Origin of the sequence: Stenotrophomonas sp. Ps181, from assembly GCF_025697425.1 — a bacterium.
GTDB lineage: Bacteria > Pseudomonadota > Gammaproteobacteria > Xanthomonadales > Xanthomonadaceae > Stenotrophomonas > Stenotrophomonas sepilia.
The window spans coordinates 335,623-450,360 of record NZ_JAHWBI010000004.1 but is presented as its reverse complement, the minus strand read 5'-3'; the positions used below and the strand labels follow the sequence as shown (position 1 = coordinate 450,360).

104 protein-coding genes (2 of these 104 cut by a window edge) are annotated in these 114,738 nt (G+C 66.7%); 52 read left to right on the top strand and 52 right to left on the bottom strand.

From position 1 onward, the window contains the following. A protein-coding gene (locus KXV01_RS12185) for a DUF2268 domain-containing putative Zn-dependent protease (RefSeq protein ID WP_049414664.1) crosses the window boundary here: on the bottom strand, positions 1-77 show its beginning. It extends 889 nt beyond the left edge of the window; the window shows 77 of its 966 coding nt (coding positions 1-77); its start codon is at positions 75-77; its stop codon lies off the left edge, out of view. A gap of 138 nt (positions 78-215) precedes the next feature. On the opposite strand from KXV01_RS12185, the gene KXV01_RS12180 reads away from it, so the two are divergent. Next, positions 216-1,199, top strand: a complete 984-nt coding sequence (locus KXV01_RS12180; protein WP_099495599.1) for a hypothetical protein — start codon at positions 216-218, stop codon at positions 1,197-1,199. 15 nt (positions 1,200-1,214) lie between these two features. Here the strand turns inward: KXV01_RS12180 and KXV01_RS12175 are convergent, their stop codons facing one another. The 3 genes from KXV01_RS12175 to KXV01_RS12165 form a co-directional block, all read right to left on the bottom strand. After that, positions 1,215-1,535: a hypothetical protein gene (locus KXV01_RS12175; RefSeq protein ID WP_049414665.1), complete on the bottom strand. Its 321-nt coding sequence runs from the start codon at positions 1,533-1,535 to the stop codon at positions 1,215-1,217. 198 nt (positions 1,536-1,733) lie between these two features. After that, positions 1,734-4,196 (bottom strand): prolyl oligopeptidase family serine peptidase, encoded by a 2,463-nt coding sequence (locus KXV01_RS12170; protein WP_111096618.1) that lies wholly within the window; start codon positions 4,194-4,196, stop codon positions 1,734-1,736. Between the two features lie 156 nt (positions 4,197-4,352). Continuing rightward, positions 4,353-4,682 carry a hypothetical protein gene (locus tag KXV01_RS12165; RefSeq protein WP_049414859.1) on the bottom strand — a complete coding sequence of 110 codons (330 nt, stop codon included), beginning with the start codon at positions 4,680-4,682 and terminating at the stop codon, positions 4,353-4,355. A 236-nt stretch (positions 4,683-4,918) separates the two neighbouring features. On the opposite strand from KXV01_RS12165, the gene KXV01_RS12160 reads away from it, so the two are divergent. Continuing rightward, the gene (locus KXV01_RS12160) at positions 4,919-5,695 is read left to right on the top strand and encodes a HipA family kinase (RefSeq protein ID WP_049414860.1); all 777 of its coding nucleotides are present in this window, start codon (positions 4,919-4,921) and stop codon (positions 5,693-5,695) included. Continuing rightward, on the top strand, positions 5,673-6,074 hold the full coding sequence (locus KXV01_RS12155) for a DUF3037 domain-containing protein (RefSeq protein ID WP_049414861.1): 402 nt from the start codon (positions 5,673-5,675) through the stop codon (positions 6,072-6,074). The genes KXV01_RS12160 and KXV01_RS12155 overlap by 23 nt, the downstream gene beginning before the upstream one ends. Positions 6,075-6,194: 120 nt before the next feature. On the opposite strand, the gene KXV01_RS12150 is transcribed toward KXV01_RS12155, so the two are convergent. The 7 genes from KXV01_RS12150 to ligA all read right to left on the bottom strand — a co-directional run bounded on the left by KXV01_RS12150 (position 6,195) and on the right by ligA (position 17,721). Next, entirely contained in the window at positions 6,195-8,723 is a 2,529-nt protein-coding gene (locus KXV01_RS12150; RefSeq protein ID WP_164282790.1) for a membrane-bound PQQ-dependent dehydrogenase, glucose/quinate/shikimate family, read from the bottom strand. A 131-nt stretch (positions 8,724-8,854) separates the two neighbouring features. Then, on the bottom strand, positions 8,855-11,569 hold the full coding sequence (gene gyrA / locus KXV01_RS12145) for a DNA gyrase subunit A (protein ID WP_049414865.1): 2,715 nt from the start codon (positions 11,567-11,569) through the stop codon (positions 8,855-8,857). A gap of 212 nt (positions 11,570-11,781) precedes the next feature. Further along, complete coding sequence (gene mtnA / locus KXV01_RS12140) at positions 11,782-12,846, bottom strand: S-methyl-5-thioribose-1-phosphate isomerase (protein WP_134709517.1); 1,065 nt, start codon at positions 12,844-12,846, stop codon at positions 11,782-11,784. Positions 12,847-12,893: 47 nt separating this feature from the next. Further along, positions 12,894-13,622: a DUF3011 domain-containing protein gene (locus KXV01_RS12135; protein WP_005417382.1), complete on the bottom strand. Its 729-nt coding sequence runs from the start codon at positions 13,620-13,622 to the stop codon at positions 12,894-12,896. A gap of 138 nt (positions 13,623-13,760) precedes the next feature. Continuing rightward, the gene (gene epmA, locus KXV01_RS12130) at positions 13,761-14,717 is read right to left on the bottom strand and encodes an EF-P lysine aminoacylase EpmA (RefSeq protein WP_049414869.1); all 957 of its coding nucleotides are present in this window, start codon (positions 14,715-14,717) and stop codon (positions 13,761-13,763) included. Continuing rightward, on the bottom strand, positions 14,714-15,199 hold the full coding sequence (locus KXV01_RS12125) for a GNAT family N-acetyltransferase (RefSeq protein ID WP_010480482.1): 486 nt from the start codon (positions 15,197-15,199) through the stop codon (positions 14,714-14,716). The genes epmA and KXV01_RS12125 overlap by 4 nt, the downstream gene beginning before the upstream one ends. Before the next feature lie 50 nt (positions 15,200-15,249). Next, positions 15,250-17,721 carry an NAD-dependent DNA ligase LigA gene (ligA, locus tag KXV01_RS12120; protein WP_263467826.1) on the bottom strand — a complete coding sequence of 824 codons (2,472 nt, stop codon included), beginning with the start codon at positions 17,719-17,721 and terminating at the stop codon, positions 15,250-15,252. Between the two features lie 256 nt (positions 17,722-17,977). On the opposite strand from ligA, the gene KXV01_RS12115 reads away from it, so the two are divergent. Then, entirely contained in the window at positions 17,978-19,102 is a 1,125-nt protein-coding gene (locus tag KXV01_RS12115; RefSeq protein ID WP_263467818.1) for a pyridoxal phosphate-dependent aminotransferase, read from the top strand. Positions 19,103-19,167: 65 nt separating this feature from the next. Here KXV01_RS12115 and zipA read toward each other — a convergent pair whose 3' ends face one another. The 6 genes from zipA to KXV01_RS12085 form a co-directional block, all read right to left on the bottom strand. Beyond that, positions 19,168-19,908, bottom strand: a complete 741-nt coding sequence (gene zipA / locus KXV01_RS12110) for a cell division protein ZipA (protein ID WP_049412849.1) — start codon at positions 19,906-19,908, stop codon at positions 19,168-19,170. A gap of 46 nt (positions 19,909-19,954) precedes the next feature. Further along, positions 19,955-23,458, bottom strand: a complete 3,504-nt coding sequence (smc, locus tag KXV01_RS12105) for a chromosome segregation protein SMC (protein ID WP_164282794.1) — start codon at positions 23,456-23,458, stop codon at positions 19,955-19,957. 259 nt (positions 23,459-23,717) lie between these two features. Beyond that, on the bottom strand, positions 23,718-24,167 hold the full coding sequence (rplI, locus tag KXV01_RS12100) for a 50S ribosomal protein L9 (RefSeq protein WP_043398478.1): 450 nt from the start codon (positions 24,165-24,167) through the stop codon (positions 23,718-23,720). 105 nt (positions 24,168-24,272) lie between these two features. Beyond that, entirely contained in the window at positions 24,273-24,503 is a 231-nt protein-coding gene (rpsR, locus tag KXV01_RS12095) for a 30S ribosomal protein S18 (RefSeq protein WP_002804494.1), read from the bottom strand. An 11-nt stretch (positions 24,504-24,514) separates the two neighbouring features. After that, positions 24,515-24,952: a 30S ribosomal protein S6 gene (gene rpsF / locus KXV01_RS12090; protein ID WP_006452997.1), complete on the bottom strand. Its 438-nt coding sequence runs from the start codon at positions 24,950-24,952 to the stop codon at positions 24,515-24,517. 220 nt (positions 24,953-25,172) lie between these two features. Then, positions 25,173-25,511, bottom strand: a complete 339-nt coding sequence (locus tag KXV01_RS12085; RefSeq protein ID WP_049439551.1) for an iron-sulfur cluster assembly accessory protein — start codon at positions 25,509-25,511, stop codon at positions 25,173-25,175. A 128-nt stretch (positions 25,512-25,639) separates the two neighbouring features. Between KXV01_RS12085 and asnS the strand changes: the two genes are divergently transcribed. The 12 genes from asnS (at position 25,640) to KXV01_RS12025 (ending at position 36,147) form a co-directional block, all read left to right on the top strand. Beyond that, positions 25,640-27,034, top strand: coding sequence for an asparagine--tRNA ligase (gene asnS / locus KXV01_RS12080; protein WP_049415614.1), 1,395 nt, complete (start codon positions 25,640-25,642; stop codon positions 27,032-27,034). Positions 27,035-27,064: 30 nt separating this feature from the next. Further along, positions 27,065-27,364: a hypothetical protein gene (locus KXV01_RS12075; RefSeq protein ID WP_005417403.1), complete on the top strand. Its 300-nt coding sequence runs from the start codon at positions 27,065-27,067 to the stop codon at positions 27,362-27,364. Between the two features lie 5 nt (positions 27,365-27,369). Beyond that, on the top strand, positions 27,370-27,684 hold the full coding sequence (locus KXV01_RS12070) for a hypothetical protein (protein ID WP_005417404.1): 315 nt from the start codon (positions 27,370-27,372) through the stop codon (positions 27,682-27,684). A gap of 7 nt (positions 27,685-27,691) precedes the next feature. Continuing rightward, positions 27,692-28,330, top strand: a complete 639-nt coding sequence (locus tag KXV01_RS12065; protein ID WP_049439549.1) for an FMN-binding negative transcriptional regulator — start codon at positions 27,692-27,694, stop codon at positions 28,328-28,330. Between the two features lie 72 nt (positions 28,331-28,402). Continuing rightward, entirely contained in the window at positions 28,403-29,065 is a 663-nt protein-coding gene (gene can, locus KXV01_RS12060) for a carbonate dehydratase (protein ID WP_005417406.1), read from the top strand. A 20-nt stretch (positions 29,066-29,085) separates the two neighbouring features. Continuing rightward, a complete protein-coding gene (locus tag KXV01_RS12055) occupies positions 29,086-29,607 on the top strand; it encodes a 3-hydroxyanthranilate 3,4-dioxygenase (protein ID WP_032954300.1) in 522 nt (173 codons plus the stop codon). A gap of 158 nt (positions 29,608-29,765) precedes the next feature. Continuing rightward, positions 29,766-31,040 (top strand): kynureninase, encoded by a 1,275-nt coding sequence (gene kynU / locus KXV01_RS12050; RefSeq protein WP_099495579.1) that lies wholly within the window; start codon positions 29,766-29,768, stop codon positions 31,038-31,040. A gap of 31 nt (positions 31,041-31,071) precedes the next feature. Further along, positions 31,072-32,439 (top strand): NAD(P)/FAD-dependent oxidoreductase, encoded by a 1,368-nt coding sequence (locus KXV01_RS12045; protein ID WP_099495580.1) that lies wholly within the window; start codon positions 31,072-31,074, stop codon positions 32,437-32,439. Continuing rightward, positions 32,439-33,878, top strand: a complete 1,440-nt coding sequence (gene sbcB / locus KXV01_RS12040; protein ID WP_099495581.1) for an exodeoxyribonuclease I — start codon at positions 32,439-32,441, stop codon at positions 33,876-33,878. The genes KXV01_RS12045 and sbcB overlap by 1 nt, the downstream gene beginning before the upstream one ends. Continuing rightward, entirely contained in the window at positions 33,875-34,561 is a 687-nt protein-coding gene (locus KXV01_RS12035) for a DUF2461 domain-containing protein (RefSeq protein WP_099495582.1), read from the top strand. Before sbcB ends, KXV01_RS12035 begins: the two co-directional genes overlap by 4 nt. Next, positions 34,561-35,553, top strand: a complete 993-nt coding sequence (locus KXV01_RS12030; RefSeq protein ID WP_049439540.1) for an aldo/keto reductase — start codon at positions 34,561-34,563, stop codon at positions 35,551-35,553. Before KXV01_RS12035 ends, KXV01_RS12030 begins: the two co-directional genes overlap by 1 nt. 42 nt (positions 35,554-35,595) lie before the next feature. Next, the gene (locus KXV01_RS12025) at positions 35,596-36,147 is read left to right on the top strand and encodes a DUF2939 domain-containing protein (RefSeq protein WP_099495583.1); all 552 of its coding nucleotides are present in this window, start codon (positions 35,596-35,598) and stop codon (positions 36,145-36,147) included. A gap of 61 nt (positions 36,148-36,208) precedes the next feature. Here KXV01_RS12025 and KXV01_RS12020 read toward each other — a convergent pair whose 3' ends face one another. From KXV01_RS12020 to KXV01_RS12010, 3 genes are all read right to left on the bottom strand, one after another. Further along, positions 36,209-37,153: a 5'-nucleotidase gene (locus tag KXV01_RS12020; RefSeq protein ID WP_049415637.1), complete on the bottom strand. Its 945-nt coding sequence runs from the start codon at positions 37,151-37,153 to the stop codon at positions 36,209-36,211. A gap of 47 nt (positions 37,154-37,200) precedes the next feature. Continuing rightward, positions 37,201-37,974: an NAD kinase gene (locus tag KXV01_RS12015; RefSeq protein ID WP_049415640.1), complete on the bottom strand. Its 774-nt coding sequence runs from the start codon at positions 37,972-37,974 to the stop codon at positions 37,201-37,203. Positions 37,975-38,267: 293 nt separating this feature from the next. Beyond that, entirely contained in the window at positions 38,268-43,244 is a 4,977-nt protein-coding gene (locus tag KXV01_RS12010) for an NAD-glutamate dehydrogenase domain-containing protein (RefSeq protein ID WP_111096615.1), read from the bottom strand. A gap of 250 nt (positions 43,245-43,494) precedes the next feature. On the opposite strand from KXV01_RS12010, the gene KXV01_RS12005 reads away from it, so the two are divergent. From KXV01_RS12005 to KXV01_RS11995, 3 genes are read left to right on the top strand one after another with little or no spacing between them, the layout of a single operon-like run. Next, positions 43,495-44,151 (top strand): TetR/AcrR family transcriptional regulator, encoded by a 657-nt coding sequence (locus KXV01_RS12005; protein ID WP_049415647.1) that lies wholly within the window; start codon positions 43,495-43,497, stop codon positions 44,149-44,151. Next, on the top strand, positions 44,151-45,419 hold the full coding sequence (locus KXV01_RS12000; RefSeq protein WP_100478386.1) for an efflux RND transporter periplasmic adaptor subunit: 1,269 nt from the start codon (positions 44,151-44,153) through the stop codon (positions 45,417-45,419). The genes KXV01_RS12005 and KXV01_RS12000 overlap by 1 nt, the downstream gene beginning before the upstream one ends. A gap of 15 nt (positions 45,420-45,434) precedes the next feature. Further along, positions 45,435-48,608, top strand: a complete 3,174-nt coding sequence (locus KXV01_RS11995) for a multidrug efflux RND transporter permease subunit (RefSeq protein WP_111096614.1) — start codon at positions 45,435-45,437, stop codon at positions 48,606-48,608. Between the two features lie 152 nt (positions 48,609-48,760). On the opposite strand, the gene KXV01_RS11990 is transcribed toward KXV01_RS11995, so the two are convergent. Both KXV01_RS11990 and KXV01_RS11985 read right to left on the bottom strand, forming a co-directional pair. After that, complete coding sequence (locus KXV01_RS11990; protein WP_049415660.1) at positions 48,761-49,024, bottom strand: hypothetical protein; 264 nt, start codon at positions 49,022-49,024, stop codon at positions 48,761-48,763. Between the two features lie 168 nt (positions 49,025-49,192). Then, positions 49,193-50,341 (bottom strand): acyl-CoA dehydrogenase family protein, encoded by a 1,149-nt coding sequence (locus KXV01_RS11985; RefSeq protein WP_100478387.1) that lies wholly within the window; start codon positions 50,339-50,341, stop codon positions 49,193-49,195. Between the two features lie 153 nt (positions 50,342-50,494). Here KXV01_RS11985 and KXV01_RS11980 point away from each other — a divergent pair, with 153 nt between their 5' ends. The 4 genes from KXV01_RS11980 (at position 50,495) to KXV01_RS11965 (ending at position 56,545) form a co-directional block, all read left to right on the top strand. Further along, a complete protein-coding gene (locus KXV01_RS11980; protein WP_049412993.1) occupies positions 50,495-51,424 on the top strand; it encodes a metalloregulator ArsR/SmtB family transcription factor in 930 nt (309 codons plus the stop codon). A gap of 13 nt (positions 51,425-51,437) precedes the next feature. Further along, on the top strand, positions 51,438-52,529 hold the full coding sequence (locus KXV01_RS11975; RefSeq protein ID WP_049412991.1) for a homocysteine S-methyltransferase family protein: 1,092 nt from the start codon (positions 51,438-51,440) through the stop codon (positions 52,527-52,529). 57 nt (positions 52,530-52,586) lie between these two features. Beyond that, positions 52,587-55,271 carry a methionine synthase gene (metH, locus tag KXV01_RS11970; RefSeq protein WP_099495587.1) on the top strand — a complete coding sequence of 895 codons (2,685 nt, stop codon included), beginning with the start codon at positions 52,587-52,589 and terminating at the stop codon, positions 55,269-55,271. 86 nt (positions 55,272-55,357) lie between these two features. After that, on the top strand, positions 55,358-56,545 hold the full coding sequence (locus KXV01_RS11965) for an MFS transporter (protein WP_099495588.1): 1,188 nt from the start codon (positions 55,358-55,360) through the stop codon (positions 56,543-56,545). Positions 56,546-56,591: 46 nt separating this feature from the next. Here the strand turns inward: KXV01_RS11965 and KXV01_RS11960 are convergent, their stop codons facing one another. From KXV01_RS11960 to KXV01_RS11940, 5 genes are all read right to left on the bottom strand, one after another. Next, positions 56,592-57,272, bottom strand: coding sequence for a DUF2058 family protein (locus tag KXV01_RS11960; protein ID WP_049412985.1), 681 nt, complete (start codon positions 57,270-57,272; stop codon positions 56,592-56,594). Between the two features lie 10 nt (positions 57,273-57,282). Further along, positions 57,283-57,525 carry a SlyX family protein gene (locus tag KXV01_RS11955; RefSeq protein ID WP_005410256.1) on the bottom strand — a complete coding sequence of 81 codons (243 nt, stop codon included), beginning with the start codon at positions 57,523-57,525 and terminating at the stop codon, positions 57,283-57,285. Further along, complete coding sequence (locus tag KXV01_RS11950; RefSeq protein ID WP_049439082.1) at positions 57,518-58,867, bottom strand: UDP-glucose/GDP-mannose dehydrogenase family protein; 1,350 nt, start codon at positions 58,865-58,867, stop codon at positions 57,518-57,520. The genes KXV01_RS11955 and KXV01_RS11950 overlap by 8 nt, the downstream gene beginning before the upstream one ends. A 23-nt stretch (positions 58,868-58,890) precedes the next feature. Next, positions 58,891-59,868 (bottom strand): FKBP-type peptidyl-prolyl cis-trans isomerase, encoded by a 978-nt coding sequence (locus tag KXV01_RS11945; RefSeq protein ID WP_014037761.1) that lies wholly within the window; start codon positions 59,866-59,868, stop codon positions 58,891-58,893. Positions 59,869-59,964: 96 nt separating this feature from the next. Continuing rightward, positions 59,965-60,552 carry a glutathione peroxidase gene (locus tag KXV01_RS11940; RefSeq protein ID WP_061480095.1) on the bottom strand — a complete coding sequence of 196 codons (588 nt, stop codon included), beginning with the start codon at positions 60,550-60,552 and terminating at the stop codon, positions 59,965-59,967. A 367-nt stretch (positions 60,553-60,919) separates the two neighbouring features. On the opposite strand from KXV01_RS11940, the gene KXV01_RS11935 reads away from it, so the two are divergent. The 7 genes from KXV01_RS11935 to KXV01_RS11905 all read left to right on the top strand — a co-directional run bounded on the left by KXV01_RS11935 (position 60,920) and on the right by KXV01_RS11905 (position 65,499). Next, a complete protein-coding gene (locus KXV01_RS11935; protein WP_049412978.1) occupies positions 60,920-61,156 on the top strand; it encodes a hypothetical protein in 237 nt (78 codons plus the stop codon). 2 nt (positions 61,157-61,158) lie between these two features. Further along, positions 61,159-61,518, top strand: coding sequence for a GntR family transcriptional regulator (locus KXV01_RS11930; protein ID WP_005417481.1), 360 nt, complete (start codon positions 61,159-61,161; stop codon positions 61,516-61,518). Continuing rightward, a complete protein-coding gene (locus tag KXV01_RS11925) occupies positions 61,518-62,393 on the top strand; it encodes an ABC transporter ATP-binding protein (RefSeq protein ID WP_099494545.1) in 876 nt (291 codons plus the stop codon). The genes KXV01_RS11930 and KXV01_RS11925 overlap by 1 nt, the downstream gene beginning before the upstream one ends. Continuing rightward, on the top strand, positions 62,390-63,418 hold the full coding sequence (locus KXV01_RS11920; protein ID WP_263467817.1) for an ABC-2 transporter permease: 1,029 nt from the start codon (positions 62,390-62,392) through the stop codon (positions 63,416-63,418). Before KXV01_RS11925 ends, KXV01_RS11920 begins: the two co-directional genes overlap by 4 nt. Before the next feature lie 25 nt (positions 63,419-63,443). Then, on the top strand, positions 63,444-64,331 hold the full coding sequence (locus tag KXV01_RS11915; protein WP_049412972.1) for a DUF2807 domain-containing protein: 888 nt from the start codon (positions 63,444-63,446) through the stop codon (positions 64,329-64,331). Positions 64,332-64,360: 29 nt separating this feature from the next. After that, positions 64,361-64,966 (top strand): hypothetical protein, encoded by a 606-nt coding sequence (locus KXV01_RS11910; protein ID WP_099486661.1) that lies wholly within the window; start codon positions 64,361-64,363, stop codon positions 64,964-64,966. A 107-nt stretch (positions 64,967-65,073) separates the two neighbouring features. Beyond that, complete coding sequence (locus tag KXV01_RS11905; RefSeq protein ID WP_032953534.1) at positions 65,074-65,499, top strand: hypothetical protein; 426 nt, start codon at positions 65,074-65,076, stop codon at positions 65,497-65,499. Between the two features lie 107 nt (positions 65,500-65,606). Here the strand turns inward: KXV01_RS11905 and KXV01_RS11900 are convergent, their stop codons facing one another. Beyond that, the gene (locus KXV01_RS11900; protein WP_263467816.1) at positions 65,607-67,034 is read right to left on the bottom strand and encodes a class II fumarate hydratase; all 1,428 of its coding nucleotides are present in this window, start codon (positions 67,032-67,034) and stop codon (positions 65,607-65,609) included. Positions 67,035-67,326: 292 nt separating this feature from the next. On the opposite strand from KXV01_RS11900, the gene purB reads away from it, so the two are divergent. From purB to lpdA, 6 genes are all read left to right on the top strand, one after another. After that, the gene (gene purB / locus KXV01_RS11895; protein WP_049412964.1) at positions 67,327-68,694 is read left to right on the top strand and encodes an adenylosuccinate lyase; all 1,368 of its coding nucleotides are present in this window, start codon (positions 67,327-67,329) and stop codon (positions 68,692-68,694) included. A 687-nt stretch (positions 68,695-69,381) separates the two neighbouring features. Then, positions 69,382-70,797 carry a cupin domain-containing protein gene (locus KXV01_RS11890; protein WP_263467815.1) on the top strand — a complete coding sequence of 472 codons (1,416 nt, stop codon included), beginning with the start codon at positions 69,382-69,384 and terminating at the stop codon, positions 70,795-70,797. 8 nt (positions 70,798-70,805) lie between these two features. Continuing rightward, positions 70,806-71,702: a GNAT family N-acetyltransferase gene (locus tag KXV01_RS11885; RefSeq protein ID WP_100478425.1), complete on the top strand. Its 897-nt coding sequence runs from the start codon at positions 70,806-70,808 to the stop codon at positions 71,700-71,702. 186 nt (positions 71,703-71,888) lie between these two features. Next, the gene (locus KXV01_RS11880) at positions 71,889-74,720 is read left to right on the top strand and encodes a 2-oxoglutarate dehydrogenase E1 component (RefSeq protein WP_134709685.1); all 2,832 of its coding nucleotides are present in this window, start codon (positions 71,889-71,891) and stop codon (positions 74,718-74,720) included. A gap of 40 nt (positions 74,721-74,760) precedes the next feature. Next, on the top strand, positions 74,761-75,960 hold the full coding sequence (gene sucB / locus KXV01_RS11875) for a dihydrolipoyllysine-residue succinyltransferase (protein ID WP_019660411.1): 1,200 nt from the start codon (positions 74,761-74,763) through the stop codon (positions 75,958-75,960). A gap of 63 nt (positions 75,961-76,023) precedes the next feature. Next, positions 76,024-77,460: a dihydrolipoyl dehydrogenase gene (lpdA, locus tag KXV01_RS11870; protein ID WP_164284437.1), complete on the top strand. Its 1,437-nt coding sequence runs from the start codon at positions 76,024-76,026 to the stop codon at positions 77,458-77,460. A 142-nt stretch (positions 77,461-77,602) separates the two neighbouring features. Here the strand turns inward: lpdA and KXV01_RS11865 are convergent, their stop codons facing one another. From KXV01_RS11865 to KXV01_RS11825, 9 genes are all read right to left on the bottom strand, one after another. Continuing rightward, a complete protein-coding gene (locus KXV01_RS11865) occupies positions 77,603-77,860 on the bottom strand; it encodes a hypothetical protein (protein WP_111191301.1) in 258 nt (85 codons plus the stop codon). Further along, on the bottom strand, positions 77,857-78,069 hold the full coding sequence (locus tag KXV01_RS11860; RefSeq protein WP_014647705.1) for a hypothetical protein: 213 nt from the start codon (positions 78,067-78,069) through the stop codon (positions 77,857-77,859). Before KXV01_RS11860 ends, KXV01_RS11865 begins: the two co-directional genes overlap by 4 nt. Before the next feature lie 246 nt (positions 78,070-78,315). Beyond that, positions 78,316-79,746 carry a replicative DNA helicase gene (locus tag KXV01_RS11855; protein WP_049410515.1) on the bottom strand — a complete coding sequence of 477 codons (1,431 nt, stop codon included), beginning with the start codon at positions 79,744-79,746 and terminating at the stop codon, positions 78,316-78,318. A 295-nt stretch (positions 79,747-80,041) separates the two neighbouring features. Further along, the gene (locus tag KXV01_RS11850) at positions 80,042-80,602 is read right to left on the bottom strand and encodes an NAD(P)H-dependent oxidoreductase (protein ID WP_049438116.1); all 561 of its coding nucleotides are present in this window, start codon (positions 80,600-80,602) and stop codon (positions 80,042-80,044) included. 66 nt (positions 80,603-80,668) lie between these two features. After that, positions 80,669-82,612: an asparagine synthase (glutamine-hydrolyzing) gene (asnB, locus tag KXV01_RS11845; RefSeq protein WP_164284439.1), complete on the bottom strand. Its 1,944-nt coding sequence runs from the start codon at positions 82,610-82,612 to the stop codon at positions 80,669-80,671. Between the two features lie 3 nt (positions 82,613-82,615). Further along, positions 82,616-84,895, bottom strand: coding sequence for a transketolase C-terminal domain-containing protein (locus KXV01_RS11840; RefSeq protein WP_263467814.1), 2,280 nt, complete (start codon positions 84,893-84,895; stop codon positions 82,616-82,618). Positions 84,896-84,956: 61 nt separating this feature from the next. Next, entirely contained in the window at positions 84,957-85,613 is a 657-nt protein-coding gene (locus KXV01_RS11835; RefSeq protein ID WP_049410529.1) for a glutathione S-transferase family protein, read from the bottom strand. 365 nt (positions 85,614-85,978) lie between these two features. Beyond that, the gene (locus tag KXV01_RS11830) at positions 85,979-86,521 is read right to left on the bottom strand and encodes a GNAT family N-acetyltransferase (RefSeq protein WP_049410531.1); all 543 of its coding nucleotides are present in this window, start codon (positions 86,519-86,521) and stop codon (positions 85,979-85,981) included. A 126-nt stretch (positions 86,522-86,647) separates the two neighbouring features. After that, complete coding sequence (locus KXV01_RS11825) at positions 86,648-87,490, bottom strand: glycine zipper 2TM domain-containing protein (RefSeq protein WP_049410551.1); 843 nt, start codon at positions 87,488-87,490, stop codon at positions 86,648-86,650. 163 nt (positions 87,491-87,653) lie between these two features. On the opposite strand from KXV01_RS11825, the gene KXV01_RS11820 reads away from it, so the two are divergent. Together KXV01_RS11820 and KXV01_RS11815 are read left to right on the top strand one after the other, a co-directional pair. Continuing rightward, complete coding sequence (locus KXV01_RS11820) at positions 87,654-87,869, top strand: DUF6116 family protein (RefSeq protein WP_005417541.1); 216 nt, start codon at positions 87,654-87,656, stop codon at positions 87,867-87,869. After that, positions 87,866-88,639 carry a TatD family hydrolase gene (locus tag KXV01_RS11815; RefSeq protein ID WP_049438479.1) on the top strand — a complete coding sequence of 258 codons (774 nt, stop codon included), beginning with the start codon at positions 87,866-87,868 and terminating at the stop codon, positions 88,637-88,639. Before KXV01_RS11820 ends, KXV01_RS11815 begins: the two co-directional genes overlap by 4 nt. A gap of 161 nt (positions 88,640-88,800) precedes the next feature. Here KXV01_RS11815 and KXV01_RS11810 read toward each other — a convergent pair whose 3' ends face one another. Next, positions 88,801-89,628, bottom strand: a complete 828-nt coding sequence (locus tag KXV01_RS11810; RefSeq protein WP_005417543.1) for a tRNA threonylcarbamoyladenosine dehydratase — start codon at positions 89,626-89,628, stop codon at positions 88,801-88,803. A gap of 79 nt (positions 89,629-89,707) precedes the next feature. On the opposite strand from KXV01_RS11810, the gene KXV01_RS11805 reads away from it, so the two are divergent. After that, entirely contained in the window at positions 89,708-90,142 is a 435-nt protein-coding gene (locus KXV01_RS11805; RefSeq protein ID WP_049410541.1) for a cytochrome c, read from the top strand. A 136-nt stretch (positions 90,143-90,278) separates the two neighbouring features. Beyond that, positions 90,279-90,773, top strand: coding sequence for a glycine zipper 2TM domain-containing protein (locus KXV01_RS11800; protein WP_099494575.1), 495 nt, complete (start codon positions 90,279-90,281; stop codon positions 90,771-90,773). Positions 90,774-90,845: 72 nt separating this feature from the next. Here KXV01_RS11800 and KXV01_RS11795 read toward each other — a convergent pair whose 3' ends face one another. After that, positions 90,846-91,055, bottom strand: a complete 210-nt coding sequence (locus KXV01_RS11795; RefSeq protein ID WP_010486802.1) for a cold-shock protein — start codon at positions 91,053-91,055, stop codon at positions 90,846-90,848. A gap of 235 nt (positions 91,056-91,290) precedes the next feature. Between KXV01_RS11795 and KXV01_RS11790 the strand changes: the two genes are divergently transcribed. From KXV01_RS11790 to arsC, 3 genes are all read left to right on the top strand, one after another. Then, a complete protein-coding gene (locus tag KXV01_RS11790) occupies positions 91,291-91,776 on the top strand; it encodes a DUF456 domain-containing protein (RefSeq protein ID WP_032958895.1) in 486 nt (161 codons plus the stop codon). A gap of 118 nt (positions 91,777-91,894) precedes the next feature. Then, positions 91,895-93,049, top strand: a complete 1,155-nt coding sequence (locus KXV01_RS11785; protein ID WP_049410545.1) for a phospholipase A — start codon at positions 91,895-91,897, stop codon at positions 93,047-93,049. Further along, complete coding sequence (arsC, locus tag KXV01_RS11780; protein ID WP_049410547.1) at positions 93,049-93,390, top strand: arsenate reductase (glutaredoxin); 342 nt, start codon at positions 93,049-93,051, stop codon at positions 93,388-93,390. The genes KXV01_RS11785 and arsC overlap by 1 nt, the downstream gene beginning before the upstream one ends. Before the next feature lie 74 nt (positions 93,391-93,464). On the opposite strand, the gene KXV01_RS11775 is transcribed toward arsC, so the two are convergent. The 3 genes from KXV01_RS11775 to KXV01_RS11765 all read right to left on the bottom strand — a co-directional run bounded on the left by KXV01_RS11775 (position 93,465) and on the right by KXV01_RS11765 (position 96,137). Next, positions 93,465-94,100 (bottom strand): glutathione S-transferase family protein, encoded by a 636-nt coding sequence (locus KXV01_RS11775; RefSeq protein WP_049417208.1) that lies wholly within the window; start codon positions 94,098-94,100, stop codon positions 93,465-93,467. A 58-nt stretch (positions 94,101-94,158) separates the two neighbouring features. Then, complete coding sequence (locus KXV01_RS11770; RefSeq protein ID WP_049417210.1) at positions 94,159-94,497, bottom strand: hypothetical protein; 339 nt, start codon at positions 94,495-94,497, stop codon at positions 94,159-94,161. Positions 94,498-94,619: 122 nt separating this feature from the next. Further along, on the bottom strand, positions 94,620-96,137 hold the full coding sequence (locus KXV01_RS11765; protein WP_049417212.1) for a fumarate hydratase: 1,518 nt from the start codon (positions 96,135-96,137) through the stop codon (positions 94,620-94,622). A 146-nt stretch (positions 96,138-96,283) separates the two neighbouring features. Between KXV01_RS11765 and KXV01_RS11760 the strand changes: the two genes are divergently transcribed. From KXV01_RS11760 to KXV01_RS11745, 4 genes are all read left to right on the top strand, one after another. Continuing rightward, on the top strand, positions 96,284-97,180 hold the full coding sequence (locus KXV01_RS11760) for an RNA polymerase sigma-70 factor (protein ID WP_099494574.1): 897 nt from the start codon (positions 96,284-96,286) through the stop codon (positions 97,178-97,180). Between the two features lie 36 nt (positions 97,181-97,216). Next, the gene (locus KXV01_RS11755; protein WP_099494577.1) at positions 97,217-97,666 is read left to right on the top strand and encodes a carboxymuconolactone decarboxylase family protein; all 450 of its coding nucleotides are present in this window, start codon (positions 97,217-97,219) and stop codon (positions 97,664-97,666) included. A gap of 224 nt (positions 97,667-97,890) precedes the next feature. Next, entirely contained in the window at positions 97,891-99,762 is a 1,872-nt protein-coding gene (locus KXV01_RS11750; RefSeq protein ID WP_049439378.1) for an ABC transporter ATP-binding protein, read from the top strand. An 80-nt stretch (positions 99,763-99,842) separates the two neighbouring features. Next, positions 99,843-100,622, top strand: coding sequence for a ferredoxin--NADP reductase (locus KXV01_RS11745; protein ID WP_005417572.1), 780 nt, complete (start codon positions 99,843-99,845; stop codon positions 100,620-100,622). Positions 100,623-100,697: 75 nt separating this feature from the next. Here KXV01_RS11745 and KXV01_RS11740 read toward each other — a convergent pair whose 3' ends face one another. Beyond that, the gene (locus tag KXV01_RS11740; protein ID WP_263467813.1) at positions 100,698-101,177 is read right to left on the bottom strand and encodes a glutathione peroxidase; all 480 of its coding nucleotides are present in this window, start codon (positions 101,175-101,177) and stop codon (positions 100,698-100,700) included. A gap of 130 nt (positions 101,178-101,307) precedes the next feature. Here KXV01_RS11740 and KXV01_RS11735 point away from each other — a divergent pair, with 130 nt between their 5' ends. Continuing rightward, the gene (locus KXV01_RS11735) at positions 101,308-103,476 is read left to right on the top strand and encodes a M3 family metallopeptidase (protein ID WP_263467812.1); all 2,169 of its coding nucleotides are present in this window, start codon (positions 101,308-101,310) and stop codon (positions 103,474-103,476) included. 125 nt (positions 103,477-103,601) lie between these two features. Here the strand turns inward: KXV01_RS11735 and KXV01_RS11730 are convergent, their stop codons facing one another. The 4 genes from KXV01_RS11730 to KXV01_RS11715 form a co-directional block, all read right to left on the bottom strand. Next, positions 103,602-104,342, bottom strand: a complete 741-nt coding sequence (locus tag KXV01_RS11730) for a hypothetical protein (RefSeq protein WP_099494572.1) — start codon at positions 104,340-104,342, stop codon at positions 103,602-103,604. Between the two features lie 150 nt (positions 104,343-104,492). Further along, on the bottom strand, positions 104,493-105,608 hold the full coding sequence (cfa, locus tag KXV01_RS11725; RefSeq protein WP_049440646.1) for a cyclopropane fatty acyl phospholipid synthase: 1,116 nt from the start codon (positions 105,606-105,608) through the stop codon (positions 104,493-104,495). Between the two features lie 19 nt (positions 105,609-105,627). Then, complete coding sequence (locus KXV01_RS11720) at positions 105,628-106,509, bottom strand: DUF3298 and DUF4163 domain-containing protein (protein WP_049417225.1); 882 nt, start codon at positions 106,507-106,509, stop codon at positions 105,628-105,630. A gap of 37 nt (positions 106,510-106,546) precedes the next feature. Next, positions 106,547-106,849 carry a GNAT family N-acetyltransferase gene (locus KXV01_RS11715; protein ID WP_005417588.1) on the bottom strand — a complete coding sequence of 101 codons (303 nt, stop codon included), beginning with the start codon at positions 106,847-106,849 and terminating at the stop codon, positions 106,547-106,549. Positions 106,850-107,057: 208 nt separating this feature from the next. Between KXV01_RS11715 and KXV01_RS11710 the strand changes: the two genes are divergently transcribed. Continuing rightward, entirely contained in the window at positions 107,058-107,219 is a 162-nt protein-coding gene (locus KXV01_RS11710) for a hypothetical protein (protein WP_014037806.1), read from the top strand. 43 nt (positions 107,220-107,262) lie between these two features. Here KXV01_RS11710 and KXV01_RS11705 read toward each other — a convergent pair whose 3' ends face one another. Together KXV01_RS11705 and KXV01_RS11700 are read right to left on the bottom strand one after the other, a co-directional pair. Then, positions 107,263-107,889 (bottom strand): rhomboid family intramembrane serine protease, encoded by a 627-nt coding sequence (locus KXV01_RS11705; RefSeq protein WP_049417227.1) that lies wholly within the window; start codon positions 107,887-107,889, stop codon positions 107,263-107,265. A 7-nt stretch (positions 107,890-107,896) separates the two neighbouring features. Continuing rightward, a complete protein-coding gene (locus KXV01_RS11700; protein ID WP_049440644.1) occupies positions 107,897-109,462 on the bottom strand; it encodes an oligopeptide:H+ symporter in 1,566 nt (521 codons plus the stop codon). Between the two features lie 162 nt (positions 109,463-109,624). On the opposite strand from KXV01_RS11700, the gene KXV01_RS11695 reads away from it, so the two are divergent. Then, positions 109,625-110,473, top strand: coding sequence for an endonuclease/exonuclease/phosphatase family protein (locus KXV01_RS11695; protein ID WP_049440642.1), 849 nt, complete (start codon positions 109,625-109,627; stop codon positions 110,471-110,473). Between the two features lie 131 nt (positions 110,474-110,604). Here the strand turns inward: KXV01_RS11695 and KXV01_RS11690 are convergent, their stop codons facing one another. Then, on the bottom strand, positions 110,605-111,216 hold the full coding sequence (locus KXV01_RS11690) for a superoxide dismutase (RefSeq protein WP_005410310.1): 612 nt from the start codon (positions 111,214-111,216) through the stop codon (positions 110,605-110,607). Positions 111,217-111,435: 219 nt separating this feature from the next. Here KXV01_RS11690 and KXV01_RS11685 point away from each other — a divergent pair, with 219 nt between their 5' ends. Then, positions 111,436-111,888 (top strand): ribonuclease domain-containing protein, encoded by a 453-nt coding sequence (locus KXV01_RS11685; protein ID WP_263467811.1) that lies wholly within the window; start codon positions 111,436-111,438, stop codon positions 111,886-111,888. Then, positions 111,888-112,301: a barstar family protein gene (locus KXV01_RS11680; protein WP_049417235.1), complete on the top strand. Its 414-nt coding sequence runs from the start codon at positions 111,888-111,890 to the stop codon at positions 112,299-112,301. The genes KXV01_RS11685 and KXV01_RS11680 overlap by 1 nt, the downstream gene beginning before the upstream one ends. A gap of 100 nt (positions 112,302-112,401) precedes the next feature. Here the strand turns inward: KXV01_RS11680 and KXV01_RS11675 are convergent, their stop codons facing one another. After that, positions 112,402-114,156 carry a hypothetical protein gene (locus tag KXV01_RS11675; RefSeq protein WP_263467810.1) on the bottom strand — a complete coding sequence of 585 codons (1,755 nt, stop codon included), beginning with the start codon at positions 114,154-114,156 and terminating at the stop codon, positions 112,402-112,404. 10 nt (positions 114,157-114,166) lie between these two features. Beyond that, a protein-coding gene (locus tag KXV01_RS11670) for an NfuA family Fe-S biogenesis protein (RefSeq protein WP_049417239.1) crosses the window boundary here: on the bottom strand, positions 114,167-114,738 show its 3' portion. It continues 28 nt past the right edge of the window; only the last 572 of its 600 coding nucleotides appear in the window; its start codon lies beyond the right edge, outside the window; it ends in the stop codon at positions 114,167-114,169.

Here is a 114,738-nt window from a genome sequence, read left to right as displayed (position 1 = left end):
GGCGGGGTAGCCGCCGACGCCGCGCCGACCGCCCCGGCACAGGCCAGGGCAAGCAGGCAACGCGGGAAACTGGACATCGCTCCGTCCCTGGTGGAGTGCATGCGAAGCGCGCAATCTATCACTCCGGCCCGGCCACCGCAGCGGGCACATGCAGGCCCTTCGGGGCTGTGCCAGACTCACTCAGGCACCTGCCATGGATGATGGAGCACCGCACGATGATGATCGTTCCCGCGTACTGGGCCGAAGCCCGCCTGCAGGCCCGTTTTCGTGGCCGGCCGGTGGTCGTGCGCCGCTTCGGCTGGTCCGACGAGGGCCCTGCAGAGGCGCAGGCGCATGCCGACCGCCGCGCCAACGAGGCACTCAACGCGATCCTCGCCGGCCAGGCGCTGCCGCGTCGAGAAATCCGCAGCAACTATGGCGTGGAGGGTGTGCCAATCCGCGAGCAGATCGTGCAGCGCGATGGCGATGTCATCATCACCCGCAACAGCTACGGCGCGTTGTGCCTCAACAGCCCCGACGTGCTGTTTGCCGACATCGATCATGCGCAGCCACCAGCCGGTTGCGTGATACCGGCGATCGTCGCTGCGGTCGTGCTGGTTGCCGGTGCAGTCATCGGCACCCTGCTCTGGCACTGGCTGCTGGGCCTGGTCCTGGGCGTGGCGGCAGTGCTGCTGGTCAACGCGGCAGTGCTGATGCGGCGGAAGCAACGCCTGGCCGCCGCCGGCGGCGTTGAAGGACTTGCGTTGAAGCGCGTGGAGGCCTTCAGCGCACAGCACCCCGATTGGCACCTGCGTGCCTACCGTACGCCGGCCGGGCTGCGCGTGCTGGCGATGCATGCCACGTTCTCACCCGAAGACACGCTGCCGCAGGATTTCTTCAAGGCGCTGGGTACCGATCCGCTCTACGCGCGCATGTGCCGGTTGCAGCATTGCTTCCGTGCACGGCTGACACCGAAGCCGTGGCGCGTCGGTCTGCGTTATCGCATCCGGCCGCCGGTGGCCGCGTGGTCAGCCGAACAAGCCAACAACCCGGACCGGTTGGCCTGGATTGCCGACTATGAAAAGAAGAGTGCCGGCTTTGCTGCGTGCACCTACCTGCGCAGCTTCGGCGACACCGCCCGGGTGCATGCCAAGGCCGAGCATGTGCGTGACCTGCATGACCGGCTGTCACGCGCGCAGGACCGGTTACCGCTTGCCTGAGCGCAACGGGCGCGCTCAGTCCGCGCCCTGCACGAACGGCTGCCCTGCCAGGGTGGTGCCCAGGCGCACCGCGATCTGTTGACCGTCCTTTCTGAAGGTGGTCGCACACTGCTTTCCGCCCTTCTGGCATCCGACTTCCGGAAAGCCCTCGAGTGACTCAAGCGCGCCCTGAACCGGACTCGCCTGCCACCCTGCCGCATCCATCAGGCGCTTGGCCTTGGCGTAGGGCATGCCGGCGACGATGCCCAGCTGCGTCAGCTCTGTGGGCAACGCTTGAGAATAGGCCGTTGGGATCGAGGCCAACGACAGCACTGCAGCGAGGAAGATGGCTTTCATTGCACCGACCTGGAACGAGCACACAGCCTCAGCCTAGCCCATTTGCATGACGCAGGAATGTGCCGGTAACACGCCGTTACCGAGTCTCCACAGTTGAATGCAGAGCACCTCAATCCATTTACAGGCGAACGCCAGCCGAGCACGGGCTCGGCTCTACAGCATGCAGCAAGGCCGCCCTGAGGCGGCCTTCCTGTTCCCTTACTTGGCGTTCTTCACGTAGGTATCGAACCAGTTCAGCATTTCCGCCACCAGCTGCTCGTTCGATTCCAGCGCGGTGTACCAGTGCGGTTCGTTCGGCAGCATCACCAGCCGCGTGATGCCGCCGTTGCCTCGGATTGCCTGGTAGAGCTTGCGCGACTGGAACGGCTCGGTGCCCGGGTTGGCGTCGTCCTCGCCGTGGACCAGCAGCAGCGGCAGCTTGATCTTATCGGCGTAGAAGAACGGCGACGCCTTCAGGTAGACATCCTGGGCCTGCCAGACCGATCGACGCTCGTTCTGGAAGCCGAACGGGGTGAAGGTCTTGTTGTACGAACCGCTGGTCGCCACGCCAGCCTTGAACAGGTTGGTATGGGCGATCAGGTTGGCGGTCATCAGGCCGCCATGGCTGTGGCCGGTCACGCCGATGCGGTTGCGATCGACCACGCCCATGTCCACCGCCTTGTCCACCGCCGCCTTGGCGTCGGCTTCCAGCTGCTCCAGGTAGGTGTCGTAGGCGTTCTTCGGGTCACCCACGATCGGGAACGAGGCATTGTCGATGATCGCGTAGCCGGCCAGCAGCATCAGGCGGTACGGCTGCAGGCGGGTGAAGGTCTGCTGCGAACCGGATACCTGCCCCGCCTGCGCGGCGTTGGCGAAGTCGGCAGGATAGGCGTACAGGATCGCCGGCACGCGCTGGCCTTGCTTGTAGCCCGGCGGCGTGTACAGGGTGAACGACAGGTCCACGCCATCGGCACGCTTGTAGGTCACCAGCTGCTTCTTGATCTGGCGCACTTCCGGGGTCGGGTCGACCAGTTTGGTCAGCACCGTCGCGGTGGACGCGAACTGTGCCTCACCGGCCTTCGCATCGGCCACCGCCTCACCCTGCTGGCGGATGAAGGCGTTCGGCGGATCGATCACCGACTGGTGCCAGGTCAGATAGCGGCCCGGCGTGCTGCTGAAACCGAGGAACTGTTCGTAGGCATCGGCACTGCTGCGGAACAGGCGCTCGCTCTTCAGCGTACCCAGGTCGAGGCGGTCCAGGAACGGACGGTCGCCCTGCGACGACGCGCCACGGCCACTCAGGAACACGTGGTTGCCGTCCTGACGCACGACCTGCGCGCCATTCGGCAGGCGGGTGAATACCAGGTTGCCGGGGTTGCCGTACAGCTCATCGCTGGACATGTCCCACAGCAGGCGGCCTTCCTTCTTCGGCTGGTCCAAATCGACGATGCGGGTCTGCATCCAGTGGCGGTTCTCGTCGTTCTCGAACTGGAACGCCACGGCCGGATCGGCGGTCCACGCGTAGCCTTCGAAGCGCTGTGCGGTGCGGGTGATCTCGACCGGCTTGCCGTTGAACGGCGCCTTCAGCATCAGCACCCGATCGCGATGCGGCACGTTGACCTTCCAGTCGCCCTTGTCCAGCGCTTCGGCATAGACCAGGGTGGCCGGATCGGTGGCACGCCAGTCGAAACCGCGCGGGCCTTCCGGTACACCGTGCACCGGCACGCGGTCGGCCAGCGGCAGGCTGGCGATCAGCGTGCTGCGGCCATTGCTGATGTCCAGCACGGCCACATCGTTGGCGAAGCGCTGGTAGGTCACCGCATGAGAGTACGGCGCCTTGATCGATTCGGTCAGCACGTGCACGCCATCGGGCGCGGCGCTGACTTCGTTGAACAGCGCCGGCTGCCCGACCGGGCGCACGTTGTTGGCGGCGGTATCGACCACGGCCAGCTGCGAAGCACCGTAATACGCGAACAGCTTCTCGTCATGCACGCTGGTCAGCGTGTCGCGGGCTTCATAGGTGCTGCTCTCGCCACTGCTGCCGAGCGACTCCTGAGCATCCGGGCCGGTCGGCACACCGCCATTGGACGGCGCCGGGCCCTGGTTGGCCGGCACCAGCTTCACCAGCAGGTTCTGACTGCCGCCCAGCCACTGCACGGTGTAGCCGAAGATCGGGTTCAGCTGCACGTTCGGCACCTGCTTCACCTGGCCGGTGGCGGCGTCGCCCACCCACAACTGCACGCTGCTATCGACCGCATTCTGGAAGGCGAAACGGCTGCCGTCGGCCGACCACAGCGCGCCGGTGGCGCAACCCTGCGGCAGGTTCACCTTGGTCTCCCTGCCACTGCCGATATCGACCAGGGTGAAGTCGGCTACGCAGGCCGGAATGCCGTAGCCACCGGGGGTGTCATGGCGGCTGCGGTTCTTCGGCTCCAGGCGCACGCCGGCCAGCTTCAGGTAGGGCTGGGCGACACGGCTGATCGACGGGTAGGTCTGCGCGGTGGTCAGCAACAGGCGCTGGCCGCCGGGGGCCACGTTCGGCGTCGGCGGCGGCGGCGCCTTCAGCACCTTGAGCAGGTGCTCCGGCGGTTTCGCGTAGTCGGCAAGCGCCGGGCCAGCGGCCAGCAGGCCGACGGTGGCAACGGCAACGGCCGCCGCCAGAGAGGTTCGACGGATGAGCATCCTTATCCCCTGGGTGTGAATGGGTACCCGGAATCGGGCATGGACCCGAATCTAGCACCGCAGGGGATGGGGTGAATGGGCCGGAAGGGCTAGAGGCCGGATGGGGCAAAGTGACAGTCCGGCAGCCGTTCCAGCATTGCCAGGCCCAGCCTGGCACTACTGTTGCGCGTGCAGGTCCCAGGTCGCCAGGTAGTCCGGGTCGACCACGATCATGCCGCTGCTGCGCATGCAGTACTCCCCCGGTTCGGCGGGGAGGTACTGGTCGAGCATCGGCGGCAGATAGCGCTCATGGCCGTCATTCTCGTCAGCCAGCACCACGCCTTCGTCGGCACTGATGCGCAGCACAGTGCCGGCGTACTGCTCCAGCCCCTGCACCTGGCCGTCGCCGCCATAGCGGGTGACGCCGACCAGCACGACCTTGCCGATCATTTCTTCCACCTTGGCGTCGTCCAAGGGCGGCAGCATGGGAATGAATTCGTCGCTCATCGGTGCACCTCCGTAGCCTGCAGGACATCGTGGATGAGGTTTCCGCTTCGCAGTGCGCGCATCGCCAGCACCGGGGCACATGCCCGGCTGAAGCACCCGCATGGGAGCGCCAGCACGCCCGGAACCCGAGGGTTCGTGACACCGATGCTGCCACCGCAGACGGAACGGACAGGTGAAGGCCGAGTCCGCCCGATCGGGCCACCGGGTTCTGCCTGCACCCACGCTAGAATGCGTCCATGCGCACCGTACATGCCCTCCGCTACATCACCCCGCTACGCGAAGGCGGCTCACTGCCCGCCGTCGTCGAGACCGACGATGACGGCATGGTCGTACTGAAATTCCGTGGTGCCGGCCAGGGCCCGAAGGCGTTGATCGCCGAGCTGATCGCCGGTGAGATGGCACGCACGCTGGGCCTGCCGATTCCGGAAATCCTGTTCGTCGGGCTGGATCGCGAGTTCGCCCGCACCGAACCCGACCCGGAGATCCAGGAGCTGATCCGTGCCAGCGAGGGCCTGAACCTGGGCCTGGACTACCTGCCGGGTGCAATCAACTACGACCCTGCAGCGATGCCAGTGGACGCCGACCTGGCCTCGCGCATCGTCTGGTTCGATGCGTTCACCAGCAATGTCGATCGCACCACCCGCAACCCCAACCTGATGGTATGGCACCGCAAGCTGTACCTGATCGACCACGGCGCGGCGATGTATTTCCACCACGACTGGGCCAGCGCCGGCGATGCCTGCGAGAAACCGTTCGTGCTGATCCGCGACCACGTGCTGTTGTCGTTCGCCAGCCGCATCGCCGATGTGGATGCAGAACTGGCTGCGCGCCTGACCGATGCCGAGATCGAGCGCATCGTCGGCCTGGTGCCGGACAGCTGGCTGGTGGACGAGCCGGCGTTCGACAGCCCGCAGGCTTACCGCCAGGGCTACATCAACTATCTCAAGCACCGCCTGAAAGTGCGTGCGGTGTTCGTGCAGGAGGCCATCCGTGCCCACGCTGCACACGTATGACTATGCGGTCATCCGCGTGGTACCGCGGGTGGAACGCGAGGAATTCATCAACGTCGGGGTGATCGTCTCCTGCCCTGGCGCGCGCCATCTGGAAGCGGCCATCGAGATTGATCCTGCGCGCCTGCGTGCCTTCGCGCCAGCGCTTGATCAGGATGCATTGCAACCATGGCTGGACGCGATCGTGGCCATCTGCCGTGGCGACGCCAGCGCCGGACCGATCGCGCAGTTGCCGGCGCGCGCCCGCTTTCATTTCCTCACCGCCAAGCGCAGTTCGGTTGTGCAGATGTCGAGCACGCATGTCGGCCGCACTGCCGATCCGGCGGGTGTGGTGGAACACCTGATGACGAAGATGGTGCGGGTGCCGGCGCCAACCGCGTAGCGGCAACTGGTAGAGTCGACTGGTAGTCGACTAACGCGTGCAGCGCGGGCTCTTCGGCGGCATCGAGAAAGGCAGTCGACTAGCAGTCGACTCTACCCAGCCGGTTATACCCTGTCGGCCCTATCTGGGCAGCGCAAACGCCATCACGTAATCGCCGTTCGGGGTTTCCATGAAATGATGGCCGCCGGCCATGATCACCACGAACTGGCGTCCGTCCTGTTCATACACCATCGGCGTGGCCTGCCCGCCCGCGGGCAGCTTGGCATGCCACAGCTCCTTGCCGGTCTTCAGGTCGATGGCGCGCAGCAGGTCATCGGTGGCCGCAGCGATGAAGATCAGTCCGCTCGCGGTCACCACCGAACCACCGTTGTTCGGCGTGCCGATCTCGATCGGCAGGCCGGAACGGATGCCGAACGGACCATTGCCGCGCGCACTGCCAAATGGCCGATCCCACAGCAGCTTGCCGGTGCGCAGGTCGATGGCACGGATGCCGCCATAGGGCGGCTGCTTGCACAGCAGGCCGGTGAACGGCAGGCGCCAGCCAGCGTTGACCTGGATGCCATACGGCGTTCCCACCTGCGGATCGCCGGCCCCCTCGCCACCGCCCCTGTCAGCACGGATCTTCTCGCGCGGCAGCCAGCCCAGGCGGTCGGCTTCGGCACGTGGCACCAGCCGGTTGTAGTTGGGCATATCGTTGTAGTTGGCCACGATCACGCCGCGTCGCGTGTCGATGGACACGCTGCCCCAGTCCGAGCCGCCGTTGTAGCCGGGATATTCGATGGAATGGCGCTCGCTGCTGGGCGGCGTGTAGAAACCTTCGTAATACGCCTTGCGGAACTGGATGCGGCAGACCAGCTGGTCGATCGGGGTGATGCCCCACATGTCGCGCTCGGTCAGGTCATGCTCGCGACGCAGCGTGTGGTACAGCGAGAACAGCTGGGTGGGTGAACGCTGCTCGGGCTCGACCCCACCCACCGGCACCTTGCGCTCTTCAGCGGCGGTCAGCAGCTGGCCGGTGCGGCGATCAAGGATATAGAGGTCCCCCTGCTTGGTCGGCAACAGGATCGCCGGCACCTTGCCCGCCGCCGTCGGGTAATCGATCAGGCTGGCCTGCGAACCCAGGTCGTAGTCCCACACGTCCTTGCGCACGGCCTGGAAATGCCAGGCCGGCTTGCCGGTGGCCACATCAAGGGCCACCAGCGAGGTCGAATAGCGGTTCTGGCTTTCGGTACGCGAGCCGCTCCAGTAGTCGCCTGCGGAATTGCCCAGCGGCAGATAGACCAACCCCAGCGCCTCATCACCGGTGGCCGTGGTCCACATGTTCGGCGTGCCGCGCGTGTAGGTCTGCCCATGCGGCGGCAGGCCGCTGCGTTCAGGCTGGTCCATGTCCCATGCCCAGCGCAGCTTGCCGGTGATCGCATCGTAGGCCTGGATCACGCCCGACGGTGCATCGCGGCGCTGCCCATCCAGCACCTGGTGACCAGTGACGATCACCCCACGCACGATCGCCGGTGGCGAGGTGATCGAAACATAGCCCGGCGGGACCTCGCCCATGCCCAGGGTGATGTCGACCTGGCCGTTGTTGCCGAAGTTGGCGCAGGGACGGCCGCTGTCTGCATCCACTGCAATGATGCGCCCGTCCAGCGTGCCTTCGATGATGCGTGCCCAGCAGGCCGGACGGCTGCCCGGCGCGGCGCGGCGGCTCACGCTGGGCGGCGGCTCGGGCAACGCGAGATCGGCCGCGGCATCGGCCAGCGTGGCATCGGCCAGGATCGGCGTCGCCGGTTGCTCGTAGTAGCTCACGCCGCGGCAGGCGGCGGTGTACGGGATCGAAGCGTCCTTCACCTTCGGATCGAAGCGCCACACTTCCTTGCCACTGGCGGCGTCGAGCGCGATCAGGCGGTTACGGGCAGTGCACAGGTACAGGCGGTCGCCGATCTTCAGCGGCGTGGTTTCCGCACCCCAGCGCTTCTTCGGCAGGTCACCGGTGCGGAACTGCCAGGCCAGCTGCAACGTGGCCACGTTGGCCGGGGTGATCTGCTGCAGCGGCGAATAACGGGTGGCGGCATTGCTGCGGCCCCACGCCGGCCAGTCTCCCTCGGCAGGCTGGTCGGCCGGTTGCAGGCCGGTGGTATCCCGCGTGGGTTCCAGTCCGGCACTGGCCGCGCCTTCCGGGAACGGCTGGTGCCCGTCCACTTCACCATGCGGTGCGAACGCCAACCCGAAGGCAGCGACGAACACCAGCATCAGGACGCCCGCCACGCTGCGCGACAGGCGCTTTGAAACCGGTTCGCGAAGGGTGGGCGCGAGCAGCGCCAGCACGATGCCGAGCGCGGTCACCAGGCCCAGCCGCGGCACCCAGCGCCAGTAGTCGCTGCCCGATTCCCACCAGGTCCACAGCAGCGTGCCGACGAACACCAGCGCATACAGCAGCGCGCCGCTGCGGCGATTGCCGAACAACAACAGGCCACTGGCCAGAAGGCCGGCCCCGGCGATGGCGTAGTACCCCGACCCGCCCAGGCTGAGCAGCCACGCGCCGAGCCCGCCGATGACCAGGCCGAGCACGACCAGCAGCAGCGACAGCACGGTAACGAGAGGATGCCGGGAGGCGCGGACGGGAGCAGGAGCGGACTGCGGCGTGGCGGACATCGTCGATCTCCGGGGGCAGCATGCGCCGTTATCCCACCGCCTGCGTGAAGCGCGCGCGTATGCGTGGCATCCGGATACGACGACGCCGGCACAGGGCCGGCGTCGTCGGGTGCCTCAGGCTCGCGGCAGGATCACTCCTGTGCGGCGTCCTCGCTGCTGGCCGCAGCCGGGGCGCTGTCGGTCGTGGCCGGGGCGGCGACTGCCACCTCGTCCTCGTCCTCGTCGATCGAGGCATCCATGCGCTCCACCGCCTGCAGCTTCTCGTCCTTGGACAGGCGGATCAGGGTCACGCCCTGGGTGTTGCGGCCGACGCGGCTGATTTCCGAGCCACGCGTACGCACCAGCGTACCGCCGTCGGAGATCAGCAGGACTTCGTCGCGGGAGCCCATCAGTACTGCGGCGACCAGCTTGCCGTTGCGCTCGGTGGTCTGGATGCCGATCACACCCTGCGTGCCACGGCCCTTGCGCGGGTAGTCCGGCAGCGGAGTTCGCTTGCCGTAGCCGTTCTCGGTGGCGGTCAGGATGTACTGCACGCTGCTGTCATCGGCACCGTCAATCACCGCATCGCCCGTGGCGGCGGCTTCCTCGACACCGTTGTCGTCCTCGTTCTCGTCCTCGATGCCACCGGCACTTTCGGCCACGATCAGGCTGACCACTTCCTCGCCGGCCGGCATCTTGATGCCACGCACGCCAGTTGCGGTACGGCCCATCGAGCGGACTTTGTCCTCGCCGAAGCGCACGGTCTTGCCGTTGGAGGCGAACAGCAGGATGTCGCGCTGGCCATCGGTCAGGCCGACGCCGACCAGGGCATCGCCCTCATCGAGGTTGATCGCGATCTTGCCGCGGGCCAGACGGAAGGCGAACTCGCCCAGCGGGGTCTTCTTGACCGTACCGTTCTTCGTAGCGAAGAACACGAACTGGCCATCGGCGTACTCGCGCACCGGCAGCACGGCCTGCACGCGTTCGCCCGGTTCCAGCGGAATCCAGTTGATGATCGGACGGCCACGGGCGTTGGAACCCGCTTCCGGCAGCTGGTAGACCGGCAGCCAGAACACCTTGCCCGAACTGGTGAAGGTCAGCAGCGTATCGTGCGTGTTGACCAGCCACAGCTGTTCGATGAAATCCTCTTCCTTGGTCGCCGCCGCACTGCGGCCACGGCCGCCGCGGCGCTGCGCGCGGTACACGCTGACCGGCTGGCGCTTCACGTAGCCGGCGTGGGACACGGTGACCACCACGTCTTCCGGCGCGATCAGGTCCAGGATGTCCAGGTCTTCTTCGCTGTGGCGGATTTCGGTGCGACGTTCGTCGCCGAACTCGGCCTTGACGTTGACCAGCTCCTCGCGGATCACCTGCAGCAGGCGGTCGGGATCTTCCAGGATGTGGATCAGCCCGGCGATCACTTCCAGCAGCTGCTTGTACTCGTCGGTCAGGCGGTCCTGCTCCAGCCCGGTCAGGCGGTGCAGGCGCATTTCCAGGATCTGGGTGGCCTGGATCTCGGTCAGCTGGTAGCCGCCCTCGACCAGGCCGACGCCCTTGGGCAGGTCTTCCGGACGCGAGGCTTCGGCACCGGCGGCACCCAGCATCGCACCGACCAGGCCCGGCTCCCACACGCGCGCCAGCATGCGCTCGCGGGCTTCGTTCGGGTTCGGCGAGGTCTTGATCAGTTCGATCATCTCGTCGATGTTGGCCAGCGCGACGGTCAGGCCTTCCAGCACGTGGGCACGGGCGCGCGCCTTGCGCAGCTCGAACACGGTGCGGCGGGTGACCACTTCGCGACGGTGGCGGACGAACGCCTCCAGCATCTGCTTCAGATTCATCAACTGCGGGCGGCCGTCGACCAGCGCCACCATGTTGATGCCGAACACCGATTCCATCTGGGTCTGCTGGTACAGGTTGTTCAGCACAACCTCGGCAGATTCGCCGCGCTTGATCTCGATGTAGATGCGCATGCCGTCCTTGTCGGACTCATCGCGCAGCTCGCTGATGCCTTCGATCTTCTTTTCCTTGACCAGCTCGGCGATCTTTTCGATCAGACGCGCCTTGTTCACCTGGTAAGGAATTTCAGTGACGATGATCGATTCGCGGCCGTTGTCGGCCACTTCGATATCGGCCTTGGCACGGATGCGCACGCGGCCACGGCCGGTGCGGTAGCCGGCGACGATGCCGGCGGTGCCGTTGATGATGCCGGCGGTCGGGAAATCCGGGCCCGGGATGTACTCCATCAGGCCGTCGACGTCGATCTCCGGGTTGTCGATCAGCGCAATGCAGGCGTTGATCGATTCGCTCAGGTTGTGCGGCGGGATGTTGGTCGCCATGCCCACCGCGATACCGGCCGAGCCGTTGACCAGCAGGTTCGGGAACCGGGTCGGCATGACCGTCGGCTCCAGTTCCTTTTCGTCGTAGTTGGGCTGGAAGTCGACGGTTTCCTTGTCGATGTCCGCCATCAGCTCGTGCGCGAGGCGCGACATGCGCGCTTCGGTGTATCGCATGGCCGCGGCGGAGTCGCCGTCGATGGAGCCGAAGTTACCCTGGCCATCGACCAGCATGTAGCGCAGCGAGAACGGCTGTGCCAGGCGCACCAGCGTGTCGTACACCGACTGATCGCCATGCGGGTGGTACTTACCGATGACGTCACCGACGATACGCGCCGACTTGAAGTAGGGCTTGTTGCTGTGCGCGTTGAGCTCGTTCATCGCGTACAGCACGCGGCGATGCACCGGCTTGAGGCCGTCGCGCGCATCCGGCAGCGCGCGGCCCACGATCACGCTCATGGCGTAATCGAGGTAGCTCTTGCGCATCTCGTCTTCCAGGTTGACCTGGATGATTTCCTTGGCGGTTTCTGCCATTCGGGTTCCGTTGTCTGGTAGCGGTCCAGTCCGGCGCATTCGCCCGTGGGCGGTCGCGCCGGAACCTCGATTCAACCTGTGGATACTACCACAACAGGCCGTTTTCCGCCTCCCTTTACGGGGATTTTACCGGCACAAATCAGGAACTTAGGGAGTTGCCGGCCAGCGGCCGGCACTACCGGGGCGGCGGTCGCGCCACCCTCCCCTGCGCCTCAGCCGCCGAAGGCGGCGCGCATGTTCTCGGCGGTCGGGTTCAGGATCACCCCGCGCTCGGTCACGATGGCGTCGATCAGCTCGCCCGGGGTGACGTCGAACACCGGGTTCCAGGCGGCGATCCCTTCGGCCACGGTGCGGGTACCGCCCACGCCATACAGCTCACCCGGGTCGCGCTGCTCGATCTCGATCTGGCTGCCGTCCACGGTTTCCATGTCCACGGTCGAGGACGGCGCCACCACCATGAACTTCACGCCGTGGTGGCGCGCGGCAATGGCCAGTTGGTAGGTGCCGATCTTGTTGGCGGTATCACCATTGGCGCAGATGCGGTCTGCGCCCACGATCACCCACTGCACGGCACCGGTCTTCATCAGGTGCGAGGCCGCCGAGTCGGCGATCAGGGTGGCATCGATACCGTCCTGCTGCAGCTCCCACACGGTCAGGCGTGCCCCCTGCAGCCACGGCCGGGTCTCGCCGGCGAACACGCGGGCGATGCGGTGCTGGGCCATGCCGGCGCGAATGACGCCCAGCGCGGTACCGAAGCCGGCGGTGGCCAGCGAGCCGGTATTGCAGTGGGTCAGCACACCGCTGCCGGCCTCGATCAGGCCAGCGCCCAGTGCGCCCATGTGGCGGTTGGCCGCCAGGTCTTCCTCGGCGATGGCCTGCGCTTCGGACTCCAGCAACGCCTTCCAGTCGGCGCCGGCAGCGTTCAGGCAACGGCGCATCCGTGCCAGCGCCCAGGCCAGATTGACCGCAGTAGGGCGCGATGCGTTCAGGCGCTGCAGTGCCGGTTCCAGCTGCTGCAGCGCGTGCGCACCGTCTGCGGCCTGCACCTCGCGCGCGGCCAGCACCACGCCCCAGGCGGCGGCAATGCCGATCGCCGGCGCGCCACGCACGGTCAGCGCGTGGATGGCGCTGGCAACCTCGTCACTGTCATGGCAGACCACGTGCTCGACCACGAACGGCAGCTTGCGCTGGTCCAGCAGTTGCAAGGCATCGCCGGTCCACAGGATCGGGCGGATGTGGTCGTAACGGGCGTAGTCGATGTCGGAGGCAGTGTTCATGGGCCCATTGTAGGGCCACGCCCCGCGTGGTTGGAGCCTGCCCCGGCTCAATTCACCGAGAATTCGGCGCGGCAGCCGCCGTCCACCCAGATCCCGTTGCGGTTCCAACCCCAGGTGCTGCCTTCCTCGCAGGGCGTGCTGGACAGCTGCTCGGAGACCACAGCACCCACCGAGATGCTCGCGCCGCAGAAGCGGCGCTTCTTCGACTTCGATTCGCAGGTCAGGCGGCGCGGCACATCGACAAAGCGGCCGTCCTCGTCGGCCACCTCGAAATCGCCCTGGCAGCCACGGCTGGTCCAGACTTCATTGCGCTTGTAGCCCCATCCCTGGCCTTCCCGGCACGGCAGCACCGACAACTGGCGAAGCAGGCGCACCGGCGCGCCATCCAGGCGTACCGGGCAACTCTGCGGACGGCCATTGGATTCGCAGCGCACCACGCGGCGCACCAGGCGCTTGCCTTCCGTTGCCGCAGGTGCCGCACCCTGCGCACGGCGCGCACGGAACTCGGCGCGGCAGCCCAGGGTGACCCACACGCCGCTGCGGTCGGTGCCCCACTCGCTGCCGCGGATGCAGCTGTTGCTGGACAGCTGGCGCACCAGATCGACGCCGTTGGCCACATCGATATCGCAGTGCACCCAGCCCATGTCGCGGGACTCGCAGGTCACCACTTCATCGTCATAGCCCACCTGCTGGGCCGACGCCGGCGACGGCAGCCAGGCACCCCAGAGCGCAATGGAGTACATCGGTGCAGCGACAACCGCAAACCACTTGACCAAAGCCTTCCCCAGCAGGAATGGATGAACTGCATGCCAGTGTCCGGCATTGGCCGTGATAAAAGCATCATCCCGCTTACCGACGCAAGCGCGCAGAACCCGCGTTTCGTTCAGCCTGGGATGTTCAGCAACGCGTGATGGTCACGCGTGGGCGAAGTCGTAGGCCAACACATCTGCAATGCGCGGTGTGCGGTTCATCGCCATCAGCAGGCGGTCGACCCCCAGCGCCACGCCGGCACAGGCCGGCAACGCTGGCAACGCCGCCAGCAGCGCTTCATCCAGTGGCGGCTGCACCTGCCCACGTTCGTGGCGGCGCTGCTGGTCGCGCTGGAAGCGGGCACGCTGCTCGTCGGCGTCGTTCAGTTCGTGATAGCCGTTGGCCAGTTCCACTACACCCAGGTACAGCTCGAAACGCTCGGCCAGCGGCGGCGTGCCGGCGCGGATGCGTGCCAGCGCGGCCTGGCTGGCTGGCCAGTCATGCACCACGGTCATGACCGCGTCATCGAAATGCGGCTGGATACGATGGGTCATCAGCAGGTCGAGCCAGTCATCACGGGTCAATCCGACCGGGTCAATGTGCACCTCGCCCAACGCGGCACGCAGCGCGGACTCATCCGCCTCGAACGGATCCACACCAAGGTGCTGCTGGAACAGCTCGCGGTAACTCAGCACGCGCAGGGTCGCACGGCGTCCCACCAGGGCCAGCGCCTGTCCGATCAGCTCGGCGGTTTCCTGTACCAGCCGATGGTGGTCCCAACCGACCCGATACCATTCCAGCATGGTGAATTCCGGGTTGTGGCGACCACCGGCCTCGCCATTGCGGAACACCCGGCCCAATTCGTAACAGTCGCCCACGCCGGCAGCGAGCAGGCGCTTGAGCGGATACTCCGGCGAGGTGCGCAGCCAGCGGCGGCGTCCGCCGGCATCGACATGCCCGGTGAAGTCGGTATGGAAGCTGTCGATGTTCGGCTCGGTGTTGCCCGCGACCGACAGGATCGGCGTCTCCACCTCGAGCACATCGCGCTCTGCAAAGAAGCGGCGCACCAGCGCATTGAGCGCGGCGCGCTGCTGCAGCGCGCGCAGCAGGGCCTCGCTCACAGGATGCCCTCCGGGCGCGGATGGTCGAGCGGCAGGGTCAGCAGATCGCGCGTATCGTCGATGTAGCCGCTGGCCAGGTACAGGCGGCGTGCCAGTTCGTTGTGGTGGTTCACTTCCAGGCGCAGGCGGCTGACGCCACGACCGCGAGCGCGCTGTTCGCAGATGGCCAGCGCCTGCTTGCCGCGGCCACGACCGCGCGCGCGATGGCTCAGGTACAGCTCGTCCAGCAGCATGAAGTGGCCGCCCTGCTCCAGGCTGAAGCCCATCGCGATCACCGCATAGCCGACCACCTCGCCCGCCTCGTCCAGCCACAACAGCACTTCGCCATTGCGCGGATCGGCCAGCAGCGCGTCCACGCCGCGACGCACGCGCGCGTCATCGAAGTCTATCCTGTCTTCGGCGTAGAACTCGCGCATCAGCGCGATCAACAACTCCTCGTCGGCACGGGTGGCCAGGCGGAAATCCAGCGGGGCGGTCTGCATCGGTGTTCCTTTGTGTTTCATGCCGGGCGCGGGGACACCCGGCGGGATCGTCACTCGTGTTCGGCCAGATAAGCCAGCAGGCGGTCTTCGTCCCATACCGGCACGCCCAGCGATTGCGCCTTGTCCAGCTTGGAGCCGGCCTCGGTACCGGCCACCACGAAGCTGGTCTTCTTCGAGACGCTGCCGGAGACCTTGGCACCCAGCGCTTCCAGGCGCTCCTTGGCGGCATCGCGGGTGAGCTGGGCCAGGGTGCCGGTCAGCACCACGGTCTGCCCATCCAGCGGGCCGGCCACGATCTCGGCCAGCGCCGGTGCCTTGGCCAGGATCTGCTGCATCGCCTTCTCGGCTGCCAGCAGCATCGCGCCATGGCCATCGGCATCGAGCCAGTCGGCCAGACCGCGCGCAGTGTCGTCCGGCAGGCCGGCGTTGACGAACTGCCCATGCTCGGCGTCGAGCACCGCCTGGGCACCGGGCAACGCGGCCACCAGTTTTTCCGCGCGCAGGCGGGTGATGCCGGGAATCTCTGATTCGACCAACAGCTGCGCCAGATCCAGCCCCTCGCGCAGCCTGGCGCTGGGCGCGTGCACATCGCTGATGCGGACCTGGCCGACCTGCAGCAGGTCATCGATGGCCTGCTGGTTGCCCTGCTGTTCGAAGAAGTGGCCGAGCGACCGCGCCACTTCGCCACCGATGTCCGGCACGCGCTTGAACAAGGGCCACGGCAGCTGGCGGATCAGTTCCAGGTCACCGAACCACTGCGCCAGTGCCTTGGCCGTGCTCTCGCCCACGTGCTCGATGCCCAGCGCGAACAGCAGCCGTTCCAGCGTGGCGGCACGACTGGCGTCGATGGCCGCGATCAGGTTGTCGGCCCACTTGGTGGCGATCTTCTTCGTGTTCCATTCGAACCGGGCCGGCTGCGCCAGCGCCTGCGCGCGCCAGCCCGGATCGTTGCCGTCCAGCCTGAGCACCGCATTGAGCACCGCGCCACTGCCTTCGGCCGGCAGGTGCAGCTTCAGTGCGGCGGCCAGCGCCGAGGGATCTTCAGCGTCCAGCACCAGCTTCAGGTGCAGCAGCTGGTCACGACTGAGCCGGTACAGGTCGGCCACGCTCTTGACGATGCCGGCGTCGACCAGGGTTTCAATGTATTTGTCGCCCAGGCCGTCGATGTCCATCGCGCGGCGCGAAGCGAAATGGGCAATGGCTTCCTTGCGCTGCGCCGGACAGGACAGCTCACCCGAGCAGCGCCATGCGGCCGCTCCTTCCTCGCGCACGATCTCCGAGCCGCACACCGGGCAGCGCGTAGGCATCTGCCAGGGCGTGGTGCCCTGCGGGCGCCGGTCGAGGATGACGCTGACCACTTCCGGGATCACGTCGCCGGCGCGGCGCACGATCACGCTGTCGCCGATGCGCACGTCGAGGCGTGCGATCTGGTCGGCGTTGTGCAGCGTGGCATTGGACACGATCACGCCGGCCACGGCCACCGGTGCCAGCCGCGCGACCGGTGTGGCCGCACCGGTGCGGCCTATCTGGATCTCGATCGCCTCCACCGTCGTGCTCTGCTCCTGCGCCGGGAACTTGTGCGCGATGGCCCAGCGCGGTGCGCGCGAGACGAAGCCCATCGCCTGCTGGCCGGCACGGTCATCGAGCTTGTAGACCACGCCGTCGATATCGAACGGCAGGCCGTCGCGGCGCTCGCCGATATCGCGGTAGTAGCCGAGCAGACCATCCGTGCCTTCCACCACCTTGCACAGCGCACTGACCGGGAAACCCCAGGCGCCGAGCTGGGCCAGCGTGCCCGAATGGGTATCGGGCAGCTCGCCGCCCTGCACTTCACCGGTACCGTAGGCAAAGAAGCTCAACCTGCGCTGCGCACTGATCTTCGGGTCGAGCTGGCGCAGCGACCCGGCCGCCGCGTTGCGCGGGTTGGCCAGCACCTTGCCGCCGTGCAGGCGCGCCCGTTCGTTGTAGGCCTCGAAATCGGCGCGGGCCATGTACACCTCGCCGCGCACCTCCAGCACGTCCGGCCAGTCCTTGCCGTGCAGGCGCTTGGGAATGTCGCTGATCTCGCGCAGATTGGCGGTCACGTCCTCGCCGGTGCTGCCATCACCGCGGGTCGCGCCGAGCACGAAATGACCATCCTCGTAGCGCAGGCTGATCGCCAGGCCGTCCATCTTCGGCTCGGCCGAGAACTGCAGGCTGCGACGGCCCAGGCGTTCGTCAATGCGGCGCACGAAGTCAGCCACTTCCTCGTCGCTGAACGCATTGGACAGCGACAGCATCGGCACCGCATGGCGCACCTCGGCGAAGCGGCCGGAAGGACGCGCACCGACCTGCTGGGTCGGGCTGTCGGCCCGGGCCAGTTCCGGATGTTCCCGCTCCAGTGCTTCCAGCTCGCGCACCATCCGGTCGTAGTCGACGTCGGCGATCTCCGGCGCGTCCAGCTCATGGTAGGCGCGGTTGGCCTGGGCGATCTGCCGGCGGAGATCTTCGGCGCGTTCGGCGGGGCTGGGGCTCATCGGAATCCGATGGTTCTGGGATGGCCGGGGATTCTACCGCGCCCGGCCGTCAGGCCCTGTAATGCCCCGCCTTCGCAGCGCCGAGCCATGCTCGACGGGCGCTCCCCTGCCCTGGTGGATGCAAACCTTCTCCCCGCCCCGGTAGGTGCCAACCTTGGTTGGCACAGCTGTAGTCGAGCATGGCTCGACGCTACAAAAGGCAGCTTGCCGCGCGCCGCCACCAGCGCTAGCGTGCGACGGTCTGCCCTTCGGAATCCTGCCCGTGACCCTGCCCGCTTCCCGTCGACGCTTCCTGCAACTGGCCGGTGCTGGCCTCGCCATCGCTGGCAGCGGGCTGCCGCAGCTTGGCCATACCCAACCCGCGACGGCCGCCGCTCCTGCCCCCGCCGAAGGTGCGGTGCTGCTGAATTTCAACGAATGCCCCTACGGCCCCTCGCCCGCAGCCCAGCAGGCGGCACGCGACAGCATCGCCGGTTGCGGCCGCTACCGTTTCGCACTGGCCGGACAGGTGCGCGACGCCTTCATCGAACAGGCACGCATTCCGGCTGATCACGTGCGGTTGTATCCGGGTTCCAGCGAACCGCTGAACCGTGCCGCCGTGCTATGGACCGGCCCGCAGGCGGGACTGGTAGTCGCCGACCCGACCTTCGAGACGCTGGGCGAGGTCGCCGCCGCACACGGTGCGCACGTGCAGAAAGTGCCGCTGCGCGACAACGGCGCACATGACCTGCGTGCAATGGTCGCCGCCGCGCACGCGCGCCCGACCGGGCTGCTGTACGTGTGCAACCCGAACAACCCGACCGGTTCGATCAGCCCACCGGATGAGCTCGCCTGGCTGCTGGCCCACAAGCCCGCCTCCACCCGCGTGCTGGTCGACGAGGCCTACCTGCAGTACAGCGAGCAGCCCAGCCTGATCACCCAGGTGACGCAGCGCGATGACCTGATCGTGCTGCGCACGTTTTCCAAACTGTACGGCATGGCCGGCCTGCGCCTGGGCGTGGCAGCCGCACATCCCGACCGCCTGCGCGAACTGGCCAGCCTGGGTGACAACCCCCTGCCCGTGCCGGCACTGGCCGCCGCACTGGCCAGCCTGCACGATACCCAGTTGATCGCGCAGCGCCGCCTGCAGAATGCCAAGGTGCGGCAGGCCACCATCGCGTGGCTGGGCAAGCGTGGTTTCAGCTGCGTGCCGTCGGAAGCGAACTGCTTCGTGGTGGATGTGCAGCGCGAGGGTGCCGCCTTTGCCAGGGCGATGGCGGACAACGGCGTGATCATTGGCCGCAGCTGGCCGATCTGGCCACAGCGCGTGCGCGTGACCGTCGGCACCGAAGACGAGATGGCCGCATTCCGCCGTGCGTTCGCCAAGGTGGCCGGCGTACCGGCGTAGACCCGATCCACGCATGGCGTGGATCTACCGGGGTGGGTGCCGACCCTTGGCCGGCACAACAGGCTTTACCAGCGCGGGGTCTTGGTCAGCGGCGGTGCCTGGTGCTGGCGGTCGTAGGCACGCAGCTCGTCGCGGATGTGCGCGATGCGCTGGCGGCCCAGGGCATTGCGGCTGTCATCCAGCACCACGCCATCGAGCAGCTCGGCCATGCGCTGCACGGTCGGCAGCATCTTCTCCCAGGCATCAAGCGCGGTCAGCGGCGCCGGCAGGGTCAGGAAGAAGGCGATGGCCGGGGTTTCCATGGCACGGATGTTGGCCATGTCGAAGCTGCCTGGCTTCATGATGCTGGCCATCGAGAAGATCGGGCCGCGCTCGGGGTGGCCTTCCACCAGGCGGTGGAACACGTTCATGTGGCCGAATACCAGGCCGGTCTTCTCGGCCGCCACCACGATGTCTTCGCCGCGCAGCTGCTCGCCGGCACGGGCCGCCACGAACAGCGAGACGATCTTGTCGAAATCCTGGGTAGTGCGCTTGCCGAGGTCATTGGCCGCGCCCGGATCGGTGTCGGCCAGGCCAAGTTCGGCCTGCTCGCCTTCGCCACGCATGCCCGGTTCGACGCGGCCCTCAGCCACCACGACGCCGTCCTCGCCCAGGACCGGTTCGCGGCGCTCGCCACTGGTCGGTTCCGCGTTCTCCACGCGACGGCCCTGGGGCTTCTTCTTCGGACGGCCAAACAGGAAGATCGCGGCGATCAACAGCAGGCCGGCGGCCAGGATGCCGATGCGCAACAGTGCCGTGTCGGACATTCGATAGGTTCTCCGGCTGATTCATTCAGGTAACTAGGATGGCACGTCAGGCCGCGCCCGCCAATCGCGCCGCTTCTTCCAGGTCCACGCTGACCAGGCGGCTGACGCCCGGCTCACGCATGGTCACGCCCGACAGCTGGTGCGCGGCCTCCATCGTCGCCTTGTTATGGCTGACGAACAGGAACTGCACCTTCTCGCTCATTTCCTTGACCATGTTGGCCAGGCGGCCGACGTTGGCTTCGTCCAGCGGCGCGTCCACCTCGTCCAGCAGGCAGAACGGGGCGGGATTCAACTGGAAGATGGCGAACACCAGCGCCACCGCGGTCATCGCCTTCTCGCCGCCGGACAGCAGCGAGATGCTGGACACGCGCTTGCCCGGCGGGCGCGCCATGATGGTCACACCCGTGTCGAGCAGGTCTTCTCCGGTCAGTTCCAGGTAGGCGTGGCCACCACCGAACAGGCGCGGGTACAGGGACTGGACGCCGGCATTGACGCGGTCGAAGGTGTCCTTGAAACGGCCGCGGGTCTCGCGATCGATCTTGCGGATGGCATCCTCAAGCGTTTCCAGCGCCGTGGTCAGGTCGGCGTGCTGCGAATCCAGGTAGTCCGAACGCTGCGAAGCCTCGCCGTACTCGTGGATGGCGGCCAGGTTGACCGGCTCCAGCCGGCGCATGCGTGCGTCGATCTGGTGCACGGCCTGCTCCCAGTCGCCCAGGCGCGCGTCTTCGGGTAGTGCGTTGAGCACGTCCTGCAGCACGAAGCCGGCCTTTTCCACCGCCGCCTGCAGGGTGTCGGCGCTGAGCACCAGGGCCTGCTGGTCGAGCTTGCGCTGCGAAATGCGCTCGCGCTGGGCCAACGCCTGCTCATCGCGCTGGTGGCGGGTCTGCTCGTAGTTGCGCAGCTCGGCGTCGATGCCGTCCAGCAGCGTGCGCGCCTCGGTCAGCACGCGATCGGCCCGCACGCGCTCTTCCAGCGCGTTCTGGTGTTCGGCCTGCAGCGATTCGACCGGCGAATCCCCTTCGTCCAGCTGCGAATGCAGCTCGCCCAGCCGCGCATCCAGCTGCCCGCGCTGGGTGCCCATGCGCTCCAGCGCCTGGCTCAACGAGGCCAGCTGCGCACGCTGCGATTCCAGGGTCAGGGCCAGCGAATGCGCGCGCTCGCGTACCGCACGGGCAGCATCGCGGGCCAGGTCGCGGGCCTCGGTCAACTGCCGACGTTCGCCCTCCAGCCGCTGCCGGGTCGATTCCAGGTCGCCCATGCTGCTGACCGCACTCTCCAGCCGTGAGCGCGCTTCACGCGCCTGCTCGTTGTTGGCTTCCAGCGTTTCCTGCAACTGCTTCAGTTCGCCCTCGATGCGGTCGATGCGGGTGCGTGCCGCTTCCACCTTGCCCTGCTGGCCCTGCAGCTGGCCGGCCAGTTCGGACACCGCGCGATGGGCCTGGTAGAGCGTGCGCTGCGCGTCCTCGCGCTGCTGTTCGGCCGCCTGCAGCTGCTCACGGAAACCGCTCAGCTGCTCTTCCAGCTCGGCCTCGCGGTCCTGCAGCTGCTCGATCTGCTCACGCAGTTCGTTGATCTCACGCTCGCGCAGCAGCGCGCCCTGCTCGGCGGCGCCGGAGCGCGACACCCGCACCCAGCCCTGGCCCAGGCGCTCGCCGCCCTGGGTGATGATCGAATCGCCTTCCGGCAGGCTGGCCTGCAGGGCCTTCGCCTCGGACAGGTCCTTCGCACCATGCAGGTGCGCCAGCAGGCGCCGGATCGCTGCCGGGCCGCGCACGCGTGCCGCCAGCGAGGTCGGCGCCACCTTCAGTTCAGCAGCATCGTCGGCGACCAGCGCAATGTGGCCTTCGCCAAGTTCGCCCAGCGCGCCGACCAGGCTGGCCGGGTCATCGACCAGCACGCCTTCGATCAGCTGGCCGAGCGCACTTTCCACCGCGTTTTCCCAGCCGGCATCCACGTCCAGGCGTTCGCCGACGCGCGCCGCCGAATCCAGGCCGCGCGCCTTCAGCCAAGCCACGGCTGCCCCCTGCTCCTGGCCCAGCGCGGCCTGCTGCAGGGTTTCCAGCGAGGCCAGGCGACCGCGCAGGCCGTTGGCCTGCTTGCGCAGTTCAGCCAGTTCGTTCTGGCCATTGCGCTGCTGTTCCTGCACCGCCGCCACCCCCTGCTTGCGCAGCTCGACGTCTTCACTCAATTCATCCAGCGCGGCCTTCTGCGTGTCGTGCTGCAGGTGCAGCTGCTCGAAGGCTTCTTCCAGCGCGTCCACGTCCAGTCCTGCGCGTTCGGCGGCCAGGGCCTCGCGACGCCGGTCGGCGTCGAGGATCTGCTTGTCCAGGTAGTCCACGCGCGTGCGCTCGACATCGCCGGCGCGCGAGGCTTCCGAACTCTGCGAGGTGTGCTGTTCCCAGCGCTGCTGCCAGCTGGCCAGCCGCTCTTCAGCCTCGCGCAGGCTTTCCTGCTTGATCTCGTTTTCTTCCTGCAGTTCTTCCAGCTGCGGAGTGGCGGCCTCCACCGCCTCGCGCAGCACCCTCAGTTTGGCCTCGTCGCCGCTGATGTGCTGGCCCAGTTCGGCCAGCGCCTGCTGGGTTTCATCGCGCGCCTTGTGCAGGCGCTGCGACAGCTCGCGCTGGTGCTGGATCTGCTGTTCCAGGCGCGCCAGCGTGCTGCCGACCTGGTAGACCGCAGCCTGCGCGGTGTTCAGAGCGTCGGCGGCCTCTTCGCGCCGCGCGCGCGCGGTCTCGATGCGGGCCTCGGCGTCGCGCTGGTCGGCGATCAGCTGCTGCAGCTTGGTCTCTTCCTGCGACAGGCCTTCGCGCAGCTTCGACAGGCGACCGTCCAGCCCGCGGAATTCCAGGGCCTTCCACTCGGCATCCTTGACCCGGCGCTCTTCCTGCAGGGCCTGGTACTGCTCGGCCTGCCTGGCCTGGCGCTTGAGGTGCTCCAGCTGCTTGCTGATCTCATCGCGCAGGTCGCCCAGCCGGTCCAGGTTCTCGCGGGTGTGGCGGATGCGGGTCTCGGTCTCCTTGCGGCGCTCCTTGTACTTGGAGATGCCGGCCGCCTCTTCCAGGTAGACGCGCAGGTCTTCCGGGCGCGCCTCGATGATCTGGCTGATCATGCCCTGCTCGATGATCGAGTAGCTGCGCGGCCCCAGGCCGGTGCCGAGGAACAGATCGGTGATGTCGCGGCGACGGCACTTGGTGCCGTTGAGATAGTAGTTGCTGGTGCCGTCGCGGCTGACCGTGCGCTTGACCGAGATTTCGTTGAACGAGGCGTACTCGCCGGAGATCGTGTGGTCGGAGTTGTCGAAGATCAGCTCGACCGTGGCCTGCGAGACCGGCTTGCGGGCATTGGACCCGGAGAAGATCACGTCGGTCAGCGAGTCGCCGCGCAGGCGGCTGGCCGAACTCTCGCCCATGACCCAGCGCACGGCGTCGATGATGTTCGACTTGCCGCAGCCATTGGGCCCCACCACGCCGGTCATGTTGGTCGGCAGGTGCAGGGTGGTCGGATCGACGAACGACTTGAAGCCGGACAGCTTGATCGTGGAAAGACGCATAGGGGTTCCGGACTGGGGCCGGCAAGCGGCCTGCGTTTACCCTCCAAGTCATTGATCCTGTTGGGATCGATGCCCGTGGAACGGGTGTGACGCCCTGAGTATACCGATGTGGCCGTGTTCTACGAATGGGCGTGGAACATTGTCCAGCCCTGCCCCGCCGGCCGGACGTGGCCCGACGCCACGAAACGGAGCCATAAAACAAAACGGGCACCCTTGCGGGCGCCCGTTCTGCGGTGATGCCAGGCCTTGCGGCGTGGGATCAGGCTTCGGCGACGACGACGACCTTGACGGTGGTCTCGACGTCGGCGTGCAGGTGGATCAGCACGTCGTACTCGCCGATGTTGCGGAAGGCGCCTTCGCCCAGGATGACTTCGCTCTTGCTGACCGGCAGGCCGGCAGCGGTGAAGGCATCGGCGATTTCGCGGGCGCCGACCGAGCCGTACAGCTTGCCTTCGGTCGAAGCGTTGGCCGGGATGGTCACGCTCGCGCCGTCCAGCTTGGCCTTGCGGGCGTCAGCTTCGGCGTGGATGGCCTGGGCCTTGGCTTCGTATTCGGCGCGCTTGGCTTCGAACTCGGCCTTGTTGCTCTCGGTGGCCGGAACGGCCTTGCCCTGCGGCACGAGGAAGTTACGGCCGTAGCCCGGCTTCACGTCGACCAGGTCGCCCAGGTTGCCGAGGTTGGTGACTTTCTGCAGGAGGATCAGCTGCATGGTATTGCTCCAGATAAGTTATTCGTTAGCGAGGCGATGCCCCGCAACAAAGGCTGTCCGAATAGCTGGCACAGCGGGGGCGGCACCGGGCCGCCCCGCCGGGCATCAGACGTCGTGGTTGTCGGTGTACGGGATCAGGGCCAGGAAGCGGGCGCGCTTGACGGCGGTCGCCAGCTGGCGCTGGTACTTCGACTTGGTACCGGTGACGCGGCTCGGCACGATCTTGCCGTTCTCGGTCAGGTACTGGCGCAGGGTGTTGAGATCCTTGTAGTCGATCTCCTTCACACCTTCAGCCGTGAACTTGCAGAACTTGCGGCGACGGAAGAACTTGGACATGGGAAGGCTCCTTAGGCGGCGGAAGCGGCGTCGTCGCCGGCTTCGTTGTCAGCGGTGGTGGTGGACTCGCCTTCTTCGTCGTCACGACGACGGCGCTCACCGCGCTCCGGCTTGTCACCCTTCTCGTCCTTGCTCTTCATGATCAGCGACTGCTCGGTGTCAGCCTCGTCACGCTTGATGACCAGGTTGCGCAGCACGGCGTCGTTGAAGCGGAAGCTTTCGGTCAGTTCGTTCAGAACGGCCTGGTCGGCTTCGATGTTCATCAGCACGTAGTGGGCCTTCACCAGGTTCTGGATCGGGTACGCCAGCTGGCGGCGGCCCCAGTCTTCCAGACGGTGGATGGTACCGTTGCCGTTCTCGACCAGCGACTTGTAGCGCTCGATCATGGCCGGGACCTGCTCGCTCTGGTCCGGGTGGACCATGAACACGATTTCGTAATGACGACTCATGTTTTTTTCTACCTTTCGGATGTGGCCTTGCGGCCGGACAGCCCCCCGCCGTTGAGACCGCGGTGGGGCAAGGATTCCCGCCGGGGAGGCAGGAAGCCGCGCATTATGGCGCAGATGGGGTGGCCGGGCAACCGGTGGGCCACCTGGCGCCCTGAGCCGGGGCGAGCGCCCAGCCAACCCGGGTTGGGCGCCACCAGAACGATCAGGCCCCGGCCGGCCGTCAGGCCTTGTCGGCGTCGGTGGTGAAGCTTTCGCCGCAGCCACACTCGGCGGTGGCATTCGGGTTGCTGAACGTGAAGGTCTCGCTCAGGCCGTGCTTGCCGAAGTCGATCACGGTGCCGTCCACCAGCGCCAGGCTCTTGGCATCGACGTAGATCTTCACGCCGTCCTGCTCGAACACGGTATCGCCCTCACGCTCATCGCGGGCCAGGTCGGTCACGTGGCCCCAGCCGGAACAGCCGGTCCTGGTCACGCCGAAACGCAGGCCCAGCGCGCCGGGGGTCTGGGCGACAAAGCGCTGCACGCGCTCGAAGGCAATGGGGGTCAGGCTGACGGCCATGGGGCTACTCCAGAGGTACGGGAACATTATAAGGAGCCGTTGCCGCGAAAAATGCCTCGCAAGCAGAACGCTGCAAACGGTAAACTCCCGTGTTCACAGATCGAGTCGATCAGCAGAGGATTCAAGTCATGACGGTGGTCAGCGTTGAACATGCGCTTGCCGGGAAGATCCCGGAAGGCGGCGAAGTCACGGTACGCGGATGGGTGCGCACGGTGCGCGGTTCAGCGAATCTGGCCTTCGTGAATGTGAGCGACGGCTCCTGCTTCGCCCCGATCCAGGTCGTGGCCAACGACACCCTGGCCAACTTCGACGAGATCAAGCGCCTGACCAGCGGCTGCTCGGTCATCGGCACCGGCACCCTGGTGAAGTCGCAGGGCAAGGGCCAGTCGTTCGAGATCCAGGCCAGCGCCCTGGAAGTGGTCGGCTGGGTCGAAGACCCGCTCACCTACCCGATCCAGCCCAAGCCGATGTCGCCGGAGTTCCTGCGCGAAGTGGCGCACCTGCGCCCACGCACCAACCTGTTCGGCGCAGTCACCCGCATCCGCAACTGCCTGGCCCAGGCCGTGCACCGCTTCTTCCACGAGAACGGCTTCAACTGGATCAGCACCCCGATCATCACCACCTCCGACGCCGAAGGCGCCGGCCAGATGTTCCGCGTGTCCACCCTGGACATGGTGAACCTGCCCCGTGACGAGAAGGGCGCGATCGACTTCAGCCGCGACTTCTTCGGCAAGGAAACCTTCCTGACCGTGTCCGGCCAGCTGAACGTCGAGGCCTACTGCCTGGCGCTGAGCAAGGTCTACACCTTCGGCCCGACCTTCCGCGCCGAGAACAGCCACACCACCCGCCATCTGGCGGAGTTCTGGATGATCGAGCCGGAAATCGCCTTCGCCGACCTGGCCGAAGACGCACGCCTGGCCGAAGAGTTCCTGAAGTACCTGTTCCGCGCCGTGCTGAACGAGCGCAGCGACGACCTGGCCTTCATCGCCGAGCGCGTGGACAAGAACGCGATCACCAAGCTGGAAGACTTCATCAACGCACCGTTCGAGCGCATCGACTACACCGACGCGGTCAGCCTGCTGCAGAAGTCCGGCAGGAAGTTCGACTTCCCGGTGGAATGGGGCCTGGACCTGCAGACCGAGCACGAGCGCTGGCTGACCGAGGAACACGTCGGCCGCCCAGTGGTGGTGACCAACTATCCGGAGCACATCAAGGCCTTCTACATGCGCCTGAACGACGACGGCAAGACCGTTGCCGCGATGGACGTGCTGGCCCCGGGCATCGGCGAGATCATCGGTGGCAGCCAGCGCGAAGAGCGCCTGGACGTGCTGGACGCGCGCATGGCCCAGTTCGGCCTGGATCGCGAGCACTACAGCTGGTACCGCGACTTCCGCCGCTATGGCTCGGTGCCGCACGCCGGCTTCGGCCTGGGCTTCGAACGCCTGGTGGTGTACGTCTGCGGGCTGTCCAACATCCGCGACGCGATCCCCTACCCGCGCGCCCCGGGCAGCGCGGACTTCTAAGCCCCACACGACCACGGAGGTACGACTCCCATGACCCTGTTCTTCGCCCTGTGTTTCGTCGGCGTTGCAGTGGCCGGGTTCAGTGCCTTCGTGATCTTCTGGCCGCTGACCCTGGTGCACGTGCGCGACCGCCATCCGGCGCTCGCCGAGCGCTTCGGCAGCGGCGCCTTCCTCAAGCCCGATGCCCTGGCCTGGCTGCTGCGCCGCGACTATCGCCAGCAGCCGGACCGCTCGCTGTCCGGGTTGGCGACGCCGGCCTGGGTTTCGCTGCTGACCCTGCTGGCCGGACTGGGCATGGCCGCCCTGCTCTGGCTGGCCTCGCTCTGGTAACCCCCATGAATGACATTTCCGCCTCGCGCGACAGCTGGTGGCTGGCCAGCCTCGGCAACACCCTGATCTGGGCGCGCCTGCGCGTTCGCCCGGCCGGCACCGCTGAGGTGCTCGACAGCGATGGCAACACGCTGAGCTATGACAGCGAAGACACCGCCCGTTCGCAGCTGTTCGACGCCGAATTCGTCGAGTATGACGGCCTGGACGAGGAAGACGCGCTGGTGCGCGGCTTCAGCCTGCACGAAGTGCAGCCGCCACAGGCCGACAACGACGAGGGCCTGCGCGGCCGCATGATCCAGTCACTGGGCGCGCGCGCCTGATCCAGGCATGTTCACTCCACGCGCCTTCGCCGAAACCGACCTGCTCTGGCTGGACCGCCTGCTGGCGCGCGATCCATTCGTCACCGTGCTCACCGCCGGCAGCGATGGCCTGCCGGAGCTGACGCGGATGCCGGTGCTGTACCGGCGCGAGGGCGAGCGTATCGAACTGCGCGGCCACTGGGCCCGCGCCAACCCGCAGTCGCGCCACAGCGGTGCGGCCAAGGTGCTGGTCGACGGGCCACACGGTTACGTCTCGGCCAGCTGGTACCCGGACAAGGAGCCTGCGGCACGTGTTCCGACCTGGAACTATGCGGCCGCCGAGCTGCGCGGGCAGCTGCACACGTTCGACGATGCCGATGCGCTGGCCGGGCTGGTCGGTGCGATCAGCGACCACTTCGAAGCCAGCGTTGGCCAGGCCTGGCGGTTCGATGCCACGCGTGCCGAGCATGGCCCGGAACTGCGTGCCATCGTCGGCTTCCGTTTCCAGGTCGAACACGTGCAGCTGAAGCTGAAGCTGAGCCAGAACCATCCCGACGCCAACCAGCGCGCCGTGATTGCCGAACTGGAACAGCTGGGCACCCCTTCCTCCACCGAGTTGGCGCAGTGGATGCGCTGGCACCGCGAACAGGCCGCCCGCAGCGGCTGAACACCCCAGATTCCCGCGACGTCGCAGCCGGATGGCTGCGGTGCGCCCCCACCCGACGCCAGGGACCCGAACATGAAAGACATCCACAAGCTGCTGCAGAACAACCGCGACTGGGCCGACCGCATCGAGAAGGAGGACCCCGACTTCTTCCACCAGCTGGCCAAGCAGCAGCATCCCGAGTACCTGTGGATCGGCTGCTCCGATTCGCGTGTGCCGGCCAACCAGATCATCGGCATGGCGCCGGGCGAAGTGTTCGTGCACCGCAACGTCGCCAACGTGGTCGCCCACACCGACCTCAACTGCCTGAGCGTGGTGCAGTACGCAGTGGACCAGCTGAAGGTCAAGCACATCCTGATCGTCGGCCACTACGGCTGCGGCGGCGTGCATGCCTGCCTGCACAACACCCGCGTCGGCCTGGCCGACAACTGGCTGCGCCATGTCGGTGACGTGGTGCAGAAGCACCAGGGCATCCTCGACGCGATCGAAGACGACGAACTCAAGCACGCCCGGCTGTGCGAGCTGAACGTGATCGAGCAGGTCGCCAACCTCTGCCGCTCGACCATCGTGCTGGATGCCTGGGCCCGCGGCCAGAAGCTGATGGTGCACGGCTGGGTCTACAGCCTGAAGGACGGCCGCGTGCGTGAAATGGGCATCGACGTCGGTTCGCTGGAAGAGCTGCAGCCAGCGTATGAAAAAGCGCTGTCCTTCGTGCCGCGCAAGGGCCGTCGCGACTGATACCCACACGGATGACCACCATGCTCGCTCCGCCGATCAACCTGCACGCCTGGATCGAAGAGAACCGCCACCTGCTGAAGCCGCCGGTGGGCAACAAGATGATCGACAACGGCGATTTCATCGTGATGGTGGTCGGCGGGCCGAACTCGCGTACCGACTACCACTACGACGAAGGCCCCGAGTGGTTCTACCAGCTCGAAGGCGAGATGGTGCTGAAGGTGCAGGAGGACGGCGCGGTACGCGACATCCCGATCCGCGCCGGCGAGATCTTCCTGTTGCCGGGCAAGGTGCCGCACTCGCCGCGCCGCCCGCCCGGGGGCATCGGCCTGGTGGTCGAGCGCAAGCGGCTGCCGCATGAGATGGACGGCGTGATCTGGCACTGCGAGCGCTGCAACCACAAGCTGCACGAAGAGTATTTCCCGCTGCAGAACATCGAAACCGACCTGCCCAAGGTGTTTGCGCGCTACCACGCCAGCCTGGAACTGCGCACCTGCAGCCAGTGCGGGCACGTGGATCCGCTGCCGGTGCCGGCGGCGGGCTGACCACCCGCCCCTAGAGCCGAGCCCATGCTCGGCTGCCGGGCCACGAAGCCGAGCACGGGCTCGGCTCTACAGCTATAGCGGTACGCAGGCATTCCGGGCGTCGGTCCTGCCGTGCCAGGCGCTACACTGGCGGTCCCGTTGCAGCCTGTTGCCCGACCATGTCCGACCTGCTCAGCCGCACCCACGCCATCGCCCTGGACGCCGCCGATCCGCTGCGCCCGCTGCGCACTGAATTCCTGATTCCGCGCCATGGTGGCGGCGAGCAGACCTACTTCGTCGGCAACTCCCTGGGCCTGCAGCCGCGCGGCGCACAGGCCGCCGTGCAGGAAGTGATGAAGCAGTGGGGCGAGCTGGCGGTGGAAGGCCACTTCACCGGCCCGACGCAGTGGCTGTCGTACCACCGCCTGGTGAGCGCGCAGCTGGCCCGTGTGGTTGGCGCACTGCCCAGCGAGGTGGTGGCGATGAACACGCTGAGCGTGAACCTGCACCTGATGATGGTCAGCTTCTACCGGCCAACCACGCAGCGCCCGGTGATCCTGATGGAAGCCGGCGCATTCCCGACCGACCGCCACGCGGTGGAAGCACAGATCCGCTTCCATGGCTTCGACCCGGCCGAGTGCCTGGTGGAAGTGCAGCCGGACGAAGCCAACGGCACGATCTCGCTGACCGCGATCGAACGCGCCATCGCCGAGCACGGACCGCGCCTGGCGCTGGTGCTGTGGCCCGGCGTGCAGTACCGCACCGGCCAGGCCTTCGACCTCGATGCGATCACCCGCGCCGCACGCCTGCAGGGCGCACGCATCGGCTTCGACCTGGCGCACTCGGTCGGCAACTTGCCGCTGCGCCTGCATGACGTGGCGCCCGATTTCGCCGTGTGGTGCCACTACAAATACCTCAACAGCGGCCCGGGCGCGGTGGCCGGCGCGTTCGTGCACGAGCGTCATCACCGCGACACCACCCTGCCGCGCTTTGCCGGCTGGTGGGGCCATGAGGAATCGACCCGCTTCCAGATGGCGCCCCAGTTCACCCCCGCCATCGGTGCCGAGGGCTGGCAGCTCAGCAATCCACCGATCCTTGGCCTGGCACCACTGCGTGCCTCGTTGGACCTGTTCGAGCGTGCCGGCATGGAGGCGCTGCGCAGCAAATCGCTGGCGCTGACCGGCCTGCTCGAAGCACTGGTCCGCGCACGCCTGCCGCAGGTGCTGGACATCATTACCCCGGCCGATCCGCAGCGCCGCGGCTGCCAGTTGTCGCTGCGCGTGATCGGTGGCCGCGAGCGCGGCCGTGCACTGTTCGAGCACCTGCGCGGCATCGGCGTGCTCGGCGACTGGCGCGAGCCTGACGTGATCCGCATCTCGCCCACCCCGCTCTACAACCGCTACCTGGACGTGCACCATTTCGTCGAGGAAGTGGAAGCCTGGGCCGGCCTGTAAGCCAGCCCCTCCCCTGCTGCTGGACAGTTCGTTGATCGCACACGCCTCCCGCTCGTTGAGCATTATCGGTGCCGGCCTTGCCGGGTCTCTGCTCGCCATCCTGCTGTCACGGCAAGGCTGGCGCATCACCCTGTACGAACGCCGTGGCGATCCCCGCATTGCCGACTACGAGAGCGGTCGTTCGATCAACCTGGCGTTGGCCGAGCGCGGGCGCAATGCACTGCGCCAGGCCGGCGTGGAAGACGAGGTGATGGCGCGCGCGGTGATGATGCGCGGACGCATGGTGCATCCACGCGACGGCGAACCGCAGCTGCAGCGCTATGGCCGCGACGACAGCGAGGTGATCTGGTCGATCCACCGCCGTGACCTGAACATCACGCTGCTGGAGCTGGCCGAACGGGCCGGCGCCACCGTGCACTTCCACCGCCGCCTGCACACGGTCGATTTCGATGCCGGCCATGCGCGCTTCATCGATGACCGTGACGACAGCCCGCACGACATCCACTTCGATACCCTGATCGGTGCCGACGGCGCAGGGTCGGCGCTGCGCGCGGCGATGAACCGGCGCGCGCCGCTGGGCGAGGACATCGCCTTCCTCGACCACTCTTACAAGGAGCTGGAGATCCCGCCGGCCGCCGACGGCGGCTTCCGCATCGAGCGCAACGCACTGCATATCTGGCCCCGTGGCCACTACATGTGCATCGCCCTGCCCAACCACGAAGGCACCTTCACCGTCACCCTGTTCCTGCCCAACCAGGGCGATCCCAGCTTCGCGACGGTCAATACCGGTGCGCAGGCCGAGGCGTTGTTCGCGCGCGAATTCACCGATGCGCTGCCGCTGATCCCCAACCTGCGCGCCGACTGGGAGCAACACCCGCCGGGCCTGCTTGGCACGCTCACCCTGGAGCGCTGGCACCAGCAGGGGCGCGCCGTGCTGATCGGCGATGCCGCCCACGCGATGGTGCCGTTCCACGGCCAGGGCATGAACTGCGCATTCGAGGACTGCGTCGCACTGGCTCGCCAGCTGATGGAGGCCGATGACCTGGAGGGTGCGTTCGCCGCGTTCGAAGCCGAGCGCAAACCGAATGCACGTGCCATCCAGCAGATGGCGCTGGAAAACTACCTGGAGATGCGCGACCGCGTGGCCGACCCCGCATTCCTGCTGCAACGCGAACTGGAGCAGGAACTGCAGCGGCGTTGGCCGACCCGCTTCGTGCCGCACTACACGATGGTCACCTTCCTGCACACGCCGTACGCCGAGGCGCTGCGCCGCACCGAACTGCAGCGCGACATGCTGGTGGCCGCCACCACCGGCCATGATTCACTGGACAACATCGACTGGGCCGCGCTGGAAGCGCAGATCCACGCGCAGCTGCCGGTCCTGGAGGGCGCGCACTGATGGCCGACAGCTTCCTGTTCTACGACCTGGAAACCTTCGGCCAGGACCCGCGGCGCACCCGCATCTCGCAGTTCGCCGCGATCCGCACCGATGCCGATCTCAACGAGATCGACACGCCGGTCAGCTTCTTCGTGCGGCCGGCCGATGACCTGCTGCCCTCGCCGATGGCCACCCTGGTTACCGGCATCACCCCGCAGCAGGCGCTGGCCGAGGGCATCAGCGAGGCCGAGGCCTTCGACCGCATCAACGAGCAGCTGTCGCGCCCCGGCACCTGCGCACTGGGCTACAACACGCTGCGCTTCGATGATGAGTTCGTCCGCTACGGGTTGTTCCGCAACTTCCACGATCCCTATGAGCGCGAGTGGCGCAACGGCAATTCGCGCTGGGACCTGCTGGACATGCTGCGCCTGATGCGGGCGATGCGGCCCGAGGGCATCCAGTGGCCGCTGCGCGAGGACGGCGCGACGTCGTTCAAGCTCGAACACCTGGCCGAAGCCAACAAAGTGCGCGAAGGCGATGCGCACGAGGCGCTGTCGGACGTGCGCGCGACCATCGGCATGGCGCGGCTGTTCAAGCAATCGCAGCCGCGGCTGTGGGAGTACGCACTGAAGCTGCGCGACAAGCGCTTCGTCGGCGGCCTGCTGGACGTGGCCGCGATGAAGCCGGTGCTGCATGTTTCCATGCGCTATCCCGCCAGCCGCCTGTGCGCGGCGCCAGTGCTGCCGCTGGCCGTGCACCCGACCATCAACAACCGGGTGATCGTGTTCGACCTGGACGGTGACATCGACGATCTGCTGGCACTGCCGGCCGAGGTGATCGCACAGCGCCTGTACATGCGGGCCAGCGAGCTGCCCGAAGGCGTGGCACGCGTGCCGCTGAAGGAAGTGCACCTGAACAAGGTGCCGGCACTGATCGCATGGAACCACCTGCGCGCCGATGACCATGCGCGCCTCGGCCTGGACGTGGCCGCGATCGAAGCCAAGGTGGAACGGCTGCGCGCGTTCGCTCCACAGCTGGCCGAGAAGGCACGCCAGGTCTACAACCAGCCCCGCGTCGCGACCGTGGCCGATGTCGATGCCTCGCTGTACGACGGATTCCTCGGCAACGGCGACAAGCCGCTGCTCGCGCTGGCACGCACGACCGCGCCGGAGCAGCTGGCCGCGCTGGAAGGGCGCTTCCGCGACCCGCGCCTGCCCGAGCTGCTGTTCCGCTACCGCGCACGCAACCATCCCGGCAGCCTCGCGCCGGCTGAACACCAGCGTTGGCAGGATTACCGCCGCCAGCGCCTGCTCGGCGACGGCGGCCTGGGCGAACTCAACCTGCCCCAGTACCAGCAACAGCTTGATGCACTGGCCGCCGAGGCACCCGGCGACGCGCGGCGCCAGGCCCTGCTGCAATCGCTGCGCGACTGGGGCCAGCACCTGCAGGAGACGCTGTGAGCACCTATTTCTCGGACGCCAGTTTCAGGTTCCTGCGCAGCCTGGCGCGGCACAACGACAAGACCTGGTTCAACGACCACCGCCAACAGTATGAAGACCACGTCCGGCAGCCGTTCCTGCGCCTGCTGGGTGACCTGCAGCCGGCATTGGCCGAGGTCAGCGAACACTTCCGCGCCGATACCCGCGGCGTCGGCGGCTCGCTGTTCCGCATCCACCGTGACGCGCGCTTTTCCAACGACAAGTCACCGTACAAGACCTGGCAGGGTGCGCGCCTGTTCCATGAGCGCCGCCGCGAGGTGGCCGCGCCGTCCTTCTATGTGCACCTGCAACCCGGCGAGAGCTTCGTCGGCGCCGGCCTGTGGCATCCGGAGCCGGAAACCCAGCGCCGCGTGCGCCACTTCATCCTCGACAACCCGGGCAGCTGGAAGGCCGCCGCGCATGCGCCGGCCCTGCGCAAGCGCTTCGATTTCGAGGAGAGCGAGAAGCTGGTGCGTCCGCCGCGTGGTTTCCCCGCCGACTTCGAGTTCATCGACGACCTCAAGCACCGCAACTGGGTGATGTGGCGCTCGCTGGACGACGCCACCATGACCGGCCCACGCCTGCTGTCCACGCTGGGCAAGGACCTGGCCGCGCTCGGTCCGTTCGTCGATTACCTGTGCGCCGCGCTGAATCTGGAGTTCTGATGTCGCAGGATCTTCCGCTGGCCCGCCAGCGGCGCGTGCTCGGCCGCACCGGCCTGGCCGTTTCACCGATCGGCCTGGGCTGCTCCGGCTTCTGGGGCCATCGCCGCTTCCCGGAGCATGACGCGGCCGCCGTGGTCGAACATGCGCTCGCCCATGGCGTGAATCTGCTCGATACGGGTCACAACTATTCCGGCTTCCATGCCGAGCCGCGCCTGGGCCGCATCCTGCGCCCGTTGCTGAAGCAGTACCCGCGCGATTCACTGGTGATCTCAAGCAAGGGCGGCACGCTGACCGGCCAGGCCGGCATCAGCGGTGCCGAGCAACGCAACTTCTCGCCCGCGGCCATCACCGCCAGCTGCGAGGCGTCGCTGCGCAACCTCGGCCTGGATCACCTGGACATCTACCAGCTGCATGGCGCCAGCGAGCACGACATCAACGACGATCTGCTGGCCGCGCTGCAGCGCCTGCGCGAGCGCGGGTTGATCCGGCACACCGGCATCAACACCCACTCGGCCTCGACCCTGCGCTGGATGATCGCCCATCCCGGCGCCTTCGATGTGGTGCTGCTGGACTACAACGCCCTGCAGCAGGACCGCGAACCGCTGATCGACCAGTTGCAGGCGGTGGGCATCGGCGTGCTGGCCGGGACCGTGCTGGCGCAGGGCCACCTGCTGCCCGCGCGCCCGCGCCTGCCACGGCTGGCCGATGGCTGGTACCTGGCGCGCGCCTGGCTGAAGCCCAGCAGCCGCCAGCTGATGCGCAGTGCCCGCCAGATGCGCCGGGCAGTGGCCGCGATCCGCAGCCAACGCCCGGCCCAGACCGCCTTCGCCTATGCGCTGGGCCATCCCGGCGTGGCCAGCGGCATCCTTGGCACCACCCGCATCGGCAGCCTGGACGAGGTGCTGGCAACACGCGTGGAGGCGCTGGGTCCGACCGAGCGCCGACAGCTGGTGGACGCCTTCGGCGACGGACAGGGTTCGCCCAGTCAGTAAGTCTTCACCCGGTACTGCCGCGGTTGCGGCAGTCTGGTCGCCATGAAGAAACTCTCCGCGCTTGTGGTGCTGCTGGTCCTGGCCTTGGTAGCCTGGTGGTTCAGCGGCCCGTACCTGACCGTCAACGGCCTGTCCAAGGCCATCGAGCAGCGCGACACCGCGCGCCTGGAGCGTTACGTGGATTTCCCGCGCGTGCGCAGCAGCCTGCGTGCGCAGCTCAATGATTACCTGGTGCGCCAGGCGGGGCCGGACGTGGCGGCCAGCCCGTTCGGTGCCCTCCTCTACGGCCTCGGCGACCAGCTCGGGGGCGCCGCGGTGGAAACCATGGTGACCCCGACCGGGATCGGCGCGATGCTGCAGGGCCACGTGCTGTGGAAGCGTGGCCGTAATGAACTGCAGGGTGGCGACGCCTTCGGCGCGACTGAACCGGCGCGGCCGTTGAAGAATGCCGAACATCATTTCGAGTCATTCGACCGCTTCGTGATCGATGTCGATCGCGGCCCCGGCCAGCCGCCGTTGAAGGTGGTGCTGGAGCCGCAGGGCCTGCGCTGGAAGGTGGTGGACCTGCAGCTGGGAATGTCGGGCAGCCCTTGATCGGACCCGTGGCCTGACGGCAGCGCCAACCAACGGTTGGCACCTACCGGTCGAATCCGCCCTATCCCTCGTTGGCGACGCCGTGCGGTACGTGGCCGGCAGCCACGTGCGCGCGGGCGCTGTCGATGTTGTGCTGCGAATCATCGAAGAAGATGTCGGCACCGAAGGCCTGCAGGAACGGCCCCTTGTGGCGGCCGCCGAGGAACAGCGCTTCGTCCAGGCGCACGCCCCACTCCCGCAGGGTGCGGATCACCCGCTCGTGCGCCGGGGCCGAACGCGCGGTCACCAGTGCGGTACGGATCGGCGCGCTGTCGCCCGCCGGGAACACTTCCTGCAGCGTGTGCAGGGCCGACAGGAAGCCGCGGAAGGGGCCGCCACTGAGCGGCTCGCGGGCGCGTTCGCGTTCATGGCGGCCAAAGGCTTCCACGCCCTGCTCGCGCGAAATGCGCTCACTCTCGTCACCGAAGATCACTGCGTCACCGTCGAAGGCAATGCGCAACTGGCCGGCCGGGCGGCCGGTATCGATCTGGTCGGCCGCTGCCGCAGCGGTCTCACCCGGTGGCTTGGGCAGGATGGTCGCCGCCGCGATGCCATGGCGCAGCGCGCTGCGCACCGATTCCGGGTTGGCCGACAGGAACAGGTCGGTGCCGAACGGCTTCACATACGGCCAGGTCGGCTCGCCAGCGGTGAACGTCGCACGGATGATGCCCAGGCCGTAATGCTGGATCGAGTTGAAGATGCGCAGGCCGGTATCGGCCGAGTTGCGCGACAGCAGGATCACCTCGACCCGCGGGTTCTCCGGGCTGGCGCCCTGGTTCAGTGCCAGCAGCTTGCGCACCACGGGAAAGGCCACGCCGGGGCCGAGGATGTCGTCCTCATGCTGGCGCTGGAACTCGGCATAGGCCGCCACGCCATCGCTCTCGAACAGCGCATGGCTTTCCTCAAGGTCGAACAGCGCGCGCGAGGTCACCGCGACGGTCAGCAAACGGGGGGAGTTGTCGCCCATCGGTGGGGGTCCTTCAAGCGGTCGGCGGGGCCGGCCGCCCATTGTCCTCAAAAAACGAACTGTTCGCTCAGGATCCGGTCTTCCAGATTGTGCTCCGGGTCGAATAGCAGGGTCACACGACGGTCCCTCGACTCGCGGATGGTCACCTCGACCACATCGCGGGTCTCGTGCGAATCAGCGGTGACGCTGACCGGACGCTTGTAGGGATCGAGCACGCGGAAGCGCACTTCCGTGTCGGCCTTGAGGATCGCCCCGCGCCAGCGTCGCGGCCGATACGGGGCCAGCGGCGTCAGCGCGATGGTATGCGACCCCAGCGGCAACACCGGGCCGTGCGCGGAATAATTGTAGGCGGTACTGCCGGCCGGGGTGGCCACCAGCACGCCGTCACCGATCAGCTCGGCCACCCGCTCCTGGCCGTTCAGGTCGATGCCGATATGGGCCGCCTGCCGGGTCTGCCGAAGCAGCGAGACATCGTTGTAGGCCAGCGACCCGGTGCTGGTGCCGGACTCGGTCAGCGCCACCATTTCCAGCGGGCGCAGGTTGGCCGGTTCGGCACGCGCAATGCGGGCCTGCACGTCATCGTCGCCGCGGTACTGGTTCATCAGGAAACCGACGGTGCCCAGCTTCATGCCGAACACCGGCTTGCCCAGGTGCCCGTGCCGGTGCAGGGTCTGCAGCATGAAACCGTCGCCACCCAGCGGGCACAGTACGTCGGCCTGCTCGGGCGCGTGATCGCCATAACGCGAAATCATCGCCGCGCGGGCCATCTGCGCAGGTTCGGTGGTGCTGGCCAGGAAAGCGATGCGGGGGGTGTCGCTCATCGGTGGATCCGGGTGGGTTTGATGGAGAGCATAACCGAGCGCCGGGAGTTGGACCCCGTGGGGCGGATGACCGGCATATCCGCCGGGACACGCCGTAAACCCATCCCTGGGGGCTCGATCGCGCCATCCATGGCGCTCACGGTCCCGGCGGATATGCCGGTCATCCACCTGGCAGGTTCACGGCCGGCGTCGGGTCAGGTGGTCGCAAAGATCAAGGGCAGAAACAGAACGGCCCCGCTTTCGCGGGGCCGTTCCGGTTCACGCATGCCAGGCGTGGCCCGGCACTACATCACTTACGCGCCGTGTGCCGCCAGCTGGCCCAGGCGCTGGACTGCGACCGAGACGGTCGGGTAGTCCAGGGTCTTCTGCTCGGCCAGTTCGGCCAGCATCGCCAGGGTGAAGCGCAGGCTGTTGTCGTCGCGGCCCATCCAGGCAGCGACCTTGGCCTCGGCACTGTTGCCCTTGGTGCCCAGCACCTGCCCGGCCAGGTTGCGGTGGTTGGCAGCCAGCTCGTCACGCAGCACGCCACGCGCCACCGCGTGCCAACGACCGTTGACCTCCAACGCGTCCACCTGCTCGAACAGCCACGGCAGCTGCAGGGCATCGCCCAGGCGGAAGTGGACCTTGGACACGTCCACCGGCTTCAGCTTGCGGGTGCGGGCCAGTTCGATGATGTCGAACGCCGGCTCCAGGAAGTGCAGTTCGGCCAGCTGCTGCGCCAGCGCGGACGGCAGGCCCTTTTCCTTCCACTCGGCCACCAGGGCTTCGTAGGTCGGACGCTGCGAATCCGGCAGCACGCCCGAGGCAACGCGGATGTCGTTGAACGGACCCTGGTAGCGGTTGACCGCTTCGGTGATGCCCGGCATCGCGCCCGGGCGCGACAGCAGCCAGCGCACGAACGAGCGCTGCAGCTTCCAGATCACTTCCAGCGCATCGATCTGCACCGACTCGGGCACCTTGCCGTCGAGCGCGTCGATCTGTGCCCACAACGCGCGCGCATCCAGCGTTTCGCGGCTGATGGTGTACGCCTTGGCAACCTCGGCGATGGAACGGCCGGTGTCTTCCTGCATGCGCATCAGGAAGGTGGCGCCCATGCGGTTGATGGTCTGGTTGGTCACAGCCGTGGCGATGATTTCGCGCTTCAGGCGGTGACGCTCCATCGCGTCGGCGTACTTCTTCTGCAGCGGGGTCGGGAAGTAGCGCTGCAGCTCCTTGGACAGGTACGGGTCTTCCGGAATATCCGAATCCAGCAGCTGGTTGAACGCCACCAGCTTGGAGTAGGACAGCAGCACCGACAGTTCCGGACGGGTCAGGCCCTGGCCGCGTGCCTTGCGCTGCGACAGCTCGGCGTCGGACGGCAGGAACTCGATCTGGCGGTCGAGCAGGCCCTGCTGTTCCAGGGTGCGGATGAAGTGCTGCTTGGACCCCAGGCGCTTGACCGCCATCCGCTCCATCAGGCTCAGCGCCTGGTTCTGGCGGTAGTTGTCGTTGAGCACCAGCTCGGCGACTTCATCGGTCATCGACGCCAGCAGCTTGTTGCGCTGCTCGACGGTCAGCTTCTTGGCCCGCACCACATCGTTGAGCAGGATCTTGATGTTGACTTCGTGGTCGGAGGTATCGACGCCGGCCGAGTTGTCGATGAAGTCGGTGTTGAGCAGCACGCCGGCCTGGGCAGCCTCGATGCGGCCCAGCTGGGTCATGCCCAGGTTGCCGCCCTCGCCCACCACCTTGCAGCGCAGCTCGCCACCGTTCACGCGCAGCGCGTTGTTGGCACGGTCGCCCACGTCGCTGTGCTGTTCGCTGGCGGCCTTGACGTAGGTACCGATGCCGCCGTTCCACAGCAGGTCGACCGGCGCCTTCAGGATCGCGCTCATCAGATCGTTCGGCGACAGCGCCTTGACGTTCTCGTCCAGGCCCAGCGCTTCACGCACCTGCGGGGTGATCTCGATCGACTTCAGGCTGCGCGGGTACACGCCGCCGCCCTTGCTGATCAGCTTGGTGTCGTAGTCCGCCCAGCTCGAACGCGGCAGGGTGAACAGGCGCTCACGCTCGATGAACGACGTGGCCGCATCCGGATTCGGGTCCAGGAAGATGTGGCGGTGGTCGAACGCAGCGACCAGGCGGATATGGCGCGACAGCAGCATGCCGTTGCCGAACACGTCGCCGGACATGTCGCCGACGCCGACCGCAGTGAAGTCCTGGCTCTGGCTGTCACGACCCAGCGCACGGAAGTGGCGCTTGACCGATTCCCACGCGCCGCGCGCGGTGATGCCCATGCCCTTGTGGTCGTAACCGACCGAACCACCGGAGGCGAACGCATCGCCCATCCAGAAGCCGTGCGCGATGGCCAGGCCGTTGGCGATGTCGGAGAAGGTCGCCGTGCCCTTGTCCGCGGCCACCACCAGGTACGGATCATCCATGTCGTGGCGCACGACATCCAGCGGCGGCACGATCTTGTTGTTGACGATGTTGTCGGTGATGTCCAGCAGGCCCTGGATGAACAGCTTGTAGCAGGCCACGCCGTTGGCGAAGATCGCATCACGGTCGCCGTTCACCGGCGGGGTCTTGGCAAAGAAGCCGCCCTTCGCGCCGACCGGCACGATGACGGTGTTCTTGACCATCTGCGCCTTGACCAGGCCCAGCACTTCGGTGCGGAAGTCTTCGCGACGGTCCGACCAGCGCAGGCCGCCACGCGCAACCGCACCAAAGCGCAGGTGGGTACCTTCCACGCGCGGACCGTACACGAAGATCTCGCGGTACGGGCGCGGCTTCGGCAGGTCCGGCACCAGCGCCGAATCGAACTTGAAGCTGATGACATGGCCGTGCTGGCCGTTGGCATCGGTCTGGTAGTAGCTGGTACGCAGGGTCGCGTCGATCACGCCCATGAACGAGCGCAGGATGCGGTCCTCGTCCAGGCTGGACACGCGATCCATCAGCTTCAGCAGCGCATCGCGCGCGGCCTGCATCTGCGCGTCGCGGTCGCCCTTGCGGGCATCGACCACGCTCTTGAGCACCTTCAGGGTGGCATCGTCGCCAGCGGCCAGCACATCGAAGTGGGCCTTCAGCTGGGCCTGCCCGGCCGCGATGTCGTCCTTGCTCTCATGGCCGGTGGCCGGATCGAAGCGGGCCTCGAACAGTTCGACCAGCAGGCGGGCCAGCAGCGGGTAACGCGCGAAAGTACCTTCCACGTAGGCCTGCGAGAACGGCACGCCGGTCTGCAGCAGGTACTTGCAGTAGCCACGCAGCATGGCGACCTGGCGCCAGTGCAGGCCGGCAGCCAGCACCAGGCGATTGAAGCCGTCGTTCTCGGCGTCGCCGTGCCAAACGCGGGCGAAGGTCTCGCCGAAGGCTTCATCGACACTGGCGGCATCGATCGCGCCAGCGGTCGACTCGACCTCGAAGTCCTGCACGTACACCGGCGCGTTGTCGACCGACAGCCGGTACGGACGCTCGGCGATCACGCGCAGGCCCATGTTTTCCATCATCGGCAGCGCGTCCGACAGCGGGATGTCATCCAGCTGGCGATACAGCTTCAGGCGCAGGCCATCGCCGCCCTCGCGCGGCACGGCCTGCAGGCTCAGGCGCAGGTCGTCCGGGCCGGTCAGCGCGTCGAGCTGGCTGACATCATTGGCGGCAACGGCGGTGCTGTTGTCTTCGATGTAACCGGCCGGTAGCGCCTTGCCGATGCGGGCGGCAATGCGCAGGCCTTCGGTCTCGCCATGGCGGGCCACCAGCGCCTCGCGCAGGTCGTCCTGCCAGTTGCGCAGCACCTGGGCCAGCTTCTGCTCCAGTTCGGCGGTGTCGACGTCGAGCATCTCACCCGGCTTCGGGCGCACGATCAGGTGCACCTGCGCCAGCGGCGATTCACCCAGCACCACCGAGCTGTCGACGTACTCGCCGTGCAGGGCGTCCTTGAGCATCGCTTCGATGCGCAGGCGCACGTCGGTGTTGAAGCGCTCGCGCGGCAGGTAGACCAGCGCGGAGATGAAACGGCTGTACTTGTCGCGGCGCAGGAACAGGCGGCTGCGCACGCGCTCCTGCAGGCCCAGCACGCCCATCGCGGTGCGGAACAGTTCGTCCTCGCTGGACTGGAACAGCTCTTCGCGCGGCAGGGTTTCCAGGATGTGGCGCAGGGCCTTGCCGCTGTGGCTGGCCGGGGCCAGGCCCGACTGCTTCATCACGTGCTCGTGGCGCTGGCGCACCAGCGGGATTTCCCACGGGCGGCGGTTGTAGGCGCTGGAGGTGAACAGGCCGAGGAAGCGCTGCTCGCCGATGATCTTGCCCTTGGCGTCGAACTCCAGCACGCCGATGTAGTCCATGTAACCGGCGCGGTGCACGCGCGAACGGGCATTGGTCTTGGTCAGGATCAGCGCGTCCTTCAGCCCGGACGTGGTGTTGAGGCCCTGCGCGGCCAGGGTCTTGACCGGACGGGCGGCGGACTTGTCCTTGCCGCGCATCAGGCCCAGGCCGGTGTCGTTCAGCGGCGCCAGCACCTCTTCCTTGCCCTGCTTCTCGACGCGGTACTCGCGGTAGCCGAAGAAGGTGAAGTGGTTGTCAGCGGCCCAGCGCAGGAACTCCTGTGCTTCCTTGCGCGACGCGTCGTCGACCGGCAGCTGGCGGCTGCCCAGGTCGTCGGCCAGTGCCAGCGCCTTGTCCTTCATCGGCTGCCAGTCGCGCACGATCGCACGCACTTCATCCAGCGCCTTGTTGATGGCCTGCTCGATGGCGGCCATCGCATCGGCCGTCTGGCGGTCGATTTCCAGCAGCATCACCGACTCGGCATCACCTTCGCCGACCTTGACCAGCTTGCCGGCCTTGTCGCGGGTGAAACGCAGTACCGGGTGGCCCAGCACGTGGACGCCCACGCCCTGCTCGGCCAGCGACATGGTGACGGTATCGACCAGGAACGGCATGTCGTCGTTGACGATCTGCAGCACGGTATGCGGCGATTCCCAACCGTTGGCCTTCGCGGTCGGATTGAACACGCGGACGTTGGCCTTGCCAGCCTTGCGGGCCCGGGCGAATTCCAGCGTCTCAGCCGCGAGAGCGGCCCACTCTTCAGCGCTGTGGTGCGGGAACTCGTCCGACTCCATGCGCTTGTAGAAGTCAGTGGCGAAAGCCACTGCTTCGGCCTGTGCGGCCGCGGGGTAGCGCTTGCGCAAGGCCGTGTACACCGGCTCCAGGGAGAAACCAGCGGTCACTGCGACCTCCGACTCTGCTGGTTTCGTCTTGTTTTTCACGGTCTTGGCTGCGGTTTTTTGCGGTTTCATGGCAGAGCGATGCGCTTGCTCAGTTGGGAAAATGAAATTGTAGCCCTACCGCACGAAAAGGCCTTGCTGCAGGACGGAATAAGCAGATTCGGGTTTGCTGCGGTTTAAACGCCTATTCAGTTCGCACCGGTATGGCGCTGGCGCCTGTTTCAGCACTGCCGACAGGATCGGCAAAACGTGTTACCGGAAGACACACGCGGCGACGCCGATGCGATTCCACAATCCTGAACTGGACGGTATAGTCCACCGCGTGAACCCGGCCTACCTCCCCGTTGCCCTCGATGCACGCGATGAGCGTGTGTTCGACGCCGTACGCGAACTGCTGGCCCAGCAGGGCATGCAGATGAGCATGGACGCGGTGGCCCAGCATGCCGGCTGTTCCAAGCAGACCCTCTACTCGCGCTATGGCAGCAAGCAGCAACTGCTGCGCCGGGTAATGCAGCGCCACGTCGGCCACGCCACCGGGGCCATGGTTCGTGCACTCCGCAGTGACGACCTGCGTGCCAGCCTGCTCCAGTTCGCCACCGACTTCCTGGAGCACTTCAACCAACCGCACGTGGGCCAGGCCTGCCGGCTGATCGCCGCCGACGCGGCCCAGTTTCCCGAAGAGGCGCGTACGCTGTACCGGCATGGCGCCGGCGCACTGACGCTTCATCTTGCTGAATGGATTGAAACCGTTTGCATGCAGGGCCAGCTCCGGCATGACGACCCGCACTTCATGGCCGAACTGCTGCTGAGCATGATCGCCGGTCAGGATTTCGACAAACAGCGCTTCCATACCCCCCATCGTGATGACGCGGTCTTGCGTCGGCGCTGGGCAGAGTTCTCCGTCGACAGCTTCCTGCGCGCGTTCGCGCCTCAGCCGTCGCCGGCCCCGTCTACAAACCAACCCCGGAGTTCCTCCTGATGACCGCCCCACTCCGCACCCTTGCCTTGACGTGCGCCGTTGCTGTCGCGCTGGCTGCCTGCAAGAAGCCGGAACAGCAAACGCCCCCGCCGCCGGAGGTGGGCGTGATCGACGCCAAGCCGCAGACCCTGCCGCTGCAGCGCGAGCTGGTCGGCCGCCTGTCGCCGTTCCGCAGCGCCGACGTCCGCGCACGCGTGCCCGGCGTGCTGCTCAAGCGCGTCTACCAGGAAGGCTCGCAGGTCAAGCAGGGCCAGACCCTGTTCCTGATCGACCCGGCGCCGCTGCGTGCCTCGCTCAACGCCTCCGAGGCCCAGCTGGCCTCGGCCCGCGCGACCTACGCCAACGCCAAGGTCGCCGCCGACCGCGCACGCTCGCTGGCCCCGCAGCAGTTCGTCTCCAAGTCCGACCTGGACAACGCCGAATCGGCCGAGCGCACCGCGCTGGCCGCGGTCAAGCAGGCCGAAGCGGCAGTGACCTCCTCGCGGATCAACCTCGGCTATGCCGAAGTGACCGCGCCGATCAGTGGCGTGGCCAACAAGCAGCAGGTCACCGAGGGCGCGCTGGTGGGCCAGGGCGATGTGACCCTGCTGACCACCGTCGACCAGCTCGACCCGCTGTACGTCAACTTCTCGTTGAGCGTGGACGAGCTGACCCAGCTGCGTGCGCAGCAGGCCAAGGGCGCGCTGGCGCTGTCCGGCGACGGCAAGGCCACGGTGGCCGTGAAGCTGGCCGATGGCAGCACCTACAGCGAGCCGGGCACGCTGGACTTCTCCTCGACCACGGTCGACCCGGCCACCGGCGCCGTGTCGCTGCGCGCGCTGCTGCCGAACCCGCAGCAGATCCTGCTGCCGGGCGCCTTCGTCAGCTTCCAGGCCAACCTGGGCGAGCGCAACAACGCGTTCCTGGTGCCGCAGCAGGCCCTGCTGCGCGATACCACCGGCGGCTACGTGATGGTGGTCGGCACCGACGGCAAGGTCGTGCGCAAGAACGTGAAGACCGATGGCGCGCAGAACGGCAACTGGCTGGTCAGCGACGGCCTCGCCGCTGGCGACAAGGTGATCGTGGCCGGCGTGCAGAAGGTCAAGGAAGGTGCACCGGCGGTGGCCAAGCCGTGGACCCCGGGCCAGGACGCCAACGGCAAGCCGGCCGCAGGCGGCGCCGCCCCGGCGGGCGCTGCACCGGCTGCGGGCAAGGCACCGGCCGACGCGGCCAAGCCCGAGCAGGCCGATGCGGCCAAGCCGGCCGCCACCGATTCGAACAAGCAGTAACGGGAACCTTCCGTCATGCCTAAATTTTTCATCGAGCATCCAGTCTTCGCCTGGGTGGTTGCGATCCTGATCTCGCTCAGCGGCGTGATCGCGATCCTCAACCTGGGCGTGGAGTCCTATCCCAACATCGCCCCGCCGCAGGTCACCGTCTCGGCGACCTACCCGGGCGCCAGCGCCGATACCACGGAAAAGTCGGTCACCCAGGTGATCGAGCAGCAGCTGACCGGCATCGATCACCTGCTGTACTTCAGCTCCTCGTCCGCCTCCAACGGCCGTGCACAGATCACCCTGACCTTCGAGACCGGTACCGATCCGGACATCGCCCAGGTGCAGGTGCAGAACAAGGTCTCGCTGGCCACGCCACGCCTGCCATCGGAAGTGACCCAGCAGGGCGTGGTGGTGGCCAAGGCCAACGCCGGCTTCCTGATGGTGGTGGCGCTGCAGTCCGACACCCCGACCATCAACCGTGACGCCCTGAACGACATCGTCGGTTCGCGCGTGCTCGACCAGGTCTCGCGCATCCCCGGCGTCGGCAGCACGCAGCAGTTCGGTTCCGAGTACGCCATGAACATCTGGCTGAACCCGGAGAAGATGCAGGGCTACGGCCTGTCGGCCAGCCAGGTGCTGGCCGCGGTGCGTGCACAGAACGTGCAGTTCGCCGCCGGCGCACTGGGTTCGGACCCGTCGCCGGAAGGCCAGCACTTCACCGCCACGGTCTCGGCCGAAGGCCGCTTCAGCTCCCCGCAGGAGTTCGAGAACATCATCCTGCGCGCCAATGCTGACGGTTCGCGCGTGCTGCTGAAGGACATCGCCCGCGTTGCCTTCGGTGCCAACAACTACGGTTTCGACACCCAGTACAACGGCAAGCCGACCGGCGCCTTCGCCATCCAGCTGCTGCCGGGCGCCAACGCCCTGAACGTGGCCGAAGCGGTGCGCGCCAAGATGGACGAGCTGCAGCCCAGCTTCCCGGCCGGGGTCACCTGGTTCTCGCCGTACGACAGCACCACCTTCGTCAAGATCTCTATCCAGGAAGTGGTCAAGACCCTGTTTGAAGCGGTCTTGCTGGTGTTCCTGGTGATGCTGATCTTCCTGCAGAACTTCCGCGCGACCCTGATCCCGACCCTGGTCATCCCCGTCGCCCTGCTTGGTACCTTCCTGGGCATGTGGATGATCGGCTTCACGATCAACCAGCTGACCCTGTTCGCGATGGTGCTGGCCATCGGCATCGTGGTCGACGACGCGATCGTGGTGATCGAGAACGTCGAACGCATCATGACCGAGGAGGGCCTGGCGCCCAAGCCGGCCACGCAGAAGGCGATGACCCAGATCACCGGTGCGGTGGTGGCGATCACCGTCGTGCTGGCCGCGGTGTTCATCCCCTCCGCCCTGCAGGGCGGTGCCGCCGGCGAGATCTACAAGCAGTTCGCGCTGACCATCGCCATCTCGATGGCATTCTCGGCGTTCCTGGCCCTGGGCTTCACCCCGGCGCTGTGCGCGACCTTCCTCAAGCCGACGCACAACGACAACCCGAACATCGTCTACCGCACCTTCAACAAGTACTACGACAAGATCAGCCACACCTATGTGGGCCACATCACCTCTGCGGTGCGCCATGCGCCGCGCTGGATGATCCTGTTCGTGGTGCTGACCGCGCTGTGTGGATTCCTGTTCACCCGCATGCCGGGCAGCTTCCTGCCGGAAGAAGACCAGGGCTATGCGCTGGCGATCGTGCAGCTGCCGCCGGGCTCGACCAAGGGCCAGACCAACGAAGTGTTCGCGCAGATGCGTGGCATCCTGGAAAAGCAGGATGGCTATGAAGGCATGCTGCAGGTGGCCGGCTTCAGCTTCGTCGGTTCCGGCGAGAACGTGGGCATGGGCTTCATCCGCCTGAAGCCGTGGGAGGAACGCAAGTTCACCGCGCCCGAGTTCATCCAGAACATGAACGGCGCGTTCTACGGCATCAAGGAAGCGCAGATCTTCGTGGTCAACCTGCCCACCGTGCAGGGCCTCGGCCAGTTCGGTGGCTTTGACATGTGGCTGCAGGACCGTAGCGGTGCCGGCTACGAACAGTTGACCCAGGCCCGCAACATCCTGCTCGGCCAGGCCGCGCAGAAGCCGGACCACCTGGTTGGCGTGCGCCCCAACGGTCTGGAGAACGCGCCGCAGCTGCAGCTGCACGTGGACCGCGTGCAGGCGCAGTCGATGGGCATGTCGGTGTCGGACGTGTACAGCACCATCCAGCTGATGCTGGCCCCGGTGTACGTCAACGACTTCTTCTACGAGGGCCGCATCAAGCGCGTGACCATGCAGGCCGATGGCCCGTACCGCACCGGCCAGGAATCGCTGAAGAGCTTCTACAGCCCCTCCACCCTGACCCAGAACGCCGATGGCACCAACGCGATGATCCCGCTCAACACGGTGGTCAAGTCCGAATGGGTGTCGGCGCCGCCGTCACTGAGCCGCTACAACGGCTACTCGGCGATCAACATCGTCGGTTCGCAGGCACCGGGCACCAGCTCGGGTGAGGCGATGCAGACCATGGAAGGCATCGTCAACGACGACCTGCCGGCCGGCTTCGGCTACGACTGGTCGGGCATGTCCTACCAGGAAATCCTGGCCGGCAACGCTGCGACCCTGCTGCTGGTGCTGTCCATCGTGGTGGTGTTCCTGTGCCTGGCCGCCCTGTATGAAAGCTGGTCGATCCCGGTGGCGGTGCTGCTGGTGGTGCCGCTGGGCGTGCTGGGTGCCCTCGGCCTGTCGATGCTGCGCGGCCTGCCCAACGATCTGTTCTTCAAGATCGGCCTGATCACCGTGATCGGCCTGGCGGCGAAGAACGCGATCCTGATCGTGGAATTCGCGGTGGAGCAGCGCGCAGCAGGCAAGAGCCTGCGTGATGCCACCATCGAAGCGGCGCGCCTGCGTTTCCGCCCGATCCTGATGACGTCGTTCGCGTTCATCATGGGCGTGATCCCGATGGCGATCTCCACCGGTGCCGGCGCCAACTCCCGCCACGCCATCGGTACCGGCGTGATCGGCGGCATGCTGTTCGCCACCCTGCTCGGCCTGCTGATGATCCCGGTGTTCTTCGTCGTCGTGCGCCGCATGCTCGGCGACAAGCTGGACGAACCGTCCAAGGAGTTCATGGAACGCCAGCGCGACGCGGATGCCGCACACCGTCCGGATCGTTGATCCGGCTGTGCGCTGAGAACGAAAAGGCCCCGGAGCGATCCGGGGCCTTTTTCTTGCCACAGTCAAATTCATGCCAACCAAGGTTGGCATCTACCGGAACAACGGCGTGGCCGATATCCGTCAACCTGGGTTGGCGCTGTTCGGGCACCGCCTCAGCGCATCACCGCGACCACGGCGCACACCGCCACCAGAATCAGCGAGGCCCACTGCATGGGCACGAAGAAGAAATGGTGGGGCGCGGCCTCCCCCTTCTGCCGCGGCGCACGGTTGAGCCACAGGCCCAGCACCACGTTCACCGCTGCGCCGAGGCCCGCGCCCAACAGAACCTGTGACAGCGGGGTATTGCCCCTGGGGCCGTCATGCGGAAAGAAGTACGCCAGCAGCAGGATCGCTGCAATCGGCGTCACCAGCGTCATGATTCCCCAACCGCGATAGATCACGTCGTCATCCTCGAAGAAACGGACTGCATTAGAGCAGCATGCGTCTCCGCAGGCCAACGGCAATGACGTCATCCGGATGACCATCATCCACGGATGGCGTGGACCCACCGCCGCGCCGCCATTGCGGCGGCGCGGCCAGGCGACTCAGCGCAGCCCGGTTTCGTTGCGGGCGATCACCAGGCGCTGGATCTCCGAAGTACCTTCGTAGATCTCGGTGATCTTGGCATCACGGAAGTAGCGCTCCAGCGGCATTTCCTTGGAATACCCCATGCCGCCATGGATCTGCACGGCCTGGTGGGTAATCCACATTGCCGCCTCGGAGGCGGTCAGCTTGGCAATGGCAGCCTCATTGCTGAAGCGCTTGCCCTGGCCCTTCACCCAAGCCGCGCGCAACGTCAGCAGCAGCGCTGCATCCAGCTTGCACTTCATGTCGGCAATCTTGGCCTGGGTCATCTGGAAGGTACCGATGGCCGCGCCGAATGCCTTGCGCTCCTTGACGTATTCGATCGTCGCTTCATAGGCGGCACGGGCGATGCCGATGGCCTGCGAAGCGATGCCGATGCGACCGGCATCGAGCACGCTCATGGCGATCTTGAAGCCCTCGCCTTCCTGGCCCAGCACGTCCTCGGCCTGCGCCACGTAATCGTTGAACTCGATCTCGCAGGTGGCCGAGGCGCGGATGCCCAGCTTGGGCTCGGTCTTGCCACGACCGAAACCGGCCTTGTCGGTATCGACGATGAAGGCGGTGATGCCGCGCGCGCCCTTGTCCGGCTCGCTCATCGCGAATAGCACGATGTACTTGGCCACCGGACCGGAGGTGATCCAGCTCTTCTTGCCATTGATGACGAAGGTGCCGTCGGCCTGCTTCACCGCGCGGCAGCGCATGGCGGTGGCATCGGAACCGGACTGCGGCTCGGTCAGCGCGAACGCGCCGATGGACGTACCTTCGGCGATGGCACGTACGTAGGTCTGCTTCTGATGCTCGGTACCGTGGGTCAGGATGCCGTTGCAGAACAGCGAATTGTTGACCGACATGATGGTCGAATGGGCTGCGTCGGCGGCGGCGACCTCCACCATCGCCAGCACGTACGCAACCGGGTCCATGCCCGCACCGCCGTATTCGGTCGGCACTTCAATGCCCATCAGGCCGTTCTCGCCCAGCAGGCGGATGTTGTCCAGCGGGAACTCGCCGGTGCGGTCATGGTGCTCCGCACTGGGGGCGATCTTTTCCTGCGCGATGCGCCGCGCAACGTCCTGCAGCATCAACTGCTCTTCGGTAAAGCTGAAATCCACAACACCCTCCCGGGTACATGAAGTTATGGGCCGCATACGGCGCGCCCAGGTGCTGCGATTGTACCGGGGCCCGGCAGTTTCCGTACGCTGGCGACTTGACCGCGACAGGCCCCTTCAGCGAATATATCTCTATATCGCGATAGGTAGATGTTTATGGATCTGGAAGACTGGTCGACCCGCCTGAAGGTGTTCGCCGATGCCACTCGCGTGCGCCTGCTGGCGCTGCTGGAGCAGGAGGAACTGACCGTGGCCGAACTGTCGGCGATCACCCGGCTGGCGCAGCCGCGCGTGTCCACCCACCTGGCACGCCTGAAGGAAGCCGGGCTGGTCCGCGACCGCCGCGCCGGCGTGTCGGCCTATTACCGCTTCGACGAGGCCCAGTTGGACCCGGCGCAGCGTGCATTGTGGCATGCCTTGAGCAACGGAAGCGATGACCCGCTGCTGCGCCAAGACGCTGAACGCGTGGCCGCCGTGCTGGCCCACCGCGCCTCCGACCAGAACTGGGCCGACAGCGTGGCCGGCGACATGGAACGCCACTACTCTCCGGGCCGTACCTGGGAGGCGCTGGCACGCACCGCGCTGCCGCTGCTTGAGACCGGCGACGTGCTGGATATCGCCTCTGGTGATGGCGTGCTGGCCGAACTGGTTGCCCCGCATTCCAAGCGCTACATCTGCATCGATACCAGCGCGCGCGTGGTCGCCGCCGCCAGCGAGCGCCTGCGGCGGCTGCCCAATGTGGAAGTGCGCGAGGGCGACATGCATGCCCTGCCGTTCAAGGATGCCAGCTTCGACCTGGTGGTGCTGATGCATGCGCTGACCTACGCCAGCAAACCGGCGCAGGCGGTGACCGAAGCTGCACGCGTACTGCGCCCCGGCGGCCGCCTGCTGCTGTGCAGCCTGGCCCGCCACGAACACAAGGCCGCGGTGGAAGCCTACGGCCACGTCAACCTCGGCTTCAGCGACAAGGAGCTGCGCAGGTTCGTCGACAAGGCCGGCCTGCAGGTGTCCAGCCTGGAGACGGTCACGCGCGAGAAGCGTCCGCCGCACTTCGAAGTGATTTCGCTGATCGCCAACAAGCCCTGAGCCAGAGACCGCCATGCCCGCCCTGCCCTGGTTGCATCCTGATCGTGCCAACGCCCTGCTCGATGCCCTGCGCGAGCGGATCCTGATCATCGATGGTGCGATGGGCACGATGATCCAGCGCCACGGGCTGCAGGAGCAGGACTATCGCGGCGAGCGCTTCGCCGGTGGTTACGACCATGCCCATGGACCCGGCTGCGACCACGCCGCGCCCGAGGGTCACGACCTGAAGGGCAACAACGATCTGCTGCTGCTGACCCGCCCGCAGATCGTTGCCGACATCCATACCGCCTATCTGCTGGCCGGCGCCGACCTGGTGGAAACCAACACGTTCAACGCCACCTCGGTGAGCCAGGCCGATTACCACCTGGAACACCTGGTGTATGAGCTGAACAAGGCCGGCGCAGCCGTCGCGCGCGCCTGCTGCGATGCGGTCGAGGCCACCACGCCGGACAAACCGCGCTTCGTGATCGGGGTGATCGGCCCGACCAGCCGCACCGCTTCGATCAGCCCTGACGTCAACGATCCGGGCTTCCGCAACACCAGCTTCGACGAGCTGCGCGACACCTACCGCGAAGCCATCGAGGGCCTGATCGACGGCGGCGCCGATACCCTCATGGTCGAGACCATCTTCGACACGCTCAACGCCAAGGCCGCGCTGTATGCGCTGGAGGAAGCGTTCGATGCGCGCGGCGCGCGGCTGCCGGTGATGATCTCCGGCACCATCACCGACGCTTCCGGTCGCACCCTGTCCGGGCAGACCGCCGAGGCCTTCCATGCATCGCTCGCCCACGCCCGACCGTTGTCGATCGGATTGAACTGCGCGCTGGGCGCCGATGCGATGCGCCCACATGTGGAAACCCTCTCGCAGGTCGCCGACTGTCATGTCAGCGCCCACCCCAACGCCGGCCTGCCCAACGCGTTCGGCGAGTACGACGAAACCCCTGAAGAGATGGCCACCACCCTGCGCGGCTTCGCCGAGGATGGCCTGTTGAACCTGGTCGGCGGCTGCTGTGGCTCCACCCCCGAGCATATCCGTGCGATTGCCAATGCCGTGGCCGGACTGCCGCCGCGCGCACTGCCCGGCACCCGGGAGCAGGCCGCATGAACGTTGCCGCCACCGTCCCGCACTTCCCGCCCTACTGCTGTTGAGCCGACGCCTGCCATGACGCCTGTCCGCCCTACCCGCCTGTCCGGCCTGGAACCGCTGGTCATCACCCCGGACCTGCTGTTCATCAATGTCGGCGAACGCACCAACGTCACCGGCAGCGCGCAGTTCCGCAAGCTGATCAAGGAGGGCCGCTACGAGGAGGCGGTGGACGTGGCCCGCCAGCAGGTGGCCAGCGGCGCGCAGATCCTCGACGTCAACATGGACGAGGGCCTGATCGATTCGGAAGCGGCGATGACGCGCTACCTCAACCTGATCATGTCCGAGCCGGACATCGCGCGCATCCCGGTGATGGTCGACTCCTCCAAGTGGAGCGTGATCGAGGCCGGCCTGAAATGCCTGCAGGGCAAGAGCGTGGTCAACTCGATCTCGCTGAAGGAAGGCGAAGCGCTGTTCCGCGAGCACGCGCGCAAGGTGCTGCGCTATGGCGCCGCGGCAGTGGTGATGGCGTTCGACGAGGCCGGGCAGGCCGACACCTGTGCGCGCAAGGTCGAGATCTGCACCCGCGCCTACCGCATCCTGGTCGACGAGATCGGCTTCCCGCCGCAGGACATCATCTTCGACCCGAACATCTTCGCCGTCGCTACGGGCATCGAAGAGCACGACAACTACGCGGTGGACTTCATCGAAGCCACCCGCATCATCAAGCAGACCCTGCCCTACTGCCATGTCTCCGGTGGCGTCTCCAACGTCTCGTTCTCGTTCCGCGGCAACGAAACGGTGCGCCAGGCCATCCACTCGGTGTTCCTCTACCACGCCATTGCCGCCGGCATGGACATGGGCATCGTCAACGCCGGCGCGATGCCGATCTACGACGAACTGGAGCCTGACCTGCGCGAGCGCGTCGAGGACGTGATCCTCAACCGCCGAAGCGATGCGACCGAGCGCCTGCTGGAGATCGCCGAGCGCTACAAGGGCAAGAAGGGCGCGGCGAAGACCGAAGACCTGGCCTGGCGCGAAAAGCCGGTGGCCCAACGCCTGGCGCATGCCCTGGTACACGGCCTGGATGCCTTCGTCGAGGAAGACACCGAACTGGCCCGGCAGGCCTCCAGTCGCCCGTTGGACGTGATCGAAGGACCGCTCATGGACGGCATGAACATCGTCGGCGACCTGTTCGGCGCCGGCAAGATGTTCCTGCCACAGGTGGTGAAATCCGCGCGCGTGATGAAGAAGGCGGTGGCCTACCTGCTGCCCTACATCGAGGCCGAGAAGTCGCGCAGCGGTGACACCGCCAGGAGCAACGGCAAGATCATCATGGCCACGGTGAAGGGCGATGTGCATGACATCGGCAAGAACATCGTCGGCGTGGTCCTGGCCTGCAACAACTTCGACGTGGTCGACCTCGGCGTGATGGTGCCGGCGCAGAAGATCCTCGATGCCGCCCGCGAGCACAACGCCGACCTGATCGGCCTGTCCGGGCTGATCACCCCGTCCCTGGAGGAGATGAGCCACGTCGCCCGCGAGATGGAGCGCCAGGGCTTCGACCTGCCGCTGCTGATCGGGGGTGCGACCACTTCGCGTGCGCACACCGCGCTGAAGATCGACCCGCACTACAAGGCGCCGACGGTGTGGGTGAAGGATGCATCGCGCGCGGTTGGCGTGGCGCAGTCGCTGATCTCGCGTGATCTGCGCGAGGCCTTCGTTGCCGCCAACGAAGCCGACTATGCCGAAATCCGCGCACGCCACCGCAACCGGGGCGACGCCAAGCGGCTGGTCACGCTGGAACATGCGCGCGGGCAGAAATTCCAGGGCGGCTGGGACAACTACACTCCACCGGCACCGAATCAGCCCGGCCTGCACGTATTCGACGACTATCCCCTGGCCGAACTGGTCGACTACATCGACTGGACGCCGTTCTTCCAGGCCTGGGAGCTGGCCGGCAAGTTCCCGGCCATCCTCACCGACGAGATCGTCGGCACCCAGGCCAGCGAGCTGTACAAGGATGCCCGTGCGATGCTCGAGCGCATCGTCGGCGAGAAATGGCTGACGGCCAAGGCCGTGTTCGGCCTGTGGCCGGCCAACAGCATCGGCGACGATGTCCGCGTGCAGCACGCACAGGGCGAAACCACCCTGCACTTCCTGCGCCAGCAGGTGGACAAGCCAGCCGAACGCCCGGATTTCTGCCTGGCCGATTTCATTGCACCGGCCGACAGCGGAAAGCAGGACTGGATCGGCGCGTTCGCGGTCACCGCAGGCATCGGCATCGACGCCCACGTCGCGCGCTTCGAGGCCGAGCATGACGACTACAACGCGATCCTGCTGAAGGCCCTCGCCGACCGCTTCGCCGAGGCGCTGGCCGAGCGCCTGCACCAGCGCGTGCGTACCGAATTCTGGGGCTACGACCGCGCCGAGACGCTGGACAACGAAGCCCTGATCGACGAGCAGTACCGCGGCATCCGTCCGGCACCGGGCTACCCCGCCTGCCCCGAGCACAGCGAGAAGCGCCGCCTGTTCGACCTGCTGCAGGCTGAGAAGAACGCTGGCATGGAACTGACCGAGAGCTTCGCGATGCTGCCCACGGCCGCTGTCTCGGGCTACTACTTCAGCCATCCGCAGAGCCAGTACTTCGTTGTCGGGCGGCTCAGCCGCGAACAGGTCACCGACTATGCCCGGCGCAAGGGCGTGGACCGCGCCCAGGCCGAACGCTGGCTGGCCTCCAATCTCGACTACGACCCCGAATGACACAAAAAAGGGGACTGAGGGGATTAAGTCGCTTATGCATTCGCGACTTAATCCCCTCCGTCCCCTTTTTGCCTCATCATTCCACGATGACCGTTCCCGTTGCCCGCCTCTCAAGTTTCTACCTGTTCTACTACGCGGCGCTCGGCGCGTTCACGCCGTACTGGAGCCTGTTCCTGACCGCGCGCGGCATGAGCGTGACCGCGATCAGCGTGATGATGGGCCTGTGGTACGCCACCCGCGTGATCGCACCCAGTACCTGGACCTCGCTGGCGGCCGCCTCACCGCGACCGATCCGCCTGCTGCGCGTCGGCTGCGTGCTGACCCTGCTCAGCTTCGCTGCCTTCCTGCTGCCACTGCCGCAGCCGTGGATGTACCCGGCGATGATCGTGTTCTGCTTCTTCTACAACGCGGTGATGCCGCAGTTCGAGTCGATCACCCTCACCCACCTGGGCAACGACAGCCATCGTTACGGATTGATCCGGGTCTGGGGCTCGCTCGGCTTCATCGCCGTGGCCACCCTGTTCGGCTGGCTGATCGAAGGCGATGACGCCGGCAACCACGCCGGATTGTTGCCGTGGATGATGCTGCCCCTGTTCGTGCTGCTGGTTGCCTCGGCCTTCAGCAACCACTACGCGCGCGACATCGGCAAAACGGCGGGTGACGCCAGCGGCTTCTGGCAGATCGTGCGCCGACCGCCGGTGCTGGCCTTCTTCCTGGCCGCCTTCATGGAACAGCTGTCGTTCGGCCCGTACTACACGTTCTTTTCGGTCTACATGGACCATCACGGTTACCGCACCTCCACCCTCGGCCTGCTGTGGACCATCGGCGTGGTCTTCGAAGTGGGCGTGTTCTTCACCATCGGCCGCTTCTTCCGCCGCTACGACGCCAGCTGGATGCTGCTGATCGCGCTGGTCAGTTCCTGCCTGCGCTGGGCCGTGACCGCGCTGTTCCCGGAGAACCTGCCGGTGATGCTGCTGGCTCAGACCGCGCACGCGCTGGGCTTTGCGGCGTTCTTCGCTGCAGCGATGCAGATGCTGGCGACCTATTTCCCCGGTCGTCTCAACGGCCACGGCCAAGGATTGCTGTACGGCTTTTCGTCCGGTGTCGGCGGTGTGCTGGGCGCGCTCATTGCCGGCCAACTGTGGAAGATCGACGACGGCCGCACCGCGTTCCTGGCCGGCAGCGGCTTCGCCCTGATGGGCGCCCTGCTCTGTTTCTTCGCGCTGAGCCTGCCGCTGATACGCGCGCGCCGCTATTCCGTCCGTCCCAAATGAAGAACCCCGGGCAATGCCCGGCGTCGTGATCGTCCATAAGGTCGGTCTACCAGACCAGGTCGTCCGGCACCTGGTACTGCGGGTCCGCGTACGGATCTTCCTCGGCCGGCGCATTCGGATCGACCTTCAGCGCCACCGAAGCAGCGAACACCGCCTCGGACTGCGCCAGCACTTCGGCGGTCACCAGCAGGTAGCGGCCATTGAGCTGGACCACCCCAAGCTCGCCGGCATTGAGCGCGGTCAGCTGTTCGGCGGTCACATAGATGCGCTTGATCTTGCCGCCATACGGGAAGTGGCGGGCGATATCGGCCGCTTCCGAGTTCAGGCTCTTGTCCTTCAGCAGTTCTTCCAGCTTGGCCTTGGCCTCGCGGCGCACACGCGCCTCTTCCTGCTTCAGGCGCTCGGTCTCGATGCGCTCTTCCTTTTCCTTCTGCGCGCGGATGGCGTAGGCCTTGGCCAGGTCCATCTCTTCGGCGCTGCGCGGCTTGCGCGGGCCCTGCTGGCCCGGGCCACGTGACTGGCCGGGCTTGCCCGGGCCGCCATGGCCATGCCCACGACGCTCGCCGGGCTTGTGCTCGCCCTTGCCAGCGCCCTGCGGCTTTCCATTGCTGTTGCCACCCTTGCCCTGCGGGCGACCGTCACGGCGGGGGCCATCATTCTTGCGCTCGGGCTTGGGCGCAGGCTTGAAGCCCAGGCCCATCAGCTGGTCGCGGAGGGTATCGCTCATAGGATTCGGATCAGTAGTGCGGCGGCGGCGGTTCGCTCGCCGGATCGGAAGAATTCAGCGCGTTGCGGACCTTGCCCAGATCTTCCAGCAGCACGCGCAGCACGTCGGCGTTGCGCATGCCCTGCATGCGGGCATCGGCCAGCGCATCGCTCAGTTCGGCCAGCGCCTGTTCCTGGAAGGACACGCGCATTTCCAGTTCGACCAGGCGCGCTTCCAGCGCCTGCTCGCGTTCGGTTGGCAGCAGATCAGACATGCAGCGAGCGCCCCCGGCCAATGCCGTAGTACGCCAGGCCCGCCGCTTCCACATCCGCCGGCTCATACAGGTTGCGGCCGTCGAACACCACCGCGTCCTTCAACTGCTCGCGCAGCATCTGGAAATCGGGGCTGCGGAACTGCTTCCACTCGGTCACCACGACCAGTGCATCGGCCCCCTGCAGCGCCTCGTCGGCACTGCTGCAGAACACCAGGTCATCGCGTTCGCCGAAGATGCGCTGCGACTCGTGCATCGCTTCCGGATCGTAGGCACGTACCATCGCGCCGCCTTCCCACAGCTGCGCCAGCAGGCGACGGCTGGAGGCTTCGCGCATGTCATCGGTGTTCGGCTTGAACGCCAGGCCCCACACGGCAAAGGTCTTGCCACGCACACCTTCGTCTTCACCCTTGTCGTAATGACGCTGGATGAGGGTGAACAGATGGCCCTTCTGCGCATCGTTGACCGCTTCCACGGCGTTCAGCAGCTTCGGCTCCAGCCCGGCCTGCTGCGCGGTGCGGGCCAGTGCCTGCACATCCTTGGGAAAACACGAGCCGCCATAACCGGCGCCCGGGTAGATGAAATGCCAGCCGATGCGCGGATCCGAGCCGATGCCCTGGCGGACCTGCTCTACGTCGGCACCGACACGCTCGGCGATGTTGGCGATCTCGTTCATGAACGAGATCTTGGTCGCCAGCATCGCGTTGGCGGCGTACTTGGTCAACTCGGCCGAACGCACGTCCATTTCCACCACGCGGTCGTGGTTGCGGTTGAACGGCGCGTACAGGCGCCGCATCACCGCCACCGACTCGGCGCTGGTCGCGCCGATGATGATGCGATCCGGGCGCATGCAGTCGGCGACAGCGTCGCCTTCCTTCAGGAATTCCGGGTTGGACACCACATCGAAGGCGATGTCCGCGCCACGTGCCGCCAACTCTGCGGCAATGGCGGCACGCACCTTGTCGGCGGTGCCCACCGGCACCGTCGACTTGTTGACCACCACGGTCGGCACGCTCATGTGCCGGCCGATGGTGCGGGCCACAGCCAGCACGTACTGCAGATCGGCACTGCCATCCTCGTCCGGCGGCGTGCCGACGGCGATGAACACGACCTGGCCGTGGCCGATCGCGGCCGCGGCATCGGTGGTGAACACCAGCCGCGACGCGGCGTGGTTGGCCTTCACCATCGGCTCCAGGCCCGGCTCATAGATCGGGATGATGCCCTGGTTGAGGCCATCGACCTTGGCCTGGTCGATATCGACGCAGACCACCTGGTGGCCGACGTCGGCCAGGCAGGTACCGGTCACCAGCCCTACATAACCGGTACCGAAAATCGCAACGCGCATGTCCGTGCAGGCTCCGTGGTCGCTTACGGCAGGACGCCCAGCAGCTCGACGTCGAAGGTCAGAGTCGCATTCGGGCCGATCGGGCCACCCGGGGTCCCGTTCTCACCGTAAGCCAGCTCACCCGGGATCCAGAAGCGATACTTCGACCCGACCGGCATCAGCGCGACGCCTTCGGTCCAGCCCTTGATCACCTGGTCCAGGCCGAACTCGGCCGGCTGGCGGCCATAGGAGCTGTCAAACACGGTGCCGTTGAGCAGCTTGCCTTCGTAGTTCACGCGCACCTTGCTGCTCGGCAGCGGGCGCTCGCCGCTACCTGGGCGGATGATCTGGTACTGCAGGCCAGACGGGGTGGTCACCACGCCCGGCTGGGTCTTGTTCTTGGCCAGGAACGCGTTGCCTTCCTCGCGGTTGGTCTGCGCGGCAGCGGCGGCCTTGGCCTGCATTTCGGCCTGCTTGCTGCCCATGAAGGCCTGGATGGTGGCGGTCGCGTCAGCTTCCGTCATCTTCGGCTGGCCCTTGCTCAGGCCGGTGCTGATCGCGTCAAACAACGAGGCGACATCGATGTCGTCCTTCAGCTGTGCCAGCGACGGGCCGACCGAGTACGAACCGATCATCTGCGACACTTTGACGCGATCGACCTTCGGCGGCTGCGAACCCGGCGCCATGCCCGGCACCTGCTGGCCACTGCGGGCCATCACGACCTGGCGCAACGCGGCATCGGTGGCCTTGGCCTGTTCCTGGGTGATCTGCGGCTGCAGGCCTTCGAACGAACGCTCCACGGCGGTGCGCAGCGCGGCCACATCGATCTCATCGGCGATCGGGGTGAACGACTTGGCGACATCGAGGCCGATGGCGTAGCCGAGCTTCTGCTTGGGGGAATTCAAGGTTGCGGTCTCCTTGGCGGCTGCGGGGGCAGCCGGTTGTTGCGACAGAGCGACACCCGAAGTGCCCATCGCCAGAATCAGAACCGACGCCGCGGCGCCGCGCATTCCCATCTTCATTCGCTGCATTCCTGGAAGTGTCTGGGCGCCGACGTCGGCGCGAAAAGAAACATTGTCGCACGCATGCCGTCGATGTCGAGGCATCCGTGCCGGATATCAATGCGTGGCGGCTGCGGCCAGCGCCTTGTCGATGGCGGCGGTCAGCTGCGGATCGTCCGGCGTCACCTTGCTGGCGAACTGGGCGATGACCTTGCCATCGCGGCCGACCAGGTACTTGTGGAAGTTCCAGCCCGGCGCCACGCCGGTGGCCGCGGTCAGCCTCTGGTACAGCGGCGTGGCCTGTGCACCGACGACATGCACCTTCTCGAACATCGGGAACCTGACGCCGTAGGTGAGCGTGCAGAAATCCTGGATCTGCTTCTCGTCACCGGGCTCCTGGCCCTTGAAATCGTTGGACGGGAAACCGAGCACGGCAAAGCCGCGGCCGGCATAACGCTTCTGCAGCGCCTCCAGGCCCTCGTACTGAGGGGTATAGCCGCACTTGCTGGCGGTATTGACCACCAGCAGTACCTGCCCGTGGTAGCGCTGCTGCAGGTTGACCTGCTGCTTGCTGGCCAGTGGGCGGTACTCCAGGTCCAGCAGATCGGCCGCCAGCACATGGGCGGAACCGGCCAGGCCGGCCACCAGCAGGGTCAGCAGGGATAGGCCGCGCAGGCGGCGCGGGATAACGGTCGGCAGGGGCATCGAGAGCGGTCCGCGGTAGCCATTCACAGGGCCGGCCGGTAGCGGCCGGGAATCGGCCGAACTATAGCACCGCCCCTCGCCCCCCCCTTGTTGCGGCAAGCGCCAGCGGCTTTGCGCGGCGTGGCGTCTTCCCGCTGGACCCACCAGCGACGGGGCAGTGATGACATAGCATGGACAACACTGAATGGCAGGCGGAACTGGGTCAGCCCGCACATCAATCTTATTTCCCTTGCCAATCAATTGGATAAGTGGATATTTCAGCATTTTGACCACCCCTGCCATCAGTTGGGGACGGCAGGGGGTTGCACCCAGGCGTGCCGGTGTTATAGTTGCATACAACACCAGTCACCTGAGACAGGGGGAAGCCATGAACGCCCGCATCCGTCGCAACCTCACCGCACCCGCGGCCGCTGCCGTTTCGACCCTGATCGTGCTGGCCTGGCTGGCCACCCCCAGCGCCCCCGCCTCTCCCGACGGTGCGCAGGATGCGACCGCTGCACCGGCCGGGAACGCCGATTCCTCCCCCCCTCCCCCGCGTCGGCTGCACAGCTCCCTGTCCATGCCGTATTTCTCGTTCGCCCAGCCGCTGACCCCACGGAGCTGAATATGAGCGACATCCAGTGGAGCGACGGCGCTCCCATCTACCGTCAATTGAAGGAGCGCGTGATCGCCATGATGCTCGACGGAATCCTGAAGCCGGGCGATGCCCTGCCTTCGGTGCGCCAGGTGGCCGCCGACTATCAACTCAACCCCATCACCGTTTCGCGCGCCTACCAGGAACTGGCCGATGAAGGTCTGGTCGAGAAGCGCCGCGGCCTGGGCATGTTCATGACCGAGCAGGCGGCCACGCAGCTGCGCAGCAGCGAGCGCGAGCGCTTCCTCAACGAAGAATGGCCCGCGGTGCTGGAGCGCATCCAGCGCCTGGGCCTGAGCCTTGACGAATTGCTGCCCCAGGGGAACGTCTGATGAACAGCACTGCAAGCGAACCAGTCATCACCGCGCGAGGCCTGCGCAAGGCCTACAAGACCACGGTAGCCCTCGACAACGCCAGCTTCAGCATTCCGAGCGGGCGCATCGTCGGCCTGATCGGCCCCAACGGCGCCGGCAAGACCACCGCACTGAAGGCCATCCTCGGCCTCACCTCGGTGGAAGGCGACCTGAGCGTGCTCGGCCGGGATCCGCGACTGCATCGCGACGCGCTGATGAATGACATCTGCTTCATCGCCGACGTCGCCGTGCTGCCGCGCTGGCTGAAGGTGCGCGAGGCGATCGACTTCGTCGCCGGCGTCCACCCGCGCTTCGACCGCGCCCGCTGCGAGCGCTTCCTGGCCAATACCAAGCTGCAACCGAAGCAGCGCGTGCGCGAACTGTCCAAGGGCATGATCGTGCAGCTGCACCTGGCGCTGGTGATGGCCATCGACGCCCGCATCCTGGTGCTGGACGAGCCCACTCTCGGCCTGGACATCCTCTATCGCAAGGAGTTCTACCAGCGCCTGCTGGAGGACTATTTCGACGAACAGAAGACCATCATCGTCACCACCCATCAGGTGGAAGAGATCGAGCACATCCTCAGCGACGTCATGTTCATCCGTGATGGCCGCATCGTGCTCGACGCGGACATGGACGACGTCGGCCAGCGCTACACCGAGCTGCTGGTCAATGCCGACCAGCTGGAGACCGCGCGTGCGCTGAAGCCGATCGACGAGCGCAGCCTGGCGTTCGGCAAGACCGTGATGCTGTTCGACGGCGTGCCGCGTACCCAGCTCTCTACCCTTGGCGAGACCCGCAGCCCGGGCCTGGCCGATCTGTTCGTCGCCATCATGAAGGGGACCTACGCATGAATGCCGTCAACCACCCCGTCAGCCCGATGGGCACCCTGCGCTGGCTGCTCAAGCGCGAGTACTGGGAGAACCGTGGCGGTTTCCTGTATGCACCGCTGATCGCCGGCCTGATCTCGCTGGTGATGAGCACCGTCGGCATCGCCTTCGGCCTGTTCGCCCTGCACCGGGCCGCGCGTGATGGTGGCCTGCACATCGACGGCGAAGACGTGAACGTCAACGGCCTGGACCTGGCCCTGCTGACCCGCGACATCAGTGCCAAGGACCTGGCTGACCTCGGTAACGGCCTCGACCTGACCCTGGTGCTCAGCTCGGCCTGGCCGTTCCTGGTACTGGCCTTCGTGGTGTTTTTCTACTGTCTGGGTGCCCTGTACGACGACCGCCGCGACCGCAGCATCCTGTTCTGGAAGTCACTGCCGCTGTCGGATACCCAGACCGTGCTGTCCAAGGTGATCAGCGCACTGATCGTGGCCCCACTGATCGCGGTGATTGCCGGCATCATCACCATGTTCGGCTTCATGCTGGTGATCAGCATCGTAGCGCTGATGCACGGCGGCAGCCCGATGACCCTGATCTGGGGCCCGGCCAGCCCGCTGACCCTGGCCGCCGGCCACCTTGCCTGGATCCCGGTCTACGCCCTGTGGGCCCTGCCCACCGCCGGCTGGCTGCTGCTGTGCTCGGCCTGGGCCCGCAGCAAGCCGTTCCTGTGGGCGGTGATGCTGCCGCTGTTCGCCGGCGTCATCGTCAGCACCACCAAAGTGATGCCGCTGATCGGCCTGACCACGGGCTGGTTCTGGCAGAACATCGTTGGCCGGCTGCTGCTGGGCGGCGTACCGGGCACGGACCTGGTGTATCGCCTCAGCGCCGAGGAAGGCACGCGTCGCGACCTCGAATCGGTGGTCAGCCTGATGTCGCCGGCCTCGCAGCTGAAGTCACTGGCGATGCCGGAACTGTGGATCGGTGCTGCCGTCGGCGCCGTGTTCATCGTCCTTGCCATCCGCCTGCGCAAGCGCGCCGGCGAGATCTGATTCCATCCACCCGGAGGCACCACCCATGCGTTCCCTGCTCGCCTGTTCTGCGTTGTTGCTGTTGCCGCTGTCGGCGCTGGCCGCCGATGCTCCGAACTGCAAGTTCACCGCTGCCCGCGCGCTGAAGCTGGACGTGGCCGGTGCCAAAGCGGTGGTATTCGAGGTCAACCAGCATGACCTGAAGGTGGTCGCCAGCGCCGGCGGCGGCCAGTTGGACGGCCGCGCCTGCGCGTCCAGCCAGGAATGGCTGGAGCAGCTGGTACTGGACCAGCGCAAGGTGGGCGACAAGCTGGTGGTGAGCCTGCGCCGCGACGGCCGCCAGAGCGGCATCAGCCTGGGCAACAGCTACGCCTGGCTGGACATCCGTGGCAGTGTGCCGGACAACCTGCCGCTGCAGTTCAAGGTCGGCTCCGGCGATGCCAGCGTGGACAATGCACAATCGCTGAGCGTGGACGTCGGATCTGGTGATGCCATCGTGCGTGGTACCCGCGGCAGCATCCACGCAGCGGTGGGTTCGGGCGACCTGGACATTGATGGCGGCAGTTCGCTGAACCTGCTTTCGCTGGGTTCCGGCGACGTCAAGGTGCGCAACATCGGTGGCGATGCGGTCACCGGCACTGTCGGTTCGGGTGACCTGAAGATCAGCGATGTCCGCGGCAACGCACGACTGGACACGGTCGGTTCCGGCGACATCGGGTTCAAGCGCGTGCAAGGCAACGTCGAGGTCGGTGTGGTCGGCTCGGGCGATGTTGATCTGTCCGACATCGGCGGCAATGTGCATGTACGCAGCCACGGCTCGGGGGACATCCAGGTCGATGGCGTGCGCGGCAGCCTGACCGTCGACCACAGCGGCAGCGGCGATGTCGGCCACCGCAACGTCAGCGGCACCGTCACCCTGCCCCGTAAGAAGTAACCACTACCTGACCGATCGAGGGAACTGCCATGAATCTGCTGCGCGTGCTGCCTGCCACCCTGCTGTGCCTGCCGCTGATCGCCTGCGGCGGCACGTCCTCCACGCCGGATACCACCGTCGGCAAAAGCGTGGCCGACGCGACCAGCGGGGTCGGCCAGACGGTCAAGGAGGCCATGGACGATGCCCGCAAGGACATCACCCAGGGCAACATCAAGATCTCGGCCGACAAGCAGCCGCGTGCCGAGATCACCCCGGATGGCCGCCTGCTGATCGCCGGCAAGGAAGTGGCCGCCAACGAAACCCAGCGCCGCCAACTGCAGGAGTACCGCGGCCACGTGGTCGCCATTGCAATGGACGGCATGGATGTCGGCCTGGCCGGTGCCAAGCTCGGCGCCAGTGCTGCCGGAGAGGCCCTGAAGGGCATCTTCAGCGGCGACAGCGAGGGCATCGAGAAGCGGATCAATGCCGAGGCGGAGAAGATCGAAGCCCAGGCCAAGCGCATCTGCAACCGCATGCCGGCGATGCTGGCCAGCCAGCAGGCGCTGGCCGCATCGCTGCCCGCCTTCAAGCCCTACGCCACGATGGACCAGAGTGACGTCGACGACTGCGGCAAGGACACCGTGGTCCAGCGCTAGGCCTGTGACAGATCAGCGCACCCGGCCGGCAGCGGCGCCCCGCTGCCGGCCGTCACGTGCCGACCGGCTTACAATGTCGGCCCCGGACGCCCCCCGAACCGAATGCCATGAAGAAGTTGTTCCTGCTGCTGGCCGCCCTGCTCTGCCTGGGCCTGGTCGGCTGTGACAAGGATTACCGCAACCACCGCGCCGAGCGCGGCAAGCCCAAGATTTCCGTCAGCGAAGGCATGGTGACCGTGCGTCGCCCGCCGGCACCGAACATCATCATCCTCGGCGATGGCACGATGAAGGTGGACGAGATCCAGATCCCGCTGGACGAAGGGCAGAAGCAGATGCTGCAGACGATGTTCGGCAGGCTGCAGGTGCTGCGCCAGAACACCCTGGTCGCCGCCCCGGCCGATCCCAACATGCAACCGGTGAAGATCCAGCCGCCGGAGGGCATGGAAGTGATCCCGGCGGACCTGGTCCAGCGCATCCCCGAGTTCAAGGATTACACCGACACGTTCGGCAACATCGTCGCCGACCGTCGCTGAAGCAGAAACGCCGCCCCTGGGCGGCGTTTCCTCTTGTAGAGCCGACCCCATGCTCGGCTCAGGTCCAGGAAGCAGCCGAGCACGGGCTCGGCCCTACGACCGGCGCATCAACCGCCGCCCCCACCGCCCCCAGCGTGGATGCCACCGGCAGTCAGTGCGGTCGGATCCAGCAGGCGCCGCAATTCGGCCTCCTCCAGCCCGCTGTCTTCCAGCGCCACGTCCAGCACCGGGCGCTGTTCCTTGTAGGCACGCTTGGCAATGGCCGCGGCCTTCTCGTAGCCGATGATCGGATTCAATGCCGTGACCAGGATCGGATTGCGCGCCAGCGCTTCGGCCACACGGTCCTCGCGCACCTTCAGCCCGGCGATCGCGCTGTCGGCCAGCAGCCGCGACACATTGGCCAGCAGGCCGATGCCATCGAGCAGGTTCACCGCAATCAGCGGCAGGGTGACGTTGAGCTGGAAGTTGCCGGTCTGCCCGGCCACGGTGATTGCCGTGTGGTGGCCGATCACCTGCGCGCAGGCCATCACGGTCGCTTCCGGAATCACCGGGTTGACCTTGCCCGGCATGATCGAGCTGCCCGGCTGCAGTGCCGGCAGTTCGATCTCGCCCAGCCCGGCCAGCGGACCGGCGTTCATCCAGCGAAGATCATTGGCGATCTTGATCAGCGCCACGGCCAGTGCATTGAGCTGGCCGGACAGCTCCACCGCATCATCCTGCGCGGCCAGGCCTTCGAACTTGTTCTCGGCGCTGTCGAACTTGAAACCGGTCTGTTGCTTCAGTGCCTTGGCTACCTGCGCGCCAAAACGCGGGTCGGCGTTGATGCCGGTGCCGATGGCGGTGCCACCCAGCGGCAGGCGGCGCACGCGCTTGAGGCTGTCTTCGATGCGCTCCTGCGCCGAAGCCAGCTGTGCCGACCATGCGCCGAACTCCTGCTCGAAGGTCAGTGGCATCGCGTCCATCAGGTGGGTACGGCCGGTCTTGACCACCTTGCGCAGGCTGCGGCCCTTCTTGTCGAGGGTCTTGCGCAGGTGCACCAGCGCCGGCAGCAGCTGTTCGTGCGTGGCCAGCACCGCCGACACGCGCAATGCGGTCGGAATCACGTCGTTGGAGCTCTGCCCCTGGTTGACGTGGTCATTGGGATGCACGGTGGTCTTGCCCGCCTTGCCGGCACGGTTGGCCAGGGTGGCGATGACCTCATTGGCATTCATGTTCGACGACGTGCCCGAACCCGTCTGGTAGACATCGATCGGGAAGTGCGCGTCCCAGTTGCCGGCAGCCACTTCGGCGGCAGCGGTCTGGATGGCCTTGGCCACGGTCTTCGGCAGGTGTCCCAGCTCCGCGTTGACGCCCGCGGCCGCGCCCTTGACCAGGCCCAGCGCGCGGATGAAACCGCGCGGCATGTGCTGGCCCGACACCGGGAAGTTCTGTACGGCTCGCTGGGTCTGGGCGCCCCACAGGGCGTCCGCAGGCACCTGCAGCTCGCCCATGCTGTCGTGTTCGATTCTGAAACCCTTGCTTGCAGCTTTGCTCATTGCATCAACTCCGCACTACTTCAGTTGGGGAAAGGGAAGCGGCGGCTGGCAGGGTGTCGCTTCCCGGGCTGGCGGCTGCGCCAACGATACTCCCTTGCCCGCAGCGTGGGATGACGAGGACGGGCCAGAACGTTCCGTCCGCACGGCCGTTGTGCGCGCGCAAGGTAGTGCCGGCCGCCGGCCGGCAAGCCATGGCGGAGTGGGCCGGGCGTGGTTGCCGGCCAGCGGGCGGCACTAGCTGACCGGCACGTCGTAGAATATCGGCCCCGCCGCTCGTCCCAGCCCTGCCGACATGTCCGATTCCGCCCTGCTCGCCCTGTCCCCGCTCGATGGCCGCTACGCCGGCAAGGTCGACGCGCTGCGCCCGATCTTCTCCGAATACGGCCTGATCAAGGCCCGCATCACGGTCGAGGTGGAATGGCTGCTGGCGCTGGCCGCCGAACCGGGCATCGTCGAACTGGCGCCGTTCTCCGACGCCGCCGTCGCCCGCCTGCGCGACCTGGCCGCCCGCTTCAGCCCGGCCCAGGCCGCGCGCGTGAAGGAGATCGAGCGCACCACCAACCATGACGTCAAGGCGGTGGAGTACTTCATCAAGGAACAGCTGAAGGACGACGCCGAACTGGCCCCGGCACTGGAATTCGTGCATTTCGCCTGCACCAGCGAAGACATCAACAACCTCAGCTACGGACTGATGCTGGAACAGGCCCGCCGTGAAGTGCTGCTGCCGACCCTGGACGGCATCGCCAGCACCCTGCGCAGCCTGGCCCACGCCCAGGCCGGCCAGCCGATGCTGTCGCGCACCCACGGCCAGACCGCCTCGCCGACCACTCTGGGCAAGGAACTGGCCAACGTGGTCGCTCGCCTGGAACGCCAGCGCCGGCAGATCGCCGCGGTCGAACTGACCGGCAAGATCAACGGTGCCGTCGGCAACTACAACGCCCACGTGGCCAGCTACCCGGACGTGGACTGGCCGGCCTTCGCCGAGCGCTTCGTGACCGGCCTGGGCCTGGTATTCAACCCGTACACCACGCAGATCGAGCCGCACGACAACGTGGCCGAGATCGGCGATGCCGCACGCCGCGCCAACATCATCCTGATCGATCTGGCCCGCGACATCTGGGGCTACATCTCGCTGGGCTACTTCAAGCAGCGCCTGAAGGAAGGTGAAGTCGGCTCGTCGACGATGCCGCACAAGGTCAACCCGATCGACTTCGAGAATGCGGAAGGCAATTTCGGCATCGCCAACGCCTTGTTCGAGCACTTCAGCGCCAAGCTGCCGATCAGCCGCTGGCAGCGTGACCTGACCGATTCCACCGTGCTGCGTGCGCTGGGTACCGCGTTCGGCCACAGCCAGGTGGCGCTGGATTCGCTGGCCAAGGGCCTGGGCAAGTTGGAGGTGAACCCGCAGCGCCTGGATGCGGATCTGGACGCGGCCTGGGAAGTGCTGGCCGAGGCCGTGCAGACGGTGATGCGCCGCCATGGCCTGCCGAACCCGTACGAGCAGCTGAAGGCGCTGACCCGTGGTCAGGGCATCACGGCCGAGTCGATGCGTGCGTTCGTGCAGGAGCTGGAGCTGCCGGCGGATGCGAAGCAGCGCCTGCTGGAGATGACCCCGGGCAGCTACACCGGTCTGGCCGAGTCGCTGGCGAAGAAGATTTAAGGGGTTTCCTTTGCGGCGGCGGCCGCGGGCGCTGCCTGCGGCAGGCTACGGCAACGGCAACAGCAACAGCAACAGCAACGGCAACAGCAACGTCAAGAGCGGCTCTGGATTGCTGCTAGCTGGGTGGGGCGGGAGGGGCCAGCGGGACACGCCGTGAACCCATCCATGGGGGCTCGATGGCGCCATCCATGGCGCCAACGGTCCCGCTGGCCCCTCCCGCCCCACCTCTGACAGATTCCCGGTGACGGATCGAAGAGCGTGGGGTTGTCGGGACGGAATTTGAAAGAGGGACGCGGCTTCGCCGCGTCCCTCTTTTGCTTTGGCATGAGCAAGCGCAGCGCGCGACCCGCTGTTGCCTTTGATCTTCTTCTTCCATTCCGTGGCGGGCCACGCAGGAAACTGCCAGGGGCCGGGCGGGGTGGGTTCGCGGGACCGTTGGCGCCATGGATGGCGCCATCGAGCCCCCATGGATGGGTTTACGGCGTGTCCCGCGAACCCACCCCGCCCGGCCCAGCCCATGAAGCCAGCGCTTTGCGCGACCAACCACCCCGCCACGAGGGTCTCCGCCGTTGGCCGGACACCCCGCGACAAACCACCGCACGTGCGCAATCCCGACGAACGGCGGACAATGGAAGCCTTGGCGGCCCGCCACGCCGCCCCTCCCGCTTTCCGCTGCAAGGATTCCCCATGGCCGCCCGCAAGTCCCCTGCCCCCCTGATCGAAGTCACCGCCCGCCCCGGCCAGCCCCTGGGCATGGCGCCGGCCACCTTCCTGCGCGACTTCTGGCAGAAACGCCCGCTGCTGATCCGCAACGCCTTCCCCAATTTCCAGACCCCGGTGCAGCCGGAAGACCTGGCCGGGCTGGCCTGCGAGGAAGGCGTGCTGGCGCGCCTGATCGAGCACGACAAGGCCCAGGACGGCTGGCGCGTGCGCACCGGTCCGTTCCAGGAAGACGTGTTCCCCGCCCTGCCCGACCACGACTGGACCCTGCTGGTGCAGGACGTGGACAAGTGGGACCCGGACGTGCGCGCCCTGATCGAGCACTTCAGCTTCCTGCCGCGCTGGCGCATGGATGACGTGATGATCAGCTTTGCCGCCACCGGCGGCTCGGTCGGCGCCCATGTCGACCAGTACGACGTGTTCCTGCTGCAGGCCCATGGCCACCGCCGCTGGCAGATCGACGCCAGCGAATCGATCAAGGGCAGGCAGCCACCGCTGGGCTTCCGCCCGGACGTGGAGCTGAAGCTGCTGAAGGTGTTCAAGCCGACCCACGACTGGGTGCTGGCGCCGGGCGACATGCTGTACCTGCCGCCGAACGTGCCGCACCACGGCGTCGCCGAGGATCCCTGCCTGACGTTCTCCTTCGGCATGCGCGCGCCGTCCTCGGCCGAACTGATCAGCGATTACCTGGACACCCTGATCGCCGATGCCGACGAGAACATCCGCTACCAGGATGCCGACCTCAAGGTGCCGGCCGACCCGAACGAAATCGACACGGTGGCGATGGCGCGGGTGATCACCGCGCTCAACGCCATCCGCATGAACGACCCGGACAAGCTGGGTGACTGGTTCGGCCGCTTCATCACCACCTACCGCGCCGCCGGCGAGGTGATGGCCCACCAGGCCGCACCGGCACCAGAGGAAGTGGTCCAGGCGCTGGCCTCCGGCCTGCTGCTGCAGCGCCACCCGTGGGCACGCCTGGCCTGGCGCCGGGCCAAGCGCGGTGCCAGCCTGTACGTCAGCGGCCAGGACTTCGCGTTGCCGGTGAAGGACGCCCAGCGCCTGGCCGCTGCCGAACAGCTCGATGTCACCGCCTACCGTGGCCTGTCCGACAAGGGCCGCGCCGTGCTCCAGCAGCTGCTGGTCGGCGGCGTGTTCCAGCTGATCGACCCGGATGAGGTGTACGAGGCCGAAGACGAGGACGACGGCGAGGATGCCGTGGTGCTCGGCGAGGTCGTTGAAGGCCGTGACCGGGTGGATGCGATCGACGCCGACGCGGTGTCCGACGATGTCCACACCGTGACCGTGCACGACGACGGCATCGAGGTCATCGTCAACTTCGAGGATCACGACGAAGACGACAGCGACGACGGTCGCGCCTGAGCCTAACCATGATCCGGGTCCAGCAGGTCAGCCACGCCGACGCCCACGTTGCCATCCACGACGTGCGCCAACGCGTGTTCGTGCAGGAACAGGGCATCGCTGCGGAACTGGAACGCGATGCGCTGGACCCGGTCAGCGCCCATGTGCTGGCGCTGGACAGTGACAACCAGCCGGTCGGCACCGGCCGCCTGGCCCCGGACGGCCGCATCGGCCGTATGGCCGTGCTGGCCAGCCATCGCAGCCACGGGGTCGGTGAGGCCTTGCTGGAGGCACTGGTCGAGGCCGGGCGCAGGCTTGGCCTGGCCGAGCTGCACCTGCACGCCCAGCTGCCCGCCCGCGATTTCTATGCCCGCCAGGGCTTCCTGCCGGAAGGCGAGGTGTTCGAGGAGGCCGGCATCGGCCACCAGCAGATGCGCCGCCGGCTGGGCGCGGCCAGCGCGATCGACAGCCGCGCCGAAGCGGTGGCCATCACCACGGCCATCGTCCACCGCGCCCGCCGCCAGTTGTGGCTGCACAGCCGCCAGCTGGACCCGGGGCTGCTCGACGCGCCGCCGGTGCAGGCCGCCCTGCGCCGCTTCGTCACCGCCCGCCATGACAAGCAGCTGCGGGTGATCGTGCACGATGCCGCTGCGATCGCCTCTGCCGGGGCACCGCTGCTGGCGCTGGCCCAGCGCCTGCCAAGCGTGATCCAGTTCCGCGAGGTCAGCGATCCGGTCGACCGCGCGCTGGCCTCGGCCTGCCTGCTCAACGATGCGGGCGACTTCTACTTTCGTCTGATCGGCCATCGCCTCGACGGCGAGGCCGGCATCGCGCTGCCGGCACGTTCGCAGCCGTTCGAGCAGCAATTGCAGCGCGTCTGGGACCGTTCGCGCGATTGCAGCGAACTGCGCGCCCTCGGCATCTGAGCCGGCACCGCTGACCCAACCTGTCTGGAACCGGCACCAGCGGACGCGGGATACCTGTGGTGGTGCCCCTTCGTGTCCCGTTGGGGGTACAATTTGGCTGTTTGAACGCGCCCGCGCAGGGCTATTCATCTTCCTGCCGGGTCCTTCTGAAGCCATACCCCACAAAGCGAATCAACACCCTCCATCGTGGACAATCAACTGAAGCAGTTTGCGCAATCTTCGCAACTCGCCGGCGGCAACGCCTCCTATGTCGAGGACCTGTACGAGCAGTACCTGGTCTCCCCGGATAGTGTCGATCCCAAATGGAAAACCTACTTCGACGGCTTCAAGGGCCGCGAAGCAGGTGACATTCCGCACTCGGCCGTCATCTCCCACATCGCGGACGCGGCCAAGGATGCGCTGAAAGCTGGCACCGGCACCGGTGCGGGCGACGAGCGCGAGCGCAATGTCGGTCGTCTGATCACCGCCTACCGCTCGCGCGGCCACCTGGACGCCCGCCTCGATCCGCTGGGCCTGGCCGCGCCGGTCAACACGCCCGACCTGGGCCTGCCGTTCCACAGCCTGTCCGATGCCGATCTCAACAGCGAGTTCAGCACCGGTGGCGTCGGCGGCCAGCCGCGCATGAAGCTGCGCGACCTGCTCGCACGCCTGAAGGCGACCTACACCGGCTCGATCGGTGCGGAGTTCATGCACATCTCCGAGGTCGAGCAACGCCAGTGGATCTACAAGAAGCTGGAAGCGGCTGGTGGCAACTACCAGCTGGACGCTGACACCCAGCGCCGCACCCTGGAGCGCCTGACCGCGGCCGAAGGCCTGGAGCGCTACCTGCACACCAAGTACGTCGGCCAGAAGCGCTTCTCGCTGGAAGGCGGCGACTCGCTGATCCCGATGATGGACACCATCATCCGCAGTGCCGGCAAGGATGGCGTCAAGGACGTGGTGATCGGCATGGCCCACCGCGGCCGCCTGAACGTGCTGGTCAACACCCTGGGCAAGAACCCCCGCAAGCTGTTCGACGAGTTCGAAGGCAAGTTCGAACACGACGAGCACGCTTCGGCCGGCGACGTGAAGTACCACATGGGCTTCTCCGCCGACGTGGCTACCGACGGTGGCCCGGTGCACCTGGCACTGGCGTTCAACCCGTCGCACCTGGAAATCGCCGACCCGGTCGTGGCCGGTTCCGTGCGTTCGCGCCAGGAGCGCCGCAAGGACACCGCACGCAAGCAGGTCATGCCGATCCTGATCCACGGCGACGCGGCCTTCTCCGGCCAGGGCGTGGTCATGGAGCTGTTCCAGATGTCGCAGGCCCGCGGCTTCGCCGTCGGCGGCACCGTGCACATCGTGGTCAACAACCAGGTCGGCTTCACCACCTCCAACCCGCTGGATACGCGCTCCACGCGCTATGCCACCGACGTGGCGAAGATGATCGCCGCCCCGGTGCTGCACGTGAACGGCGATGATCCGGAAGCCGTCGTGTTCGCCGCGCAGCTGGCCTTCGAGTTCCGCCAGAAGTTCGCCAAGGACGTGGTCATCGACCTGATGTGCTACCGCCGTTGGGGCCACAACGAGGCCGACGAGCCGGCGATCACCCAGCCGCTGATGTACCAGGTGATCCGCAAGCACCCGACCACCCGCGAGATGTACGCCGAGCAGCTGGAAAAGGCGGGCGTGATCGCCGCCGGTGCCGGCAAGGCGATGGTCGATGCCTACCGCGAGAAGCTCGATGCCGGTGAAGTGACCACCGAGCTGGCCAAGGTCGAGAAGACTCCGCCGAGCAGCCCGCTGTTCGTCGATTGGCCGAAGCTGCTGGAAGGCAAGCTGTCCGACCCGGTCTCGACCAAGGTCGAGAAGAACAAGCTGGTCGAGCTGGCCAGGCTGATCAACACCATCCCGGACGAAGTGCAGCTGCACTCGCGCGTGGCCAAGGTCTATGACGACCGCCGCAAGATGGCCGCCGGCGAGATTCCGGGCGACTGGGGCTTTGCCGAGAACCTGGCCTACGCCACCCTGCTCGACGAAGGCCATGCGCTGCGCCTGGTCGGCCAGGACGTCGGCCGCGGTACGTTCACGCACCGCCACGCGATCCTGCACGACCAGAAGACCGACAACTACTACATGCCGCTGCGGCAGCTGGTGGATTCGCCGGAGAAGGCCACCGTCATCGATTCGCTGCTGAGCGAAGAAGCGGTGATGGCCTACGAGTACGGCTTCTCCACCACCGATCCGAACACGCTGTGCATCTGGGAAGGCCAGTTCGGCGACTTCGCCAACGGTGCCCAGGTGGTGATCGACCAGTTCATCGCCGCCGGTGAAGCCAAGTGGGGCCGCATTTCCGGCCTGACCCTGCTGCTGCCGCACGGCTACGAAGGACAAGGCCCGGAACACAGCTCGGCGCGCCTGGAGCGCTTCCTGCAGCTGTGCGCCCTGGAGAACATGCTGGTTGTCGTGCCGTCGACCCCGGCGCAGGCCTTCCACATGCTGCGTCGCCAGCTGCACATGACCACCCGCAAGCCGCTGGTGGTGATGTCGCCGAAGTCGCTGCTGCGCCACAAGCTGGCCGTGTCGACCCTGGACGAGCTGGCCAACGGCGAGTTCCAGCACCTGATCGGCGACGCCAATGCCGATGCCAAGAAGGTCAAGCGCGTGGTGCTGTGCTCGGGCAAGGTCTACTACGACCTGCTGGAAGACCAGGCCAAGCGTGGCCAGGACGACGTGGCGATCATCCGCGTGGAGCAGCTGTATCCGTTCCCGCGTGCGCTGCTGGCGGCCGAACTGAAGAAGTACGGCAAGGCCACCGACGTGGTGTGGACGCAGGAAGAACCGCAGAACCAGGGCGCGTGGTACCAGATCCGCCACCACCTGCAGTTCTGCCTGGCCGATGGCCAGAACCTGCACTACGCCGGTCGCGCACGTTCGGCGTCGCCGGCTGCCGGTCACATGGCTGACCACGTCCGCGAGCAGCAGCAGCTGATTGCCGACGCACTGGTCAACCCGTTCAACGACACGTTCGCTGAATAATCCTCCCCCTATTTAGAAGACAAACCAGGAAGCTCCCGCAATGGCCACCGAAGTCAAAGCCCCGGTACTGCCCGAATCCGTCGCCGACGGCACCATCGCCACCTGGCACAAGAAGGTGGGCGACGCCGTCAAGCGCGACGAAAACCTGCTTGACCTGGAAACCGACAAGGTCGTGCTGGAAGTGCCGTCGCCGGTTGACGGCGTGCTGAAGGAAATCAAGTTCAAGGAAGGCGATACCGTGACCTCCAGCCAGGTCGTGGCGATCATCGAAGAAGGCGCCGTGGCTGCGGCTCCGGCCCCGGCCGCTGAAGAGAAGAAGGCTGAAGCCGCACCGGCCGCCGCTGCTCCGGCCGCTGCCGCTGCGCCGGCCCCGGCTGCCAAGTCGGCCGCCGACGCGCTGCCGCCGGGCGCCCGCTTCACCGCCATCACCGAAGGCGTGAACCCGGCCGACGTCGACGGCACCGGCCGTCGTGGCGCGGTGACCAAGGAAGACATCGTCAACTTCGCCCGCAACGGCGGCGCCGGCAAGGCCGGTGGCGCGCGTCCGGAAGAACGCGTGCCGATGACGCGCATCCGCAAGCGCATCGCCGAGCGCCTGATGGAGTCGAAGAACTCCACCGCCATGCTGACCACCTTCAACGAAGTCGACCTGTCCAAGGTGTCGGCGGCGCGCAAGGAGCTGCAGGACGAGTTCGTCAAGGCACACGGCATCAAGCTGGGCTTCATGAGCTTCTTCGTGAAGGCCGCTGCCAACGCACTGCAGCGCTTCCCGCTGGTCAACGCCTCGATCGACGGCGACGACATCATCTACCACGGCTACTCGGACATCTCGATCGCCGTGTCGACCGAGAAGGGCCTGGTCACGCCGGTCCTGCGCAACGTCGAGCGCATGTCGTTCGCCGACATCGAGAAGACCATCGCCGACTACGCCAAGAAGGCACGTGACGGCAAGCTGGGCCTGGAAGAACTGCAGGGCGGCACCTTCACCGTGACCAACGGCGGCACCTTCGGTTCGCTGCTGTCGACACCGATCATCAACCCGCCGCAGAGCGCCATCCTGGGCATGCACGCCATCAAGGAGCGTCCGATCGCCCAGAACGGCCAGGTCGTGATCGCGCCGATGATGTACCTGGCGCTGTCCTACGACCACCGCATCATCGACGGCAAGGACTCGGTGCAGTTCCTGGTGGACATCAAGAACCAGCTGGAAAACCCGGGCCGCATGCTGTTCGGCCTGTAAGAAACCTCCCGCCCCTCCGCGCCTGCGCGGAGGGGTTCTGGTAATGCATCAAGGAATAATTCAATGGCTGAACAATTCGACGTCGTCGTCATCGGTGCCGGCCCGGCCGGTTACCACGCTGCCATCCGCGCGGCCCAGCTGGGCCTGAAGACTGCCTGCATCGACGCAGCACTGGGCAAGGACGGCAAGCCGGCCCTCGGCGGCACCTGCCTGCGCGTGGGCTGCATCCCGTCCAAGGCGCTGCTGGATTCCTCGCGCCAGTTCTGGAACATGGGCCACATCTTTGGCGACCACGGCATCAGCTTCAAGGATGCCAAGATCGACGTCGAGGCGATGATTGGCCGCAAGGACAAGATCGTCAAGCAGTTCACCGGCGGCATCGGCATGCTGTTCAAGGCCAACAAGGTCGCCGCCTACTACGGCTTTGGCCAGCTGCAGCCGGGCAACGTGGTCAAGGTGAAGCAGCACGACGGTTCGGAAGTCGAGCTGAAGGGCACCAACGTCATCATCGCGGCCGGTTCGGATTCGATCGAACTGCCGTTCGCCAAGTTCGACGGCGAGACCATCGTCGACAACGTCGGCGGCCTGGACTTCACCGAAGTGCCGAACCGCCTGGCGGTGATCGGTGCCGGCGTGATCGGCCTGGAACTGGGCAGCGTGTGGAAGCGCCTGGGCGCTGAAGTCACCATCCTTGAGGCCATGCCGGAGTTCCTGGCGGCTGCCGACGCCGAAGTGGCCAAGGCCGCTGCCAAGGAATTCAAGAAGCAGGGCCTGGACATCAAGCTCAATGCCAAGGTCTCCAAGACCGAGATCAACGGCAAGGGCAAGAAGAAGGAAGTCATCGTCACCTACACCGACGCGGAAGGCGAAAAGACCCTGACCGTGGACAAGCTGCTGGTGGCCGTCGGCCGTCGCGCCGCCACCAAGGGCCTGCTGGCCGAAGGCACCGGCGTCAAGGTCAACGAGCGTGGTCAGATCGAAGTCGATGCGCACTGCCACACCGGCGTCAACGGCGTGTGGGCGGTCGGCGACTGCGTGCGCGGCCCGATGCTGGCGCACAAGGGCTTCGAGGAAGGCATCGCGGTGGCTGAGCTGATCGCCGGCCTGCCGGGCCACGTCAACTTCGACACCATCCCGTGGGTCATCTACACCGAGCCGGAACTGGCGTGGGTCGGCAAGACCGAAGCCCAGCTGAAGGCCGAAGGCATTCCGTACAAGGCCGGCAGCTTCCCGTTCGCCGCCAACGGCCGTGCCGTGGCGATGATCGAGCCGGCCGGCTTCGTGAAGATCCTGGCCCATGCCGAAACCGATCGCATCCTCGGCATGCACCTGGTTGGCGCCAACGTCTCCGAACTGGTGCACGAAGGCGTGCTGACCATGGAGTTCAGCGGCTCGGCCGATGACCTGGCCCGCATCTGCCACGCCCACCCGTCGCTGTCGGAAGTGATCCACGACGCAGCGATGGCGGTCAGCAAGCGCGCCATCCACAAGGCAAACTGATCGTTCGGTAGTGCCGGCCGCTGGCCGGCATCACCCGGATATGAAAAACCCCGCCTCGGCGGGGTTTTTTGTCGCTCATTTCCCTGTAGCGCCGAGGCCACGCTCGGCTGCCCTGCAAAGGCCGCCGAGCATGGCCTCGGCGCTACACCTTTCCAGCAGGCTTCTTCGGTGGATCCTCACAGACCCTGTGCTGCACCACCGTATCGCCGACCTTCCATTCCTTCGTGACCCGGCAGCGCTCCCTGGCCTCGGGTACCGCCAGAGGCTTCGCCCCAGCTGCATTCGCTTCGTCGGCACCGGCTGCCTGCTGGCGCTCCAGCCACACCGAAGGGGGTGCCGGAGGTGCGGCCAGCACCGGACCCGCCAACAGGGCCAGACCGACCAGCACCACCGCCCTCATGCGGGCACCGCCCGGCCACCAAGCAGGCGCGCGGGCAGCATGAACAGCGCGCGCAGGAACGCGAACAACGCCGAGAAGGTGATGCCGACCAGTCGGAACGGCAGGCTCAGCAGCCACACGAACGGCCAGGCGATCAGGGCGAGGATCGCCAGCGGCCAGCACAGTACGAACAGCAGGCACCACACACCGAGCGCGAACAGGGTCTTCATCACGGTCTCCTTGGGGCGGCACCCTGCCGCCTGCGGACACCTTGGCGCCCTGCCCTGGCGCCGGCAAACGGTTTGCGACGAAACCGGGCTGGGGGCGATGAAACCGATCCAGCGCAGTGCAACGCCAAGCCCGCGCCCGGCTGCGCTTCGTGGCGACCGCATGGAACCCGCGCTGACAGCGGCTCCTGCCGGTGCCTTGGGCTCTACAGCGCCGGAGCGTGGTTGCCGGCCAGGCCGGCATGACCATTATTCGAACGAACCGACCGAATCGTGGGCCAGGTTGTCGAAGCGGGTGTACTCACCGAAGAACTTCAGTTTGCACGAGCCGGTCGGGCCACCACGGTGCTTGCCGATGATGATTTCGGCCAGGCCCTTGTCCGGCGAGTTTTCCTTGTTGTAGTAGTCGTCGCGGTAGATGAACACGATCATGTCCGCGTCCTGCTCGATTGCGCCCGATTCGCGAAGGTCGGCCATCACCGGGCGCTTGTCGGTACGCGTTTCCAGCGAGCGGTTGAGCTGCGACAGCGCGATCACCGGCACGTTCAGTTCCTTGGCCAGTCCCTTCAGCGAACGCGAGATTTCCGAGATTTCGGTCGCGCGGTTCTCGCTGTTGCCCGGCACGCTCATCAGCTGCAGGTAGTCGATCACCACCAGGCCCAGGTCATGCTCGCGCTTGAGGCGGCGGCACTTGGAACGCAGCACTTCAGGCGACACGCCCGGCGTGTCGTCGATGAAGATCTTGGTCTCCTTCAGCATCTTGATCGCGCTGGTGACGCGGCTCCAGTCCTCGTCTTCCAGCTGGCCGGTACGCAGGCGCTGCGCGTTGATGCGTCCATTGGAGGAAATCAGGCGCATCGCCAGCTGCGATGCCGACATTTCCATCGAGAACACGGCCACACCCTTCTTCGACTTGATCGCCGCGTACTCGGCGATGTTCAGCGCGAAGGTGGTCTTGCCCATTGCCGGGCGCGCCGCGAGGATGATCAGGTCGGTCGGCTGCAGGCCGGCGGTCATCGCGTCGAACTCGTTGTAACCGGTCGGCAGGCCGGTGATGTTGCCGCCGTTCTCGAAGCGGTTGCGCAGCTCCTCGAAGGCATCCTTCAGTGCACCGGGCATGGCCACGAAATCGGTACGGCCACGCGCACCCTGTTCGGCGATCGCAAACACGCTCTTTTCCGCCGAGGCCAGCAGCTCGCTGCTGTCGCGGCCTTCGGGCTGGAAGCCATCGTTGACGATGTCGGTGCCGACCTGGATCAGCTGCCGCAGCACCGCCTTGTCACGCACGATCTCGGCATAGGCCACGATGTTGGCAGCTGACGGCGTGGTACTGGCCAGTTCGATCAGGTAGGCGCCGTCACCCACCAGTTCCATCTTGCCCTGCGATTCGAACCACTCGCCCAGCGTCACCGCATCGAACGGTCGTTCGCGCTCGGACAGCTCGCGGATCGCACGATAGATCATCTGGTGATCGCGACGATAGAAGTCGCTTTCGGTCAGCTGGTCGTTGACACGGTCATACGCCTCGGGCGCCAGCATCAGGCCACCCAGTACCGCCTGCTCGGCTTCCACCGAATGGGGCGGTACCCGCAACTGGTCGATGCGCGACTCGTCGCGATCGCGATCGAAGCCATCACCGCGCTCTCTGCGGTTGGAACGGAAGCCGGGACGAGCGGACATGCTGCGGTGTTTCCTGCAAAAGTGGGCCAGACGAGTGTAGGCATGTGCCGACCCCGGCAGCCATGGACAAGCCTGTGGATAAGCCGTGGGAAAACGGGGGATATCCGCCGGTACCTGGCCAGACTGGCGTGAGAGCGTCGCACTGCCTGCGACGGGCGCCATTGCGGCGCCCGAGCGGGACATTATCGCAGATCAACGCCCCGGGGTCGGAGCCCGTCACTGCGCGCCGGGATCCGACCCTGGGCACGATTTGGGTCGGATCCCCTGCGACGCAGGGGCTCTGACCCCGCAGGCGTCAATCGCCCTTGACGTGCACTGCGATCAACGCCAGGAACCGGTCCACGTAGCCCTGCAGGAACTTCTGCGTGCCTTCGTTGTGGATCGTGCCATCGGCATCGATCAGGCCGTCCTTGAAGTGGATGAATGCCTCGGGCTGGCCCAGCACATGCATGTCCAGGAAGGCCAGGCTGTTGCGCAGGTGCTGCTGGGCCACGGCAGTACCGATCTGGCCGATGGAGGCGCCGATCACCGCCGCCGGCTTGCCGGCAAACGCACTGTCACCGTACGGGCGCGATCCGATATCAATGGCGTTCTTGAGCACGCCGGGCACCGACCGGTTGTACTCGGGTGTCACGAACAGCACCGCGTCGGCGGCGCGCACCTGGTCCTTCAGCCGGGTGCCCTCCGGCGGATAATCGGCGTCGAAATCCTGGTCGTACAACGGCAGATCGCCGATCTGCACGTACTGGAAGCGCGCGCGATCACCGGCGAGCTTCTCCAGCGCATGGGCCAGCTTGCGGTTGCAGGAATCCTTGCGCAGGCTGCCAACGAACACGGCGATGGTGGGGACGGACATCGGGACATACTCCTCACGGTGCGGGAGGCCCAGCCTAGTCGCCAGGCCCGTGCCATCCGGTGAAGATCAGCCGCCGGTCACGCCGGTCCGCGCCTGCCGCCAATGCGCCTGCCAGGCCTGGAACATCAGCACGTTCCACAGGTGGGTATGCCACTTGCGCTGCCCGCCCAGGAACTGCTGCCACAGCGGCTGCACCGCCGCCGCCGACAGCACGCCCTCACGCTCCAGCCGCGCCGGCTGCAGCAGGTCCTCGGCCCAGGGCCGCAGATCGCCCTTCAACCAGTCACTGACCGGTGCGCCAAAACCGCGCTTGGGGCGGTGCACCATTGAATGCGGCACGTAACGGCCCAGCACGCGCTTGAGCAGCACCTTGCTGGTCGTCTCACTGCGCTTGAAGCCCAGCGGCAGTGACCAGGCGAACTCGGCCACGCGCCAGTCCAGCAATGGCGCGCGCGCCTCCAGGCTGACCGCCATCGAGGTCCGGTCGACCTTGCACAACAGGTCATCGGGCAGGTAGGTCACGAAATCGGCCAGCATCATCGCGTCGGCCGGTGTCCCCGCGCCATGCAGCGGATCGGCCAGGTCGTAGAAGCTGCCGGCCGCCTGCGCACCGGGCACCGCCGCGGCGGGGTCGCGCCAGCGCGAGATGCGGTTGCGGTAGACGTCGCCGATGCCACGTGCGCCTGTCTCGGCCAGCAGCGCCGCCAGGCCACCGGTCCGCGAGGCCTCGCCCTGCTGCTGCGAGCGTGCGCCCATCCAGCGCCGCAGCGGCCCCGGTACGCGTCCGAGCATCTGCCAGTTGCGCAGCGCGCGTACATACCGGGTGTAGCCGAAGAACAGCTCATCGCCACCGTCGCCGGACAGCGCGACGGTCACGCCCTGCCGTGCCAGCCGTGCGACCAGCGCGGTCGGCACCTGCGACGCATCGGCAAAAGGCTCATCGAACATCGCCGGCAACTGCGGCACCACCGCCAGCGCGTCGGCGCCGCTGACATACAACTCGGTGTGATCACAGCCCAGGTGAGCCGCCAGCTCCCTGGCCAGCGGTGCTTCGTCATGTCCCGAACCGGTGAAGCCGATGCTGAAACTATGCACCGGCTGCCCGCTCTGCGCCTGCATCAGCGCCGCCACCAGCGATGAGTCGGTGCCACCGGACAGGAACACGCCGACCGGCACGTCGGCCACCATGCGCAGCGCCACCGCATCGCGCAGCAGCGTGTCCAGCTGTTCCTCGGCCTCCTCGATGCGGCCCTGGAACGGGGCGGCCAACGCCGCCTGCATGCGTGCGCGCGCATCCCAGTACGGGCGCTGCGCCTGCTCCGGGCGGTGTGCCGCGGCGCCTGCGGCCACAGCCGCTGCATCCAGCCGCAGCACCCGGCCCGGCATCAGCTTGTAGCAGCGCTGGTGGATGCTGTGCGGCGCCGGGATGTAATCCAGCCGCAGCAGCAAGGTGAGCGCATCGCGGTCGATGTCGTTGTCGAACGCCGGGTGTTGCCAGAGCGCCTTCAGTTCCGAACCGAACACCAGCGTGTCGCCGGCCCAGCCGTAGTACAGCGGCTTCTTGCCGACGCGGTCGCGGGCCAGCCACAGGCAACGCTCCTGGCGGTCCCACAGCGCGATGGCGAACATGCCGTTGCAGCGCTGCAGGGTATCTTCCACGCCCCACTGCAGGATCGCCGCCAGCAGTACTTCGGTGTCGGAATGGCCGCGGAAGGTGTGCCCCAGCGGCTCCAGCTGTTCACGCAGGGCCGCGAAATTGTAGACCTCGCCGTTGTAGGCCATCACGTAGCGGCCGTCCGCCGAGGCCATCGGCTGGTGGCCCAGCGGGGACAGGTCGAGGATGCTCAGGCGCCGATGCGCCAGCGCGATGCCCGCCTCGGCATCGACCCAGCTGCCGCCATCATCCGGCCCGCGATGGTGCAGCGCCTGGCCCATGGCCAGCGCCTGCGCCTGCAGCGACTCGGCCGACGCCAGCGGCGCCGGCAACAACATTCCCGCCAATCCACACATGCATCAGGGTTCCTGCGCCAGGTCGAGGGCGGCGCCAATCACCGCATTGTCGCTTGGAAGGCCGAACATTGCTGCCCCCGCCAGTGGTGTGTAGGTATCGGCACCGCAGATCCGGCGCAACGGCAGATGGCCGAACCCGGCTTCGACCAGCGCGGTGACCACGCCCTCACCCACTCCGCCGCTGTGGCGGCCTTCGTCCAGCACCAGCACCCGCCGCGCGCCTGCGGCCTGGGCCGCGATGAAGCCGGCATCCAACGGTACCAGCCAGCGCAGGTCGACCACCCGTACCTGCCAGCCCAGCTGCTGCTCGATCGCCCGCGCCGCGCGCAACGCCATCGGCACGCCATTGCCATAGGTGTAGATCACCAGGTCTTCGGCCTCCGGTGCATAGACCCGTCCCTCGCCCGGCACCAGCGCCTGGCCCTGTGCCGGGTAGTCGAACAGCCACTGGCCATCCCCCGCTTCGTGCAGGTCCTTGTTCATGTACAACGCGATCGGCTCCAGGAACACCGCCACGCGCCCATCCACCCGCGCCAGTGCGGCCAGCGTGCGCAGCATCATCACCGCATCGTCGCCGCGCGAGGGGCAGCCGACCACAAGCCCGGGGATGTCGCGCAACGCGGTGATCGAGTTGTCGTTGTGGAAGTGCCCGCCGAAACCCTTCTGGTAGCCCAGCCCGGCCACCCGCACCAGCATCGGGTTGCGATACTGGTCGTTGGAGAAGAACTGCAGCGAACAGGCTTCACCACGCAGCTGGTCGATGGCGTTGTGCAGGTAGGCCAGGTACTGGATCTCCGGAATCGGCAGCATGCCCAGGTTGGCCAGACCCTGCGCCATCCCCAGGATCATGGTCTCGTCCAGCAGCGTGTTGAACACCCGGCGTGGGCCGAAGCGGCGCAGCAGATCCTTGGTGACGGTGTACACACCGCCCTTCTGAGCCACGTCCTCGCCGAACAGCAGGCTCTGCGGATACTTCGCAAGCAGTTCCAGCAGGCCGTGGTTGATCTGGATCGCGAGATGCCGTGGCGCCTGTCGTTCCGGCAAGGACTCGGCACCGCCATAGAGTGCCTCGCGCGCCTCGTCGGCGACCTCGCGCCGGGCTTCGGCCTGCACCGCCGCGGGCGTATAGGGTGCCAACGGCGCCATGACCTCCTGCAGCGACTGCAGCTTCGCACGGCCTTCGGCATCGGCAGCGGCGGCCATGCAGCGCGCGCGCATCGTCTCGTAGGCCACTTCGATGGCGGCTGCATCCATCCAGCCCGATTCCAGCGCGATCTGCGCCGAGCGCAACAGCGGATCCTGCGCCTCGGCCGCGCACAATTCCGGCAATGCACGCCATTCCACCTCGAAGTCGGTGCCGGCGTGGCCCATCAGGCGCGTGGTGCGCAGATGCAGGAAGGTCGGTCGCCGCGTCCGCCGGCAGTGGTCCACTGCGGCCTGCACCTGGGCGTGCCCGGTGGCCAGGTCGAGGCCATCGGCGTAGAAATAGTCCAGCCCCGGCTGGTGGCTGAAGCGCTCGGCAATCCAGCCGTCCGGCGTCTTCACCGAGATGCCCAGCCCGTTGTCCTCGCAGACGAACAGGATTGGCGCCGGCAGTTTCTGGTAGGCCGCCCACATCGCGGTGTTGAACGCCGTCTGCGCGGTAGCGTGATTGGCCGAGGCGTCGCCGAACGAGCACAGCACGATACTGTCGGCGGGAATCGGCAGCGCCTGCGCCAGTCGCTTGCCACTCTCGATGGCCAGTGCCGTGCCCAGCGCTTTGGGCAGGTGCGAGGCGATGGTCGAGGTCTGCGGCAATACCCACAATGGCTTGCTGCCCCACACCTTGTGCCGACCACCACTGGCCGGGTCATCGGCGCTGGCAGCGAAGGAAAGCGCGGCATCGCGCAGCGGGTCGATGCCCGGCACCTGGCGCGAGCGTTCGACCATGAAGGCGCCGGAGCGATAGTGCAGGAATGCGGGGTCGGTATGCCGGCAGGCCCGCGCCAGCAGCGCGTTGCCTTCATGGCCGGACGACCCGATGGTATAGAAGACCTTGTTCTGCACGCGCAATACGCGCGCCATCAGGTCCAGCTGGCGGCTGGCCAGCTGCGAATCGAACAGCTCACCGAAGGCGGCCGCGCTGAGCGTGCTGCCCGGCAGGATCGGCGCGTCCGGCGCAGGACGTGCGCGCGGTGTGCCTCGCCAGCCACGCACCGCGTCGAGGAAATTGGCGTCGCACACTTCGGCGCGGTTGAGCACGCGCATGCGCGCAGGAATCGGATCTGGAACCACAGCAAACATCGAACACCCTCCGTGTCGTTGTTGCGTTCCACCCGGCAACGCCGGGCGCTACCCTGTGGGATCAGGCAGCCTCGAAGCGCGCGCGCACCTCGGCGGTCACCGCTGGCATCGCCACGAAGCGCGGTTGCGCGCGCACGCGCTGCAGCCAGGCGCGCACTTCCGGGAAGGGCGCCAGGCTGATGCCGCCCTCGCCTGCGACGTCGGTATAGGCGAACAGCGCAATGTCGGCGATGCCGTATGCGCTGCCGGTGAACCACTGCGCTTCGCGCAGGTGCTGCTCCATCACCGCCAGCGCGGTGGCGGCGCGCTCGTGCAGGCGTGGCAGTTCAGCACGGCGCGGTGAATCGGCAGGTGTCCAGCCGCGGATGAAGCGCGCTACCGCCACGCATGGCTCGTGCGTGTACTGCTCGAAGAACATCCAGCTCAATGCCTGCGCGCGTTCCCAACCGTCGGTGGGCAGGTAGGGCGTCCCTTCGGCCAACCAGAACAGGATCGCATTGGATTCAGTCAACACGCGGCCATCGTCGCGGACGATCAACGGCACCTTGGCATTGGGGTTGAGCGCGAGGAACTCGGCGGTGTGGGTCTGGCCATGGGCACTGTCCACTTCCACCCAGCGGTAGCGGCTGCCGAGCTGCTCCAGCAGCAGGCGGACCTTGTGGCAATTGCCGGACACCGACATGCCGTGCACCGTCAACGGGACGCGCTCTTCCACCATTGCCTGCTTCCTCGGATCCGGCCGGCGGCCAGCTGCACGCAGTCTGGCAAGCCCGCCGGTGAATGCCAAGCGCGGGTGCAGCATGGCAACACGGTCGTGCCGGCCGCTGGCCGGCGACCTCGAGGCAGCTGGTAGTGCCGGCCGCTGGCCCGCATCCTCGATGCAGCTGGTAGTGCCAGCCGCTGGCCGGCATCCTCGATGCAGCTGGTAGTGCCGGCCGCTGGCCGGCAACCTCGATGCAGCTGGTAGTGCCGGCCGCTGGCCCGCATCCTCGATGCAGCTGGTAGTGCCGGCCGCTGGCCGGCATCCTCAATGCAGCTGGATCCAAGCGATTGCCGGCCAGCGGCCGGCACTACCGGCAACGCTCAGCGCGCGCGCTGCCGCCACTGTTCTCGCGACTGGCCCCAGATCTGCATCGGCTTGTCGTTGTACGGCGGTGGCAATTCACCCATGCGCAGCAGCGTGCTGCCGAGCTTGCGCGCGACCGCCCTCGAGTTGTCGTTGTTCTCGGCGATGGTGTGGATCACCTCGTCCCAGCCCAGCGTGTCGAACGCCCAGTCGATGGCGGCAACCGCCGCTTCCGGTGCATAGCCCCGGCCCCAGCTGGCATGCCGAATACCCCAGCCGACCTCGGTTCCAGGCCAGTCCTGCGGCTGCCACGGTCCCATCCGGCCGATCCAGTCACCGCTGGATTTCTCGATCACGCTGAACATCGAGAAGCCGAACAGCTGCCAGGCGCCGGCCAGGCTGCAGAAGCCGCGCCATGCCACCGAGGGCGGTTGAACACCCCCCAGGGTACGCATCGTTTCCTCGTCGGCACAGAATGCCAGGTACGGTTCGTAGTCCTCGCGCAGCAGCGGGCGCAGGATCAGCCGCTCGGTTTCCAGGCGCAGGTCGAAGATGCTCATGCCGACTCCTTGTCGAAGGGGGCGTCCATCATGGTCGATTCCCTTTGCCCACGGATGAATGCCCGTGCGCACAACGAAACGGGCCGGCATGAGCCGGCCCGTCGGGTGCAGCAGGGGTGTTCTGGATTACTGGCGCGTGGCCGCCGTGGCGCCGGCAGCAGCGGTCTGCGTGACCAGCTGGCCATCGACCACCGGCAGGCGATCGCTGGCCGGCTTGTTGTCCATGCGCACGGTCTTCTCGGCGCCATCATAGCGATAGGTCACGTTGTAGCCCTTCACCACATCATTGGTACCCATGGCGATGCGGCTGCCCGGCTTGCTGGCCATGCGCATGGTGCCGGTGGTGCCGTCTTCGTTGCGATAGGTCACGTTGTAACCGGTGACGCGGCTCGACTCGGACGTTGCGGTTTCGGTGTGGCACTGGCGCTCGGTGCGGTTGACCACGCGGCCACCCACGTGGCGCTTGTCGATCTGGTTGCCGATGAAGCCACCGGCCACCGCACCGGCTGCGGTCGCGGCCTTCTTGCCGTTGCCGCCACCGACCTGGTTGCCGAGCAGGCCACCCACCACCGCGCCAACCACGGTACCGCCAACGTTGCCATCACGCTCCGGCAGGCGTTCCTGCACCGTCACGTCCTGGCAGACCTCGTGCGGGGTCTGGGTGGTGGAGGTCTCACGCACCGGATCGGTGCCGATCACGGTGGCATAGGCCTTCTGCTTCTCGGTGATCGGGTCGACCTTCAGCACATCGGCATATTCCAGCCCGCGCGGCGCGGACGGGTCGAGCTGGTCACCACGCACGCCATCGTCGGTGGCGTTGCCATCAACCAGGCGCGACTCGCCATTGGGGGTTGCGGCGCTGATGGAGTCGGGCGATTTGTCGCCACTCTTCATGAAGGCGGCGGTGGCGATGCCACCAACCAGCAGCGCGCCCGCTGCGACCAGGACAGTTGTAGTTGTGCTTTTCATGACCTGCTCCTTGCGGACCATCCGCAACGTTCTCGGGACAGATTGCAGCATGCGCTGCCTGAACGGAATCTCCACATTTCCTGCTCATTCCTGTAACCCATTCAGCATCGGGAAATGCAGGGCCCGTGGTAGCGTTTGCATATTCCCCACGAGGATCCCCGCCATGGCCAACCCGATGCTGCTGCCTGTACTGCAATGGGCGCGCCGGCTGCGCTACCCCACCCTGTTCAAGCTCACCGCCGGCCTGTTCGTGCTGACGCTGTTCATCCCGGACCCGATCCCGTTCATCGATGAGCTGGTGCTGGGCTTCGGCACGCTGCTGCTGGCCAACTGGAAGAGCCGCAACGCCACCACGCCACCGCCGCTGGAACAGCGTTGAGCGTGCTGGTCGACAGCCACTGTCATCTCGACGCGAGCGCGTTCGACCCTGACCGTGCCGCAGTGATCGAGCGGGCGCAGGCCGTGGGTGTACGCCAACAGGTGGTGCCCGCGGTCACCGCTGCCAGCTGGCCGAAACTGCGCGAGGTCTGCCAGCAGGCGCCGGGGCTGTACCCGGCCTACGGCCTGCATCCGATGTTCCTGGCCGAGCACCAGCCTGGGCACCTGCCACTGCTGCGCGGCTGGATCGAGCGCGAACGCCCGTGTGCGATCGGCGAATGCGGGCTGGACTTCTTCGTCGAAGGACTGGATGCCGAGGCTCAACAGGCGTATTTCATCGGCCAGCTGGAACTGGCCCGTGAGTTCGAGCTGCCGGTGATCGTGCACGCGCGACGCGCGGTGGATGCGGTAATCGCCGCCATCCGCCGCATCGGCGGCCTGCGCGGCGTGGTGCACAGTTTTTCCGGCAGCCCCGAACAGGCCGCGCAATTGCACAGGCACGGCTTCCTGCTGGGTCTTGGCGGTCCGCTGACCTATGAACGTGCCCAGCGCCTGCAACGGCTGGTACGCGGGATGCCGCTGGAGCAGCTGCTGCTGGAAACCGACGCGCCCGACCAGCCCGACGCAGGGGTCCGCGGCCAGCGCAACGAACCGGCGCGGCTGGAAACCATTGCCCGGCACGTAGCTGCGCTGCGCGGAATGGAGCTGGAGGCCCTGGCGCAGGCCACGACCGAGAATGCGCGGCGGCTGTTCGCGCTGCCGTCAATGTAACGGCGGGTGCCGACCTTGGTCGGCACGCTGCAACGACCGCGGCGAACCCGACGCCGGGCAGCGTCCGGCACTACCGGCGCCGCCACGGAACGACTGAGTCGCCGACGTTTGGAAGGTAGTGCCGGCCGCTGGCCGGCAACCCCGGGCGGCCGGCACCACCGTCATGCGTCGGCGTAGGCCTCGGTCACCTCGGTTTTCGCCTTCTTCGGCTCCAGCAGCATCTCCAGCGCCTTGCCCACCGCCGCAAAGGCGAACGCGCCGGTGATGTGGGTCGCCGCGCCCAGGCCGGCGCCGCAGTCCAGCTTCAACGCCGCATCGGCACCCAGGTTCGGACGAATGCCGCAGACGCTGCCATCGGCCTGCGGATACTTCACATTCTCCAGCGAATACACCGCCGGCACGCCGAAATAGCGCTTGGCGTTCTTCGGGAAGTTGAATTCGCTGCGCAGCTTCTTGCGGATCAGCGCCAGCATGGCGTCATGCTCGGTGCGAGAGACATCGCGGATACGTACCAGGGTCGGGTCGGTGCGGCCACCGGCAGCGCCGACGGTCAGCAGCGGCAGCTTGCGGCGGCGGCACCAGGCGATCGTCTCGACCTTGACCCGGAAGCTGTCGCAGGCATCGATCACCAGATCGAACCCGCGGTCCAGCAGCTCAGCCATGTTGGACATCGTCAGGAATGCCTGCACGGCATCGACGTCGATCCCCGGATTGATCGCACGGCAGCGCTCGGCCATCGCCTCGGCCTTGTTGCGCCCGTAATTGCCTTCCATCGCCGGCAGCTGCCGGTTGGTGTTGGACACGCAGATGTCGTCGGCATCGATCAGGGTCAGATGGCCGACCGCCGAACGGGCCAGCGCCTCCACCACCCACGAGCCGACGCCGCCCATGCCGACCACCGCCACGCGACTGCCCTGCAGGCGCTCGAGCGCACCCACGCCATACAGCCGTTCGATGCCGGCGAAGCGTTGTTTGACCTGTTCGTTCATCGGGCTATTTTAACGTGCAGGTGCCAGCGCCCAAAGTACGCCGGCGTCGAACCCACCGTTGCACGCCCGGAGAGCCTGCATGAACGCCAGCCCGCCCCGCCGCCTGTCCACTGCCCATCGCTACCTGTTCGTACTGTGCCTGGGCCTGCTGATCGGCCTGGTCGCCACGGTTATGGTGGGCCGCGCCCTGCAGGCGCGTCGCGACCCGTTCCCGGACAGCCTGATGCAGGTGATGCAGCGGCAATCGCAGCTGCTGCAGCAGGCCCAGCAGCAGAACCGCTGCAGCCTGGCCGACAGCGTGCCGCGGCTGCAGGCGCTACGCCTGTTGTCCAATGACCTGGACCTGGCGTTTCCCGGGCTGAAGGACAGCACGCAGTTCCAGCAGCACGCCAGCCGACTGCGCGGCAACCTCAACACGGCGCTGGCTGCACCGCCAGGCGACTGCAGGGCCTTGGCCCAGCTCGTGGAAACGCTGCAGGCCGATTGCCGGGCCTGCCACCAGGATTTCCGCTGAGGCGCGTTCATCCTGCAGCCGGGCATCGGGTGCGTGGTTGGCGCGTTGTTCACGTTCGAAGGGAGAGGATTCGTCCACCCTGCTGCATGACGCAGTACCACCCAACACACCCGCCTTCACGGCCAGGAGACGCCCCATGAAGATCCAGCTCATCGCCGCCAGCGCCATCGCTACCCTCGCGCTGGCCGGTTGTGCCACCTCGCCCGGTTACAGTAGCGGTGGTTACAACAACGGCTACAACAACGGCGGTTACGGCAACAACGGCGGCTACAACCAGGGCCGCTGCGCCGACTGTGGCATCGTCACCCGCATCAACACCGTGCCCTCGGGCCGCACCGCGCCCAGTGCGACCGGTGCGATTCTCGGCGGCATCGTCGGCGCCGTGGCCGGCCATGAAATCTCCGACCACACCGGTGGCAGCCGTGGCAACAAGAACATTGCCGCCGCTGCAGGCGCGGTCGGTGGCGCCCTGGCCGGCAACCAGATCCAGAAGAATGTCACCAGCGATACCTACGACATCAGCGTGCGCATGGATGATGGCCGCACCATCGTGGTCAACCAGCGCGACCTGGGTGGCATCCGTGAGAACACCTATGTGCGCGTGGTCAACGGCAAGGTCATCCTGCGCTGACCTGCAGCGGGCCTGAGGCAAAGAAAAAGGCCCGCTTGCGCGGGCCTTTTTCATGCCGACGGACGGCAGCTGTTACACCGGCTGGACCTTGTCAGCCTGCAGGCCCTTCTGGCCCTGCACGACTTCAAAGCTCACAGTCTGGCCTTCCTTGAGGCTCTTGAAGCCCTGGGTCTCGATGGCGCGGAAGTGCACGAACACGTCCTCGCCATTCTGCCGGCTGATGAAGCCGAAGCCCTTCGCATCATTGAACCACTTTACGGTACCGGTCTCGCGATCAGCCATCTCACTAACTCCCTTTGACTCTCTCTTGTTGTTGGAAACGCCTGGTGGGCGGCTGACAAGCAAGGGGGAAGCGAGGTGCATCGATGCAGCGGATCGGGAAGATCTTGCTTCATCAGGCCACGATCCACGGTGACCTTGCCAAGCTCAGCGACTGCAACTTAACCCGGCCAAAACGAAAAAGCAACTGGCAAAATCTTTCACTGTCAACCCCAAAACGGACTCCATACGGGACAGCATGGGACTCTCATTCATCTTGTATCTGCTAGCGGTCATTTTTGTCCTCATAGGCATCGCCGGCATCATCCTGCCGGCCCTCCCGGGCATCCCGCTGGTGTTCATCGGACTGCTGCTGGCCGCCTGGGCCGACGGCTTCGCCCACGTCGGCTGGCCCACCCTGGTCGCGCTTGGGGTACTGACCCTGCTTTCGCTGCTGGTGGACGTGCTGGCCACGGTGGTCGGTGCGCAGCGTGTCGGCGCCAGCCGCAAGGCGCTGTGGGGAACCTTCGTCGGCAGCATCGTCGGCCTGTTCTTCATGCCCATCGGCCTGTTTGCGGGACCGCTGGTCGGTGCCCTGCTCGGCGAGTACTGGCACACCCGCGAACTCGGCCGCTCGACCAAGGTCGGCCTGGCCACCTGGCTCGGCATCCTGCTTGGCCTGGCACTGAAACTGGCGGTTGTGATCGCGATGCTGGGCCTGTTCGCGTTCGCCTGGTTCTTCTGAGCCACCTGGCCTTCACGCCACGCGCACGCTGTGGCCGTGCATAAACCGTGGGGCTGGCCGCAATCCGGCACAGCCGCCACACTGTGTGATTCCCGAATTCATCGAAGGGCCTGCTGCAATGACCCTCCCCACGCTGTTTCCCCGTCTGGCGCCGCTGGCGCTTGCCCTGGCCAGTGCACCGCTGGCTGCGCAGGAGTTCGCGCCTACCGCCGACGCCTCACCGGCCGCCTGCGCGGCAATTACCACCGACGCGGCCCGGCTGGCCTGCTATGACCGCCTGTTCGGGCATACCCCGGAGGCTACCGCCGCCGCTGATGCTGCCGCCGAAGCGGCTGCGCAGGCCCGCCGCGAAGAACGGCAGACCGCGCGCGTGAGCCAGGGCGAGGAAAAGCTGCGCGAGCGGGTGAGCGACCTGTTCCGCCCGGCGACGCCGGACAGCGCGCTGGCCAACGCCGGCCGCGGTTCGCTGCTGGACAGCCGCTGGGAACTGGCCGAGGACTCCAAGCTGGGGCCGTTCCAACTGCGCGCCTACAAGCCGGTGTACCTGCTGCCCGCCTTCTGGACCAGCGATCGCAACACCATGCCGCACTCGCCGAACCCGGCCAACAGCGTGACCACCCCGCAGGTACTCGACAGTGCCGAGCTGAAGTTCCAGATCAGCTTCAAGACCAAGATCGCCGAGAACCTGTTCGGCGACAACGGCGACATCTGGGCCGGCTACACCCAGAGTTCGCGCTGGCAGGCCTACAACAGCGAGGATTCACGCCCGTTCCGCGAAACCAATTACGAGCCGGAAGTGATGATGGTGTTCCGCAACGGCTACTCGATCGGTGGCTGGCGCGGGCGCATGACCGGTATCGCGCTGAACCACCAGTCCAATGGCCGCGCCGACCCGCTGTCACGCAGCTGGAACCGGGTCATGCTCAACATCGGCCTGGACCGCGAGAACTGGGCGCTGGTGCTGCGTCCCTGGTACCGCATTCCCGAAAGCCGCAGCGAAGACAACAATCCGGACATCGAGGATTACATGGGTCGCGGCGACGCCACCCTGACCTGGAACCGCAATGGGCATGAGGTCTCGCTGATGGCGCGCCATTCACTGCGCACCGGAAGCCGTTCGCACGGTGCGCTGCAGCTGGACTACGGCTTCCCGATCAGCAACCTGCTGCGTGGCCATGTGCAGGTCTTCGACGGCTACGGCGAAAGCCTGATCGACTACAACCACAAGGCCACCTATGTGGGTGTGGGCGTGTCTCTGCTGGAGTGGTTCTGATGGACGTGACGATCTGGCACAACCCGGCCTGCAGCAACTCGCGCGGCGCACTGAAGCTGATCCGCGATGCGGGCTTCGATCCGGTGGTGATCGACTACCTGGGCAACCCGCCGGACACAGCCACGCTGCGCCAGGTACTGGCCGAATCCCGGCTGCACGCACAGGAACTGGTACGCAGCAAGGAGGCGCTGTTCGCCGAACTGGGCCTGGACGGCGCAGACGACGCCACGTTGCTGGCGGCGATGAGCGAACACCCCCGCTTGATCAATCGCCCCGTGGTGCGCACGACCAAGGGTACGCGGCTGTGCCGCCCACCGGAAACAGTGCTGGAGATCCTGTAACCCGAAAAAGGGGACGGAGGGAATTAAGTCGTTTGTGCACAAACGACTTAATTCCCTCCGTCCCCTTTTTCGGGTTACCGCCAGTCGGTGATGCCTTCGCGGCGGTAGACCTCGGCGAACGCCGGGCGCGCCTTCATCGAGGTGGCATGCGCCTTGAGCACCGGCCAGGTGTCACTGGGCTTGGGCATGTTGCGCGACCAGCGCATCAGCATCACCAGCATGTAGTCGACCACGCAGGGCGTGGCGCCCAGCAGGTACGGGCCGTGCGCCTGCAGGTGAGCGGCAACGTGCTGCCAGGCCGCTTCGAGCCGCTGACGCGCCATCTCGCGGCTGGCCTCAACATTCGCCTGGCCGGCCATTTCATGCGGATAGAACCAGGCCCGATAGGCCGGCTGCAGCGTACTGGCACACCAGAACATCCAGCGGTAGGCATCGCCACGCTGCGGCGTGCCCGGCACCGGGAGCAGGCCGGCCTCCGGGTGGCGATCGGCCAGGTACAGGGCGATGGCCGCCGCTTCGGTCAGTACCAGGCCATCGATCAACAGTGTCGGCACCACACCGGCCGGATTGAGCGCCAGGTACTGCGCCGACTTGTGCTCGCGCGCGTCGAAATCCAGCAGCACCAGTTCATGCTCGATGCCGAGCTCGATCAGCAGCCAGTGCACGACCAGCGCGGCGGTACTGGTCGAACCATACAGCGTGGTGCTCATGCGGAAGATCCTGTGCAGGTGGATCAGCCGATTATGCGCCCACGCGCGCGATCGTTGCTCAGCCGCAGCCGCTCATGCAGGAATCCCGGCGCTCGCCACAGGACATCATCGGCGCGCGCATCGCGCAGTCGTGCGTCTTCAGTTCGCAGGCACGGCGCAGCTCCGGATTGTCCACGTCCTTGCAGCGTTTGTCCGGCGCCGGCACCACCTGCTGCTCGCAGTTGTTCTGGCGGCTGCCGAGGGAGTCATTCTGCGCCATGCAGCTGCGATAGCCGGCCTGGCACTGCACGCGGCATTGCGCCGATGCGGGGAAATCCGCGCCTTCGTACGACGCCGGGGTGCTGCAACCGGCCAGGGCCAGCAGCACGCCTACCACGATGAACCGATGCAGGGCCATGGACACGTCCTGTGCGAGAGTGTTCCGACCGTAGCAGAACAACCGCTACCGGAACATCAATATTTTTGCCCATACAACAACGGCGCCACAGGGGCGCCGTTGTCCGGTCCGGGATGGAGGGCTTACTCCACAACCACCGGAATCTTGCCGATGCGGGCCTGCCATTCGCGCGGGCCGGTCTTGTGCACCGATTCGCCGGTGGAATCCACCGCCACGGTCACGGGCATGTCCTGCACGGTGAACTCGTAGATCGCCTCCATGCCCAGGTCGGCGAAACCGACCACCTTGGCGGCCTTGATCGCCTTGGACACCAGGTAGGCCGATCCACCGACGGCCATCAGGTAGGCCGACTTGTGCTTCCTGATCGCCTCGATCGCGGCCGGGCCACGCTCGGCCTTGCCGACCATGCCCAGCAGGCCGGTCTGCGCCAGCACCTGCTCGGTGAACTTGTCCATGCGGGTCGCCGTGGTCGGACCGGCCGGGCCCACCACTTCGTCGCGCACCGGATCGACCGGGCCGACGTAATAGATGAAGCGGCCCTTCAGATCGACCGGCAGTTCCTCGCCCTTGTTGAGCATGTCGACCATGCGCTTGTGCGCGGCATCGCGGCCGGTCAGTAGCTTGCCATTGAGCAGCAGGGTCTGGCCCGGCTTCCAGCTGGCCACATCTTCCGGGGTGATCGTGTCCAGGTCCACGCGGGTGCCCTTGGACGCGTCATAGGTCAGCTTCGGCCAGTCTTCCAGCGACGGCGGGTCCAGCATTACCGGGCCACTGCCATCCAGGGTGAAGTGCGCATGGCGGGTGGCGGCGCAGTTCGGGATCATCGCCACCGGCAGGTTGGCCGCATGGGTCGGATAGTCGTTGATCTTGATGTCCAGCACAGTGGTCAGGCCGCCCAGGCCCTGCGCGCCGATGCCCAGCGCATTGACCTTCTCATACAGCTCCAGGCGCAGCTCCTCGATGCGGTTGGAGGCACCACGGGCCTGCAGCTCGGTGATGTCGATCGGTTCCATCAGCGCCTCCTTGGCCAGCAGCATCGCCTTCTCGGCGGTGCCACCAATGCCGATGCCGAGCATGCCCGGCGGGCACCAGCCGGCGCCCATGGTCGGCACGGTCTTCAGCACCCAGTCGACGATGGAGTCGGACGGGTTGAGCATGGCGAACTTGGTCTTCGCTTCCGAACCACCGCCCTTGGCCGCAACGATGACGTCGACCTTGTTGCCCGGCACCACCTTGACGTTGACCACGCCCGGGGTGTTGTCCCTGGTGTTGATCCGCTTGCCGGCCGGATCGGCCAGCACCGAGGCGCGCAGCTTGTTGTCCGGATGCATGTAGGCGCGGCGAACGCCTTCATTGGCCATGTCTTCCACGCCCATGGTGGCGTCATCCCAACGCACGTCCATGCCGATTTCCAGGAACACGGTGACGATGCCGGTGTCCTGGCAGATCGGACGGTGGCCTTCGGCGCACATCCGCGAATTGATCAGGATCTGGGCCATCGCTTCCTTCGCGGCCGGCGACTCCTCACGCTCGTACGCGGCGGCGAGGTTCTTGATGTAGTCGACCGGGTGGTAGTACGAGATGTACTGCAGCGCGTCGGCGATGGACTGGATGAGGTCTTCCTGCTTGATCGATGTCACGGCTTGCTCGCTTGCTCGAGGCTGGCGGGGGTAATCCGCCCATTTTACCCCCTCCCCCGGCCCCGGGGTGGTAGTGCCGGCCGCTGGCCGGCAAGATTCCCCCGACGCTCTGTCACGCCACGCGCCACTGCGGCGTCCTTGCCCACATGAACGCCGAAACCGTTTTCCAGACCCACCGCCCGCGCCTGATGGCGCTGGCCTACCGCCTGCTCGGCAGCCGCGCCGACGCCGAAGACGTGGTGCAGGACGCCTGGCTGCGCTGGTCCGGCGCCGATCCTGCCAGCGTCCGCGATGCAGAGGCCTGGCTGGTCACCACCACCACCCGGCTCGGCCTGGACCGCCTGCGAGCGGCCAAGCGCGAGCGTGTCCACTATGTCGGCCCATGGCTGGCCGAACCGCTGGCGGTCACCCTGGAGCCTGACCCCGCGCCCGGCCCGGCCCAGCTGCATGCGCTGGCCGACGAGGTCTCGGTCGCCTTCCTGACCCTGCTCGAACAGCTCGGCCCCGAAGAACGCGCCGCCTTCCTGCTGAAGGAGGCCTTCGACCACGACTACCGTGAGATCGCCGACCTGATCGGCCACAGCGAAGCCAACTGCCGGCAGCTGGTGCACCGCGCCCGGCAGCGTCTGCAGGCCGGACGGCCGCGCTTCAACGCCGATGCCATCCAGCACCGGCGGTTGCTGACGCGCTTCATGGATGCCTCGCAGCGCGGCGACAGCGAGGCGATCCAGGCCCTGCTGCACGCCAACGCGCAACTGGTCTCCGACGGTGGCGGCGTGGTTACCGCCGCGATCCGCCCACTGCGGGGTGCCGAGCGCATCGGCCGCCTGTTCTGGGCCATCGCCCGCCGCGGCGCCGCGCATCCGGCGCAGCTGGGCTACGTCAACGGCGAGCCTGCGATCCTGCGCTTCCAGGGCGATTGCCTGCACTCGATCACCACCATCGAAGTGGCCGATGGCCGCATCGCCAACGTGTACAGCGTGCTGAATCCGGAAAAATTGCCGAAGGTTGTCACGCACCACAACGCTGCGGCGTCCTTGTGATGAAGGGCGGCCATCGTGGCCGCCGTGGAGCCCAAGATGTCCGATCACACCTCCCCCCGCGTCCCCTACACCCGCCTGGCCGCCGAGGCCTTCAAGGGCCTGCTGGCCACCAGCCAGGCGGTGCATGACAGCTCGATCGACCCGACCCTGATGGAACTGGTGTTCCTGCGCGTGTCGCAGCTCAACGGCTGTGGCTACTGCATGGACATGCATGGCACCGCGCTGCGCAAGGGCGGCATCGAGCCGCGCAAGCTGGACACCCTGCCCGCCTGGCACGAAAGCCGCTTCTTCGACGCGCGCGAACGCGCGGCACTGGACTGGGCCGAGGCGCTGACCCGGCTGACCGACGGTGCGCCGTCGCAGGCAGCGTTCGATGCGCTGGCACCGCACTTCGATGCGAAGGGCATCAGTGACCTGAGCATGGGCATTGCGGTGATCAATGCCTGGAACCGGCTGGGTGCGGGGCTGCTGCCGCCGCTGCCGTAAAAGGGTCCTGTTGGCCGGGCTGCCGCCCGGCACCCGCAGAGGCCAGAGCAACAGCTGGAGCAACGGCAAAAGCTGGCTCTTCTGCGGGTTGGCAGGGTGGATCCACGCCATGCGTGGATGCGGGAGGGTCGGATCCCTTCGCTTCGCGAAGGGCTCTGACCCCGGTGCCGGCCACACGGCTGCACTGACCCCATCTGCACGTATCAGGCGCGCACAATACGCGCATGCCTGCTTCCCCCACCGCTGGCGCTGCCGCCGCGAAGAAACCCAGCCTGCGCCAGCGCTTCAGGGCGATGCGCAATCTGCCCCCCTTCCTGCGCATGGTCTGGAAGACCAGTCCGGCGCTGACCCTGGCCAGCCTGGGGCTGCGCCTGATCCGTGCGCTGCTGCCGGTGGCGATGCTCTACGTCGGCAAGCTGATCATCGACAGCGCCCTGCAGCTGAGCCAGCACGATGCCGGCTTCCCGCCGCTGGGCGAGGCGCTGTCCAGCGGCCTGCTCAATCCACTGCTGGGCCTGCTGGCACTGGAATTCGGCCTGGCCATCGCCTCGGACCTGCTCGGCCGGCTGGTCAGCTATGCCGATGCCCTGCTCTCCGAACTGTTCGCCAACGCCACCAGCATCCGCCTGATGGAACACGCCGCGACGCTGGATCTGGAGGACTTCGAGGACCCGGACCTGCAGGACAAGCTGGACCGTGCACGGCGCCAGACCATGGGCCGGATGAACCTGATGAGCCAGCTGTTCGGCCAGGTGCAGGACGCGATCACCGTGGCCAGCCTCGCCGTTGGCCTGCTGGTCTACGCGCCGTGGCTGATCCTGCTGCTGGCGCTGGCACTGGTGCCGGCCTTCATCGGCGAATCGCACTTCAACGCGGCCGGCTACAGCCTCAACTTCCAGTGGACGCCCGAGCGCCGCCAGCTCGACTACCTGCGCCAGCTGGGCGCCAGCGTGGAAACGGCCAAGGAAGTGAAGATCTACAACCTGCACCGCTTCCTGGTGGAGCGCTACCGGCGCCTGTCGGTGGCATTGTTCCAGGCCAACCGCGCCCTGGCACGGCGCCGCGCGTTCTGGGGCACGCTGCTGGCTGCGCTGGGCACGCTGGGGTATTACACCGCCTACGCCTACATCGCATGGCGCACGGTGCGCGGGGACTTCTCGATCGGCGACCTGACCTTCCTCGCCGGCAGCTTCCTGCGCCTGCGCCAGCTGCTGGAAGGCCTGCTGATCGGCTTCTCGCAGGTGGCCAGCCAGGCGCTGTACCTGGATGACCTGTTCTCGTTCTTCCAGATCCAGCCGGAAATCCACTCGCGCGATGGGGCCGTGCGCGTGCCGCAGCCGATCCGCCAGGGCTTCGTGTTCGAGAACGTCGGCTTCCGCTACCCCGATGCCGAACAGTGGGCGGTGCGCCATCTGGATTTCCAGCTGCACGCCGGCGAAGTGCTGGCCCTGGTCGGCGAGAACGGCGCCGGCAAGACCACCCTGGTGAAGCTGCTGGCGCGGCTGTACGAACCGGACGAAGGCCGCATCCTGCTCGATGGCCGCGACCTGCGCGATTACGACCTGGATGACCTGCGCGCCAATCTCGGGGTGATCTTCCAGGATTTCGTGCGCTACAACCTCAGCGCCGGCGAGAACATCGGCGTCGGCCAGGTCGAGGCGATGGACGACCAGGCACGCATCGCTGACGCGGCGCGACGCGGCATGGCCGAGGAAGTGATCGACGACCTGCCCGGCGGCTACGACCAGCAGATCGGCCGCCGCTTCAAGCAGGGCGTGGACCTGTCCGGTGGCCAATGGCAGAAGATCGCCATTGCCCGCGCATGGATGCGCAATGCGCAGGTGATGATCCTGGATGAGCCAACGGCAGCGCTGGATGCCCGCAGTGAGTTCGAGGTGTTCCAGCGGTTCAGGGAACTGGCGGATAATCGCACCGCCGTACTGATTTCCCACCGCTTTTCCTCGGTACGCATGGCCGACCGCATCCTGGTGCTGGCCGATGGCCGGATCGAGGCCAGCGGTACCCATGCGCAGCTGATGGCGCAGGGCGGCCGCTATGCCGAGCTGTTCGAGCTGCAGGCGGCGGGTTACCGCTGAGAACGCCTCTCGTTCCGCCCAATGAGAACTTGTCTCATTTGAGATAGAATCACCCCCGACGACTTTCGATAGATACGCCCATGTCCTCCGCTTTCGGCGCCGAAACGGTGCTTGAGGTCCGTCACTGGACCGATGCCTACTTCAGCTTCACCACCACCCGCGACAGCGGTTTCCGCTTCGAGAACGGCCAGTTCGTGATGATCGGCCTGGAAACCGAGGCGCGACCGCTGCTGCGCGCCTATTCCATTGCCAGTGCCAACTGGGAAGAACAGCTGGAGTTCTTCAGCATCAAGGTGCAGGACGGCCCGCTGACCTCGCGCCTGCAGCACATCAAGCCGGGCGACAAGGTACTGGTCGGCAAGAAGCCCACCGGCACCCTGCTGATCAGCGACCTGCATCCCGGCAGGAACCTGTACCTGCTGGGCACCGGCACCGGCCTGGCGCCGTGGCTGTCGGTCATCAAGGACCCGGAAACCTACGAGCGCTTCGAGAAGGTGATCCTGTGCCACGGCGTGCGCTATGAAAAGGACCTGGCCTACCGCGATTACTTCGAGAGGGAACTGCGTGAGCACGAGTTCCTCGGCGAGATGATCGGCGACAAGCTGCTGTACTACCCTGCCGTCACCCGCGAGCCGTTCGCCAACCAGGGCCGCCTGACCCAGCTGATGGAGAGCGGCGAGATGCAGCGCACCCTCGGCCTGCCGGAACTGAGCCCGGAAAACGACCGCGCGATGATCTGCGGCAGCCCGCAGATGCTGGCCGACCTTCGCACCGTGCTCGATGCCCGGGGTTTCCAGGTTTCGCCGCGCATCGGCCAACCGGGCCACTACGTGTTCGAGCGCGCGTTCGTCGAGAAGTGATGCTGCAATGGTAGTGCCGGCCGCTGGCCGGCGCTTCCTGGCCCACGGGGTTGCCGGCCAGCGGCCGGCACTACCTCACAGCAGCGCTTCGATCGCGCTGCGCAACTGCTCCGGCCTGGTGGTGGGCGCATGCCGCGACGCCACCTGCCCCTGGCGATCGACCAGGAACTTGCTGAAATTCCACTTGATGCGGGCACTGCCGAGCAGGCCACGCTTTTCGTGCGTCATCCAGGCCCACAACGGATCAGCGCCCTCGCCGTTGACCTCGATCTTCTCCGACAGCGGGAAGCTGACCGGATAGTCCAGCGAACAGAACTGGCGGATCTGCGCGGCATCACCGGGCTCCTGCGCGCCGAACTGGTGGCACGGGAAGCCGATCACCACCAGGCCGCGTTCGCGGTAGTCCTGCCACAACTGTTCCAGCCCCGTGTACTGCGGGGTGAAGCCACAGCGGCTGGCGACGTTCACCAGCAGCAACGGGTGGCCCTGATAACGGGCCAGCGCCTGCGGATGGCCGTCGAGGTCACGGAAGCTGAAATCGTAGGCGGTGGTCATGGTGGCGGGCCGTGGGCGGTAAATGCATGGTACCCGCGCCCGGACCCGCCAGCATGCCTTTTGACACAAGTGCGGGCGCCGCCGGCCGGGTTACCCTCGGGCCCTTGTTTGCCTTACCGGAGTTCCTGCCTTGACCACCCGCCTTGCCCTTGCCGTGGCCATGTCCCTCGGCCTTGCCCTGCCCGCCTTCTCGGCCGGCGCCGCCACCCCGGCTGCCAGCACCAATGCCCAGCAGGCCAATCCGTTCTTCGCCGAAAGCCCGTTGCCCCTGCATTATCCGCAGTTCGACCGGATCAAGGACAGCGACTTCGCCCCGGCCTTCGACGCCGGCATGGCGCAGCAGCTGAAGGAAGTGGAAGCGATCGCCAACAACAAGGCCAAGCCGACCTTCGACAACACCATCATCGCCCTGGAAAAGAGCGGTGACATCCTCGACCGCGCGACCACCGTGTTCTTCAGCCTGGTCGGCGCCGATACCAATGACACCCGCAAGAAGCTGCAGGCCGACTACTCGGCGAAGTTTGCCGCGCACAGCGATGCGATCGCGCTGAACGGCAAGCTGTTCGCCCGCATCCAGGCGCTGTATGACACCCGCAGCCAGCTGGGCCTGGACGCCGAAGGTGTGCGGCTGGTCGAGAAGTACTACGACAACTACGTGCGCGCCGGTGCCAAGCTGTCCGAGGCCGACAAGGCCAAGTTGAAGGAGATGAACGCCGAGCTGGCCAACCTGGGCACCAGGTTCAGCCAGAACGTGCAGTCGGAAGTGAACGCTTCGGCAATCACCGTCGACGACATCAAGGCGCTGGACGGCCTGTCCAAGGAGCAGATCGCCGCCGCCGCCGAAGCCGCCAAGGCCCGCGGCAAGGACGGCAAGTACGTGATCACCCTGCTCAACACCACCGGCCAGCCGCCGCTGACCAACCTGGCCAACCGCGCCCTGCGCCAGAAGATCTACGAAGCATCGGTCAGCCGTGGCAGCCGTGGCGGTGAGTTCGACAACACCGCGCTGGTCTCGCGCATCATGCAGCTGCGTGCCGACAAGGCCAAGCTGATGGGTTTCCCGAACTTCGCGGCCTACAACCTGACCAACCAGACCGCCAAAACCCCCGAAGCGGTCAACGCGATGCTGGGCAAGCTGGCCCCGGCCGCGGTGGCCAACGCCAAGCGCGAAGCTGCCGACCTGCAGGCGATGATCGACCAGGAACAGAAGGCCGCAGGCAAGCCGACCTTCAAGCTGGAACCGTGGGACTGGGCCTTCTACAGCGAGAAGGTGCGCCAGGCCAAGTACAACTTCGACGAGTCGCAGCTGAAGCCGTACTTCGAAATGAAGAACGTGCTGGAGAACGGCGTGTTCCATGCCGCCAACCTGGAATTCGGCCTGACCTTCAAGCAGCGCACCGACCTGCCGGTCTATCACGATGACGTCACCGTCTACGACGTGTTCGATGCCGACGGCAGCCAGCTGGCGATCTTCATCTTCGACCCGTATGCACGCGCCTCCAAGCGCGGTGGCGCGTGGATGAACTCCTACGTCTCGCAGTCGAAGCTGACCGGCTTCAAGCCGGTGGTTGCCAACCACCTGAACATCCCGAAGCCGCCGGCCGGCCAGCCGACCCTGCTGACCTGGGATGAGGTGAACACCACCTTCCACGAGTTCGGCCACGCCCTGCACGGCATGTTCTCCAACGTGAAGTACCCGTACTTCTCGGGCACCTCGGTGCCGCGTGACTTCGTCGAGTTCCCCTCGCAGGTCAACGAGATGTGGGCTGACAACCCGGTCATCCTGAAGAACTACGCCAAGCACTACCAGAACGGTTCGGCGATGCCGCAGGCGCTGCTGGACAAGGTGCTGGCGGCGGCCAAGTTCAACCAGGGCTTCGCCACCACCGAGTACCTGGGTGCGGCCATGCTGGATCAGCGCTGGCACCAGATCGGCGCCGACCAGGTGCCGGCGGCCAAGGACGTGATGGCCTTCGAGCGCGCCGCGCTGGAGAAGGACGGCATCTACTACGCGCCGGTTCCGCCGCGTTACAAGACCCCGTACTTCAGCCACATCATGGGCGGCTATTCGGCCGGCTACTACGCCTACATCTGGTCGGAAGTGCTCGACGCCAACACCCAGAAGTGGTTCAAGGACAATGGCGGCCTGAGCCGCAAGAACGGCGACCACTTCCGCGCCACGCTGCTGTCCAAGGGCGGCAGCGTCGACGCGATGCAGCTGTTCCGCGATTTCGCCGGCCACGAGCCGCAGATCGAACCCCTGCTGGAAAAGCGTGGCCTGACCGGCGCCGGCAACTGATCACCTGCGCGGTAGCGTGAAACGAAAACCGCCCGGGAGACCGGGCGGTTTTTTTGTGGCATCCACCCATGGCGTGGATCTACTGCAGTCCCGGTAGATCCCATCCATCCGTGGATGATCTCCGGTCACCGCCGGAACAGCCGCTCCCACCATCGGCTTTTTGGAGCAACTGCAGGAGAGGTATGGGCGCCCAGGAACTCCTGCAGTTGGGCCGCGGCGGCCTCCGCGTACAGCAACGCGCCATCGGGGGCGCAGTTGAGTAGATTGCTCATGCTGGTCGATGCATTGAGGTCCATCGGGTTCGGCTCGACCACCTCGCTTGCTTCCAGCAATCCGCATTCCTTGCCGATGGCATCATCGACAACGCTCCAGAACACGGCCAGTCGACCATCGGAAAACAGCTCGTCCAGACGCGCACGCAGTTCATTGTCCCCGCCGTAGTCCGCGCGCATCTGCTTCAGCCGGTCATGCGTGATGAACACACCACCACCGTAGTTCTCGCGCAGGTGGTTTCCGGCAGCGGCGTCCGCCCACTGCGGCGGCACCAGTTGCCGCCAGTCCGCGAAATAACGGGCAATCACTGGGTCGTCGATGAAGAACGAAAGGGCGCTCCCGCGAAGGTAATGATACCGGCGCAGGTGACCGGCCACGATCGCCAGGTACAACGCGTGCCCCTTCTCGAAAGGCACTTCGGCGCTGATCGCGCGGGCCTCGTCGATGCGTTCCTGCAACTGCTCCATGTAGAACGGCTCGATCCGGAACCGCTGTTGCAGCGCCTCGACCAGCGTCACGTCCTCCAGCGCACGGAAATAGATGTCACGGATCTCCGAATCCGCGACTGGATGGTAGGTGATGTCCCAACCCATGCTGCAACGCCTTCAGGAATGCGGTAATCCCGCCGACCCAACAGCTTAGCGTCGACGACGCCCACGCGCGGAGCAGACCGTGCAACACACGGATTTGGCGTCAGTGAGTGTCGCATCCGGCCCGCTCTCCCCCCCCCCCCCGCGCACCCTTTAGCGTGGCGCCACGTATCCACCCGGCACGCCTTCCGGCGACAGCACCAGCTGCCACAGCTGCGCGTGCCGGCAGCGGAAGGTGGCCATCGATCCGGCCAGGTAGAAGCGCCACATGCGGCGGAAGTGCTCGTCGTAGCGCGCGTCCAGCCGTGGCCACGCCGCCTCTACGTTGCGCCGCCAGGCCTGCAGGGTCAGGTCGTAGTCGGTGCCGAAGTTGTGCCAGTCCTCCAGCACGAAACGGCCTTCGAACGCCTTGGTGATCTGCACTGCCGACGGCAGCATCGAGTTGGGGAAGATGTAGCGCGCGATCCACGGATCGGTGCGATGCCGGGAGATGTTGGTGCCGATGCTGTGCAACAGCAGCAGGCCGCGCGGCGACAGGCAGCGCTTGGCCACCTCGAAGAAGCCCGCGTAGTTCTTGTCACCGACGTGCTCGAACATGCCGATCGAGAAAATCGCATCGAACGGTTCGTCCAGCTCGCGGTAGTCCTGCAGTCGGATCTCGATCGGCAGGCCCGCGCACAGGTTCCGCGCGAACTCGGCCTGCTCCTGCGAAATCGTCACGCCGACGCCACTGACACCGTAGCGCTCAGCGGCGAACTTCAGGGCTTCGCCCCAACCGCAGCCAATGTCCAGCACGCGCTGGCCCGGGCGCAGGCCCAGCTTGCGGCAGACCAGGTCGAGCTTGGCTTCCTGTGCGGCGTCGAGATCATCGGCGTTGCGCCAATAGCCGCAGCTGTAGACCAGGCGCTGGCCGAGCATGGCCTGGTAGAGATCGTTGCCCAGGTCGTAATGACGGCGTCCGACCTCGTAGCTGCCCTGCCCCGCCTGCAGGTTGAACAGACGCGCCTTCAGCGCATCGGCCACTTCGCGCCAGCCGTGCACCCGTTCATCCAGGTGCGCCTGCATCAGGTGGACGAGGAATTCATCCAGGACGTTCGCATCCCACCACCCTTCCATGTAGCTCTCGCCCAGGCCGAGCGAGCCCTGGCCCATGACCCGCGCGAAGAAGCGCGGGTCATGCACCTGGATGTCCTGTGGCTGGGTGCCGCCGATGCGGACCCCGGCTTCGTGGAGCAGGCCGGCGACCCGCTCCTGCAACCCTGTATCCACGCCACCTCCTCGACTGCGGTCAACCGCGTGCGAACAGCTCCACGTAGTCCTTGGCCACGTGCGGCAACAGCACCGCCGCCGGCACATCGGCGGTCTGGGTGCCGTCCGAGTATGGACCCACCTGGTACGGCGGGAAAACAAAGCGCAGCGCGGTGATCTGCCCCTTGTCGTCGGTCACTGGCTGGAACTGGCTGAAATTGTCGGCCTGCGGGCCGGTCCCGTCGGCGATCATGCGCGATGCGTTGCGCAGCGATTCCTGCAGCTGGGCCGGGTCCATGTCCTCGCCGCTGAGGCGGGTGGCCACGCGCTCGCGCAGCTGGTCGGCGACGAACTCACTGATCACCTTCCAGCCCTTGGCATCGGCCACCAGCTTGTCGGCGCTGAGCATCTGCTGCTGCGCCGGCAGCCACACGAAGCGCGCCACCAGCGGTTCGCCATGGGCGCCACCGGTATAGCGGCTGCCATCGGCACTGACCACCACCAGCTGCGGCGTTTCCAGCAGCTTCTCGAAGCTCAGCGACAGCTCGTAGGGCATGGTCGGCTTGTCGTTGCCAAGCCCGTCCAGCGCCTGCTGCAGGTCGCTGCGTGCGCTGGTGGCATAGTCCTGCAGCGCGCGCGCCAGGCCGGGGTAGCGGTCGATACCCGCCGGGTAGCTGATGCCCACCACCTCACGCTCGTTGTTCTCGATCACGTCGCGCAGGTCCAGCGGCGCTTCCGTGGCCGGCGTCTCGCCGGCGGCGGTGGCTTCGGCGGCGGGCGCCGCGTCGGTCGCCGGCGCCGGCTCGCTTTCACGCTGGCAACCGGCCAGCAACAGCACGCCCACCACGCCGGCCAGCACGCTGCCGTGCAGTGGCCGGTTGTTTCCAATCTTCATCGGGATCCCCTGTTCATGTTTGTACATCATCGCCTGCCATGGCTGAAGCGTGGCCCGCTGGCATTCAGCCAACGAGCAGGTCGTGGTACTCCTCGTGGCGCTGCAGGAAAGCCTCGGCGTAGGAACATGCCGGCACCACCTTGTACTTCTGCTCGCGGGCGAAACGCAGTGCCACGCGGGTCAGCTCACCGGCGATGCCACGGCCGGCGATCGGCTCGGGCACCTCGGTGTGGGTGATCACCATGCGCTTGCGCTTGATCTGGTAGTCCAGCACCGCCAGCTGTCCTCGCACACGGGCGGTGAAGCGGTGGTTGGCCAGGTCGTGTTCGACCTCGTAGGCCAGACCGGGGGGCGTGACCGAAGCCATGGAACTGTCTCCTGCGGCGACTGCGTGGATGGTGCGCAGCCGGGCGCCATGATCGCGTGAAGCCTGAACAGGGGCAAGTCCAGTCCATTCACGTCAGTTTTCGCCCTCAAGCTGGAGGCGGGACGGCCGCTATCGCCTATGGAGGGGTACGGCCAGGCTGGCACGACCCTTGCGACCGTTGACCATGCGCACCACCGTGGAGGCTCCCATGCACGCCAGCAATTCCCATTCCGATACCGACCGCGCCCTGCTGGAGGGCCTGCTTCAACTGGCGGTGGAAGGGCAGACCGAGGATCAGGATTTCCAGCGCATCGGCGAGGAAGTGTTCGCCCGCCTGCTGGATACCTACGGCCAGCAGACCGCGGCCTGACCCGGCCGGGGCGGATCGGACCCGATCCGCCCCCCCACCCGCATCAACCGCCGCCCAGGCGGAAGGTCGGGTTGGAGAGTTCGCGCAGGAAGTGGTTGAAGATGCTCGGCTGCATGGCCAGCATGAAGATCACGCCGAACGCCGCACCTGCCAGGTGCGCGCTGTGGTTGATGCGATCGCCGCCGCGCTTGTCCATCCAGATGCTGTAGCCGACGTAGAACGCGGCGTAGATGATCGCCGGTGCCGGGATGAAGAACACCAGGATGATCGACCACGGCTTGATCAGGATGAAGGCGAACAGCACCGCCGACACCGCACCGGATGCCCCGAGGCTGAGGTAGTTCGGGTTCTTCTGGTTCTTCAGGTAGCTGGGCAGGATCGAGACCAGCAGCGCGCCGATGTAGAACGCCGGGTAGGTCAGGTAGCTGCCGGTCAGCTGCACCATCACGCTCTCGATGAATCCCCCGAAGAAGAACAGGGTGATCATGTTGAAGATCAGGTGCGACCAGTCGGCATGGATGAAGCCATAGGTCACCAGCCGGTCGTACTGGCGATGGCGGTCGACGGCCGGCGGCCACAGGATCAGGCGATCGGCCAGCTTGCGGTTGTTGAACGCCATCCACGACAGGATGGCGGTGATGGCGATCAGCAGCAGATTGACGGGGGTCATGTCAGGCTCAGGCGCTACGGTAGTTGTCGACCATACGATAGCGTTTCGCGTACCAACCGAAGGCCAACGCCGCGACGAAGGCGAAACCGGCGAAGAAGAACATCAGGAACGCCGCTTCGCTCAGGCCCGTACTGGCGATCCTGTGGGTCACGGCATCGTTGCGCACGGCAGCGTTCGACAGCAGCACCCACAGGTTGCCGATGGTGGTGGTCAGGTTCCAGAAGCTCATCACCACGCCCTTCATCGCCTGCGGCGCCTGGCTGTAGGCGAACTCCAGGCCAGTGGCCGAGACCAGCACCTCACCGAAGGTCAGCAGCGCATACGGCAGCATCTGCCAGAAGATCGACATGGCGTTGCCGCCGTCCATCACCACCTGGATGCCGCCGACCACGATCCAGGCCAGGCCGCTGAAGGCGATGCCGGCGGTCATGCGGCGCAGCGCGGTCGGCTCGAAGCCGAAGCGGCGCAGGGCCGGGTACAGCACCAGGTTGTTGAACGGAATCAGGATCATCACCAGCAGCGGATTCAGTGCCTGCATCTGCGAGGCGGTGAACCAGTTCGGCATCTGCATCTGCTGGCCCTGCAGGACCCAGGTCGAGGCCTTCTGGTCGAACAGCGAGAAGAACGGCGTGGTCAGCGCGAAGATCACCAGCACGCGCAGCACCGAGCGCACGCCTTCCACGGCTTCGACCGGATGCTGGCCACGGGCGCGATCGAGCTGCAGCCAGGTGCCACCGCCGATGCCCGCCAGGATCGACACCAGCGCCAGGCACAGGCAGATCACGATGCCCAGCGAGCCGACCAGGCCGAACGAGGCCGCAGCCAGCGCCAGGCCGAGCACGGCGATCACCAGGCCCGGACGGCCCTGGCCGGCCACGCGCGTGGTCAGCGCGGTGCGCACCACGTTGGCGAACGAATGCGGATCCTTCGGCGGCAGCGGCACCAGAACGTAGCGCTTGCGGCCCAGCCAGAACACGAAGGTGGCAATGAACATCAGGATGCCCGGGATACCGAACGCCCACTGCGGACCCCAGTTCTTCAGTACCAGCGGGATCAGCAGCGAGGCGAACAGCGAGCCGAAGTTGATGATCCAGTAGAAGGCGTCGAAGACGATCTTGGCCAGGTGCTTGTTGCTCTGGTCGAACTGGTCGCCCATGAACGAGGCCACCAGCGGCTTGATGCCACCGGCACCCAGCGCGATCAGGCCCAGGCCGAGGAAGAAGCCCTCGCGGCTGTTCTCGAACAGCGCCAGGCACAGGTGGCCGGCGCAGTAGACCAGACTGAACCAGAGGATGGTGTGGTACTTGCCGAAGAACCTGTCGGCCAGCCAGCCACCGAGCAGCGGGAAGAAGTACACGCCGATCATGAAGCTGTGCATGATGTCCTTGGCTTCACCAGCACGGCCTTCCGCAGTGATTTCCTGCAGCAGCAGCGAGGTGATCAGGAACTGCACCAGGATGTTGCGCATCCCGTAGAAACTGAACCGTTCGCAGGCCTCATTGCCGATGATGTACGGAATCTGGCGCGGCATCTTTCCTTGGCCGGCGATGGGGGCGACTGCGTCGTGGCTCATCCTGTAAGGCATTCCTGCAAAGCGAAAGGCGCAAGGTTACCGGAACCAGGGCTTGCGAAGCACGCTGCAGGGCTGCATGACAACGGTGCCAATCCATGGCAGGCAGTGCAGGCCCTGCCGGAAGTCACGGCACCTGCACGACAAAAGCGTAAACTTATCGTTATGCGCCCCCTCGCCCCCGCCCGCCTCCTGCTCAGCTGCCTTGCGCTGTTGCTGGCATTGCAGGCGCAGGCACGACCACAGGCGCCGGCCGCCGTTGCCAGTGAGAGCGAACCTCGGCAGCTGACGGTAGCCGCGCTGGAGCTGCCCAGCCGCGATGACGCGCAATGGAAGCAGCGTCGCGAGCAGGTCGCTCAACTGCTGACCGACCTGCAGCCGGACGTGATCTCGGTGCAGCAGGTGCTGCAGCAGCAAGGCCGCAACCCGGCCTGCTGGCTGGCCAGCCGGCTGCGCTACAGCTGCGACTTCGTCACCGCCGACCCACCCAGCCAGCCACTGCGCCATGGCAACGCCATGCTGACCCGGCTGCCGGTAAGCGAGGACGGCGTGACCCTGCTGCATCCTCCCGGCACCTTCAGTGCGGCCGGCATGATGCGGCTGAAGCTGGGCGAGGCGCTGGTCAACATCTATGTGGCGCGGCTGCGCCCGGACCCGGACGAGGCCCCCGCCCGCCAACATCAGACCAGCGACCTGATGACCTGGATCGACGCCACCGCCGAAGGCATGCCCAGCCTGATCGCGGGCGACTTTTCGGCCAGCACGGTGGAGCTGGTGCGGAGCACGCCCGGCTTCCAGCCGGCACGGCGCAATCCCGGCGGCCGCCCCGAGCCGCCTGCGGCCAGTGGCGGCGGCGCCAGTGGCCACGGCTTGGACGTGCTGTTCCAGGTCAAGCACTTCGGCGGCATCCGCCAGCAGCCGATCCTGCTGCCCGCCGACGGCGACCTGCCCGAGCTGCGCCTGGGCGTGCTGGCAACCCTGCGCCTGCAGGACGATACGGCCACCGCCGAATAGGTCGTGCCGGTCGCTGGCCGGCTCCCTCGGGACCACACGATTGCCGGCCAGCGGCCGGCACTACCGTATGAGTCCTGCAACAGAAAAGGCCGGGGTCTCCCCCGGCCTTTCCACTCATCCCGTCACCGCGATCAGGCGATCGCTTCCTGGTAACGACGCTCGACTTCATTCCAGTCGATGACGTTGAAGAACGCGCCGATGTATTCCGGGCGGCGGTTCTGGTACTTCAGGTAGTACGCGTGCTCCCACACGTCCAGGCCGAGGATGGGGGTGTTGCCTTCCATCAGCGGGCTGTCCTGGTTGCCGGTGCTCTCGACCACGACCTTCTTGTCCGGGGTCACGCTCAGCCACGCCCAGCCGCTGCCGAAACGGGTCAGCGCCGCCTTGGTGAAGGCGTCCTTGAACTTGTCGAAACCGCCCAGGTCCTTGTCGATGGCCTTGGCCACGTCGCCCACCGGGTTGCCGCCAGCATTCGGAGCCATCACGGTCCAGAACAGCGAGTGGTTGGCATGGCCACCACCGTTGTTGCGCACCGGGCCCTGCAGGTTCTCCGGCAGCGACTTGAGCTTCTTCACCAGCTCTTCGACCGGCAGGTCAGCGTACTCGGTGCCTTCCAGCGCCGCGTTGACGTTGTTGATGTAGGTCTGGTGATGCTTGGTGTGATGGATTTCCATCGTCGCCGCATCGATATGCGGCTCCAGCGCGTCGTAGGCGTAGGACAGCTTGGGCAGGGTGTAGGCCATGATGCATCTCCTGATTGCGAGGGCACCCGACGATGTCGGGCGGTGCGCGGTGAATGATGGGGACAGACCATCAGATTACCAAGGGGGATGTAAAGGAAATTGCGTCCTGCCAGTGAGCACGACGGCAATTGTTACGCAGCAGTGACGCGGCGCCGCCCTCATGCACCATGCAGCGCGCAGGCGCTACAGTGCGTGCACCACCCTCGCCCGCCCCTGCCCATGCGCAACCCCCGGCTGCTGATCACCGCCATCGCCCTGCTGCTGCTCGGCCTGGTCGCCAACCATTTCCTGCAGCGGCCGCCGACGCGACAGTTCGCACCGGACCTGCAGGGAACACCGACCACACGGGCGCCTGCCACGGCCACGCCCGGAGGGGACAACGGCCTGCCCGCGTTCCTGCCCACCGAAGCACGCGCGACCATCGCCCTGATCCAGCGTGGCGGCCCGTTCCCGCACCGTCAGGATGGCACCACCTTCGGCAACCGCGAGCAGCAGCTGCCGCAACGTCCGCGTGGCTACTACCGCGAGTACACCGTCGACACCCCCGGTGCACGCACGCGTGGCACGCGCCGCATTGTCACCGGCGGCGATCCGCCGGAGGCGTGGTACTACACCGACGACCACTACGAATCGTTCCGCAGCTTCACCGTATCGGCCCAGGGAGCGCAATGATGAGCCACGATGATTTCGGCCTCGGCCTGCATGACATCAATAATGCCGGTGTCTATGCCATCGACAGCGATGACATCGGCGCACTGGCCGCAGCAATGCGCGATGCCAGCCTCAAGGTGATCCGCATCGACCTGGAAGGCGTGACGGACAAGCGCACCCTGCTCGCCCGGCTCGCCGCGCAACTGGATTTCCCGGCCGGTTTCGGCGGCAACTGGGATGCACTGTCGGACAACCTGCGTGATCTGCAATGGCTGCCGGCCAACGGCTACGCGCTGTTCCTGTGCGACGTGGACGCGCTGCGCGCCGCCGCGCAGAAGGACTTCGACACCCTGCTGGACGTGATGGATGAAGCCAGCCGCGATTGGGTCGGTCGCGATGTGCCGTTCTGGGTGTTCCTGTCACAGAGCACGTAAGGTCAGTGCCTGGGTAGAGGCCGACCTTGGTCGGCGCTTCTGTGCCAACCAGGGTTGGCATCCACCAAAGCACGAGCCTGCCAGGCGTGGCGCCCCTTGCCTACCGGCTCCCGTTATCTTCCTGCAGCTCTTTCTTGAACGGAATGTCCGGCGGCGGCCGTGCCACGGCCGGCTGGTCCTGCATGTTGGGGTTGGTCAGGCCACAGCCACCGCCGGCCTGCAGGATCGAAATGACGCAGGAAATCCTCGTGTTGGTGCCCGGCAGTGGAATCTCCATCGCCTTGACGCCCTTGCGCACCCATTCGGCCAGCAGCGATTCCTGCGGCACCCAGTACTTGTCGAACGACGTCGGCGTGTAGTCGTACGGCGGACGTTTCAGCCATGTGCCCGATTGCGCGATGCGCTCCTTGCTCCAGCCGTCGTTGGCGCCCCCGGGCGCACCGCGCTCGGCGTGGCCATCGCCGTCCTGGCCCGGCACGCGCACGCTGCCATCGGCATTGAACAGGCCATTGCCCCTGCCGGCGGCGCTGGCCTGGCGGGCACCGCCATTGCTGCCGTCGCGGCTGCGGCTGGAAGATCCCCAGTCATCGCCCTTGGCCGGTGTCGCCCAGTTGCCGGGATCGGGGGCCGGGCGCGCTCCCGCGTTTGCCGGTGTGCTGCTGGAGGCCGACGGACGGTTGCTGCTGCTCGTCTGCGCCGCGCTGCCCTGGGCCGCAGCCGCAGGCGTCACGGTGGCACTGCCACTGGAGGATGCCGGTGCCGCCGCCGGTGCCACTTCACGCTCCCGCACCTGTACATCACGGCCGGTGGGCGCGCGTACGGCGGGCTCACGCCCGGCCACCGCCGCCATCCGCACCTGCGGATCGGCCACCACCTGCACTTCACGTTCACGCACCTGCACGTCCTGCTGTGGCACGCGCACCTGCATTTCAGGGCTGCGCAGCGGTTTGGGCGCGACCGGCGCTTCGACGGTGCTGACTTCGCGTTCGCGCACCTGGATGTCACGCACCTGTGGTGTGCGCACGGCCAGCTCCGGGGTGCGCACCTGGGCAGGCGCCGGCGGCGCGTGCACCGGCTGCACGCTGCGCTCGCGTACGCTGGGCGTGCTGTCCCGCGGCACGACGCTGACTTCGGTTCGCGGCACGCTGACCGGCGGCACCACGAAATCCGTGCTGGCCTGTGCCACTTCGGTGGCCTGGACCGGTGAAGGCGGCGGCGCGGCAACCGGCGCCGGCTCGGCTTCGGCTGGCGGCGGAGGAACACTGGCGGTCGGCGCGGATGCAGGGGAAGATGCGGCGGCTTCGGCAGTCGCCGGGCGCGGAGCAGGAGCCGTGGCGGCGCCCGCCTGCTGCCCCGTCGCAACCCGACCTGCCGCAGCGGCCGCAGCGACTTCGGCGCCTGGCTGATCGCCCCCACCTTCCTGGGTCGCGCGGCCGACGAACTCCACCTGCACGCGCTCGCCCTCGGTGCCCTCTTCGTCTGGCGCAGTGGTGCGGATCACCGCCACCCACAGCAGCAGCATGAAGAACAGCAGGTGCAGCAGTGCGCTGATCAGCGCCGAGGTCCAGCGCATCCAGCGCTGGTCGCGCGGCGCAGCGTCCCAGTCCTGCCAGAACAGACGGCGCAACGCCTGCCACGGTGACAACTGCGGCGATTGGCCTGGCCGGGCGGGCAGCGGACGCGGCAGCAATACCGCAATCACTTCGCGGGCATGCAACGGCCGCGGCAGCGGCCCCAGCGAGCGCAGCCACAACGCCCAGCCATAAGGCAGGCGCGTGGTCTTCTCAAGGACGGCGCGGGGCTGCTGGCGGGCCAGCAGCAGATCGATGAGTTGCTCGGCCCGGGTCAGAGGCACGCGTCAGCGATCAGGCGACGTTGTCGCGCGGGATGTACGGCGCGTGGCCGCTGTCGTGGTCGGTCGCGTCGCGCACGGCGGTCACGCCCGGCACGCGGCCCATCAGGGTCTTTTCGATGCCCTGCTTGAGCGTCACGTCGGCCATGCCGCAGCCCTGGCAGCCACCACCGAAACGCAGCAGCACCACGCCGTCGGCCGAGACTTCCTGCACGGCCACCTTGCCGCCATGCGAGGCCAGCTGCGGATTGACTTCGTTCTCCACCACCCAGTGCACGCGCTCGACCAGCGAGGCCGCATCACCGGGCGCTTCACCCTTGATGCGCGGCGCCTTGATGGTCAGCTGCTGGGCACCGGCGGTGCCGGCGACGATGTCGATCTCGGCACCGTCGAGCCAGCCAACGCTGCCGGCATCGACATAGAGGGTGAAGCCATCGCAGTCCACCGCCCACTCGTCGCCCAGCAGGTCGGTGGGTTCGGCGAACTCCAGCCGGGCGTCGGCGCGCGGGGTACCGGGGTCGACCGCGCTCAGGCGCACGCCCATGCCAGGCACGCCCTCGCGTTCGATCAGCTTGCGGAAATGGG

Bases quoted from the DNA above. Each gene is read 5' to 3' on its own strand.
- KXV01_RS11995 (WP_111096614.1), top strand. From the start codon at position 45,435: ATGCCTAAATTTTTCATCGAGCATCCAGTCTTCGCCTGGGTGGTTGCG.
- gyrA (WP_049414865.1), bottom strand. From the start codon at position 11,569: ATGGCAGAAACCGCCAAGGAAATCATCCAGGTCAACCTGGAAGACGAG.
- KXV01_RS12015 (WP_049415640.1), bottom strand. From the start codon at position 37,974: ATGAGCGACACCCCCCGCATCGCTTTCCTGGCCAGCACCACCGAACCT.
- rpsF (WP_006452997.1), bottom strand. From the start codon at position 24,952: ATGAGTCGTCATTACGAAATCGTGTTCATGGTCCACCCGGACCAGAGC.
- KXV01_RS11890 (WP_263467815.1), top strand. From the start codon at position 69,382: ATGGCCGCCCGCAAGTCCCCTGCCCCCCTGATCGAAGTCACCGCCCGC.
- KXV01_RS11910 (WP_099486661.1), top strand. From the start codon at position 64,361: ATGAATCTGCTGCGCGTGCTGCCTGCCACCCTGCTGTGCCTGCCGCTG.
- KXV01_RS11680 (WP_049417235.1), top strand. From the start codon at position 111,888: ATGAGCCACGATGATTTCGGCCTCGGCCTGCATGACATCAATAATGCC.
- KXV01_RS11785 (WP_049410545.1), top strand. From the start codon at position 91,895: ATGACCCTCCCCACGCTGTTTCCCCGTCTGGCGCCGCTGGCGCTTGCC.
- KXV01_RS11775 (WP_049417208.1), bottom strand. From the start codon at position 94,100: ATGAGCACCACGCTGTATGGTTCGACCAGTACCGCCGCGCTGGTCGTG.
- KXV01_RS11855 (WP_049410515.1), bottom strand. From the start codon at position 79,746: ATGTCCGCTCGTCCCGGCTTCCGTTCCAACCGCAGAGAGCGCGGTGAT.
- KXV01_RS11960 (WP_049412985.1), bottom strand. From the start codon at position 57,272: ATGAGCGATACCCTCCGCGACCAGCTGATGGGCCTGGGCTTCAAGCCT.
- KXV01_RS12125 (WP_010480482.1), bottom strand. From the start codon at position 15,199: ATGCAGACCGCCCCGCTGGATTTCCGCCTGGCCACCCGTGCCGACGAG.
- KXV01_RS11885 (WP_100478425.1), top strand. From the start codon at position 70,806: ATGATCCGGGTCCAGCAGGTCAGCCACGCCGACGCCCACGTTGCCATC.
- KXV01_RS11685 (WP_263467811.1), top strand. From the start codon at position 111,436: ATGCGCAACCCCCGGCTGCTGATCACCGCCATCGCCCTGCTGCTGCTC.
- KXV01_RS12070 (WP_005417404.1), top strand. From the start codon at position 27,370: ATGAATGACATTTCCGCCTCGCGCGACAGCTGGTGGCTGGCCAGCCTC.
- KXV01_RS11730 (WP_099494572.1), bottom strand. From the start codon at position 104,342: ATGGGTTGGGACATCACCTACCATCCAGTCGCGGATTCGGAGATCCGT.
- KXV01_RS11905 (WP_032953534.1), top strand. From the start codon at position 65,074: ATGAAGAAGTTGTTCCTGCTGCTGGCCGCCCTGCTCTGCCTGGGCCTG.
- KXV01_RS11720 (WP_049417225.1), bottom strand. From the start codon at position 106,509: ATGTACAAACATGAACAGGGGATCCCGATGAAGATTGGAAACAACCGG.
- KXV01_RS11825 (WP_049410551.1), bottom strand. From the start codon at position 87,490: ATGAAAAGCACAACTACAACTGTCCTGGTCGCAGCGGGCGCGCTGCTG.
- KXV01_RS11740 (WP_263467813.1), bottom strand. From the start codon at position 101,177: ATGACCACCGCCTACGATTTCAGCTTCCGTGACCTCGACGGCCATCCG.
- KXV01_RS11860 (WP_014647705.1), bottom strand. From the start codon at position 78,069: ATGAAGACCCTGTTCGCGCTCGGTGTGTGGTGCCTGCTGTTCGTACTG.
- KXV01_RS12170 (WP_111096618.1), bottom strand. From the start codon at position 4,196: ATGCTCATCCGTCGAACCTCTCTGGCGGCGGCCGTTGCCGTTGCCACC.
- KXV01_RS11935 (WP_049412978.1), top strand. From the start codon at position 60,920: ATGAACGCCCGCATCCGTCGCAACCTCACCGCACCCGCGGCCGCTGCC.
- arsC (WP_049410547.1), top strand. From the start codon at position 93,049: ATGGACGTGACGATCTGGCACAACCCGGCCTGCAGCAACTCGCGCGGC.
- KXV01_RS12150 (WP_164282790.1), bottom strand. From the start codon at position 8,723: ATGTCCGCCACGCCGCAGTCCGCTCCTGCTCCCGTCCGCGCCTCCCGG.
- rplI (WP_043398478.1), bottom strand. From the start codon at position 24,167: ATGCAGCTGATCCTCCTGCAGAAAGTCACCAACCTCGGCAACCTGGGC.
- KXV01_RS11990 (WP_049415660.1), bottom strand. From the start codon at position 49,024: ATGACGCTGGTGACGCCGATTGCAGCGATCCTGCTGCTGGCGTACTTC.
- asnS (WP_049415614.1), top strand. From the start codon at position 25,640: ATGACGGTGGTCAGCGTTGAACATGCGCTTGCCGGGAAGATCCCGGAA.
- KXV01_RS12025 (WP_099495583.1), top strand. From the start codon at position 35,596: ATGAAGAAACTCTCCGCGCTTGTGGTGCTGCTGGTCCTGGCCTTGGTA.
- KXV01_RS11930 (WP_005417481.1), top strand. From the start codon at position 61,159: ATGAGCGACATCCAGTGGAGCGACGGCGCTCCCATCTACCGTCAATTG.
- KXV01_RS12000 (WP_100478386.1), top strand. From the start codon at position 44,151: ATGACCGCCCCACTCCGCACCCTTGCCTTGACGTGCGCCGTTGCTGTC.
- KXV01_RS11790 (WP_032958895.1), top strand. From the start codon at position 91,291: ATGGGACTCTCATTCATCTTGTATCTGCTAGCGGTCATTTTTGTCCTC.
- smc (WP_164282794.1), bottom strand. From the start codon at position 23,458: ATGCGTCTTTCCACGATCAAGCTGTCCGGCTTCAAGTCGTTCGTCGAT.
- KXV01_RS11715 (WP_005417588.1), bottom strand. From the start codon at position 106,849: ATGGCTTCGGTCACGCCCCCCGGTCTGGCCTACGAGGTCGAACACGAC.
- KXV01_RS11710 (WP_014037806.1), top strand. From the start codon at position 107,058: ATGCACGCCAGCAATTCCCATTCCGATACCGACCGCGCCCTGCTGGAG.
- KXV01_RS11950 (WP_049439082.1), bottom strand. From the start codon at position 58,867: ATGCGCGTTGCGATTTTCGGTACCGGTTATGTAGGGCTGGTGACCGGT.
- KXV01_RS12075 (WP_005417403.1), top strand. From the start codon at position 27,065: ATGACCCTGTTCTTCGCCCTGTGTTTCGTCGGCGTTGCAGTGGCCGGG.
- KXV01_RS11690 (WP_005410310.1), bottom strand. From the start codon at position 111,216: ATGGCCTACACCCTGCCCAAGCTGTCCTACGCCTACGACGCGCTGGAG.
- kynU (WP_099495579.1), top strand. From the start codon at position 29,766: ATGTCCGACCTGCTCAGCCGCACCCACGCCATCGCCCTGGACGCCGCC.
- metH (WP_099495587.1), top strand. From the start codon at position 52,587: ATGACGCCTGTCCGCCCTACCCGCCTGTCCGGCCTGGAACCGCTGGTC.
- KXV01_RS11800 (WP_099494575.1), top strand. From the start codon at position 90,279: ATGAAGATCCAGCTCATCGCCGCCAGCGCCATCGCTACCCTCGCGCTG.
- KXV01_RS11700 (WP_049440644.1), bottom strand. From the start codon at position 109,462: ATGAGCCACGACGCAGTCGCCCCCATCGCCGGCCAAGGAAAGATGCCG.
- KXV01_RS11805 (WP_049410541.1), top strand. From the start codon at position 89,708: ATGAACGCCAGCCCGCCCCGCCGCCTGTCCACTGCCCATCGCTACCTG.
- KXV01_RS12085 (WP_049439551.1), bottom strand. From the start codon at position 25,511: ATGGCCGTCAGCCTGACCCCCATTGCCTTCGAGCGCGTGCAGCGCTTT.
- KXV01_RS11770 (WP_049417210.1), bottom strand. From the start codon at position 94,497: ATGGCCCTGCATCGGTTCATCGTGGTAGGCGTGCTGCTGGCCCTGGCC.
- KXV01_RS11830 (WP_049410531.1), bottom strand. From the start codon at position 86,521: ATGAGCATCTTCGACCTGCGCCTGGAAACCGAGCGGCTGATCCTGCGC.
- KXV01_RS12010 (WP_111096615.1), bottom strand. From the start codon at position 43,244: ATGAAACCGCAAAAAACCGCAGCCAAGACCGTGAAAAACAAGACGAAA.
- KXV01_RS11840 (WP_263467814.1), bottom strand. From the start codon at position 84,895: ATGTTTGCTGTGGTTCCAGATCCGATTCCTGCGCGCATGCGCGTGCTC.
- KXV01_RS11750 (WP_049439378.1), top strand. From the start codon at position 97,891: ATGCCTGCTTCCCCCACCGCTGGCGCTGCCGCCGCGAAGAAACCCAGC.
- sucB (WP_019660411.1), top strand. From the start codon at position 74,761: ATGGCCACCGAAGTCAAAGCCCCGGTACTGCCCGAATCCGTCGCCGAC.
- KXV01_RS11900 (WP_263467816.1), bottom strand. From the start codon at position 67,034: ATGAGCAAAGCTGCAAGCAAGGGTTTCAGAATCGAACACGACAGCATG.
- KXV01_RS11795 (WP_010486802.1), bottom strand. From the start codon at position 91,055: ATGGCTGATCGCGAGACCGGTACCGTAAAGTGGTTCAATGATGCGAAG.
- KXV01_RS11945 (WP_014037761.1), bottom strand. From the start codon at position 59,868: ATGAAGATGGGAATGCGCGGCGCCGCGGCGTCGGTTCTGATTCTGGCG.
- KXV01_RS11975 (WP_049412991.1), top strand. From the start codon at position 51,438: ATGCCCGCCCTGCCCTGGTTGCATCCTGATCGTGCCAACGCCCTGCTC.
- KXV01_RS12175 (WP_049414665.1), bottom strand. From the start codon at position 1,535: ATGAAAGCCATCTTCCTCGCTGCAGTGCTGTCGTTGGCCTCGATCCCA.
- KXV01_RS11760 (WP_099494574.1), top strand. From the start codon at position 96,284: ATGAACGCCGAAACCGTTTTCCAGACCCACCGCCCGCGCCTGATGGCG.
- can (WP_005417406.1), top strand. From the start codon at position 28,403: ATGAAAGACATCCACAAGCTGCTGCAGAACAACCGCGACTGGGCCGAC.
- KXV01_RS11940 (WP_061480095.1), bottom strand. From the start codon at position 60,552: ATGCCCCTGCCGACCGTTATCCCGCGCCGCCTGCGCGGCCTATCCCTG.
- KXV01_RS11915 (WP_049412972.1), top strand. From the start codon at position 63,444: ATGCGTTCCCTGCTCGCCTGTTCTGCGTTGTTGCTGTTGCCGCTGTCG.
- sbcB (WP_099495581.1), top strand. From the start codon at position 32,439: ATGGCCGACAGCTTCCTGTTCTACGACCTGGAAACCTTCGGCCAGGAC.
- asnB (WP_164284439.1), bottom strand. From the start codon at position 82,612: ATGTGTGGATTGGCGGGAATGTTGTTGCCGGCGCCGCTGGCGTCGGCC.
- KXV01_RS11810 (WP_005417543.1), bottom strand. From the start codon at position 89,628: ATGAACGAACAGGTCAAACAACGCTTCGCCGGCATCGAACGGCTGTAT.
- KXV01_RS11705 (WP_049417227.1), bottom strand. From the start codon at position 107,889: ATGACCCCCGTCAATCTGCTGCTGATCGCCATCACCGCCATCCTGTCG.
- zipA (WP_049412849.1), bottom strand. From the start codon at position 19,908: ATGTCCGACACGGCACTGTTGCGCATCGGCATCCTGGCCGCCGGCCTG.
- KXV01_RS11755 (WP_099494577.1), top strand. From the start codon at position 97,217: ATGTCCGATCACACCTCCCCCCGCGTCCCCTACACCCGCCTGGCCGCC.
- KXV01_RS11850 (WP_049438116.1), bottom strand. From the start codon at position 80,602: ATGTCCGTCCCCACCATCGCCGTGTTCGTTGGCAGCCTGCGCAAGGAT.
- lpdA (WP_164284437.1), top strand. From the start codon at position 76,024: ATGGCTGAACAATTCGACGTCGTCGTCATCGGTGCCGGCCCGGCCGGT.
- KXV01_RS12055 (WP_032954300.1), top strand. From the start codon at position 29,086: ATGCTCGCTCCGCCGATCAACCTGCACGCCTGGATCGAAGAGAACCGC.
- KXV01_RS12030 (WP_049439540.1), top strand. From the start codon at position 34,561: ATGTCGCAGGATCTTCCGCTGGCCCGCCAGCGGCGCGTGCTCGGCCGC.
- KXV01_RS12160 (WP_049414860.1), top strand. From the start codon at position 4,919: ATGCGCACCGTACATGCCCTCCGCTACATCACCCCGCTACGCGAAGGC.
- KXV01_RS11955 (WP_005410256.1), bottom strand. From the start codon at position 57,525: ATGTCTGATCTGCTGCCAACCGAACGCGAGCAGGCGCTGGAAGCGCGC.
- KXV01_RS11695 (WP_049440642.1), top strand. From the start codon at position 109,625: ATGCGCCCCCTCGCCCCCGCCCGCCTCCTGCTCAGCTGCCTTGCGCTG.
- KXV01_RS12065 (WP_049439549.1), top strand. From the start codon at position 27,692: ATGTTCACTCCACGCGCCTTCGCCGAAACCGACCTGCTCTGGCTGGAC.
- purB (WP_049412964.1), top strand. From the start codon at position 67,327: ATGTCCGATTCCGCCCTGCTCGCCCTGTCCCCGCTCGATGGCCGCTAC.
- KXV01_RS11835 (WP_049410529.1), bottom strand. From the start codon at position 85,613: ATGGTGGAAGAGCGCGTCCCGTTGACGGTGCACGGCATGTCGGTGTCC.
- KXV01_RS12165 (WP_049414859.1), bottom strand. From the start codon at position 4,682: ATGAGCGACGAATTCATTCCCATGCTGCCGCCCTTGGACGACGCCAAG.
- KXV01_RS11865 (WP_111191301.1), bottom strand. From the start codon at position 77,860: ATGAGGGCGGTGGTGCTGGTCGGTCTGGCCCTGTTGGCGGGTCCGGTG.
- rpsR (WP_002804494.1), bottom strand. From the start codon at position 24,503: ATGTCCAAGTTCTTCCGTCGCCGCAAGTTCTGCAAGTTCACGGCTGAA.
- KXV01_RS12180 (WP_099495599.1), top strand. From the start codon at position 216: ATGATGATCGTTCCCGCGTACTGGGCCGAAGCCCGCCTGCAGGCCCGT.
- KXV01_RS11980 (WP_049412993.1), top strand. From the start codon at position 50,495: ATGGATCTGGAAGACTGGTCGACCCGCCTGAAGGTGTTCGCCGATGCC.
- mtnA (WP_134709517.1), bottom strand. From the start codon at position 12,846: ATGAACACTGCCTCCGACATCGACTACGCCCGTTACGACCACATCCGC.
- KXV01_RS11925 (WP_099494545.1), top strand. From the start codon at position 61,518: ATGAACAGCACTGCAAGCGAACCAGTCATCACCGCGCGAGGCCTGCGC.
- KXV01_RS11965 (WP_099495588.1), top strand. From the start codon at position 55,358: ATGACCGTTCCCGTTGCCCGCCTCTCAAGTTTCTACCTGTTCTACTAC.
- KXV01_RS12020 (WP_049415637.1), bottom strand. From the start codon at position 37,153: ATGGGCGACAACTCCCCCCGTTTGCTGACCGTCGCGGTGACCTCGCGC.
- KXV01_RS11820 (WP_005417541.1), top strand. From the start codon at position 87,654: ATGGCCAACCCGATGCTGCTGCCTGTACTGCAATGGGCGCGCCGGCTG.
- KXV01_RS11920 (WP_263467817.1), top strand. From the start codon at position 62,390: ATGAATGCCGTCAACCACCCCGTCAGCCCGATGGGCACCCTGCGCTGG.
- KXV01_RS11745 (WP_005417572.1), top strand. From the start codon at position 99,843: ATGTCCTCCGCTTTCGGCGCCGAAACGGTGCTTGAGGTCCGTCACTGG.